Annotated in this window: 94 protein-coding genes, 1 tRNA gene and 4 pseudogenes (2 of these 99 cut by a window edge); 50 read left to right on the top strand and 49 right to left on the bottom strand. The window is 67.7% G+C overall.

All coding sequences use genetic code 11. The features are described from left to right. From WT16_RS23090 to WT16_RS23060, 7 genes are all read right to left on the bottom strand, one after another. A protein-coding gene (locus WT16_RS23090; protein ID WP_059934458.1) for a hypothetical protein crosses the window boundary here: on the bottom strand, window positions 1-44 show its start. Its footprint begins 262 nt before the window's first position; the window shows 44 of its 306 coding nt (coding positions 1-44); the start codon lies at window positions 42-44; the stop codon falls past the left edge of the window. Window positions 45-67: 23 nt separating this feature from the next. Further along, window positions 68-2056: a type II and III secretion system protein family protein gene (locus WT16_RS23085; protein ID WP_063534303.1), complete on the bottom strand. Its 1989-nt coding sequence runs from the start codon at window positions 2054-2056 to the stop codon at window positions 68-70. A gap of 112 nt (window positions 2057-2168) precedes the next feature. Beyond that, on the bottom strand, window positions 2169-3014 hold the full coding sequence (gene cpaB, locus WT16_RS23080) for a Flp pilus assembly protein CpaB (protein WP_015603420.1): 846 nt from the start codon (window positions 3012-3014) through the stop codon (window positions 2169-2171). 45 nt (window positions 3015-3059) lie between these two features. After that, window positions 3060-4442 carry a hypothetical protein gene (locus WT16_RS23075; RefSeq protein ID WP_063534302.1) on the bottom strand — a complete coding sequence of 461 codons (1383 nt, stop codon included), beginning with the start codon at window positions 4440-4442 and terminating at the stop codon, window positions 3060-3062. 41 nt (window positions 4443-4483) lie between these two features. Continuing rightward, a complete protein-coding gene (locus WT16_RS23070) occupies window positions 4484-5023 on the bottom strand; it encodes a prepilin peptidase (protein WP_059934456.1) in 540 nt (179 codons plus the stop codon). 91 nt (window positions 5024-5114) lie between these two features. Further along, the gene (locus WT16_RS23065; RefSeq protein WP_009916580.1) at window positions 5115-5261 is read right to left on the bottom strand and encodes a Flp family type IVb pilin; all 147 of its coding nucleotides are present in this window, start codon (window positions 5259-5261) and stop codon (window positions 5115-5117) included. Between the two features lie 178 nt (window positions 5262-5439). Next, window positions 5440-5610 (bottom strand): Flp family type IVb pilin, encoded by a 171-nt coding sequence (locus WT16_RS23060; RefSeq protein ID WP_059934455.1) that lies wholly within the window; start codon window positions 5608-5610, stop codon window positions 5440-5442. Between the two features lie 542 nt (window positions 5611-6152). Here WT16_RS23060 and WT16_RS32475 point away from each other — a divergent pair. The 7 genes from WT16_RS32475 (at window position 6153) to WT16_RS23025 (ending at window position 12744) form a co-directional block, all read left to right on the top strand. After that, window positions 6153-6686, top strand: coding sequence for a hypothetical protein (locus WT16_RS32475; RefSeq protein ID WP_231892102.1), 534 nt, complete (start codon window positions 6153-6155; stop codon window positions 6684-6686). 50 nt (window positions 6687-6736) lie between these two features. Next, window positions 6737-7945, top strand: coding sequence for a glycosyltransferase family 87 protein (locus WT16_RS23050; RefSeq protein WP_063534942.1), 1209 nt, complete (start codon window positions 6737-6739; stop codon window positions 7943-7945). Beyond that, on the top strand, window positions 7942-9363 hold the full coding sequence (locus WT16_RS23045; protein WP_063534301.1) for a glycosyltransferase family 87 protein: 1422 nt from the start codon (window positions 7942-7944) through the stop codon (window positions 9361-9363). Before WT16_RS23050 ends, WT16_RS23045 begins: the two co-directional genes overlap by 4 nt. Next, window positions 9348-10394 carry a glycosyltransferase family 2 protein gene (locus tag WT16_RS23040; RefSeq protein ID WP_059934453.1) on the top strand — a complete coding sequence of 349 codons (1047 nt, stop codon included), beginning with the start codon at window positions 9348-9350 and terminating at the stop codon, window positions 10392-10394. The genes WT16_RS23045 and WT16_RS23040 overlap by 16 nt, the downstream gene beginning before the upstream one ends. A 15-nt stretch (window positions 10395-10409) precedes the next feature. Then, window positions 10410-11156 carry a class I SAM-dependent methyltransferase gene (locus tag WT16_RS23035; protein WP_015603189.1) on the top strand — a complete coding sequence of 249 codons (747 nt, stop codon included), beginning with the start codon at window positions 10410-10412 and terminating at the stop codon, window positions 11154-11156. After that, window positions 11153-11539 (top strand): GtrA family protein, encoded by a 387-nt coding sequence (locus tag WT16_RS23030; protein ID WP_006028213.1) that lies wholly within the window; start codon window positions 11153-11155, stop codon window positions 11537-11539. Before WT16_RS23035 ends, WT16_RS23030 begins: the two co-directional genes overlap by 4 nt. Window positions 11540-11721: 182 nt before the next feature. Next, complete coding sequence (locus tag WT16_RS23025; RefSeq protein ID WP_063534300.1) at window positions 11722-12744, top strand: ABC transporter substrate-binding protein; 1023 nt, start codon at window positions 11722-11724, stop codon at window positions 12742-12744. Here WT16_RS23025 and WT16_RS32470 read toward each other — a convergent pair. Further along, window positions 12732-13031, bottom strand: a pseudogene (locus WT16_RS32470) (aldehyde dehydrogenase family protein); the annotation flags it as partial. The gene WT16_RS23025 and the pseudogene WT16_RS32470 overlap by 13 nt on opposite strands. Window positions 13032-13257: 226 nt before the next feature. Here WT16_RS32470 and WT16_RS23020 point away from each other — a divergent pair. Then, the gene (locus WT16_RS23020) at window positions 13258-15159 is read left to right on the top strand and encodes a DUF3857 and transglutaminase domain-containing protein (RefSeq protein WP_063534299.1); all 1902 of its coding nucleotides are present in this window, start codon (window positions 13258-13260) and stop codon (window positions 15157-15159) included. Window positions 15160-15210: 51 nt separating this feature from the next. On the opposite strand, the gene tagH is transcribed toward WT16_RS23020, so the two are convergent. Further along, the gene (gene tagH / locus WT16_RS23015) at window positions 15211-16605 is read right to left on the bottom strand and encodes a type VI secretion system-associated FHA domain protein TagH (protein ID WP_063534298.1); all 1395 of its coding nucleotides are present in this window, start codon (window positions 16603-16605) and stop codon (window positions 15211-15213) included. Between the two features lie 54 nt (window positions 16606-16659). Next, window positions 16660-17073: a TssQ family T6SS-associated lipoprotein gene (locus tag WT16_RS23010; protein ID WP_051139220.1), complete on the bottom strand. Its 414-nt coding sequence runs from the start codon at window positions 17071-17073 to the stop codon at window positions 16660-16662. Between the two features lie 641 nt (window positions 17074-17714). Here WT16_RS23010 and tssJ point away from each other — a divergent pair. The 18 genes from tssJ to WT16_RS22920 all read left to right on the top strand — a co-directional run bounded on the left by tssJ (window position 17715) and on the right by WT16_RS22920 (window position 46716). Continuing rightward, window positions 17715-18233 (top strand): type VI secretion system lipoprotein TssJ, encoded by a 519-nt coding sequence (tssJ, locus tag WT16_RS23005; protein WP_063534297.1) that lies wholly within the window; start codon window positions 17715-17717, stop codon window positions 18231-18233. Next, window positions 18230-19612: a type VI secretion system baseplate subunit TssK gene (tssK, locus tag WT16_RS23000; protein WP_006028207.1), complete on the top strand. Its 1383-nt coding sequence runs from the start codon at window positions 18230-18232 to the stop codon at window positions 19610-19612. Before tssJ ends, tssK begins: the two co-directional genes overlap by 4 nt. A 15-nt stretch (window positions 19613-19627) precedes the next feature. Further along, window positions 19628-20941: a DotU family type VI secretion system protein gene (locus WT16_RS22995; protein WP_059934449.1), complete on the top strand. Its 1314-nt coding sequence runs from the start codon at window positions 19628-19630 to the stop codon at window positions 20939-20941. A gap of 2 nt (window positions 20942-20943) precedes the next feature. Beyond that, complete coding sequence (gene tssM, locus WT16_RS22990; protein ID WP_063534296.1) at window positions 20944-24573, top strand: type VI secretion system membrane subunit TssM; 3630 nt, start codon at window positions 20944-20946, stop codon at window positions 24571-24573. Further along, complete coding sequence (gene tagF, locus WT16_RS22985; RefSeq protein WP_082744041.1) at window positions 24555-25427, top strand: type VI secretion system-associated protein TagF; 873 nt, start codon at window positions 24555-24557, stop codon at window positions 25425-25427. The genes tssM and tagF overlap by 19 nt, the downstream gene beginning before the upstream one ends. Before the next feature lie 188 nt (window positions 25428-25615). After that, window positions 25616-27778 (top strand): serine/threonine-protein kinase, encoded by a 2163-nt coding sequence (locus WT16_RS22980; protein ID WP_063534295.1) that lies wholly within the window; start codon window positions 25616-25618, stop codon window positions 27776-27778. Between the two features lie 52 nt (window positions 27779-27830). Further along, on the top strand, window positions 27831-28907 hold the full coding sequence (gene tssA / locus WT16_RS22975) for a type VI secretion system protein TssA (protein WP_063534294.1): 1077 nt from the start codon (window positions 27831-27833) through the stop codon (window positions 28905-28907). A 62-nt stretch (window positions 28908-28969) separates the two neighbouring features. Continuing rightward, window positions 28970-29551, top strand: coding sequence for a type VI secretion system contractile sheath small subunit (tssB, locus tag WT16_RS22970; RefSeq protein ID WP_063534941.1), 582 nt, complete (start codon window positions 28970-28972; stop codon window positions 29549-29551). Continuing rightward, the gene (tssC, locus tag WT16_RS22965; RefSeq protein WP_006028200.1) at window positions 29544-31052 is read left to right on the top strand and encodes a type VI secretion system contractile sheath large subunit; all 1509 of its coding nucleotides are present in this window, start codon (window positions 29544-29546) and stop codon (window positions 31050-31052) included. Before tssB ends, tssC begins: the two co-directional genes overlap by 8 nt. A 60-nt stretch (window positions 31053-31112) precedes the next feature. Then, a complete protein-coding gene (locus WT16_RS22960; RefSeq protein ID WP_009915945.1) occupies window positions 31113-31604 on the top strand; it encodes a type VI secretion system tube protein Hcp in 492 nt (163 codons plus the stop codon). 60 nt (window positions 31605-31664) lie between these two features. Next, the gene (gene tssE / locus WT16_RS22955) at window positions 31665-32183 is read left to right on the top strand and encodes a type VI secretion system baseplate subunit TssE (protein WP_082875071.1); all 519 of its coding nucleotides are present in this window, start codon (window positions 31665-31667) and stop codon (window positions 32181-32183) included. 4 nt (window positions 32184-32187) lie between these two features. After that, window positions 32188-34059 carry a type VI secretion system baseplate subunit TssF gene (tssF, locus tag WT16_RS22950; RefSeq protein ID WP_015603824.1) on the top strand — a complete coding sequence of 624 codons (1872 nt, stop codon included), beginning with the start codon at window positions 32188-32190 and terminating at the stop codon, window positions 34057-34059. Continuing rightward, a complete protein-coding gene (gene tssG / locus WT16_RS22945) occupies window positions 34023-35285 on the top strand; it encodes a type VI secretion system baseplate subunit TssG (RefSeq protein WP_041862009.1) in 1263 nt (420 codons plus the stop codon). The genes tssF and tssG overlap by 37 nt, the downstream gene beginning before the upstream one ends. A 12-nt stretch (window positions 35286-35297) precedes the next feature. Continuing rightward, complete coding sequence (gene tssH, locus WT16_RS22940; RefSeq protein ID WP_063534292.1) at window positions 35298-37955, top strand: type VI secretion system ATPase TssH; 2658 nt, start codon at window positions 35298-35300, stop codon at window positions 37953-37955. Then, on the top strand, window positions 37952-40156 hold the full coding sequence (tssI, locus tag WT16_RS22935; protein ID WP_015604070.1) for a type VI secretion system tip protein VgrG: 2205 nt from the start codon (window positions 37952-37954) through the stop codon (window positions 40154-40156). The genes tssH and tssI overlap by 4 nt, the downstream gene beginning before the upstream one ends. A 15-nt stretch (window positions 40157-40171) precedes the next feature. Next, on the top strand, window positions 40172-41437 hold the full coding sequence (locus tag WT16_RS22930) for a hypothetical protein (protein ID WP_063534291.1): 1266 nt from the start codon (window positions 40172-40174) through the stop codon (window positions 41435-41437). 22 nt (window positions 41438-41459) lie between these two features. Next, a complete protein-coding gene (locus WT16_RS22925; RefSeq protein WP_082874970.1) occupies window positions 41460-45803 on the top strand; it encodes an RHS repeat-associated core domain-containing protein in 4344 nt (1447 codons plus the stop codon). Between the two features lies 1 nt (window position 45804). After that, window positions 45805-46716, top strand: coding sequence for a hypothetical protein (locus WT16_RS22920; RefSeq protein WP_141667952.1), 912 nt, complete (start codon window positions 45805-45807; stop codon window positions 46714-46716). Window positions 46717-47026: 310 nt separating this feature from the next. Here WT16_RS22920 and WT16_RS22915 read toward each other — a convergent pair. The 3 genes and pseudogenes from WT16_RS22915 to WT16_RS22905 form a co-directional block, all read right to left on the bottom strand. Continuing rightward, window positions 47027-47539 (bottom strand): annotated as a pseudogene (locus tag WT16_RS22915) (HAD family hydrolase); the annotation flags it as partial. Between the two features lie 106 nt (window positions 47540-47645). Next, window positions 47646-48389, bottom strand: a complete 744-nt coding sequence (locus tag WT16_RS22910; RefSeq protein WP_006028191.1) for an SDR family oxidoreductase — start codon at window positions 48387-48389, stop codon at window positions 47646-47648. Window positions 48390-48407: 18 nt separating this feature from the next. Further along, complete coding sequence (locus tag WT16_RS22905; RefSeq protein ID WP_059934537.1) at window positions 48408-49250, bottom strand: NAD(P)-dependent oxidoreductase; 843 nt, start codon at window positions 49248-49250, stop codon at window positions 48408-48410. Window positions 49251-49345: 95 nt separating this feature from the next. Between WT16_RS22905 and WT16_RS22900 the strand changes: the two genes are divergently transcribed. After that, window positions 49346-49837, top strand: a complete 492-nt coding sequence (locus WT16_RS22900; RefSeq protein ID WP_063534290.1) for a hypothetical protein — start codon at window positions 49346-49348, stop codon at window positions 49835-49837. An 83-nt stretch (window positions 49838-49920) separates the two neighbouring features. Here WT16_RS22900 and WT16_RS22895 read toward each other — a convergent pair whose 3' ends face one another. From WT16_RS22895 to WT16_RS22815, 18 genes and pseudogenes are all read right to left on the bottom strand, one after another. Continuing rightward, a complete protein-coding gene (locus WT16_RS22895; protein ID WP_015603091.1) occupies window positions 49921-50736 on the bottom strand; it encodes a phosphorylase superfamily protein in 816 nt (271 codons plus the stop codon). 29 nt (window positions 50737-50765) lie between these two features. Further along, window positions 50766-51482, bottom strand: a complete 717-nt coding sequence (locus WT16_RS22890) for a histidine phosphatase family protein (protein WP_063534289.1) — start codon at window positions 51480-51482, stop codon at window positions 50766-50768. A 26-nt stretch (window positions 51483-51508) separates the two neighbouring features. Continuing rightward, window positions 51509-53005, bottom strand: coding sequence for a phosphoglucomutase (locus tag WT16_RS22885; protein ID WP_063534288.1), 1497 nt, complete (start codon window positions 53003-53005; stop codon window positions 51509-51511). Beyond that, window positions 52983-54041, bottom strand: coding sequence for a PfkB family carbohydrate kinase (locus tag WT16_RS22880; protein ID WP_063534287.1), 1059 nt, complete (start codon window positions 54039-54041; stop codon window positions 52983-52985). Before WT16_RS22880 ends, WT16_RS22885 begins: the two co-directional genes overlap by 23 nt. Then, window positions 54034-54456 carry a RidA family protein gene (locus WT16_RS22875; protein WP_063534286.1) on the bottom strand — a complete coding sequence of 141 codons (423 nt, stop codon included), beginning with the start codon at window positions 54454-54456 and terminating at the stop codon, window positions 54034-54036. The genes WT16_RS22880 and WT16_RS22875 overlap by 8 nt, the downstream gene beginning before the upstream one ends. After that, window positions 54453-55199 (bottom strand): SDR family NAD(P)-dependent oxidoreductase, encoded by a 747-nt coding sequence (locus WT16_RS22870; protein ID WP_063534285.1) that lies wholly within the window; start codon window positions 55197-55199, stop codon window positions 54453-54455. The genes WT16_RS22875 and WT16_RS22870 overlap by 4 nt, the downstream gene beginning before the upstream one ends. Continuing rightward, entirely contained in the window at window positions 55196-55822 is a 627-nt protein-coding gene (locus tag WT16_RS22865) for a DJ-1/PfpI family protein (RefSeq protein WP_231892101.1), read from the bottom strand. Before WT16_RS22865 ends, WT16_RS22870 begins: the two co-directional genes overlap by 4 nt. A gap of 59 nt (window positions 55823-55881) precedes the next feature. After that, a complete protein-coding gene (locus tag WT16_RS22860; RefSeq protein ID WP_063534283.1) occupies window positions 55882-56949 on the bottom strand; it encodes an inositol-3-phosphate synthase in 1068 nt (355 codons plus the stop codon). Window positions 56950-57397: 448 nt separating this feature from the next. Then, window positions 57398-57543, bottom strand: a pseudogene (locus tag WT16_RS35115) (HAD family phosphatase); the annotation flags it as partial. Window positions 57544-57730: 187 nt separating this feature from the next. Continuing rightward, the gene (locus WT16_RS22855) at window positions 57731-58702 is read right to left on the bottom strand and encodes an alpha/beta hydrolase (RefSeq protein ID WP_015603083.1); all 972 of its coding nucleotides are present in this window, start codon (window positions 58700-58702) and stop codon (window positions 57731-57733) included. A gap of 6 nt (window positions 58703-58708) precedes the next feature. After that, window positions 58709-59128, bottom strand: a complete 420-nt coding sequence (locus WT16_RS22850; protein ID WP_006028179.1) for a PaaI family thioesterase — start codon at window positions 59126-59128, stop codon at window positions 58709-58711. A 13-nt stretch (window positions 59129-59141) separates the two neighbouring features. After that, entirely contained in the window at window positions 59142-60944 is a 1803-nt protein-coding gene (locus tag WT16_RS22845) for a fatty acyl-AMP ligase (protein ID WP_063534282.1), read from the bottom strand. Continuing rightward, window positions 60941-61963 (bottom strand): amidohydrolase family protein, encoded by a 1023-nt coding sequence (locus WT16_RS22840; protein WP_063534281.1) that lies wholly within the window; start codon window positions 61961-61963, stop codon window positions 60941-60943. Before WT16_RS22840 ends, WT16_RS22845 begins: the two co-directional genes overlap by 4 nt. Before the next feature lie 39 nt (window positions 61964-62002). Next, the gene (locus tag WT16_RS22835) at window positions 62003-62953 is read right to left on the bottom strand and encodes an acyl-CoA desaturase (RefSeq protein WP_063534280.1); all 951 of its coding nucleotides are present in this window, start codon (window positions 62951-62953) and stop codon (window positions 62003-62005) included. Next, on the bottom strand, window positions 62950-63885 hold the full coding sequence (locus WT16_RS22830; RefSeq protein WP_006028175.1) for a class I SAM-dependent methyltransferase: 936 nt from the start codon (window positions 63883-63885) through the stop codon (window positions 62950-62952). Before WT16_RS22830 ends, WT16_RS22835 begins: the two co-directional genes overlap by 4 nt. Before the next feature lie 12 nt (window positions 63886-63897). Continuing rightward, window positions 63898-64182 (bottom strand): acyl carrier protein, encoded by a 285-nt coding sequence (locus WT16_RS22825; RefSeq protein WP_015603326.1) that lies wholly within the window; start codon window positions 64180-64182, stop codon window positions 63898-63900. Window positions 64183-64207: 25 nt separating this feature from the next. Next, window positions 64208-65242, bottom strand: a complete 1035-nt coding sequence (locus tag WT16_RS22820) for a fatty acid desaturase (RefSeq protein WP_015603835.1) — start codon at window positions 65240-65242, stop codon at window positions 64208-64210. A 564-nt stretch (window positions 65243-65806) separates the two neighbouring features. Continuing rightward, window positions 65807-66772, bottom strand: coding sequence for a helix-turn-helix domain-containing protein (locus WT16_RS22815; protein ID WP_015603988.1), 966 nt, complete (start codon window positions 66770-66772; stop codon window positions 65807-65809). A gap of 177 nt (window positions 66773-66949) precedes the next feature. Here WT16_RS22815 and WT16_RS22810 point away from each other — a divergent pair, with 177 nt between their 5' ends. Further along, window positions 66950-67561, top strand: coding sequence for a cysteine hydrolase family protein (locus WT16_RS22810; protein ID WP_009915925.1), 612 nt, complete (start codon window positions 66950-66952; stop codon window positions 67559-67561). Between the two features lie 188 nt (window positions 67562-67749). Here the strand turns inward: WT16_RS22810 and WT16_RS22805 are convergent, their stop codons facing one another. Further along, window positions 67750-68304, bottom strand: coding sequence for a cupin domain-containing protein (locus WT16_RS22805; protein ID WP_015603757.1), 555 nt, complete (start codon window positions 68302-68304; stop codon window positions 67750-67752). 87 nt (window positions 68305-68391) lie between these two features. Here WT16_RS22805 and WT16_RS22800 point away from each other — a divergent pair, with 87 nt between their 5' ends. After that, entirely contained in the window at window positions 68392-69318 is a 927-nt protein-coding gene (locus WT16_RS22800) for a DMT family transporter (RefSeq protein ID WP_063534279.1), read from the top strand. A 124-nt stretch (window positions 69319-69442) separates the two neighbouring features. Here the strand turns inward: WT16_RS22800 and WT16_RS22795 are convergent, their stop codons facing one another. From WT16_RS22795 to WT16_RS22765, 7 genes are all read right to left on the bottom strand, one after another. Next, entirely contained in the window at window positions 69443-71104 is a 1662-nt protein-coding gene (locus WT16_RS22795) for an AMP-binding protein (RefSeq protein ID WP_063534278.1), read from the bottom strand. A 153-nt stretch (window positions 71105-71257) separates the two neighbouring features. Further along, complete coding sequence (locus WT16_RS22790) at window positions 71258-72142, bottom strand: 3-keto-5-aminohexanoate cleavage protein (protein WP_063534277.1); 885 nt, start codon at window positions 72140-72142, stop codon at window positions 71258-71260. Between the two features lie 33 nt (window positions 72143-72175). Next, complete coding sequence (locus tag WT16_RS22785; protein WP_063534276.1) at window positions 72176-74188, bottom strand: biotin carboxylase N-terminal domain-containing protein; 2013 nt, start codon at window positions 74186-74188, stop codon at window positions 72176-72178. After that, on the bottom strand, window positions 74185-75027 hold the full coding sequence (locus WT16_RS22780; RefSeq protein ID WP_063534275.1) for an enoyl-CoA hydratase-related protein: 843 nt from the start codon (window positions 75025-75027) through the stop codon (window positions 74185-74187). The genes WT16_RS22785 and WT16_RS22780 overlap by 4 nt, the downstream gene beginning before the upstream one ends. Window positions 75028-75033: 6 nt before the next feature. Next, window positions 75034-76185: an acyl-CoA dehydrogenase family protein gene (locus WT16_RS22775; protein ID WP_063534274.1), complete on the bottom strand. Its 1152-nt coding sequence runs from the start codon at window positions 76183-76185 to the stop codon at window positions 75034-75036. 12 nt (window positions 76186-76197) lie between these two features. Beyond that, on the bottom strand, window positions 76198-77814 hold the full coding sequence (locus tag WT16_RS22770; RefSeq protein WP_063534273.1) for an acyl-CoA carboxylase subunit beta: 1617 nt from the start codon (window positions 77812-77814) through the stop codon (window positions 76198-76200). 1 nt (window position 77815) lies between these two features. After that, window positions 77816-78676 carry an SDR family oxidoreductase gene (locus tag WT16_RS22765; RefSeq protein ID WP_009915917.1) on the bottom strand — a complete coding sequence of 287 codons (861 nt, stop codon included), beginning with the start codon at window positions 78674-78676 and terminating at the stop codon, window positions 77816-77818. 325 nt (window positions 78677-79001) lie between these two features. Between WT16_RS22765 and WT16_RS22760 the strand changes: the two genes are divergently transcribed. From WT16_RS22760 to WT16_RS22750, 3 genes and pseudogenes are all read left to right on the top strand, one after another. Next, window positions 79002-80174 (top strand): acyl-CoA dehydrogenase family protein, encoded by a 1173-nt coding sequence (locus WT16_RS22760; protein WP_082874969.1) that lies wholly within the window; start codon window positions 79002-79004, stop codon window positions 80172-80174. A gap of 195 nt (window positions 80175-80369) precedes the next feature. Then, window positions 80370-81050 (top strand): TetR/AcrR family transcriptional regulator, encoded by a 681-nt coding sequence (locus tag WT16_RS22755; RefSeq protein WP_015603268.1) that lies wholly within the window; start codon window positions 80370-80372, stop codon window positions 81048-81050. Between the two features lie 63 nt (window positions 81051-81113). Then, window positions 81114-81413 (top strand): annotated as a pseudogene (locus WT16_RS22750) (hypothetical protein); the annotation flags it as partial. A gap of 58 nt (window positions 81414-81471) precedes the next feature. Here the strand turns inward: WT16_RS22750 and WT16_RS22745 are convergent. From WT16_RS22745 to WT16_RS22715, 7 genes are all read right to left on the bottom strand, one after another. Beyond that, complete coding sequence (locus WT16_RS22745) at window positions 81472-82533, bottom strand: AraC family transcriptional regulator (protein WP_015603307.1); 1062 nt, start codon at window positions 82531-82533, stop codon at window positions 81472-81474. 352 nt (window positions 82534-82885) lie between these two features. Beyond that, window positions 82886-84337, bottom strand: a complete 1452-nt coding sequence (locus WT16_RS22740) for an MDR family MFS transporter (RefSeq protein ID WP_006028157.1) — start codon at window positions 84335-84337, stop codon at window positions 82886-82888. Window positions 84338-84562: 225 nt separating this feature from the next. After that, on the bottom strand, window positions 84563-85696 hold the full coding sequence (moeB, locus tag WT16_RS22735) for a molybdopterin-synthase adenylyltransferase MoeB (RefSeq protein ID WP_041862011.1): 1134 nt from the start codon (window positions 85694-85696) through the stop codon (window positions 84563-84565). A 26-nt stretch (window positions 85697-85722) separates the two neighbouring features. Further along, on the bottom strand, window positions 85723-86817 hold the full coding sequence (locus WT16_RS22730) for a polyhydroxybutyrate depolymerase (protein ID WP_230479306.1): 1095 nt from the start codon (window positions 86815-86817) through the stop codon (window positions 85723-85725). Between the two features lie 23 nt (window positions 86818-86840). Then, window positions 86841-87650, bottom strand: coding sequence for a redoxin domain-containing protein (locus tag WT16_RS22725; protein WP_063534271.1), 810 nt, complete (start codon window positions 87648-87650; stop codon window positions 86841-86843). Window positions 87651-87800: 150 nt separating this feature from the next. Next, window positions 87801-89273, bottom strand: a complete 1473-nt coding sequence (locus tag WT16_RS22720) for a radical SAM protein (protein ID WP_015604140.1) — start codon at window positions 89271-89273, stop codon at window positions 87801-87803. Window positions 89274-89379: 106 nt separating this feature from the next. Beyond that, complete coding sequence (locus WT16_RS22715) at window positions 89380-89988, bottom strand: peroxiredoxin (protein ID WP_063534270.1); 609 nt, start codon at window positions 89986-89988, stop codon at window positions 89380-89382. Between the two features lie 767 nt (window positions 89989-90755). On the opposite strand from WT16_RS22715, the gene WT16_RS22710 reads away from it, so the two are divergent. The 8 genes from WT16_RS22710 (at window position 90756) to WT16_RS22675 (ending at window position 97561) form a co-directional block, all read left to right on the top strand. Then, complete coding sequence (locus tag WT16_RS22710; protein ID WP_006028151.1) at window positions 90756-91529, top strand: class I SAM-dependent methyltransferase; 774 nt, start codon at window positions 90756-90758, stop codon at window positions 91527-91529. A 19-nt stretch (window positions 91530-91548) separates the two neighbouring features. Beyond that, window positions 91549-91896, top strand: a complete 348-nt coding sequence (locus WT16_RS22705; protein ID WP_015603415.1) for a hypothetical protein — start codon at window positions 91549-91551, stop codon at window positions 91894-91896. 10 nt (window positions 91897-91906) lie between these two features. Continuing rightward, window positions 91907-92374, top strand: a complete 468-nt coding sequence (locus WT16_RS22700) for an SAM-dependent methyltransferase (protein ID WP_009915905.1) — start codon at window positions 91907-91909, stop codon at window positions 92372-92374. A gap of 37 nt (window positions 92375-92411) precedes the next feature. Beyond that, window positions 92412-93245, top strand: a complete 834-nt coding sequence (locus WT16_RS22695) for a metal-dependent hydrolase (protein ID WP_006028149.1) — start codon at window positions 92412-92414, stop codon at window positions 93243-93245. 70 nt (window positions 93246-93315) lie between these two features. Then, on the top strand, window positions 93316-93582 hold the full coding sequence (locus WT16_RS22690; protein ID WP_009915902.1) for a MoaD/ThiS family protein: 267 nt from the start codon (window positions 93316-93318) through the stop codon (window positions 93580-93582). A 5-nt stretch (window positions 93583-93587) separates the two neighbouring features. Further along, a complete protein-coding gene (locus WT16_RS22685; RefSeq protein ID WP_063534269.1) occupies window positions 93588-94823 on the top strand; it encodes an acyl-CoA dehydrogenase family protein in 1236 nt (411 codons plus the stop codon). 3 nt (window positions 94824-94826) lie between these two features. Continuing rightward, entirely contained in the window at window positions 94827-95657 is an 831-nt protein-coding gene (locus WT16_RS22680; RefSeq protein WP_063534268.1) for a hypothetical protein, read from the top strand. A gap of 293 nt (window positions 95658-95950) precedes the next feature. After that, complete coding sequence (locus WT16_RS22675) at window positions 95951-97561, top strand: FGGY-family carbohydrate kinase (RefSeq protein ID WP_197486498.1); 1611 nt, start codon at window positions 95951-95953, stop codon at window positions 97559-97561. A 132-nt stretch (window positions 97562-97693) separates the two neighbouring features. On the opposite strand, the gene WT16_RS22670 is transcribed toward WT16_RS22675, so the two are convergent. Further along, the gene (locus WT16_RS22670) at window positions 97694-98599 is read right to left on the bottom strand and encodes a D-mannose-binding lectin family protein (RefSeq protein WP_015603032.1); all 906 of its coding nucleotides are present in this window, start codon (window positions 98597-98599) and stop codon (window positions 97694-97696) included. A gap of 183 nt (window positions 98600-98782) precedes the next feature. On the opposite strand from WT16_RS22670, the gene WT16_RS22665 reads away from it, so the two are divergent. Beyond that, window positions 98783-100204, top strand: a complete 1422-nt coding sequence (locus WT16_RS22665; protein ID WP_063534939.1) for an aspartate aminotransferase family protein — start codon at window positions 98783-98785, stop codon at window positions 100202-100204. A 436-nt stretch (window positions 100205-100640) separates the two neighbouring features. On the opposite strand, the gene WT16_RS22660 is transcribed toward WT16_RS22665, so the two are convergent. After that, window positions 100641-101396: a TerC family protein gene (locus WT16_RS22660; protein WP_063534267.1), complete on the bottom strand. Its 756-nt coding sequence runs from the start codon at window positions 101394-101396 to the stop codon at window positions 100641-100643. A gap of 138 nt (window positions 101397-101534) precedes the next feature. Between WT16_RS22660 and WT16_RS22655 the strand changes: the two genes are divergently transcribed. Next, window positions 101535-102416: a LysR family transcriptional regulator gene (locus tag WT16_RS22655; protein ID WP_006028141.1), complete on the top strand. Its 882-nt coding sequence runs from the start codon at window positions 101535-101537 to the stop codon at window positions 102414-102416. 150 nt (window positions 102417-102566) lie between these two features. Then, a tRNA-Val gene (locus WT16_RS22650) sits at window positions 102567-102643 on the top strand. Window positions 102644-103106: 463 nt separating this feature from the next. On the opposite strand, the gene wecB is transcribed toward WT16_RS22650, so the two are convergent. Beyond that, complete coding sequence (gene wecB, locus WT16_RS22640) at window positions 103107-104321, bottom strand: UDP-N-acetylglucosamine 2-epimerase (non-hydrolyzing) (RefSeq protein WP_059932967.1); 1215 nt, start codon at window positions 104319-104321, stop codon at window positions 103107-103109. Between the two features lie 1186 nt (window positions 104322-105507). On the opposite strand from wecB, the gene WT16_RS22630 reads away from it, so the two are divergent. The 7 genes from WT16_RS22630 to glmS all read left to right on the top strand — a co-directional run. After that, window positions 105508-107070: a glycosyltransferase gene (locus WT16_RS22630; protein WP_015603879.1), complete on the top strand. Its 1563-nt coding sequence runs from the start codon at window positions 105508-105510 to the stop codon at window positions 107068-107070. A 3-nt stretch (window positions 107071-107073) separates the two neighbouring features. Next, window positions 107074-108066: a polymer-forming cytoskeletal protein gene (locus tag WT16_RS22625; RefSeq protein ID WP_059932960.1), complete on the top strand. Its 993-nt coding sequence runs from the start codon at window positions 107074-107076 to the stop codon at window positions 108064-108066. Window positions 108067-108079: 13 nt separating this feature from the next. Further along, window positions 108080-109279 (top strand): YaiO family outer membrane beta-barrel protein, encoded by a 1200-nt coding sequence (locus WT16_RS22620; RefSeq protein WP_063534266.1) that lies wholly within the window; start codon window positions 108080-108082, stop codon window positions 109277-109279. Window positions 109280-109291: 12 nt separating this feature from the next. Beyond that, a complete protein-coding gene (locus tag WT16_RS22615; RefSeq protein ID WP_063534265.1) occupies window positions 109292-110122 on the top strand; it encodes a hypothetical protein in 831 nt (276 codons plus the stop codon). 323 nt (window positions 110123-110445) lie between these two features. After that, window positions 110446-112572, top strand: coding sequence for a hypothetical protein (locus WT16_RS22610; protein ID WP_063534264.1), 2127 nt, complete (start codon window positions 110446-110448; stop codon window positions 112570-112572). Window positions 112573-112662: 90 nt separating this feature from the next. Next, the gene (locus WT16_RS22605; protein WP_063534263.1) at window positions 112663-113814 is read left to right on the top strand and encodes a hypothetical protein; all 1152 of its coding nucleotides are present in this window, start codon (window positions 112663-112665) and stop codon (window positions 113812-113814) included. Beyond that, window positions 113790-115343: the 5' portion of a glutamine--fructose-6-phosphate transaminase (isomerizing) gene (gene glmS / locus WT16_RS22600; protein WP_063534262.1), read on the top strand. The gene runs 264 nt beyond the window's last position; only the first 1554 of its 1818 coding nucleotides appear in the window; its start codon is at window positions 113790-113792; its stop codon lies off the right edge, out of view. Before WT16_RS22605 ends, glmS begins: the two co-directional genes overlap by 25 nt.

Genomic DNA, 115343 nt, shown 5'->3' with positions numbered 1-115343 from the left:
GCGAGCACGAGGCGGCGCGTCAGCGTGAAGTAATCGAGGTTCATGAGCGTCCCCTTGACGATGTGGTTCAGCGATCGAAGTCTTGCGCGATCGCGCTTGCGTTGGCGAGTTGTTGCGGCGGCTGCGCGCCCTGATGCTTCGCGTTCGAGCCGGCTGCGGCCGGCGTCGCGAGCGCCGCGGGAGCAGGCGGCGCGGCGGCTGCCGCGGGCGCGGCGAGACCGGCGCGCGCCGCGTCCGGCGCAGTCGCGCGCGCGCCTTGCCGCTGCGCGGTCGCGGCGGCGTCCGGCGGCGCGAGCGGCGGCGCCTGCACGGTCGCCGACGGGCGCGCGGGCGCGGGTGCGGCGGCGGGCGCGGGGCTCGCCAGCGCGTCCTTGGCCGGCGCGGCGACAGCGGCAGGCGCGGCATCGGCCGGAGCGGCGCTCATCGGCGCGGCATTCTTGGGCGCGGCATTCTTGGGCGCGGCGTTCGCCGGCGCGGCGCCGTGCTGACGCAACCCGCCACGGCCTTCCATGTTGCCCGTCGCATAGACGTCGGCTTCGTTCGGCTTCGTGAAGCTGTCGGTCGGCAGCGGCACGTCGGCGGTGTCGAGCGGCTTCACCAGATGCGGCGTGATGATGAACACGAGCTCGGTGCGGTCCTGCTGGAACGACGTGCTGCGGAACAGCGCGCCGAGCACCGGCAGCTCGCCGATGCCCGGCAGCGCCTTGAGCGTGCCCTGCGCGTTGTCCTTGATGAGGCCGCCGATCGCGAACGTCTCGCCGTCGTTCATCTGCACGGTCGTCGATGCGCGCCGCGTCGTGATGAGCGGCAGGATCGACACGTTGCCCACGTTCGACGCGGACAGCGTGACGCCCGTTGGCGACAGCTCGGACACCTCGGGCGCGACCTTCAGGCTGATCCGGCCGTTCGACAGCACGGTCGGCGTGAACTTCAGCCCGACGCCGAATTCCTCTTCCTGCAGCGTGATCGTGTTCGTGCCGATGCCGCTGCTCTGCGGCACCGGGATGAAGATCTTGCCGCCCGCGAGAAACGTCGCTTCCTGGCCGCTGATCGTGACGAGCCGCGGCTCGGCGAGGATCTTCACCGGCTGGTCGGTGTCCTGTGCGTCGATTGCCCCACTGAGCGGCAGCTTGTTCGACTTGCTCGCCACGATGCCGCTGCCGACGCCCGTGAGCAGGCTCGTCATGAGCGCGCCCGTCCAAGAGCCGAAGCCGCCCTGGATGTTGACGGCCGATCCCATCTGGTTGATCAGCGTCTTCGATACCTCGGCGACCTTCACTTCGAGCATCACCTGCTGCGGCGACGTGACGGTCAGCATGTTCAGCACGTCGGCGCGCGAGCCGCCGCCGCCACCGTTGCCGTTGCCGTTGCCGGCGGCGCCGGCGTTCGTGCGGTCGCTGTATGCCTTCGCGATCGCGACCGCCTGCTGCGCGGCCTGCGCGCTCGACACGTTGCCCGCGAGCACGATCGTGTCCGCCGCGGTCGACACGCGGATGTCGCGCTCGCGCGGCATCAGTTGCCGCAGCGACGTCTGCAGGCCGTCCGCGTCCGCGCCGACCGCGACGTCGATGATCCGGCACGTGCCGCTCTTGCCCTGGACGATCATGTTCGTCGTACCGACCGACATGCCGACGAGATAGAGCGTGCGCGGCGATACCATCGTCGCCTGCGCGACCGCCGGGTTGCCGATCGTGCGGTTGCGCACCGGTTCGTCGAGCGGCACGAGCAGCGACTTGCCGAGCGGCACGCTCACGTTCGTCGACTCGCGCATCTCGCCGACGCAGTTCGGGCCGCGCAGCGGCGCGGCGGCGGCTGCGGCCGCCGCGCCGGCGGCGGGCGCGGGCGCCATGCTGATCGTCATCTGCATCGGCCCGCGACCGATCGCCATCGGCGCCGCCGCCGTGCCCTTCGCGATCGCGGCGTTCTCGACGGCGTCCTGCGCGGCCGCGGCGAAGACGGTGAAGAGCCCGGCGCAGCACGCGGCGGCGAGCGCCGCGCCGCGCACGACGCGCGAGCGCGTCGGCGTCGGCCGGGAAAGTTGCGATTTGGTGTCCATTTCGTGTGGTCCCCCAGTGCCCGGCGCAGTGCGCCGGGTTTGACTATCAAAGCTGCCGGAACACAAACGGGCAGCGGAAACGCCAGGCATCGTCAGTGCTTTGCCACTTGTGTCAGAAACATTCGACGCTGCCCGTCACGCCGGACAACACGCCGACGCAGTCGCGGCCGGCCGCGCCGCGCGCATGCGCGACGACGCGCATGCGCACGGGACGCGGTTGCGCGGCGGGCGCCGCGACGCTCGCTGGCACGGCCGCCGGCTGGCCGAGCAGCGTGTTCTTCGTCGCGCCGCCGGTGTTCAGCGCGTCCTTGTCGATCTGGTTGCGCAGCACGAGCGACAGCGTGCCGACGCTGCGCGCGAGATCGAGCTTCTCCGCCTGGTCGGGCGACACTTCGAGCGTGACCGCGTTGACGACCTTCGGCGCGGTGTCGTCGCGGCTCACCTGCTGCGCGACGGCGAGCACGAGGATCTTCTCGAGCACGATCTTCGAGATGCTCTGCTGCGGATCGGCCTTCGACTGTTCCTGCGTGTTGACGATCACGTCGACGTAGTTGCCCGGCAGCGCGAAGCCCGCGACGCCGACCACGTCGTTCACGCGCACGGTGATCGCGCGGTGCCCGGGGGCGATCACGGCGGACAGGCCGCCCTTCGTGCCGACGGGCGCGAGCTTCGTGCCGAGCACGGGCTCGCCGCGCGCAAGGCTCGTGCGCACGACGCGGCCTTCGAGCGGCTTGAGATCGGTGAACGCGCCGGGCGGCACGCTGGCCGTCGGCCAGTTGACGATGCGCAACTGGTTCGGGCCGAGCGGCTCGCCGAGGTTCACGTCGGTCGCGGCGACCGCGACGGGTGTGACGGCGCTGCTCGAGGTCTGCACGAGCCATCGCGAAGCGAAGGCGACGGCGGCCAGCCCCGCCAGGATGGCGATGGCGAGCATCGTGAATGCGCGACTGTTTTTCATGGCGGTACTCCTCGCTAGTCGTATCAAGAGCCAATGGGCCGGACGCTACCAATCGCGATCCGCATCCGGCGGGGTGAACGGCGGTTCGTCGGGCGCCGAGCCGAAGAAACTGCGCCACGCCTCATGCAGCGCCTGTGGCGTGACCGCGGGCGCGTCGCCGCGATAGCGCACGGACGCCGCGACGAGCCGCAGCAGATCGCTCGGATAGCACGCGAGAAACGGCATCCGTGCGGGTTCGTGCAGGTGTCGCAGCAGGTAGTCGAACGTCGATGGGTCCGAGCTGAGCGCGAGCGCCGCGCAGTTCGCGTCGTACACGTCGCGGTAGCGCTCGACGGGCAGCGGCCCGACGTGCAGCTTCGAGCCGAGCCGCCGCAGGAACGCGTCGTCGCTGAACTGCGCGGGCGTGAGGTTGCTCGAGAACACGGGCCACACGTCGAACGGCATTTCGAGCCGCACGCCGCTCACGAACGTGAGCTGATCGACGTTGCGATCGAGCGGCATCAGCCAGCGGTTGAGCAGGTCGCGCGGCGCGATGCGCTGGCGGCCGAGGTCGTCGACGATGTAGAGGCCCATGTTCGCCTTCACGTGCGGCGGCGCCTGGTAGTAGCCCGTCGAATCGTCGCGGCGCAGGTCGAGCTCGGTGAGCGTGAGCTCGCCGCCCGAGAGCACGACGGGCCGGCGGCAGAGGCGCCAGCGGCGGTCGCCGTTCGCGCCGTCGGCCGCGCGCGGCGCGTCGACGTGCACGAGCGGATCGTGAATCCTGATGATCTCGCCCGACGCATGGATCGCGTACGGAATCGGCACGTTGCCGCGCAGCAGCGCGCCGAGGCGCTCGGCGAGATAGGTCTTGCCGCTGCCCGCCGGGCCGTAGATCAGGAGCGGCCGGCCCGCGTTCATCGACGCGGCCGCCGCGTCGAGCATCGCCGGCTCGATCGCGACGCCGCTGAACGCCGCGTGCGCGTCGGCGCGCGAGATCGTCACAAGGCGCACCGAGTGCGCGGCGACGCTCGCGACATACGCGTCGTGCGTGACGGGCGCCGGGCCGCAGTAGCTGTTGCGCGCCTTTTCCTCGAGCGCGAGCGCGCGGCCGAGGTCGGTCAGGCGCAGCGTCAGGTCGATATCGGACAGGCCGCGGTGCGTGACTTCGATCAGGCGCTCGCACGCGAGGAACGTCAGCACTTCGTCGAGCGCGGCGGGCGGCAGACAGTGACGCTCGACGAGCTCGGTCAGGCTCGAGCGTCCGTGCGCGAGCATCGATTTCAGCAACAGCGCCGCGACGAAGGCTTCGTTCAGGCCGGTTTCCGCGAGCGTGCGCGGCGCGGCCGGCAAGCGCGCGGCCTGCCTTGCGCGGTACATGCGCAGCGACGGCGGCTCCGGCAGATGGGCGATCTGCACGTCGTGTCGCGGTTCTGCTTGATCCAGGTTCATGGTCGCTCCAAATCGTTGAGTGAGAGTCAGCATGCGTTGCGTCAGGCCGCCGCCGCGAACAGCACGCCGAGCGTGCCGATCGCGATCGCGACGCCGTATGGCAGCGTCCCGACCGAGTCGATCCCGGGTGCGGCGCGCGCGGCCGACGGATCGCGCAGCAGCGCCGCGCCCGCGAACAGGTGGCGCAGGTTCGCGAGCAGCTTGCGCAAGCGGCGGCGCTTGGCCACGACCGCGAGCGCCCATGCGCCGCCGACGACGAACGTCGCGAGCGCGATGTGCAGCGCGAGCGTCGGGCCGACCCACGCGCCGATCGCGAGCATCAGCTTCACGTCGCCCGCCGCCATTCCCCGCACGACATAGAACGGCAGCAGCAGGCCGGCGCCGGTGGCGGCGCCCGCGAGCCACGCGACGAAGCCGGTGTGCGGGCCGGGCAGCGCGCATTGCGCGACGAGCGCGCCCACGAGGCCCAGCGCGATCAGTCGGTTGGGAATGCGCCGGCTCGCCAGATCGATGCTGGCCGCGACGACTGCGAGCAGCGCCGCGCACAGCGGGATCGGTTGCGGTGGCAGGGCGGAAAGCATGGAAGGCCTCGCGTCTAATTCAATGGTTCGATGAACCGCTTCGGTGACGCCAGCCGGCGTGCCGGACTGGCGCATCCAGGTGGGCTTGAGATCACACATCCGAAGCGACGGTGCTGAACACCGATTGCAGATTGGTGCCGACGACCTGCACCGCGCCGATGATCACGATCGCGATGAGCGATGCGATCAGCGCGTATTCGATCGCGGACACCGCCGATTCGTCGCGCAGCCAGCACATGAACGCGTGAGCGGGACGTGCGCCGAGCGGCTGCGGACGGGCCGACTTCCGGCAAAAGGACTGGGTTCTCATGAGTCGCTCCTCAGCGGTATCGAACGGAACATCGAAGGGAAACGCACGCGCGGGAAACGACGGACGGCGTGTTGCGCAAAGCCATCCGTCCTTCCGGCGACGTGCCCTACAGATCGCTGCCGATCGTCGTGAAGACGGAATTGAGGTCGGTACCGACCGTCTTCACCGCACCGATGATCACAATCGCGATCAAAGCGGCGATCAGGCCATATTCGATGGCGCTGACGCCGCCATCGTCGCGAACGAACTGCTTGACGTATTGAATGAAGCTGGACATGACTCTCTCCTTTCGGATGACTAATGAAACCCTTGCCGTCAACGGCGCGGGACGTACAACGGGAACTGCTTCAACTGCAAGGCACAACAAGGCACAACAAGGCACTACGGGCACTGCAAGGCACTGCTGGAAAGCGGATCGCGGATCAGAACAGCCGCACCGGGGCCTGCACGCGAATGCATGCGCCGGCGCGGACGGAACGATCGGCGGGATGGGGCTTGCCGGCGCGTGCGCATGAATCGATGCGCGCTGCGCGGCGCCACCCTGGAAAAACGCGGAAGCGACGGCCGTTTCGGCCGGCGGCGGGATCGCGAGCGACGGCGACTGCGCGCGCCGCTTCGCTGCTGGAGCGGCCGAGAAGCCGCTGAACGGTATAAGTGAACATTGCCTTCACCCCGGTATTCACAACAAGCAATTTTTTCCAAGCACTCGGCCGCAGCCGGTGCCCCGCTGGTCGAACGGCGACTGCCCTGTACGCATCCGGCGCCGCACTCGCGTGCGTGGTGCCGGATGCGACCCCGTGGGTGACGTCGGCGAGATTCTTGTCTGCTGGTCTGGTTGCCGTGAATTCGCCGATCGTCGCGTCGTCGTTTGCCGCGCAGGACGTTTCGCAAGGAGTGGGCCAGCTTTCGGGAAGACGCGGCGGGGCAAGGGCGAGCGGCTCATCGATGCAACGTGCCGGGCATGATGCGGCGCAGAAGGTTTCGGTTCTGATACGCGCGAGCGCGCCGCCGCGCGCCGCCGCCGCCCGCGAACGCCCGCCGGGCAAGGCACAAAAAATTTTGTCGGGACTTTCCCTGAACCGGGCATCCGTGAACGGAGCCGTGCCGCGCGACTTCGGCGCAGACGTCCGGCGGCGGAAAGTGTTTCAACTCCGTAACGCGAGCGCGTCCGTTCGTCATTTTTCATGCGGAATCCGCCGTTTCCGGCCGGCCCGCTGCGATATCGCGCGCCGCCGCGATTTGCATCGGCTCGCTTTTTTTTCTAACAATGGAAGCGCGACGGCGTCGTGCGAACAAGAACGTCGTCCGAACGAATCGACAAAAAAAATCGACGCGTTTGAACAGAACGCTTAATCACACATCGGGGCATCATGGATCTTGCGAATCGGGGAACATGCTTCGGCATGTTGCGCTCAGGCGGATGGCTGACCAGCGATCGCGTGCTCGCCTACGGCGGCGCGACGCTGATTCTCAGCATCGCGCTGCTGGGCGCGTGGGGTTGGGCGACGAGCGGTTTCACCGCGAACACGACCGTTCGGCCGGGCATCGATTTCACGGTGTTCTGGAGCGGATCGCACACGATGCTGCACGGCGCGCCCGCAACCGTCTACGACTATGCGGCATTCTCCCGCACCGAAGCGGCGCAGCTCGGCGCGTACGTGAACCGCAGCTTCCTGCCCTGGGTGTATCCGCCGACGCTGCTCGTGCTCGTCACGCCGCTCGCGCTGCTGCCTTACGTGCCGTCGCTGTTGCTCTTCTGCGCGCTCGGCCTCGTCGCGTATGCGAAGAGCGTCGGCGCGCTGTCCGGGTTGCGCGACCGCTTGTCGAATCCGCGTCTCGCATCGTTCGTGATCCTGTCTTTCCCGGGCGTGCTCGTTGCGGCCGTCATCGGACAGAATTCGCTGCTCACGGCCGCGTGCGCGGCGCTCGCGGTCCGGCTGCTCGCGAAGCGCCCGGCGCTCGCGGGGCTTTGCATCAGCCTGCTCGCGGTCAAGCCGCAGATGGCGCTGCTGTTTCCGCTTTTGCTCGTCGCGACGCGCGCATGGCGCGCGTGCTTCGCCGCCGCCGCGGGCACGCTCGTCTTCGCGGCGGCGAGCGTCGCCGTTTGCGGCACGGCGTCCGTGCATGCGTTCCTGTCGGGCGCGACGATGCTGCGCGAGCTCGTGCTCGAGCAAGGCGCGCAGTACTGGCTTGCGTCGCCGGCGCCGTTCTCGGCGATGCGGCTCGCCGGCGCGTCGCTGCATGCCGCGTATGCGGTGCAGATCGGCGTCGGCGTGCTCGCGGCCGTCGCTGCGCTGGACGTCTGGCTGCGCACGGGCGACACGCGGCTGCGCGCGGCCGGGCTCGCGGTCGCGACGCTGCTCGCGACGCCGTATCTGTGGCATTACGAGCTCGCGTGGCTCGGCATCGCGCTGTTCGGCGTGCTCGCGTGCGCGCTCGACACCGGCTGGCTGCCCGGCGAGCAGCCGGTGTTCGTCGCCGGCTGGCTGTTGCCGTTCTTCGAGTTCTTCAATCGCGCGACGCATTTCCCGCAGTTCGGGCCCGTCGTGCTGCTCGCCGTGCTGCTTATCGTCGCGCGCCGCGCGCGAGCGATGCCGGGAGTCGCGCGATGAAAGCGCATCCGCACGGCCACGCGGCGGCGCATCGCGACGTCGAATGCCCGGAGCTGCCGGCCGCGGGCCCGCGCCGCCGTCCGCACTGGCTGGGCGCGAAGCGGGTGCGGACCTACGCGATCGCGGCGCTCGTCTGCTATGCAGCGTTCGGCGGCATCTATCTGGTTCGCTGGCTGTCGGGCGGGCTCGGCTCGCCGCTGCCGCCGATGCTCGACTTCGTGCCGACCTGGGGCGCCGCGCGGCTCGCGGTGCACGGCCACGCGGCCGACGCCTGGCGCTTTTCGGCGCTGCATGCGGCTGAGCTGCAGGCGGCGCCGTCGATGCGCGGCATGCGCGGCGTGCTGCTGTGGCTCTATCCGCCGCAGACGCTGCTGCTCGTCGCGCCGCTCGGCTGGCTGCCGTATCCGGTCGCGGCGCTCGCGTGGGCTGCGGGCACGGGCGCGCTGTTCGTCGCGACGGTGCGCGCGATCGTGCCGCGCCGCCTCGCGGCGCTCTGCGCGCTTGCGTTTCCCGGCACGTTCTTCGTCGCGCTCATCGGCCAGAACAGCCTGCTGACGGCCGCGCTCGCCGGCTTCGGCCTCGTCGCGCTGCGCCGCCGCCCGGCGCTCGCCGGATGTTGCTTCGGGCTCCTCGTCATCAAGCCGCAGCTCGCGCTGCTGTTTCCGCTCGCGCTGTTGTGCGCGTCGCAATGGCGCGCATTGCGCGCATGGGCCGCGACGGTCGCGCTCGTCGCCGCGCTGAGCACGCTCGCGTTCGGCTTCGGCGCATGGGCCGCATTCGCGCACGGCGCGGCGTCCGCATTGCAGACGATCGGCGCCGGGCAGGCGGCGCTCGCGCGGATTCCGACGTTCTTCTCGATGGCGACGTTCGCCGGCCTGCCGCCTTTCGTCGCGCAACTGTTGCAGGCGGCGTCGATCGCGTTCGCGGCCGCCGCGGTGATCTACGCGTGGCGCGGCGCGAGCGCGCATGCGCTGCGCTCGGCCGCGCTCGTCTGCGCGAGCTTGCTCGTGAGCCCGTATCTGTACGACTACGACCTTGCGTGGTACGGGCTCGTGATCGCGTGGGCCGTGCGCCACGCGCGCACGGAAGGCTGGCGGCCGCTCGAGCGCGAAGGGCTCGCGGCGCTCGCGCCGATGCCGCTGGCGGGCCTTGTCGCGATCGAGCCGCTGGGGTTCCAGTTCCTGCCGCTCGTGACGGCGGGCACGCTCGCGGCGATCGTGTGCCGCATCGCGCGCGAGCGCCGCGGCGCGCCGTGTCTGCCCGGCGACGAAGACGCGGCGGACGCGATCGATTCGGTTCGTTTCATCGCGGCGCGCGGCGCATCGGACGCCGCGCCGCGGCGCACGCGGGCGGCGGCGCCGCTTGCCGGCCGCGGCCGCTACGGGGTTCAGGGAGAAGCATCATGCGGGATCAGATGAACATACCGCTCATTTCGCTCGTCGTGCCGTTCTACAACGAGGGCGACGCGGTCACGCGGTTCTTCGCGGAAGTCGTGCCGCTGATGGAGGCGATCGAATCGATCCGCTTCGAGATCGTCTGCGTGAACGACGGCAGCCGCGACGACACGCTCGAGCAGCTCGTCGCCGTCGGTGCGAAGGACCCGCGCGTGCGCGTGATCGATCTGACGCGCAACTTCGGCAAGGAGGCCGCGCTGACGGCGGGCCTCGACGAAGCGAACGGCGACGCGGTGATACCGATCGACGCGGATCTGCAGGACCCGCCGAGCCTGATCCCGGTGATGATCGACCATTGGCGCGAAGGCGCGGAGGTCGTCGCGGCGAAGCGCAGCAACCGCGCGTGCGACACGTTCGCGAAGCGCACCGCCGCCGCGCTCTATTACCGCGTGCACAATGCGTTGTCCGAAGTGAAGCTGCCCGTCAACGTCGGCGATTTCCGGCTGATGGACCGGCAGGTCGTCAACGCGCTGCGCAGCTTGCCGGAGCGCCGGCGCTTCATGAAGGGGCTGTTCGCGTGGGTCGGCTACCGGACCGTGATCGTCGAATACCAGCGCGAGGCGCGCTGCGCGGGCCACTCGAAATTCTCCGGCTGGAAGCTCTGGAACTTCGCGCTCGAAGGGATCACGAGCTTCAGCACGGTGCCGCTGCGAAGCTGGACCTACATCGGGCTTGGCATCGCCGCGCTCGCGTTCCTGTACGGCGGGTTCATCGTCGCGCGCACGCTGTGGATGGGCAATCCGGTGCCGGGCTACGCGTCGCTGATTTCGGTGATGCTGTTCATCGGCGGGATCGAGCTGATCGGCATCGGCGTCGTCGGCGAGTACATCGGCCGCATCTATTACGAATCGAAGGAGCGGCCGATCTACCTCGTGCGCCGCCGTTATCAGGCGCGCACGAAGGTGAGCGCGCTGCCCGCCGCCGCGGCGCGCGCCGCGCGGATCGAGTTTGCGCGGCGCCGCGCAATGCCGCGCGAGCGCGCCGCAAGCCGCTGACCGAAGGAGGACGCCATGTCACCCGACGCTTATCTGCAAATGGCCGCCACCGAAACGACGCACTGGTGGTTCCGCGCACGGCGCGACATCCTGCGTGCGCTGCTCGTGGGTCTCGGGCTGCCGGCGGGCGCGCGCATCCTCGAGATCGGCTCGGGCACGGGCGGCAATCTCGGCATGCTCGAGGCGTTCGGCGCGGTGAGCGCGCTCGAGATGGACGACACCGCGCGCGCGATCGCGAACCGCAGGACCGGCTGGCGATTCGACATCCGCGCGGGCCGCTGCCCGGACGACGTGCCGTTCGGCGACCAGCGCTTCGATCTGATCTGCTTCTTCGACTGCCTCGAACACATCGAAGACGACGCGGCCGCGCTGCGCCGCGTGAGCGACTATCTCGCGCCGGGCGGCGCGATCGTCGTCACGGTGCCGGCGTACCAGTGGCTATGGAGCGCGCACGACACGTTCCTCCATCACTACCGGCGCTACGACCGTGCGGCGCTCGAACGCTGCGCGCGGGCGGCCGATTGCATGATCGTGCGCAGCTCGTACTTCAACACGCTGCTGTTCCCGCTCGCCGTCGTTGCACGAACGGTCGACCGGCTGCTGCATCGCGCGCGCTCGAGCGGCGACGCGCTCGGGCCGCGCGCGGTCAACGCGGCGCTGTACCGGATCTTCCGCACCGAACGCGGCTGGCTGCCGAAGCATTCGCTGCCGTTCGGCGTGTCGTTGTTCGCGGTCCTGACGAAGCGCAGCGAGCCGCGATGAGCGCCGTCGCCGACATCGGCATGCGCGCGCGGATCGTGCGCTTCGGCGTGTCCGGCGCGGCGTCCACCGCGCTGCACGCGGCGATCGCCGGGGCGCTGATGGGCGCGTTCGCCGCGAGCGCGGTGCAGGCGAACGCGGTCGCGTTCGTTTGCGCGACGGGCGCGTCGTATCTGCTGAACACGCTGTGGAGCTTTTCCGCGCCGCTGCGCTGGCGCAACGTCGCGCGCTTCGTCGCCGTGTCGGCTGCGGGACTGATGCTGACGATGGCGATCTCGCACGGCGTGCAGGCGCTCGGCGTCGCGCCCGCGTGGAGCATCGCGGCCGTCGTCGTGCTCGTGCCGCCGCTGACGTTCGCGATGCATCGGCTCTGGACGTATCGCTGACGGCGCGCGCACGCCGGGGCGCACATGCGGGGCGCTGCATCGTCGAAGCGTGCGCGCGATGCGCATTCCCGATAAGCATTTCGCAAATCGATGTTTGTTCCGCATCGGCGGATTCCCTAAGCTTGGCGACTCGTCCGTCGCGCGATCGTGCGCGGCGGCGTTTCTTCGGGAGGCCTCCGCCGATGAGCCGTTACGCTGCTCCGCCGTCGTTCGCCGCGCGTCGCCGTGCGTTGCGACGCCTTGCCGCCGCATCGTGCGCGGCATTCTCCGGCCGCATCGCGCCGGCGTTCGCGGCGCAGCGGACAGAGGCCGGCGCGACGGACGCCGACGTATCCGACGTGACGCTCGTGCTCGGCGATCAGGCGGGCGGCCTGCGCGCGCTCGCCGAAGCGGCGCGCGTGCTGAACGACACGCCGTATCGGTTTCGCTGGGCGAATTTCCAGGGCGCGGCGCCGCTCTTCGAAGCGCAGCGCGCGGGCGCGATCGACGTCGCGCCCGCGGGCGACCTGCCGGTGCTCGCCGCCGCGCTCGGCGATCCGGCGCTGCGAATCGTCGCGACGCGCGTGGGCTCGCCGGCGTCGCTCGGCATCGTCGTGCAGCCCGATTCGCCGGTGCGCGGCGTTGCGGATCTGAAAGGGCGGACCGTCGTCGTCTCGTCCGCGCGCGGCAGCATTTCGCAGTACCAGCTCTATGGCGCGCTCGAAGAGCGCGGGCTGTCTCGGCAGGACGTCGAAGTGCGGTTCGTGCTGCCCGTCGATGCGTTTGCCGCGTTCGAGGCGAAGCGGATCGACGCCTGGGCGACGTTCGATCCGTATTACGGGCACGTCGTCCGGCGCGGCGCGCGCGTCGTGCGCGACGGCAGCGGCATCAATTCGGGCCTCGCGTTCCTCACGTCGCCCGTCGGCACGCTCGAAGACCGCGCGAAGCGCGCGGCGCTCGTCGACGCGCTCGCGCGCCTCGAACGGGCGGGACGATGGGCGCTCGCGCATCCGGACGATTACGCGAAGGTCTACGCGTCGCTCACGCGCTTGCCGCTCGACGCGGCCGCCGACATCACGCGCCGCGCGGCGCTCGCGCAACGGGCGGTCGGCGCGGCCGATGTCGCGACGCTGCAGCGGGTTGCCGATCGCGCGGTGCGCGACGCGATCCTGCCGAGCCGCGTCGACGTCGCGTCGATCGCGGTGCAGCGCATCGGCGCGGCTTGATTCGCGGGCGGGCCTTCGTTGATGCCGACGATTCCCGCTTCGAGCCGTGACGACACGCGCGCGATCCGCCGTCCGTCCTGCGCGTAAAAGTACGCGGCGAGACCATAGGGCGTGTCGTGCGCGGCGGCGATCGCTTCCTCTTCGGTCGCGAAGCGGAATAACGCAACGACCGGCCCGAACGTCTCTTCGCCGCAGAGCTGCATGCCGGGCGCGGCGTCGGCGAGCACGGTCGGCGCGTAGAAATGCGGGCCGAGTTCAGGCATGCGCCGCCCGCCCGCCAGCACGCGCGTCGACGGCGGGATCGTGCGGGCGATGCGAGGCGCTCGGCGCGTGGCGAGCATGCCGCAATCGGCCCGCCGCATTCCCGGCTGATTGCCGCAAGCCGGCGCGGCGCGCCTTGACGCGCGCGCGAGCGCGGCCGACACTGACTCGACCGGCGAACGGGGGCTCGCGCCTTCGTCCGCCTCCGTTCGTCACGACGATTCGCCCCTCCATTCGCGCAGGTCCGTTGCGATGTACGTTTTGATCCGATTGTCTTGCGTCGCGTGCGCGGGCCTGTTCATCGGCTGCGCGAGCGCATCGCCGATCGAGCCCGACGCCGCCGACGCCGCCGACGCCGCGCCCGCGACCGTCGTGAGCGACGTCCACGTGTTCGTCGTCCAGCGCGACGGCTCCGTCGACGAGCACGACGATTCGACGCTGCGCGCGAACACCGCGAGCGGCATCGACGACGTCGCGCAGCGCTACGTGTGGTTCAACAAGGACATCGACCGCGTCGAGCTGCTGCGCGCCGAGACGATCGACCGCGCGGGCGTCGCGCACCCGGTCGGCCCGGAGGCGATTCGCGACGTGCAGGAGCCGCGCTCCGCCGGCGCGCCGTTCTTCGAGGACGGCGTGCTGCGCTCGGTGATCTTTCCGGGCGTCGACGTGGGCGCGCGCACGCGCCTCGTGTTCGGCAAGTCGCGCACGAAGCCGCGCGACCCAGGGTACTTCAGCTACTTCGCCGCGCCGTCGCGCGCGCCCGTCGAAGCGCAGCGCCTGATCTTCGATCTGCCCGCCGACATGCCGCTCTATGCGGACGCGCGCGGCTACGTCGCGCAAGCGCCGGTGACGGAGAACGGCCGCACGCGCTACGAATTCGATTATCGGCACGGCCCGTATCCGCGCATCGAGGACGGCTCGGTCGGCTACGCGACGTACGGCGACCGGCTGATGGTGTCGACGCTGCGCGATTTCGCGGCGTTCGCCGGCCGGTATCGCGCGGCGGCCGTCGACGCGAGCGCGGCCGACCCCGCCGTCGCGCGGCTCGCGGAATCGATCGTCGCGAATGCGGGCGCGTCCGGGCCGCGTGCGAAGGCGCGGGCGATCTACGACTGGGTGCGCACGAACGTGCGCTACGTCGCGCTCTTTCTCGGCGAGACCGCGGCCGCGCCGCACAAGGTGACGGACATCCTGCGCAACCGCTACGGCGACTGCAAGGATCACGTCGCGCTGTTCGGCGCGCTGCTCGCGGCGCTCGGCATACGCAGCGAGCCGGCACTGCTGAATCTCGGCCCGGTCTACACGCTGCCCGACGTGCCCGGCTACGGCGGCAGCGCGATCAGTCACGCGATCACGTGGCTGCCGGATCTCGGCCTGTTCGCCGACACGACGGTCGGCGGCGTCGAGTTCGGCTATCTGCCGCCCGTCGTGATGGATCGGCCGGCGCTCCTCGTCGACGACGGCGTGCTGTCGCGCACGCCCGCCGCGCAGCCGCGTACGCGCGACGCGCGCCTGCGGATCGACGTCGAGCCGAGCGGGGCCGCGCGCTATCAGTATTACGTCGAGGACGGCGGCTGGACCGCGGAGCTCGAGCGCGGCATGTTCCGGCAGGCGGCGCGCGAGCGCGTGCGGCAGCTCGCGGCCGAGCGGCTGCGGCAGAGCGGCTTGAGCGGCACCGCGCGGCTCGGCACGGGCGAGCGCGACGTGACGAGCGGGCCGTTTTCGACCTCGATGGCGGGAACGCTCGAGCACTTCGCCTGGCCCGACGGCACGACCGCGCTGCCGGCGTTATCGAGCCTCGCGGGCGGCATCGCGACGCAGGTGCGGGGCTGGCTCGCGGAGCCCGTGCGCACGCAGCCGTGGCTGTGCATCGGCGGCGAGTTCGACGAGACCGCGCAGATCGCGTTGCCCGACAACGTGCGCGTGACCGATCTGCCGGCCGATGCGAACGTGCACGATCGCTTCTTCGATTACGAATCGCACTACGTATTCGACGCGGCGGCGCGCGTCGTGCAGATCACGCGGCGCTTGCGCGCGCGCTTCGCGCATCAGGTGTGCTCGCCGGAAGATTTCGATGCGGCGCGCGCGTCGCTCGAGCGCATCGAGCGCGATGCGCTCGCGCAGATCGTCGTGCGCGCGAAGACGCGCGAATAGGGCTTGTTCGATTCGCAGCCCTTCCGAATTCGCGGCGGCGCATCCTCCGGATCAGCGTCGGCAGCGCCCGCGATAGCCCTCGACTTCCGCGTCGTAGGCGGAAAGGAACGCCTTGCCGAACACGGAAGCAAAATCGTCTTCGATCGCGAACAGCGTGTCGCGATGCGTGGTCGCATAGCGGTCCCACAAGCGCGCCTTGTACAGCGCGGGCACGCGCTTCTCGTACCACTGCGGCGCGGTGTCGCGCTCGCGCAGGCGCTGCGGCGAGAAGCGCGTGAGCAGATCCATCAGCGCGGCGCGCATGCCGGCCACCATGCCGAGCTGATGCGCGTGCAGATCCTGGAACGCGTCGGACACCGCGCTTTGCGGCGTCATGAAACCCGGCAGCGGCAGCCCGAACATCTGGCGCAGCACCGCGCCGCCGTCCGGCAGCAGCTTCAGCGGGTTGTTCTCGCGGTCGAGCAGCATCGTCATGTCGGCCTTCACTTCGCGCTTCAGGATGCTGCGCGACGACAGCAGCTCGACCGTGCCGTTCGCGAACAGCGCAAGCAGTTGCCCCGCGACGAACAACTGCTCGGCGGACCAGTGGTGCGGCTCGGCCGCGGTGTCGAGCCCCGCGCCTTCGAAGAACGCCTGCAGCAGCGTCTCGGGCGTCGCCGGCGTCGATGCGCGCACGCGCGACGGCACGTCGCCTGCGTCGCGCATGTCGCGTGTATCGCCCGCGTCGCCCGGACGCGCGGCGGCGGGCGGCGCGGACTTCGCCGGCTGCACGCGCACGTGTTGCGTCCATTCGGGCGCGTGATCCGATTGCGTGACGGATGAGGTTGGCGGCCCGCGCCCGTCGCCGTCTCGCGCGGCGCCGGCCTGCGCATCGAGATTGCCCTGCGGCTGCGCGAACAGATCGAGCGGATCGGTCGATAGCTGATGCAGGTCGCGCGGCGCGGCGGACGCCGGCGAATCGCGATCGCGCGGCGGCGCGGCGCCAGGCCGCTCGACGGCCTTGCCGTCCGCGTCCTGCGTCCTGCCGAGCCCGAAGCGATCGTGCAGCAGGCCCCACAGCTTGTTGCTCGCGCCCTTTGTCTGCGCGTGCGAGGCGGCCGCCGCTTCGACGGTCCGCTCGATCGTCGCGTCGTCGGGCTCCGCGCGCAGCAGGTACGGGCCGATCCGGATGATGTCGCCCATGTTCAGGCGCTGCGCCTGCGCATAGCCGATCGGCACGCGGTTCACCTCGATCGTCGATACGCTGCTCAGGTTCTTCAGCAGGCATGCGTCGCCGGCCACTTGCAGCAGCGCCTGCAGGCGCGAGATCTGCCGGGTGTCGTCGCGCAGCACGAGGTGATTGTCGCTGTCCCGGCCGATCGTGCCGCCCGGCGGATGAAACACGACGGCGTTGCGGTCGTCGGTGCCGACCGGCTCGCCCGCGTGTTCGATAACGGTCAGTTGCATGTCGATACGTCGGTCGATGGATGAAGCGTTCGCATGGAAACCGGTTCGATTCGTTCAGGATGACGACGCATGTTTGCGGCGCGCGTACTCGAACGCCGGCCCCCAGATCGGATGCCCCTTTTCGGCAGGGGACAGATCGAAGCGCGGATTGAGGTCGAGAATTCTCGAGAACTCGGCGCGGCATTGCGTGACGCGCCTCGTCAGGCAATAGCTGAACGCGAGCAGCTTGTGCGCGGCGACCTGCGTGTTGACGTCGGCGCCGTCGACCTCGCGCGCATGGCCGCCGAGCAGCGAGATCGTGCGCCTGTAGTCGCCTGCGTCGTATGCGGCTTTCGCGCTGTCGAGCGTCGCCTGCGCGACCGATGGCGTCGAAGTCGGGGAGGCCGGGGGCGCCGTGCCCGTGCCGCAGCCGCCCATTCCCGCCAAGAAAAAGCCAAGGAAAATGTAAAGCGAGGCGCGGCCTTTCATTCTTGAATTGACGGTTATAAGTGGAATGGTCGGGGCAATGCAGCATGCCGTTGGATTTTAGTTCCAATAATTGGAAACGGACCGGCTGTTACCTTTTGTTTCAACTTGAAACAATAAGTCGAATTAAAGTCCGGCTCTCGTCCCGGCTTCGCCTTGTGAAGCGCATCAGTTGAACCTATAGTTCGGTGTGCTTTTTGTTTTCGTCGGTTGTTTTGCTGTGCTCATCCCAGTGCGTAAAAGAGCTTGCCGTTTATTTGGCGGCGTAAAGGGCTTGGCACGAATTGAGCTTCGCGGCTCGGCCGCTCGCGGCAGGCGGGCAGCGGGGCGCGTCGCGTTCTCCTGGCTGGCGTCCGCGCAATCGGATCGGGCGGCCGCAACGAATCAGACCTCTGAGCTGTGTCAGGATTTGTCCGTAAGTCATTCAGCGGCCCGAATTCCAGGAAATTTAAATTCGCCGGAAATTATTGGTGGTTTGACCCGTCTTTCAGATCAAAAAATTACCGGATGAAATCGCAATGAAAGGACACGAAATTAGAAATCAACAGGCCCAATAAGATCGTCACCTTATTTCGAGTCGATCCGGCTTTTCGCTGCGGCAGGCCGGCGGGCGCTTTATTGCGATGCAAGGAAAGAGACAGAAAATGCGACTGCGGCTCAGTGGTTCCGTCGTTCTGGGGTGCGCGTTGCTGCTTGCCGGATGCGGGGCGACGGAGCGTTCCGTTGCCGTGCCGTATTCGATCACGCTCGACGTCGCGCCCGACGTCAATCCGGACATCAATCGCAAGCCGTCGCCGATCGTGCTGAAGGTGTTCCAGTTGAAGACGGCGTCCGCGTTCGAGAGCGCCGATTTCTTCTCGCTGCAGGACAAGCCGGAGAGCGTGCTCGGCGCGGATCTGCTCGGCGTCGACCGGATCATCCTGCGCCCGGGAGACGCGCGCACGCTGCACTACCGCGGCAACGTCGACGCGAGCGCGATCGGCATCGTCGCCGAATATCGCGTGCTCGAGAAGAACCGCTGGCGGATGACGGTGCCGCTGCCGCGCGCGAAGCAACTGAACCTGTACCGATTCTGGCAAACCTCGCCGGGCGAGATGAAGCTGTCGGTCGCCGTGAAGAACGGCGGCGTCGGCCTCGGCGGCGATTCGCGAGTACGTCAATGAACGAGCCGGTATTGTCCGCGACCCCCGCTGCGGCGTTGCGCCAGCGCGTGATCTGGACCGAGGGCATGTTCCTGCGCCCGCAGCATTTCCAGCAGCTCGAGCGGCATTGGGAGCGCTACGTCGGCATGCGCTGCCTGCCGCTGCAGGGCTTCTACTGGGGCTACGACGAACTGCAGATCGACCGCGAGCTGCTCGCGCTCGGCAAGGTCGCGCTGCTTGCCGCAACCGGCGTGATGCGCGACGGCACGCCGTTCGACCTGTCGCATCCGGACGATCGGCCCGAGCCGCTCGACGTGCCCGCCGACGCGAAGGACCAGCTCGTCGTGCTCGCGTTGCCGCTGTGGCGCGGCGGCGCGCAGGAGGTGTCGTTCGGCGGGGACGGCAACGGCAATGCGGACGCGGGATTCGCGCGCTACGTCGTGCGCGAGCACGAGGTCGCCGACGCGAACGAGGTCGCGCTCGGCCCCGCGCTCTTGCAGACCGGGCGGCTGAACGTGCGGCTGATGCTCGAATCGGAGCTGACGGGCGACTGGGAGGCGCTCGGTGCCGTGCGGATCGTCGAGCGGCGCACCGACGGGCGGCTGCTCGTCGACGACGGCTACATTCCGCCGCGGCTCGTCGCGCAGCGCGATCCGGTGCTGCTGCGCCACACGCGCGAGCTGCACGGGCTGCTCACGCAGCGCAGCGAGGCGCTCGGCGGGCGGCTGTCGGAGCCGGGGCGCGGCGGCGTGTCCGAAGTCGCCGATTTCCTGCTGCTGCAACTCGTCAACCGCTATCTGGCGCTTACGTGGCACGCGCAGCAGGACGTCGCCGCGCATCCGGAGACGCTGTTCCGCGACTGGCTCAAGCTCGCGTGCGACCTGAGCACGTTCACCGCGGTGGGCCGGCGGCCGCAGTCGCTCGCCGTCTATCGGCACGACGATCTGCGCACGAGTTTCGGCGAGCTGATGGCGGAGCTGCGCCGCTCGCTGTCGACGGTGCTCGAGCAGAACGCGATCCAGATCGAGCTGCGCGACGCGGGCAACGGAATGAAGGTCGCGACGATCGCCGATCCGGCGCTGCGCGACACCGCGGGCTTCGTGCTCGCGGTGCGCGCCGACGTGCCGGCCGACAGCCTGCGCGTGCGTTTTCCCGCGCAGGCGAAGCTCGGGCCCGTCGAGCGGATTCGCGACCTCGTGCAGTTGCAGTTGCCGGGCATCGCGATGCGGCAACTGCCGGTCGCGCCCCGGCAGATTCCGTATCACGCGGGGCACACGTACTTCGAGATCGACAAGGGCGGCGAGATGTGGAAGCAGCTCGAACGCTCCGGCGGCCTCGCATTTCATTTCGCCGGCGAATTCCCGGGACTCTCGATGGAGTTCTGGGCGATTCGCGGGTGAGGGCGGTATCGCGCGATGAACTCTTCTTCCGATTCGTTCTCGGCCGGCGCGGGCGGATTCGTGCCGCCGAACCCGGGCGGCGCGCATCCGGCCGCCGCGCCGGCGGGCGCGGCCGCGTCGCAGCCGAGGCCGGGCCGGTGGGCGGCGAGCGGCACGAATCCGCTCGTCGCGGCCGCGAACCCGCTGCTGAACCTCGTGCCGCAGATCCGCTCGACGGTCCATCATCCGAATCCCGCGTGGCTGCGCGAGCATCTCGTCGTCGAGATCCGCCAGTTCGAGGAGCGCGCGCAGCAGGCGGGCGTCGCCTCCGAGGCGATCATCGGCGCGCGCTACTGCCTGTGCACCGCGCTCGACGAGGCCGCCGCGCTGACGCCGTGGGGCGGCAGCGTGTGGTCGTCGCACAGTCTGCTCGTGTCGTTCCACAACGAGACGTGGGGCGGCGAGAAGTTCTTCCATCTGCTCGAACGGCTGTCGCAGCAGCCGCGCCAGCATCTCGACCTGCTCGAGCTGCTCTATTTCTGCCTCGCGCTCGGCTTCGAAGGGCGCTATCGCGTGCTCGACAACGGCCGCGCGCAGCTCGACGCGGTGCGCCGCCAGCTCGCGCAGACGATCCGCTCGGTGCGCGGCGAATTCGATCCGGCGCTCTCGCCGCATTGGCGCGACGTTGTCACGCGCGACGTCACGCGGCGCTTCACGGTGCCGCTGTGGGTGTGCGTCGCGCTCGCGCTGCTCGTGGGCTTCGGCGTGTTCGCGGGGCTGCGCATCGCGCTCGCCGGCCATTCGGACCGGCTGTTCGCGTCGATCGACGCGCTGCACGTGCCGAAGCTGCAGCCGGCGCAGCCCGCGCCGCATCCGGCGCCCGCGCCGCGCGTCGCGAAGTTCCTCGAGCCGGAGATCGCCGCGGGGCTCGTGAGCGTGCGCGACGAAGCCGACCGCAGCGTGATCGTGCTGCGCGGCGACGGCCTGTTCGGGTCCGGCTCGACGTCGGTGATCGATCGCTACATGCCGGTGCTCACGCGCGTCGCCGACGCGCTGAACCAGGTGCCGGGCAGCGTGCGCGTGAGCGGCTACACCGACGATACGCCGGTGCACAGCGCGCGCTTCGCATCGAACTGGGACTTGTCGCGCGAGCGCGCGGAGGCGGTCCGCGGCCTGATCGCCGCGCGGCTCGACCGCCCGGACCGGATCACGGCCGAAGGGCGCGGCACGCTCGATCCGGTCGCGCCGAACGATTCGCCGGCGAACCGCGCGCGCAACCGGCGCGTCGAGATCACGCTGATGCTCGCGCCCGGCGGCGACGCCGCGCACACGACGAAGGAGACGCCCTGAGCATGAGCCACGCTGTCGCACGCATCGTTCGCCCGCTGCCGTCGCGGGAAATCTGGACGTTCGCCGGCCTCGTCGTGCTGGCGTGCTTCGTCTGGCTCGCCGGGCCGCTGTTCGCGTTCGCCGAGCTCCGCCCGTTTGAGAGCGGCTGGGTGCGCGCGCTGACGATCGTCGCGCTGTTCGCCGCGTGGGGCGCGCGGATCGCCTGGCGCAACTGGCGCGCGGGCCAACTGAACGCGCAGTTGCTCAACCAGTTGCGCGAAGCGGCGCCGCGGCCCGCTGCGACGGGCGACCCCGCACGGGCGCAGCTCGACGAGCTGCGCAGCCGCTTCGACGAAGCGTCGACGCTCTTGAAGAAGGTTCGCTTCGGCGCCGCCGACGGCGCGCGCAAGGGCCTGCCGCAATGGCTCGAACGGATGTCGCGCCAGTATCTGTACCAGTTGCCGTGGTACGTGTTCATCGGCGCGCCCGGCTCGGGCAAGACGACGGCGCTCGTCAACTCGGGGCTGAGCTTTCCGCTCGCCGAGCAGTTCGGGCGCGCGGCGATTCGCGGCGTGGGCGGCACGCGGCACTGCGACTGGTGGTTCACGAACGACGCGGTGCTGATCGACACCGCGGGCCGCTATACGACGCACGAGAGCAATCGCGCGCTCGACGAGGCCGAATGGAAGGGCTTCGTCGATCTGCTAAAGAAATACCGCGCGCGCCAGCCGCTGAACGGCGCGATGCTGACGATCAGCGTCGCCGATCTGCTCGGCGCGTCGGAGGCGGAGCGCACGCAGCACGCGATGGTGCTGCGCAAGCGCCTGCTCGAGCTGCGCTCGCAGCTCGGCATTCGCTTTCCGGTGTACCTGCTCGTGACGAAGGCGGACCTGCTCGCCGGCTTCGCCGAATACTTCGGCGGCTTCGGCCGCGCCGAATGCGCGCAGGTGTGGGGCTTCACGTTCCCGCTCGCCGAGAGCGAGGCGGGCGGCTTCGATCTGCGCGCGGCGTTCGATCGCGAATACCGGCTGCTGCACAAGCGCCTGAACGACGGGCTGCCGGAGCTGCTCGCGTCGCAGACCGACGCGCGCCAGCGCGAGATGAGCTACCTGCTGCCGCAGCAGATCGCCGATCTGCAGGACATGCTCGGCCAGTTCGTCGCCGAGGTGTTTTCGGTGTCGAGCTTCGAGCCGATGCCGATGCTGCGCGGCGTGTACCTGACGAGCGGCACGCAGGAAGGCACCGCGTTCGACCGCGTGATGAGCGGGATCAAGCGCTTCCTGAAGATCGAGGGCGTGCCGCCCGCCGCGCAGACGGGCTCGGCCGGCCGCAGCTTCTTCCTGAAATCGCTGCTGCAGGATCACATCTTCCGCGAGGCGGCGCTCGCCGGCAGCAATCTGCGCTGGCATCAGCGGCAGCGCGTGCTGCAGATCGTCGGCTACGCGGCGATCGCGCTGCTGTGTGTCGCGGTGCTGTTCGCGTGGCTGCGCAGCTATTCGCGCAATCGCGACTATCTCGACCAGGTCGCCGCGCGCGTGCCGGCGGTCGACGCGCAGATCGGCCGCGCGAAGTTCACGGGCGCGGCCGACATCGTCCAGTTGCTGCCCGTGCTCGACGAGCTGAGCGGGCTGCCGGACGCGGGCGGCGTCGACTTGCGGCACCCGCCGCTCGCGTACCGCTGGGGCCTCTTTCAGGGCGAGAAGATCGAGGAGGCGAGCGACGCCGTGTACCGGCGCGCGCTCGACGACGTGCTGCTGCCGATCGCCGCGAGCCGGATGGAGCAGGCGCTGCGCGAGGCGCAGCCCGACGAGGCCGAATATGCATACGCGGCGCTCAAGGCGTATCTGATGCTCTACGACAGCGCGCACTACGATCCCGCGTTCGTGCAGGCCGTCGTCGATCTCGAGATGGAGCGCGCGCTGCCCGCCGATTTCTCGTCGGCGCAGCGCAGCGCGCTGCGCTCGCATCTCGGCGCGCTGTTCGGCAATCGCGTCGCGGTGTCGCCGTTCCCGATGAACGAGCGGCTCGTCGCCGACGTGCGCGAGCGGCTGCGGCAGGTGCCGTTCTCGCAGCGGCTGTACCGGCAGCTCGCGCGCACGCTGCGCCCGAGCACCGCGTCGTATGACTTCAGCGTCGCGCGCGCGGTCGGGCCGGACGCGTCGCTCGCGTTCCGGCGGCAGAGCGGCAGGAGCCTCGCCGACGGCGTGCCGGGCCTCTATACGCGCAACGGCTACCGCAACGTGTTCGCGCCGCGGCTGCCCGGCGCGATCGATTCGTATGGGCGCGAGGAGGTGTGGGTGCTGAATCTCGGCGCGTCCGAGATCCCGAATCCGGCCGACGCGGCCGCGTGGGCGCGCGACGTCCGGCAGCTCTATCTGAACGACTACATCAAGACCTGGGACGACTATCTGGCCGACATCCGGCTGCAGCGCACGTCGACGCTCGCGCAGAGCATCCAGGTCGCGCGCACGCTGTCGTCGGCGGATTCGCCGCTCACGCGGCTGATGATCGCGCTCGCGCGCGACACGCCGCTCGGCGATGCGCCCGGCGGCGCGCGCAACCTCGCGTCGCGCGCGCAGGACAAGGTCGACGAGGCGCGCAGCTCGCTCGCGCAGATCTTCGCGGGCCAGCCGGGCGCGGACGCGGGCGCGGCGGCCGCGTCGCCCGCGAGCCCCGAGCAGATCGTCGACAGCCACTTCGCGGGGCTGCGCGCGTTCGCGCCGGGCGGCGGCGATCAGGCGGCGTCGTTCGACGCGGTGCTCAAGGCGATCGACGCGCTGTACACGTACCTCACCGCAACCGACGACGCGCTGCGCAGCGGCGCGACGCCGCCGCCGTCGGACGCGCCCGCGCGGCTGCGCGCGCAGGCGGGCCGGCTGCCGACGCCGTTTCGCGAGGTGCTCGACGATTTGTCGAACGTCGCGAACGGCAGCGTCGCGAGCGTCGAGCAGCGCAACGTCGCGCAGCGCGCGGGCGCGAACGTCGGCGATTTCTGCCGGCAGGCGATCGCCGGGCGCTATCCGTTCGCGCGCGGCACGTCGCGCGACGTCGCGCCGTCCGACTTCGCGCAACTGTTCGCGGCGGGCGGCCTGATGGACGACTTCTTCCAGAAGAACCTGCAAACGCTCGTCGACACGACCGCGCACCCGTGGCGCTTCAACAACCGCAACGCCGAAGCCGATCCGGCGGCGGCCGCGATGCTCGGCGCGTTCGAGAAGGCTGCGGTGATCCGCGACGTCTATTTCGGAGGCGGCGCGCGGACCGCGCAGATCAAGGTCGAGATCGTGCCGCTCGAAATGGACCCGTCGATCTCTGAGATGGTGCTCGACGTCGACGGCCAGATCGTCCGCTACGCGCACGGCCCGCAGGTGCCGACCGCGGTGCAGTGGCCGGGCACGCGCGGCAGCAATCAGGTGCGGCTGCAGGTGACCGAACAGTCGGGCGCGGCGGGCGGCTTCACGACCGAGGGGCCGTGGGCGCTGCACCGGCTGTTCGACCGCGCGGGCGTGTCGGGCGGGCGCGGGCCCGAGCAGATGGTCGCGAGATTCGCGGTGGACGGCAAGCCGATCGTGCTGCAGGTGACGGCGAGCAGCGTTCGCAACCCGTTCCGGTTGCCGCAGATGGAGTCCTTTACATGTCCTCCGAAGCAATGAGCACGATGCAGACGACGCTTGCCTGCGACGGCGAGCCGCCTGCCTGGTACGGAAAGATTCCGGGCGCGGGCGACTTCGTCAACCACAGGCTGTCGCACGAGCTCGCCGGCTGGTGGGAGCGCTGGCTCCAGCAGGGAATGGCCGCGATGCGCCAGCGCGGCGACGACGAGCTCGCGCGCTACTACACGGTCGCGCCGGTCTGGAATTTCCTGATTCCGGCGGGCGCGGGCGCGCAGTGCGTGCAGCCCGGCTGCCTCGCGCCGAGCTGCGATCGCGTCGGCCGCTACTACCCGGTGATCGCGACGCTGCCGATGCGCACCGCCGATTACTGGAGCGCGCTGCCGGACGTCGCCGACGCGTTCTACTGGCAGGTCGGCAGCGCGCTGCTCGATGCGATCCGGCACGCGCGCGCGCCGGTGCAGCTCGAGCAGGCGCTCGCGAGGGTGCGGCTCGTGCCGGGCGCGGCCGCGCGATCGGCGTGGTTCGGCGGCGCGGGCGGCGAGTTCGGCGAAAGCGGCTGGCGCGGCGAACGCGATGCGGCACGCGGCAGCGGTGAAGGCGGTGAAGCCGGTGACTTCGATGGAGCGGGTGAAGGCGACGAGAGCGGTGAGAGCGGTGAAAGCGGTGAAAGCGGCGGCGAAGCGCGGAGCGGCCCGTTCGCGCAGCCGATGCCGAGCCCGCCCGCGACGCCCGCATGGCCGGGGCTTTCGCAGTATTTCGATCCGCACGGCGCGACGAGCTTCTGGTGGACCAACCGCGCCGACGGATCGCCGCTGCGCACGCACGCGCACACCGGCGCGCCGGATAGCCGGCTGTTCCTGCGGCTGTTCGGCGGCGTCCAGCACGGCGTTTAGGGCGCGCAACGGACGCGTGTAGCTGACGCATGTAACGAGCGCATGCAACGGACGCGTGCAACGCGCGCGTAACGGCAAAGCAAGGAGCGGCGTGCGACTTCGCGCGCCGACACGCAACGCAGCGGCGCGCGAAGTCGGCGCGATCCGGCTGCGATTCGTGAAATCTTTGCGGAATCACGAGGTGGCACATGACGGACCCATTTTCGAGAGACAACGAGCAGGAGACCATGACCCGCAGCGCCGCCGCCGAATTCGCGGTGCGGCCGCTGCCGCTCGGCCATCGCCTCGGCGAATTGCAACTGGACGAGGTGCTCGGCGTCGGCGGCTTCGGGATCGTCTATCGCGCGTTCGACCGCACGCTGCGGCGCGCGGTCGCGATCAAGGAATACATGCCGTCGATGCTCGCGACGCGCGGCGGCGACTACACGGTGTCGCTGCGCTCGGTGCGCTTCGCGCAGGCGTTCGACGCGGGCCGCAGCGCGTTCCTCAACGAGGCGCGGCTGCTCGCGCAGTTCGACCATCCGGGGCTCGTCAAGGTGCTGCATTTCTGGGAGAGCCACGGCACCGCGTACATGGTGATGCCGTTCTACGAAGGGCGCACGCTCAAGCAACTGCTCGACGGCGGCGCGCAGATGGGCGAGACGCAATTGCGCCACATCGTCGCGGCGCTGCTCGGCGCGCTCGACACGCTGCATCGCGCGCAGTGCTTCCATCGCGACATCGCGCTCGACAACATCCTGATCCGGCCCGACGGCAATCCGATCCTGCTCGACTTCGGCGCGGCGCGCAAACGGATCGGCGATCTCGTCGACGACAGCGCGATGATGATCAAGCCGGGCTATGCGCCGATCGAGCAGTACACCGACGATCCGGCGTTCGGCCAGGGGCCGTGGACCGATCTGTATGCACTCGGCGCGGTGATGCACGCGATGGTCACGGGCGAGCTGCCGCCCGCGGCGGTCGTGCGCAGCATCCAGGACACCTACCGGCCGCTCGCGACGCGCGAGCTGACCGCGCGCGAGCCGTACAGCCCGGCGTTTCTCGCGGCGATCGACCACGCGCTGCAACTGAAGATCGCCGACCGGCCGGAGTCGGTTGCGCAATTCGCGGCGGAGCTCGGGCTGCGCGAGTTCGAGCGGCCGCCTTCGCCTCATGTCGCGCCGCCGGCGAGCCCGGCGCAAGCGCAGCCGCGCGAGCCGGCGGGCGATCGCGAGGCGGACGCGGCGGAGGACGGCGCGCAGCGGGCTGCGACGTCCCGTTCGCCGGATGCGCGGCGACGCGACGATGCCGACGTAGGCGCGGACGCGGCGGCGATGCGGCTCGACGGGGAGCGCGCGCGACAGTCTCGACCGCCGCTAGAGTCGCGAGAGTCGCAAGAGTCGCAAGAGTCGGCCTCGTATCGGCGCGGAGATTCGGCTTCGGCCGCCGCCGAACGGGCCGGCGGTGCATCGGCCGCGCCGCCGCAGCAGCCACCGTCGACCGACGATCGCGAGGCCGGGCTTTTACGGCCGCGCGCCGATCACGCGCCGTCGCTGTCACCTTCGCGTGAGCACGCGGGCGAACGGGACCCGCTGCCGCCGCGGCCCGGCGCGGCGGCTGTCGCATTCGGCGCATCCGCCGCCGCACGGACGGGATGGCGCGACCGGCGAACGATCGCATATGCGGGTGGTGCGCTCGCGGTGTCGCTCGCGATCGGCATCGGTGTCGCGTATCTCGTGAAGCCGTCCGGCCGTCCCGAGACGACAGCGACGAACGCGAGCGCGTCGCCGCCGCTCGCCGCAACGCCCGCGCTCACGCCCGCGCCCGGCAGCGCGCCTGCCACGCTTGCGCAACGCGCCGAGCCGCAGCCCGCGCTCGCGCCGCCCTCCACGCCCGCCGACACGATCGCGCACGAGCCCGCGCCGACCGTTGCGACGACGGCCGCCGGCGCGAGCGCCGCGCCGCAGATCGCGAACAACGACGCGGGCGCCGCGTCCGCGCGCGCCGCGCCGGCTGCGAACCTCGCGCCGAAGGGCAGCCTCGACGCGACGGAGATGGTCGTCGCGAATCCGTCCGCGAGCGGCGGCGCGCCGCCCGTCTCGCCGTCCGTCGCCGCGGAGGCCGCCGCCGCGGCCGACCAGCAGCCGCCGGACTTGCAGGAGACGATCCCCGTGCGATTCCACGTGCGCCCGTGGGGCGACGTGTACGTGAGCGGCGTGAAGCGCGGCGCGAGTCCGCCGCTGCGGACGCTGTCGCTCGCGCCGGGCGTCTATCAGATCGAGATCCGCAACGGCACGCTGCCGCCGCTGCGGCGCACGGTGAAGATCGATCCGGGCAGCAAGCCGGTGAGCATCGACTATGCGTTCGAATGACGCCGACATGCCGGCGCGCGCCGCCGGCGCCGGCCCATCCACGGGAAGACCCATGCAGAGTTCAGATCCGATCGAATCGTTGCTCGCCGGCGTCGCGCCCGACTTGCCGTGCGGCGCGAATCTCGAATACGAGCAGGATTTCCTGCGGCTGCAGGAAAGCGCGACGCCGCGGCCCGAGCAGCAATACGGCGACACCGTGATTCCGGCCGAGGCGCCCGACTGGAGCGCGGTCGAGCGTCTCGCGCTCGAGCTGTCGGGGCGCACGAAGGATCTGCGCGTCGCCGCGCATCTCGCGCGTAGCTGGACCGAGTTGCGCGGCATTCCCGGCTATGCGGACGGGCTGAAGCTCGTCGCGGGGATGCTCGCGCTGTGGTGGGACGACGTTCATCCGCGCCTCGACGCCGACGGCGACCGCGATCCGACGCTGCGCGCGAACGCGCTCGCCGAAGTCGCGGGCGCGCACGGCTGCGCGCGCGCCGCGCGCCGGCAGGCGCTCTTCGACGGCGGCCCGAGCGTGCGCGACGCCGAGCGTGCGTTCGACGGCCGGGACGGCGGCGCGGAAGGCTATCCGGGCGGCCGCGAGCGGCTGATCGCCGATCTGGTGCGCGCGCGCGACGGCGGGCAGCCGACGTTGCGGGCGGCGTTCGCCGCGCTCGACGCGCTCGATGCGATTCGCGCGTGCGTCGCATCGAAGCTCGGCGACGAATGGGCGCCGGACGCGAGCGACTTCGAGAAGGCGCTGCGCCGGATCGTGCGCGACGGGCTGCCGCCGCCCTTGGGCGCGCCGCAGGCGGGCGCGGCAGACGCGACGGCGGGCGCGGCAACCGGCGCGGGAAACGGCGCGGGAAACGGCGCGGCAAACGGCGCGGCAAATGGCGCGGCCGCGCCGGCCTTCGCCGCGAACGGCCGCGCATGGCGCGACGCCGAGGTGACGAGCCGCGACGACGTGCAGCTCGGCCTCGAAAAGATGTGCCGCTACTTCGAGCTGCACGAGCCGAGCCACCCGGCGCCGATCCTGCTGCGCCGCGCGCAGCGGCTGCTGTCGCTCGACTTCTACGAAATCATCCGGGATCTCGCTCCGGAGAGCCTGCCGAAGCTCGACATGCTGAGCGGCCAGCGCAGCGAATGATGCGAGGCGCCGCTGCGGGCGGCGGACATGATCGACGCAACCTGATTGCGAAGGAGCAGACGATGACGAGCAAGTACAAGGCTTTGGCCAGCGGACAGAAATTCATCGCGCGCAACCGCGCGCCGCGCGTGCAGATCGAGTACGACGTGGAGACTTACGGCGCCGAGCGCAGCGTCCAGTTGCCGTTCGTGATGGGCGTGATCGCCGATCTCGCGGGCAAGCGGGCCGAGCCGCTGCCGGAGCTGCCGGAGCGCAAGTTCCTCGAAGTCGACGTCGACAACTTCGACGAGCGGATGAAATCGATCGCGCCGCGCGTCGCGTTCCACGTGCCGAACACGCTGTCGGGCGACGGGATGCTGAGCGTCGACATGACGTTCGAGAGCATCGACGACTTCTCGCCCGCCGCGATCGCGCGCAACGTCGATGCGCTCAGGCGCCTGCTGGAGGCGCGCACCGAGCTGTCGAACCTGCTGTCGTACATGGACGGCAAGCACGGCGCCGAGCAACTGATCGAAAACGCGATCAACGATCCGGAACTGCTGAAGTCGCTCGTGCGGCAGCCGCTCGCGGCGAGCGCCGACGGCGGCGCGCCGGCCATCGCCGGCACCGGCGCCGCGGACGATTCGGAGATTCGCCATGAATGAACACGCTCCAACCCGGGCCGACACGCGCGAGGCCGCGCAGCCCGTCGTCGCGCGCGACGAGTTCGCCGCGCTGCTGCAGAAGGAGTTCAAGCCGAAGACCGCGGAGGCGCGCGAATCGGTCGAGCGCGCGGTGCGCACGCTCGCGCAGCAGGCGCTCGAGCACACGGTCGGCATGACGACCGACGCTTACGGCAGCGTCAAGCAGATCATCGCCGAGATCGACCGCAAGCTCTCCGAGCAGATCAACCTGATCCTGCATCACGAGGAGTTCCAGACGCTCGAGGGCGCATGGCGCGGGCTGCACTATCTCGTCACGAACACCGAGACCGACGAGCTGCTGAAGATCAAGGCGCTGCCCGCGTCGCGCAACGAGCTCGCGCGCACGCTGAAGCGCTACAAGGGCGTCGCGTGGGATCAGAGCCCGCTCTTTCGCAAGGTCTACGAAGAGGAGTACGGGCAGTTCGGCGGCGAGCCGTTCGGCTGCCTCGTCGGCGATTTCTATTTCAACCACAGCCCGCCCGACGTCGAGATGCTCGGCGAGCTGTCGAAGATCGCGGCGGCCGCGCACGCGCCGTTCATCGCGGGCGCGTCGCCCGAGCTGATGCAGATGGATTCGTGGCAGGAGCTGGCCAATCCGCGCGATCTGACGAAGATCTTCCAGAACACCGAATACGCGGCGTGGCGCAGCCTGCGCCAGTCCGAGGATTCGCGCTACGTCGGGCTCGCGATGCCGCGCTTTCTCGCGCGGCTGCCGTATGGCGCGCGCACGAATCCCGTCGACGAATTCGACTTCGAGGAAGACACCGAAGCCGCGAGCCACGACCGCTACACGTGGGCGAATTCCGCATACGCGATGGCGGCGAACATCAACCGCTCGTTCAAGCTGTACGGCTGGTGCTCGTCGATCCGCGGCGTCGAATCGGGCGGCGCGGTCGAAGGGCTGCCGTGCCACACGTTCCCGACCGACGACGGCGGCGTCGACCAGAAGTGCCCGACCGAGATCGCGATCAGCGACCGCCGCGAGGCCGAGCTCGCGAAGAACGGCTTCATGCCGTTCGTTCATCGAAAGAATTCGGATTTCGCGGCGTTCATCGGCGCGCAGTCGCTGTATCAGCCCGCCGAGTATCACGATCCCGACGCGACCGCGAACGCGCGGCTCTCGGGCCGCCTGCCGTACCTGTTCGCGTGCTGCCGCTTCGCGCATTACCTGAAGTGCATCGTGCGCGACAAGATCGGCTCGTTCCGCGAGCGCGACGACATGGAGCGCTGGCTCAACGACTGGATCATGAACTACGTCGACGGCGATCCGGCGAACTCGTCGCAGGAGACGAAGGCGCGCAAGCCGCTCGCGGCCGCGCAGGTCGTCGTCGAGGAGATCGACGACAACCCCGGCTATTACGCATCGAAGTTCTTCCTGCGGCCGCATTACCAGCTCGAAGGGCTCACCGTGTCGCTGCGGCTCATCTCGAAGCTGCCGTCGGCGAAGGCGGCGAGCGCATGAACGTCAACCGGCCGATGAGACTCGACTGACATCCCTCAATCAACCCAAACGGAGAAATCGATGGGCGTCGCAATGTTTATGAAAGTGGACGGCGTCACCGGCGAATCGGCCGATGCGCAGCACAAGGGCTGGACCGACATCCAGTCGTTCTCGTGGGGCGCGAGCCAGCCGGGCGCGATGGCGAGCGGCAGCGGCGGCAACGCGGGCAAGGCGAGCTTCAACGATCTCGTCGTGGCCGCGTACATGGACAAGGGCGCCACGGCGATCATCAAGAACTGCGCGAACGGCAAACATTTGTCGTCCGTCGAGATCTCGGCGTGCAAGACGGGCGGCTCGCAGATCGAGTTCATGCGCGTGACGCTGCAGGAAGTGCTCGTCACGTCCGCGCAGATCGCGGGCGTCGATCCGGGCGACGCCGCCGACCGGCTGCTGATGCAGTACGGCTTCCAGGCCGCGAAGGTCAAGAAGCAGTACTGGCAGCAGAACGACAACGGCGGCAAGGGCGCCGAGGTGTCGGTAGGCTGGAACATCAAGGAAAACACCGAGATGTGACGGCGGGCAGCGCGAACCGTGGACGACGACGTGCGAACCGGGGGCAGCCGGGAGGGCGGCATGCGCGCCGCGCGCGACCGGCTGCAGCCGGCGCTGCTCGACCGGCTGACCGACGCTGAGCGCGAGCGGCGCACCGAGCCGCCCGACGCGCAGGCGATCGGCGGCGAGCGGCTGCGCGCGGCGGTGCTGCGCGACCTGACGTGGCTGCTCAACACGCGCAACGGCGAGGACGGCTTCGTCGACTGGTCGGCGTTCGCGCACGCGCAGGCGTCGGTGCTCAACTACGGGATGCGGCCGCTCGTCGGCAAGCCGATGTCGGGCGTCGAGCGGATGTCGGTGGAGGCGTCGATCCGCGATGCGATCGTGCGCTTCGAGCCGCGCATCGCGCCGGACAGCGTCGAGGTGCGCAGCGTGCTCGACACGCCGGGCGGCGCGGCGGGCGAGCGCCGGCACAACGTGCTGATGTTCGAGATCAAGGGCACGCTGTGGTCGGTCCCGCATCCGGTCGAGTTCGTGCTGCGCTCGGATCTCGATCTGGAGACGGGCGCGATGGCGCTGCAACCGGCGGCGGGAGGCTGACGCGATGGACACGCGCCTGCTCGATTACTACAACCGCGAGCTCGCATACCTGCGCGAGCTCGGCGGCGAGTTCGCGCAGCAGTTTCCGAAAGTGGCCGCGCGCCTGCGGATGCACGAATCGGGGCCGCCCGATCCATACGTCGAGCGGCTGCTCGAAGGCTTCAGCTTCCTCACCGCGCGCGTGCAGCTCAAGATGGACGCGGAGTTTCCGCGCTTCACGCAGGCGCTGCTCGACGCGGTGTATCCGGGCTACGTCGCGCCGATTCCGTCGATGGCGATCGTTCAGTTCACGCCGATGATGAACGAGGGCAGCCTCGCGCAAGGCTACCGGCTGCCGGCGGGCACCGCGCTGCGCGCGCGGCCGGCCGCGTCCGAGCAGACCGCGTGCGAGTTTCGCACCGCGCACGATCTGACGCTGTGGCCGCTGGAACTCGCGGCCGCCACGGTCACGGGCGCGCCCGCGTATCTGCCGCGCTCGGCGACAGCCTCGCGGCGCGACGTGCGCGGCGCGCTGCGCATCCGGCTGAAGGCACGCGGCGGCGCGAGTCTCGCGCAACTGCCGATCGACCGGCTGATGTTCCATCTCGCCGGCCCCGAGCGCGACGCGCTGCATCTGCTCGAACTGATCGCCGGACATACGATCGGCGTCGTCTGCCACGACGCGGCGCAGCCGCCGCGCTGGCTGCACGTGCTCGGCGCGGATGCGCTCGCCCATCAGGGCTTCGACGCGGACCAGGCGCTGCTGCCCGACGACGGCCGCAGCTTCCAAGGCTACCGCCTGCTGCGCGAGTATTTCGCGTTTCCCGCGCGCTTCCTGTTCTTCAGCATCGAAGGGTTGCGGCCCGCGCTCGCGCGCGCGACGGGCGACACGTTCGAGCTGACGCTGCTGCTCGATCGGCATGATGCTGCGCTCGAAAACAGCGTCGACGCGCGGCACATCGCGTTGAACTGCACGCCGGCCGTCAATCTGTTCGCACGTCGCGCGGACCGCATTCCGGTTCATCCGGGCGCGCGCGAGCACCATGTGGTCGTCGATCGCAGCCGGCCGCTCGACTACGAGGTCTACGCGGTGCGTCGGCTCGCGAGCGAGCCGCGCGACGACGGTCAGGCACGCGTGTTCCGGCCGTTCCACGCGTCGTTCGCGGGCGACGACGGCAATTACGGCGCGTACTACACGGTGCGCCGCGAGCCGCGCCTCGTGTCCGCGCAGGCGCGCGCGAACGGCACGCGCACCGGCTACGTCGGCAGCGAGACGTTCGTGTCGCTCGTCGATAGCGATTGCGCGCCGCACGACGAATCGATCCGCTATCTGTCCGTCGACACGCTGTGCACGAATCGCGACCTCGTGCTGCTGTTGCCGGCGGGCGATGCGAACGCGTTCACGCTGCGCGTGTCGGCGCCCGTCGAGCGGATCGCCGCGATCCGCGGGCCGTCGCGGCCGCGTCCGCCGATCGCCGATGCGCAGACCGCATGGCGGCTCGTGAGCCACCTCGGGCTCGCGCGCCACACGCTGACCGACGTCGACGACGAAGAAGGCGCGCGCGTGCTGCGCGAGCTGCTCGGCCTGCATGCGGACCCGGCCGACGCGGCGATGCGCCGGCAGATCGACGGCGTGCACCGCGTCGCGTTCACGCCGGTGTTCCGCCGGCTGCCGGCCGCCGGGCCGCTGATGTTCGGGCGCGGCGTGCAGGTGGACGTGACCGTCGACGATCACGCGTTTTCCGGCGACAGCCCGTATCTGCTCGGCGCGGTGCTCGAGCAGTTCTTCGCGCGGCACGTGTCGATCAACTCGTTCGCCGAATGCGTGCTGAGCAGCGCGCAGCGCGGCAGGCTCGCGCAGTGGCCGACGCGCGTCGGCAGGCGGCCCGCGATATGACGACGCATCCGAAACCGGAGCCGGCCGCGACGGACGTGCGCGCGGACTCGAACGTGGACGAGGGCGCGGCTCCGCGTGCGGATCTGAACGCAGCGCCGCATGCCGACGCCGCGCGCCGCGACGCCTGGTGGCGCCGCCTGCGCGCCGCGCCGCACGGCTACGATCTGTTCCATGCGCTGCGCTGGCTCGATGCGCTGTCGCCGGAGCACGCGCCGTCCGGCTATGCGTCGCGGCCGCGCGACGAGCCGGTGCGGTTCGGCCAGGCGCCGTCGCTCGCGTTCGCGGCGGCGATGCTCGCCGACGTGCGCGACGACGGCCCGCATCCGCGCGTCGCGATTCACGGCTTCGGATTGTTCGGGCCGAACGGGCCGCTGCCGTCGCATCTGACCGAGTACGCGTATGAACGCGCGACGCAGCACGACGATCCGACGTTCGCCGCGTTCGCCGACCTGTTCCATCATCGGCTGATCCTGCTGTTCTATCGCGCGTGGGCCGACGCGCAGCCGACCGTCAGCCTCGACCGGCCGGCGCGCGCGCGGTTCGACCGCTACGTCGCGAGCCTGATCGGGCCGCGCGACGCGCCCTCGCCCGATGCCGACGCGTCAGACAGCGCCGGCGTGCTCGCGCCGCATGCGAAGTATCACCAGGCGGGCCATCTGGTGCGGCACACGCGCAATCCGGAGGGGCTCGTGCAGATCCTGCGGCGCTACTTCGGCGTGCGGGTGCGTATCGTCGAACACGTGCCGCAATGGGTGATGCTCGAGCGCGCGCAGCGCTGCGCGATCCGCGCGACGCGGCCGACGCAGCCGCTCGGCAGCGCCGTGCTCGGCTATGCGGTGCGCGACGCGCAATCGCGCTTGCGGATTGTGCTCGGCCCGCTGACGCTCGACGAATACCGGCAGTTCCTGCCGGGCGGCGCGCACGCGCGGCGGCTCGCGCAATGGGTGCGCGAGTACGTCGGCATCGAATTCGACTGGGACGTGCAGCTCGAGCTCGCGCACGACGAAGTGCCGGCGCTCGCGCTCGGCGGCCGTCACGGGCTCGGCCGCACCGCGTGGCTCGGCGAGCGGCTCGATCCCGGCCCCGCGCACGATCTCGTGCTCGGCTACGACGCGCGCGCGCTCCATGCGCGCGGCGGGGGGGCGAGCGCGGACGCCGCGCGCGTTCGATCGACCGCGGCCGATCAGGCGGCCGCCGCCGACGCGCTTGATCGACAACCTGCCTGAACGGGAATCGCCATGTCCGATATCGGCCGAGTGACCTTGTTCGGAAAACTGAACGCTTTTCTCTACGAGACGCTGGAGCAGGCGACGGGCTTCTGCCGGCTGCGCGGCAATCCATACGTCGAGCTCGTGCACTGGCTGAATCCGATGCTCCAGCGCCCGGACAGCGACGTGCACCGCATCCTGCGCCGCTTCGACATCGACACGGCGGCGGTGGATCGCGGGATCGTGTCGGCGCTCGAGCGGCTGCCGCGCGGCGCCGGCTCGGTGTCCGATCTGTCCGCGCACATCGACGATGCGGTCGAGCGCGCATGGGTGTACGCAACGCTCAAGTACGACGCGACGCAAATCCGAAGCGCGGTGCTGCTGCTCGCGATCTTGAAGACGACGCAACTGCGCAACGTGCTGTATGCGATCGCGCGCGACTTCGAGCGGATCGTGCCGGACGTGCTCGCCGACGAGCTCGAGCAGATCGTCGAAGGCTCGCCGGAAGCGCCGCCGCCGGCGGCGCGCGCATCGGCGGGCGCGGCGGGCGGCGCATCGTCCGCCGCGCGCGAAGGCTCGGCGCTCGCGCGCTACGCGGTGGACCTGACCGCGCGGGCGCGCGCGGGCGAGATCGATCCGGTGGTCGGCCGCGACGGCGAGATTCGCCAGATCGTCGACATCCTGCTGCGGCGCCGGCAGAACAATCCGCTGCTCGTCGGCGAAGCGGGCGTCGGCAAGACCGCGGTGGCCGAAGGCTTCGCGCTGCGCATCGTCGCGGGCGACGTGCCGCCGCCGCTGCGCGACGTCGAGCTGTATCTGCTCGACATCGGCTTGCTGCAGGCGGGCGCGAGCGTGAAAGGCGAATTCGAGAGCCGCCTGCGCGGCGTGATCGACGAGGCGAGCTCGAGCGAGCGGCCCGTCATTCTGTTCATCGACGAAGTGCACACGCTCGTCGGCGCGGGCGGCGCGGCGGGCACGGGCGACGCGGCGAACCTGCTGAAGCCGGCGCTCGCGCGCGGCTTGCTGCGCACGATCGGCGCGACGACGTGGTCCGAGTACAAGCAATACATCGAGAAGGACCCGGCGCTCACGCGGCGCTTCCAGCTCGTGCAGGTGCGCGAGCCAGAGGAGGACGCGGCGCTGACGATGCTGCGCGGGCTCGCCGCGAAACTCGAAGCGCACCACCGCGTGCTGGTGCTCGACGATGCGCTGCGGGCGGCCGTCATGCTGTCGCATCGCTATATTCCCGCGCGGCAGTTGCCCGACAAGGCGATCAGCCTGCTCGACACCGCGTGCGCGCGCGTCGCGGTGAGCCAGCATGCGGTGCCCGCGCCGATCGAGGATGCGCGGCGCCGGATCGACAGCCTGCGCGTCGAGCGCGAGCTCGTCGCGCGCGAGTGCGCGCTCGGCGCGGGCGATGCGCCGCGGCTCGGTGCGATCGACGCATCGATCGCGAGCGAACAGGCGGCGCTCGATGCGCTCGATGCGCGCTGGCAGGCCGAGCGCGATGCGCTCGGCAAGATTGTCGACTGGAGGACTTCGCTGCTCGCGGACGATCCGTCGCGCGCGCTCGATGCAACGGATCGCGCGGATGCGCAGGCAAAGCTTTCGACTGCATTGAGCGAGCTCGCCGATTTGCAAGGCGAGACGCCGCTCGTGCTGCCCGCGGTCGACACGCACGCGGTGGCGGCCGTCGTGTCCGACTGGACCGGCATTCCGCTCGGCCGGATGGTGCGCGACGAGATGCAATCGGTGCTGAAGCTGGCCGATACGCTCGCCGAGCGCGTCGTCGGCCAGCGGCATGCGGTCGAGCTGATCGCGCAACGCATTCAGACCGCGCGCGCGCGGCTCGACGATCCGGCGAAGCCGCACGGCGTGTTCCTGCTGTGCGGGCCGTCCGGCGTCGGCAAGACCGAGACCGCGCTCGCGCTCGCCGAGACGCTGTACGGCGGCGAGCACAACGCGATCACGATCAACATGAGCGAGTTTCAGGAGGCGCATACGGTGTCGACGCTGAAGGGCGCGCCGCCCGGCTACGTCGGCTACGGACAGGGCGGCGTGCTGACCGAGGCGGTGCGGCGGCGGCCATACAGCGTCGTGCTGCTCGACGAGATCGAGAAGGCGCATCGCGACGTGCACGAGATCTTCTTTCAGGTGTTCGACAAGGGCTGGATGGAAGACGGCGAAGGGCGCTACATCGACTTTCGCAACACGGTGATCATCCTCACGTCGAACGTCGGCTCCGAGCGCGTGATGCAGTTGTGCCGCGATCCGCAGCGCCCGCCCGATGCGCAGACGTTGACCGACGCGCTGCGCGCGCCGCTGCGCGACGTGTTCCCCGCCGCATTGTTGGGACGCCTGACGGTCGTCCCGTACTACCCGCTCACCGACGAGATGCTCGCGCGGATCGTCGCATTGCAGCTCGACCGCATCGAGCGCCGCATCGAAGCGCATCACGGCATCGCGCTGCGCTGCGCGGATTCGGCGACCGCGCTGATCGTCGAGCGCTGCCGGACGATCGAATCCGGCGGCCGGATGGTCGACGCGATCCTCACGCACACGGTGCTGCCGCGCATCAGTCAGGAGATCCTGCGCGCGACGATCGAGGGGCGCGCGCTGCGGGCGATCGACGTGAGCGCCGACGACGGCCAGTTTGTTTATCGATTCGAAGAGGAGGGCGCGACGTGACCCGCGTGTTCACACTCGACAGCCTGCACGGAGACGACCTGAAGTTTCACCAGCTCTACGGCGAGGAAGCGCTCGGGCGAATGTTCGACTTCCGGATCGAAGCGCTCGCCGACAATCACAGCCTGTCGCTGAAGGAGCTGCTCGGCAAGCCGGTGACGGTGCGCATCCGGCAGCAGGACGAATCGGCGCGCTATCTGAACGGCATCGTCGCGCGCGCGTCGCTCGTCGGGCGGCGTGCGGAGCGGCACTACGGCTACCAGTTGATCGTGCGCCCGTGGATGTGGCTCGCGACGCGCCGCTCCGATTGCCGGATCTTCCAGAACAAGACGGTGCCGGAGATCGTGCAGGACGTGCTCGGCACATATGGTTTCCCGATCGAAAACCATCTGACCGAGACGTACACGCCGCGCGAATACTGCGTGCAGTACAACGAAACCGACGCGGCGTTCGTATCCAGGCTCATGGAGTTCGAAGGGATCTATTACTACTTCAGGCATGCGGCGCAAACGCACACGCTGATGCTGTGCGACGCGATGGCGTCGCACGTCGCGCTGCCCGGCTACGAGCATATTCCATTCATCGCGCGCGACCGCACCGCGATCGCCGACGAAGAGCACATCGATAGCTGGCTGCCCGCGCAGGAGGTGAGCATCGGCAAGCACGAGACGAGCGACTACGACTACACGAAGCCGCGCGCGGATCTGTCCGCGCAGAAGATCGATCCGCGCGGCCACGATCATGACAGCTTCGCGTCGTTCGAATGGCCCGGCGGCTATCGCGACGACGAGCCGGGCGCGCATTACAGCCGCGTGCGGCTCGAGGAGCAGCAGGCCGAGCACGAGCGCGCGCTCGCGCGTACCGACGTGCGCGGGATCGCACCCGGCTATCTGTTCACGCTCGAACACTGCCCGCGCGCCGACCAGAACCGCGAATACCTGATCGTGCGCTGCCAGTATCGGTTTCAGGAGAACGCCTACGCGACCGACAGCGGCAACGAAGCGGTCGCGCACGAATCGCAGGTGCTCGTGCAGCCGTCGAGCCTGCCGTACCGCTCGCCGCGCGCGACGCCGCGGCCGCGCACGAACGGCCCGCAGACGGCGACCGTCGTCGGCCCGAAGGGCGAGGAAATCTGGACGGACCAGTACGGGCGCGTGAAGCTGCAATTTCGTTGGGACCGCTACGGGCAGAGCGACCAGAACTCGTCGTGCTGGGTGCGCGTGTCGAGCCCGTGGGCAGGCGGCGGCTTCGGCGGCGTGCAGATACCGCGCATCGGCGATGAGGTGGTGGTGGATTTCCTGAACGGCGACCCCGATCAGCCGATCGTGACGGGGCGCGTGTACAACGGCGAGAAGATGCCGCCGTGGGGGCTGCCCGGCAGCGCGACGCAAAGCGGGCTGCTCTCGCGCTCGTCGCCGGGCGGCACGGCCGAGCATTCGAACGCATTTCGCTTCGAGGACAAGAAGGGCGCGGAACAGTTGTGGATGCATGCGGAGCGCAACTTCGACGCGGAGACCGAGCAGGACCACACGCTGTCGGTGGGCCACGATCATTCGCATTCGGTCGGCAACAACGAGACGATGAGCGTCGCGAACAACCGGCAAAGGAGTGTCGGGCAGAACGAGACAGTGAACATCGGGAAGCATCGCGTCGCGCAGATCGGCGGGAACGAGACGCATGGCGTCGTCGGCAATCGCACGCGGCAGGTCGGAAAAGACGAAACCGTGACCATCGGCGCGAATCGAGAAGCGACGATCGGCGGCAATCACGTGGAGACAGTGACGAAAGACAAGACCGAATCGATCGGAGAGGGCAAGACGCTGAACGTCACCAAGCACTACCAGACGAATTCGAAAAGCATGAAGACCGCCGTCATCGAGCATCACGCCGAGGAGATCGGCTCGCGAACGTCGACGATCAAGAACGCGCACGTGCTCAACGTCGGCGATTCGCAATCGGTGAACGTCGGCGCGAGCCACACGATGAGCGTGAAGAACAACGTGCATGTCGGCGCGGGCGATGAAATCGCACTTGTTTGCGGCGATGCGAGCATCACGCTGAAGAAGGACGGCACGATCGTGATCAACGGCGTCACGGTGGAATCGAGCGCCAGCGGAAGCCACAGCGTGCGCGGCAAGACAGTGACGTCGTCGGCGACGGGCGAGCACACGGTGGAAGGCACGATACTGAAACTGAACCCCTGACGGGGCGCGAGGATCATGCAGAACTGGCAACCCACGAACCCCGTGGAGCGCAGGTTCATGGATGCGCACACGGATTGGCAGGGCTTTGCGAAGGATCGCGCCGCGAGGCTGATGATCTGGCAGACGAACGAAGCCGACGCGCAGCTCGTGCAGCTCTATTTCCAGACGCAGGAGGAGATATCGAGCGCGGTGATCGTGATGCGTTCGGATTTCTTCGACGGCGCGCGTTACGCGCCGGCGCTGACGGACGAGCTCATCCGGTTTTACGACAGCCGGCGCGATGCGTCGAACGCGCAAGGGCTGCTTGCGGATTGGCAGCCGCCGCGCGACGACGGCGGGCATCCGATCCTGCGTTTCCTGACCGTGGCCGACAGCTTGATGCAGCACCATCCGGACATCTTCCCGGCGATGGTGTTCGCATTGCAACCCGCGCAGGTTCGCGACGACGCGGCGCTCGCGCGTTGGCTCGGCGAACTGCTCGACGTCGTCGAATCGTCGCCGAGACTCGGCGCGCGCGTGCGATTCGTGTTGCCGCGCATCGATGCCGAGCCGTTCAAGCCGTTGCAACAGCGACATTCGAGCACGGTGCACATCGTAAAGGGATGCTACGCGATGGCGAGCGTGCCGCGCGAATTGCTCGCGGAATCCGGCGAGCGCGGGCCGAGCGGCGAGTTCAGGCGTTTGTTCGTCGAACTGAGCGAGACGATCGGCGACGGCAATCCGGCGCGGCTCGAACGATTGCGCGCGTCGGCGTTGCAGATTGCCGAACGCGAGCAGTGGTTCGATCAGTGCGTGGTCGTGCATCTGATCGCGGGCGCCGCGTATCTGAAGTGGCGCGACCACGAGCGCGCGCTCGATGCGTATCGGCAGGCGACCGAAAGCGGCGGGCGCGCGCTTGGCGCAGGGCATCCGGCGGGGCACAAGCTCGTCGCGAACGGGCTGTTCGGCGAGGCGAGCGTGCATCTGACGCACAAGGCGTTCGCGTCGGCGGCTTACTGCTACGAGCGCGCGGCGGCGTCGATGGCCGCCGCGCGGGACGCGTTGATGACCGTCGAGGCGTGGCGGATGAGCGCCGTGTGCTGGGAGAAGGCGGGAGAGCGCGAGCATGCGCTGGAGGCGGGCTTCAACGCGCTCGACGCGGGGCTGCTGATCGACGAATCGATGCGCGTCAGCAGCAACTTGAGGCTCGTCGTCGAGTGGATGGTCAAACAGGTCGGCGCATTCGACCGGCGCCGCAGCGAACTGAGCGACAAGGTCGCGGCGCTGCGCGGCGGACGCTGAGCGCGAGCGGGGAGCGGACATCGTGGCGCTGCCGGCCGTCAAGCACATGGACCCCGTCGTCGGGATCGACGTGCATTCGGTGATCGTCACGCCGGGGCTGCCTCCGGTGTTCCTGCCGCATCCGCATATCGGCTTCATGCTCGATCTGCGGGAATACATTGCGGCCGCGAAGGGAGTGATCGGCAGCATTGCGATGACGATCGCCGAAGACGCGGTGCTGGATTACCTGAAGGACCATCCCGACGACCGCAAGAAACTGACCGATGCGCTCAATTCGCTCAAGGACCAGAAGAAGCAGGCCACGAGCGATCCGTGGGTTGCGAAGGCGCTGAAGCTCAATCGCGACGTGTCGTCGATCAAGGGCGACGTGGCGGGCGCGGTGGGCGCGGGCGTCGGGATGGGGGCCGCCGCAGGCAGGCCGATCTTCGTGAACGGGCTGATGCGCGCGACGGCGGGCACGCATTCGTTTCATGTGCCGGGGCTGCACTTCCCGCTGGGCGAAACGTTCGCGCCGCCCGACCCGCTGCCGTCCGACGACGCTGAATCGTACATGGGCAGCCGGACCGTGCTCGCGAACAACGATCCGATGTCGTTCCTGGCGCTGCCCGCGATGAGCTGCTGGGCCGAGGGGATCGAGCCGCCGCCGCACAACGGCGCGCATACGACGCGCACGCATGAGTCGATGCCGAGTTCGGTGATGTTGCCGATTCCTGTCGGCCGTCCGGTGCTCGTCGGCGGGCCGCCCGTGATGAACATGGCGGCGGCCGCCAAGGGGATGTTCAAGGCGTTTCAGGGATCGAAGTGGGCGAAGAACCTCGCGGACAAGCTGCATCTGAAGTCGGGATTTTTGAGATGCACGGTGCTGAAAGCGGAGCCGGTCGACGTGACGACGGGCGAAGTGGTCGTGCAGCAGAACGACTTCACCGTGTCAGGCCGCTTGCCGCTCGTGTGGGACCGCTATTACGCGAGTCAGGATCGCCATCCGGGCGCGGTGGGCTTCGGCTGGCAGACGCCGGCCGATATCCGGCTCGAGCTGATGCGCAACGAAGACGGGATCGGCGCGGTCGCGCATTTTCCGGATCATGCGACCGCTTTCAACGTGGTGCCGGCGGATGACGGCTGGCCGGCGCGCACCTATGACTGGCAGCATGGACATGCGTTGTATGGCGACGATGGGCGGATGGTGCTGCGCACGCGCGAGGGGATCGAATACGGATTCGTGCTGCCTTCCCGTTGGAGGGATTCAGTCGCGGCGCTCGATGGCGACGATTCTCGACTCACGCTGCCGATCGATCGCATGGCCGATCTCAACGGCAATGCGTGGGTGTTCGAGCGCGACATGTATGGCGGGCTCGTGCGTCTCGTCGAATGGAAGCGCGACGGGCAGACGGAGCGTCTGGTCGAATGCGGTACGGGCAGGGGGCTGCACGCCGGGTTGTTGACGTCGCTGACGTTGATCGATGCGGGCGGAAACGCACATCCGCTCGTGAGCTACGAGCATGACCGCGAGCGTAATCTGGCTGCGGCGATCGACGCGATGGCGCATCCGCATCATTTCGAATATGCGGTCGGGCATCGGATGGTGAGCCACACGAGCGCGCGGGGCGTGTCGTTCTACTACAGCTATCAGCAGGACGACGACGGCGTGTGGCGCGTCGATCATGCGTGGGGTGATAACGGGCTATTCGATTACCGCTTCGTCTACGATCGTGCGCGGATGGAGACGCGCGTCACCAATTCGCTCGGGCATACGACGATCACGCAGATGAACGAGCGCGGGATGCCTGTTGCTGAAATCGATCCGCTAGGCGGCGTGACCGGGTATCGGTATGACGCGCAGGGGCGTGCGAGTGCGGTGATCGATCCGGCGGGGCGGACGACGGCTTGGGAATATGATGCGCACGGAAATTTGCTCACGCACACACTGCCGGACGGCAGCATGACGTGTACGGAATACGATGAAGACGACAGGCCGGTGTGCGTGATCGCGCCTGTTTCCCGACAATGGCGCTACGAGTGGGACGAGCACGGCAATCTGCTTACACGCATTACGCCTTCGCAATCAACGTCGCGATATGAGTACGATATCTTCGGGCAACTCGTTTCGCACACAGGTCCGCGTGGTGAGATCACACACTTCGAGTATGACCGATATGGAAACTTCGCGGTCTTAATCGACGCGCTCGGCAATCGCACTCGCTATGTGCACGATGTGCGCGGGAATCTCGTTCAGATCGTCAACTCGCTCGGACAAGTGAGCAGTTACGAATACGATCGAAACGGCAATTTGATGAGCGCGATCGAGCCGGGAGGACGAGAACTTCACTGCACTTACGATGCAGATGACAACCTCATGCGTTTTCGCGATTCCGCGGGGAATGTGACGCAACTGGAATATTCGGCGCTGGGTGACGTGATCAAGCGAACGGCACCCAATGAACATGCCGTTGAATACCAATACGATTCCGAGGAACAACTCATCGGTGTGGTGAACGAACGCGGCGAACGGCATGGGCTGAAGCGTGACGCGTTGGGCCGTGTCATCGAAGAAATCGATTATTGGGGCCAATCGCGACGCTATGAATATGGGCCCGCAGGCGAGCTTCGACGCAGCATCGATCCGCTGGCGCGGGCGATCGACTATGACAGCGACGTGCTTGGCCGCATTGTCAGAAAGTGCGTGCCGGATCCGCGGCAGCCCGGTGGAATGCGTATCGAGTCCTTCGAATACGATCAGAGCGGTAGTCTTGTGCTGGCTGAGAATCCCGACTGTCGAGTCGCGATTCGATACGATATAGAAGGCCGAGTCATTGAAGAAAGGCAGGGCGACGATTTCACGATCGCCTTTGCTTACGACGCATCGGGCAATCGCATCGAACGACGAACCGAACTGCGCGCGCATGGACAAACAGCGGTGCACGTCGTGCGTCATCGATATGACGCGCTCGACATGGTCACGTCGATCCAGATTGACGATGACGCATCGATTACGCTCGAGCGCAATGCACTCGGACAAATCACGCTCGAAAAGCTCAGCGCCGATCAGAAGCGCGAATTGATTTATGGTGCAGATGGAAGGCTCGCGAAGCAGGCGCTGCTATCGGGTACGAGCGTGTTGTTTTCGAGCGAGTATGAGTATGGCCCGAATGGCGAACTGATCGAGCTGCGTGATTCAAGATTCGGCGTCGAGCGCTTTGAATATGATCCGGTGGGGCATGTCACGCGTCACATCGATCCTGCTAGCAAGCTGCATCGCTTCTTGCACGATCGAATAACCAATTTGGTAGGTACTCGTAACGGCGAATTCGACGGCAGTTCCTACACGTTCGATCACGCGGGCAACCTGGTGCACAAGCGCGATGACACACAGGATTTGCAGTTGTCGTGGGATGGCGACGGGTTGCTGATTGAAACGGTCGCAACACGGCGGACGGCAGAAGGCATTTCGCACATTCACGCTCAGTACGCATATGACGCTTTTCATCGAAGAGTTGGAAAGTATTCTCAGACGCAACCGGAAGGGTCATCGCACGCCAGCCGTTTCTTCTGGGATGGAGATGTATTAGCGAGGGAGGCCACGAATGATGGCGGAGATCGCGAATGGATCTGCTATCCGGGAACATTCAAGCCGTTCGCCGTCGCTCAATCCGCGCTATCGGCGGGCAAGCTCACGTATTTTTATCATCATGAACTGAACGGTGCGCCCACACGCATGACCGATGCGTTCGGACGGATCGTATGGGAGACATGCGATACCGAACAGAATTTCGATCAGCCATTGCGGCTTCAGGGGCAGTACTTCGATGAAGAGTCGAGACTGCATTACAACCGGCATCGGTACTTCGATCCGGACACCGGCGGCTTCATATCGCAAGACCCAATCGGCCTCGATGGCGGGATCGATCCATACCAGTTCGCACCGAATTCGATTCAGTGGATCGATCCGCTGGGATTGGTCAAGGCTCCGCCGACGTTACCTGATACGCCCGGCATTTACATCATTACGGCTGGGGGAAAGTCGTACGTCGGCTCTGCGGGAATACGTGCGCAAGGGATGTCTTCGCGAATCTCGGACTTGACGCATGCGAATGCTCAGTATCTACTTGAGCAGTCCGATGCGAAGGTGCAATTTATCTCTGTCAACCTGGGAAGCGCGACAACCGCGAGCGACAGAAACAACATCTTGAGATATTACGAGCAAAGGGAATTGGACAAGCAGGTGGCGCGGCTCGGAAGTGCAAATATGTTGAATGACATGAGTAAGAGAATCCAGGCAGAAAAGAAAGTTAAACATGCGGAAAACCTGATCAAGAAACATGGTGTGTCTGCTTCTAAACGAAGAAGAACTTGTAAGAAGGAAACTTAACGTGTACCCAATGATGAGAAGTCCATTTGATACGATAAAACTCACCACCGCCAATCGACCAAGAGGATATTTTTGCGTGGGGAGCAAGAAGGAATGCAGCGTGTTCGAGGAAGACGGTGCAGTGGTGGTGCCGTGGGACAAGGTAGAAGACGTTATCGACGAGACGGAAATTCTTCGGTTGATTCCGGCAAGGAAATCGGACAAGAAAAAAATTCCGGATTTTGTGAGAAGGCTACGGAGTTTGCGTTTTCTTCAAATTCCTGTCTCTATGCTAGCAGATATCGAGGTCGATTGTCTCCCCAAGGAGCTGGAAACGCTGCTGTTGACGAATCCAAAGAGCAGCGTCGACTTTGAGGCGAGATGGGATGGGGTCGAGTCAATTGGTGGATTGAAATTCATCGAATTTCAGAATGAATTCGGTTCAGAATCTTGTCGGGAAAAATTGCTGGAATTTCGTGTCAATAATCTTAAGCTCGATTACTTGGGTTTCGATTTGTCAAAAAATGGAAATCTCTTGAATGGAATCGCTGTTGACAATACGTTGAAGACCGTCGTTGTTTCCGATGCGGGGGACATCAAGTTGGAGGAAAACCTTCCTGATGGTATCGAGGAGGTTGGCGTCATCCTTTCAGGGAATAATTTTGGCCTTGATGGATTGTCGAAGTACGTAAAGTTGAGATCTCTGTTGCTGAATGGCATCAAATCCGAGATCGATTGCTCTGTTTTTTTGTCGATGCCCAGCCTTGCTGATCTCTTCATCGTCAACAGCAAAAAAATTAGAAACGCTGAGGCGATCGCTAGTCATCCTTTGTTGAAGAGAATCACTTTTATTAATTGTGGAAAGCCATTCAAGGATATTGCTGAGAAATTTGATCCATCGAAATATGAAGTGCTGGATATTAGGCATTCGTGACTGATTGCGGCGGATTGAATTTGAAGCTGCTCGTGCCTGCAATGGAGGGATTTTATGTCCGGATAAGTGCATCTGAGGAAATCTAATGATTCAAACTCAATCTCTCGCCTCGCAGGTGTCTTCCCGGTCGTGAAGAGGGTTTCGGATCCACTCTTCGGCGAGCTGCCGGGATAGATGAACTTGGAATTTGTCATCCGGAACGCCCTATATTGTTACGAAGGAAATCAACCTGTCGTTGATAAGCAGGGTCATTTTTTATGCAGATAGGCATCCCCGAACGTAAAAATCATCGCCGAACTCGCCGAGCATGCCCCGAAGCCAAATCCTCGAACGCCACCGCGTTTTCCGCCTTTGCCCCGAGCAATTCAAGCGCCGTCAAATAAGGCAACGGATGCGCCATCCCGTGCTCGAGCTTGCCACCAGTCACAAGCCTGCCGAACCGCTCCGCGAGCCCCAGCGCGTTCAGTATCATCGTCGCATTCTCGCGCGGCGCATTCGTCACGACGGCAGTCTTCGCGGTGCCCCGTTCCGCATACCCGAGAATACCTTCCGTCCCCGCCGTCGGCGTCAGATTCGCGCCCGACTGCGCGCGAAACAACCGCTCCCTCTCCGCCGCCAGCTCGGTATATTCCGCCGCTGGCATCCCCGGAGACAGCCCACCGAGGATCAGATCGTCGGAAAACCCCGTTACATGCGTCTTGTAGTAATCGATATCGATGGTCAGATCGCAGCGTGCGCGCAGTGCGTTATAGGCATTCAGATGCAACGCGTCGGTATCGATGAGCGTGCTGTCCAGGTCGCACAACAGGGTGAGCGCGGTCACGGGGCGGAGATTCCTTGCGAAGCTTCTCGCCGCACCAACGTCCGCTCCACCGCGCACCCCGCGCAACGAGCATCCATCACGCAACACGAAGCCACGCCACACAAGTCTAAACAACCTGCTCCCCCCCATCGACGATCAACGCCGCCCCCGTCACGAACGCATTCACCATGCAAGCGATCACCACCCCGGCCACATGCTCTGCCCGCCCGATCTGCCTCCCCGGCAGCTTCGCCGCATGCCCCGCAAAAAACGCCGCCCGCCGCGCCGGATCGAGCGCGTTCCAAAGCGGCGTATCGAGCAGCCCAGGAACCACGGTATTCACGCGCCGCGGCGCAAGCTCGACTGCAAGCGCTCGCGCGATCCCTTCGATCGCGCACTGCGACGACGTGAACAGCGATTTCCCCGCCACCGGCTTGCGGCTCAGCGACCCCGTGACGAACGTGATCGACCCCGTCTCGGCGAGATGCGAGAGCGTTTCCTTGACGACGACGATCGACGACCAGTACAAGCTGTCCCAGTGCCGTTTCAGCGTCTCGACATCGTCCGCGATCGAATGCGGCGCGATGTCGTGCGCGACGCTCACGCACAGATGATCGATACGCCCGACGCGCCCGGCCAGCCGGCGAACGTCGCGCGGCTCGCGTACATCGGCTGCCTCGGCGATCACGTCCGCGCCGACGATCGCCGCCGCGCGATCGAGCCGCGCGCGATCCCGCCCGACGATGATCGCCTGCGCACGCAGCCGCGTCGCCTCGCGCGCGAGCGCGAGCCCGACGCCGCTCGATCCGCCGATGATCAGCACGCGCTGCCCGTCGAGCGAATAGATGCCGTTCGAATGCGTTGCGTCCATGATGACCTCGCATGCATCTCATCGATCGCCGCGCCACGAATGGATCGGCTCGAAGCCGAACAATCGCTTCGCATGTTCCGGCGCGAAGAAACTGCCGCATTCGTGCAATCGCCCCGGCACCGGCGCGCCGGGAAAGCGCAGTTCGAAGAGCGCATCGATCGGCTCGGCCATCACGGTGTCGGGCGCGGACACGAACACGTTGTGCACGCCGGGCGGCCGCGCTTCGACCGCGAGGCGGCATGCGCGGGCGACGTCGCGCGCGTCGATGTACGACCACAGATGCCAGCGGCGCATCTGCGGGTCGCGTTGATACTTCGTGTAGTGCGGATAATCGGCCGGGTCTTCGATCACAGGGGCGCGCAGCCCGACGATCGACGTGCGTTCGTCGCAAAAGAAGCCGGCGATCTGCTCGGTGACGATCTTCGACAGCGCGTACGCGGAGCCCGCACGCACCGGCGAATGTTCGGTCACGGGCACGTCGATCTCGCCGGCCGGATCGAACAGATCGTGCACGACCGCGGCGCTGGACAGCCAGACGATCGAGCGGATGCCGAGCACATGCGCGGCCTGGAATACGTTGTAATTGACGGTCACGTTGTCGCTGAAGGTCTTGCCGGGCGGGAACAGGCCCGGCAGCGACACGTTCGCGAGATGGACGATCGCATCCGCGCCGTCGAACGATTCGACGGCTTGCCCGAGGTCGCGCAAGTCGGCCTTCATCGAAGGCAGATGCCCGAGCGCGCTCGATGCGACGGTGGCCTTCATGTCGACGCCGAGCGTATCGTAGCCGTGCGCGGCGAATTCGCGCACGACGAACGCGCCGGCCTTGCCGGCAGAGCCCGTGATGACGATTCTTGTCATGCTCGCCTCCAAAAATCGTTAAAGTAAGGATTTCGATGCGATTTCGATGCGTCCCGCCGCGAGGCCGTCGCGCTTCGCGGGCGCATGGAGGAGTCATGGTTCGACCATCCGTCGATGCGGCGCTCGAACAGACCTTGTCGCTGGCGGTGCCCGCGATGGCGGCGATGTTTCGCGATCCGTGGTGCGTGATCGGCAGCGCGGCGCTCGCGCTGTACGGCGTCGACGTCGCGCCGAAGGACGTCGACGTGCTGACGAGCGTGCGCGATGCCGACGCCGCGATCGCGCATTGGGCCGCGTCGCGTCGCGCCGGTTTCCGTCCGTCCGACGATGCGCGCTTCCGTTCGCGCTTCGCGCGATTCGGCTTCGCGCCGCTCGACGTCGAAGTGATGGGCCGCCTCGAAGTCAACGACGGCCGCGCGTGGCGCGAGGTCATCGTCGATTCGACGCGGCACGTCGACATTGCGAACGTGAAGGTGCCGGTGCCGTCGCCGCTTGCGCTCGAACGGATGCTGCGGCTGTTCGGGCGGCGCAAGGATCTCGAACGCGCGGCGCTGCTGCGGCGGCGCTTCGATGCGCTGCGCGGCTAGCCGCCCGCCGCTGCGAAACGCATCGACCGAACGAAGCGGGCAACGCGAACGCGGCGCGCGCGCAAACGCGGCCCGCAGCGCGCTCACGATTGCGCCTCGATCCGCAGCACCGCCTCGGCGATCTTCGCAAGCGTCGCCGCCGCGGGCTGCATCCCGGCGAGCACGAACGGGTGCGTGACCGGATGGTCCGGATCGAGCCCTTCCGCCCAGTTGCAGTTCGCGCAGATGAGCGCATATGGGATGCCCATCTGCCGGCACAGCACGAGTTCCGCGCCCGCCGTCATGCCGAGCACGCGATTGCGGTGGCCCGCGTAGACGCGGCGGTACGTGTCGACCTCGGCGACGCTTTCGAACGCGTCGCCGGCCGACTGGATGTACAGCCCATGCATCAGCAGCTTCGCGCCCGCCTTGTCGGCCGCGAGCGCGAAGTTCGTGCGCAGCCGCGCGTCGAACGGCGCGCGCATCGACGGATGCACGTCCTTCGCCAGATTGCCGAAGCTGTGCGACACGCCCGACAGGCCGCGCGCATAGTCGTCGGGCGCGAGGAACACGTTGTCGGCGGCGAGCGGCAGATCGAGGTCGAGCGAGCCCACCGAGTTGAACGCGTAGACGGCCTGCACGCCGAGCTCGTGCAGATGCCAGATGTGCGCTTCGTGTCCGAGCTCGGCGACGAGCTCGGACGGGCTGCGGTCGGGAATCTCGAGCGTTGGGCCGTGCCGCGGCAGGACGATCGCTTCGACGCCGCCGATCCTGCCCTTCGTGTAATGCAGCACGGTGCCGCTGCGCCGGCCGAACGTGACCCGCACGTTCTCGAACGTCTCGCGGTTGCCGAGGAATGCGTCGAGGCCGCGGGCGAGTCCGGTGCCCGCGATGATGGCGATGCGCTTCGAGCGTGACATGCGTGACTCCTGCAGAGTGAGGGAAGGCGCTACCCGCCGCGCCTTCCGGTGGGCGGCGTCGCGCCGCGCGGCGCGGCGGTGCCGAGAGCGCGCGCGCCGTCAGGCGGCGCGCGCGCATGATCGGGATCGGCTCGCCACGCGGGCGACAGATGCGACGTGTCGCCGAGCGGCCCGAGCGCGACGTCGCCGCCGTCGCGCACGATCAGCGAGACCGAGCACGCATGGATGCCGGCGATCAGCCTGAAGCGCGATAGCGGCGTCGCGCCGTAGAACGACGCGAGCAGGCGGATCGGCGATTTGTGCGTGACGAACGCGACGTCGTCGAACGCGGCGATCGCGTCGCGCACGGCCGACGTCACGCGCGCGAGTACCGCGAGACCGGTTTCGCCGCCGGGCGGCGCGTGGATCGCCGGATCGTCGGCCCAGCGCCGGTACGCGGGCTCGTCGCGCACGTCGTCTGGCACGCGTCCTTCCCACGCGCCGAACGACAGCTCGCGCAGCCGTTCGTCGACGACGATCGGCACGCGGTTTGCGTCGGCGACGTGGCGCGCGGTCTGTTGCGCGCGCAGCGACGGCGATGTCACGACGACGGCGACGCCGCGCAGCGCCGGATGCCGCGACGCCTCGATCGCCATCCGGTGTCCGAGCGCCGTGAGCGCCGGGTCGCGCGCGCCGCAGAAGCGCCCGGCGACGGTGTCCGGCGTCTGGCCGTGGCGGATCAGAATCAGGCGATAGCGGTCGTGCACGTGCGTGCTTCTCCGTCGGCGCGCGGCTACGGGCTTCGCTCGGCGGCGAGCGCGCGGGCGACGTGCGCGGCGAGCGCGGCGGCCGCGCCGGCCGCTCGCGCGCTCAGCAGCTCGCCGCATACGCGGATGCCGCCCTCGGTCGTGGAGGGCCGCAGCAGCAGCCATTCGCCGCTGTCGAGCGAGAACTTGACGCCGTCGACGGTCGTGATGCGCGCCGCGCGTGCGTCGAAGCCGCATCGTTCGAGCGCGCGCCGGCCCGCGGCGCGCAACTGCGGGGCGGTCGCATTGCCGTCCACGCGTGATTCGAGCCAGTCGAAGCGGCCGTAGCGTCGCCGCAAGCCGGCGACGAGCGACGCGAGCGGCTGGCCGCTCGTCGCCAGCAGGTCGGCGAGCAGCGCGACGGCGCCGAACGGATCGCGGTCGACGCCGAATTCGGCGAACGCGAGATCGCCGACGCCGCCTGCGCCCGCGTCGATCCGGCCGTCGACGAGCAGCGGCGACAGATGCTTGAAGCCGACCGGCAGTTCGACGACGGGGCGGCTCCACTGCGCGCACATCCGGCGCACCAGCGCGCCCGTTGCCGCCGTGATCGCGATGCCGCGCTCCGGATGGCCGTATCGCCGCCGATGCCGATGCGCGAGCAGCAGCGCGAACAGCTCGTGCGGCTCGACCGTGCGCCCGTCGCCGTCGATCGCATAGACGCGGTCGCCGTCGCCGTCCACGACGAGGCCGAGATCGGCGCGCCCGGTGCGCACCGCGTCGGCCGCGCGGCGGCGGCTCGCGGGCAGCGACGGATCGGGCGCGACGCCGCCGAAGGTCGCGGACGGCGTGCAGCCGAGCGGCGTCGCCGACCAGCGCAGCGCGCCGCAAAGGCGCAGCATCGCGCCGCCCGCGATGCCGCCGAGCCCGTCGACGACAACGCGCAGCGGCCGCTCCGGCGTCGCGGGCAGGCGCGACAGCACATGCGCGACGTGTCGGTCGATCCACGGCGACGCATCGCATTCTTCGAAGATCGCGTCGCCGGGACCGCGGGCATCGTCCGCGCGCGCTTCGTCGGCTTTGCCGGAAGGCTCGCCGGGCGGTTCGCCGAACCGCGCGCCGCCGGCGGCGCGCTCCGAGTCGTCGAACAGCGCATCCGCGCGCCGTTCGAGCTCGGCGTCGAGCGGGCAGCCGGGGCGGCCCTTCGCCTTTACGCCGTTCCATTCGGGTGGGTTGTGGCTCGCGGTGACGAGCAGCGCGAGTTCGGCGTCGCCCGCGCCGACGAGGTACGACGCCGTCGGCGTCGGCAGATGCTCGACGATGCGCACGGCGCGCGCGCCCGCGTCGCCTGCCGCGCGCGCGACGAGCCGTGCGGCGCGGTGCCCGAGGCGGCGGCAGTCGTAGCCGACGACGACGCGCGGGCCACCGCCGTCATGCGCGCGCACGGCGGTCACGATCGCCGCGGCGAGCCTCGCCGCGCGCTCGGGCGTGAACGTGCTGCCGATCAGGCCGCGCCAGCCGTCAGCGCTTCGCCGCATGCGCATGGGCGGGCTCCTCGGCGCGCGGCGGCGCGGACCGGCCTTGCGGGCTGTCCAGCGCCGCGTCGAGCAGCGCGTCGAGCGTCGGCAGGCCGTCGCGTGCGCCGCGTGTGCCGACCGCGCATGCGCCGCCCGCGTTGCCGAGCCGCAGGCGATCGGCCGCATCGAGGCCGGCGAGCCGCGCGAGCAGGTAGGCCGACGCGAACGCATCGCCCGCGCCGGTCGGATCGACGACTTCGCACGGATGCGCCGGCGCGTGCGTCTCGACGCCACGATGGCGGGACAGCGCGCCGCGCTCGCCGAGCGTGACGACGACGTCGACCCCGTCCAGCGCGTCGAGCACGCGCTCGTCCTGCTCGCGCAGATGCGCGAACTCGCGCGCGTTGGCGAACACGACGTCGCATTGCGGCAACAGCGGCAGCGCGACCGGATCGCGCGAATACATGCCGGACGGCGTCCAGCACAGCGCGGCGGCCGGGTGATGCGCGCGCGCGAGCGCGAACGTCTGCGCGAGCGCATCGGCGCTCGGATCGAACAGCATGAGCGCGTCGCAGCGCGCGACGCCCGACAGCGCGGCGCGCACGTCGGCGGCGGCGAGCGACTCGTTCGCGCCGCGATCGAGCAGCATGTAGTTGCGGCGCTCGGGGCCGAGCACGGGGATGATCGCGCGGCCGGTGTGCGCGTGCGCGACGCGCCGCACGAAGCGCGTGTCGATGCCGCGCGCGTCGAGGTCGGTGAGCAGCCGATCGCCGTCGGCGTCGTCGCCGAGCGCCGCGACGATCGACACGGCCAGGCCGAGCGCCGCCAGCGCGGACGCGCAGTTGCCCGCATGGCCGCCCGGCAGCGCGATCGCGCGCACGGGCAGCGAGTCGCCTTCGCTTGGCGACGCATCGCTGTACAGCAGCAGATCGATGTTCAGCGAGCCGACGACGAGCACGCCCGCCTGTTGCGCGACGCGCGGCAGCGTCGCCCGCAGGCCGCGCGGATCGGCTTTCCCGGCGCAGGCGCCGCGCGAAGCGCAGGTGCGGGCGAGGCTAGCCACGTTCGCCGTCCTCGCCGATCACGGCGACGCCGCTGATCTCGACGACGCAGCCCGCCTCGGCGAGCGACGCGACCTGAACGAGCGTGCTCGCGGGCGGCGGCGTGGCGAGCACGCGGTTGCGGACCGCGGACACCGCGGGAAAATCGGCGATGTCGCGCAGATAGATCACGACGCTCACGAGCGCCGACAGATCGCCGCCCGCGGTGTGGAGAATGCTCGTGAGGCGCTCGAATATGATCTCCGTCTGAGCACGGGCGTCGCCGGGCGCGAGCACGGCCCCGCCGGCGTCGGTCGCGACCTGGCCGCTGATGAAGAGCAGGCGCCGCCCCGTGCCGATCGGCACGGCGACGGCGGGCGAATACTTGCCGATCGGCCGCGAATGGCCGGCGGGATGAATGGCTGTGAAAATCGTCACGCTGGATGCTCCCCTGGGAAAGGTCCGAAGCTGGACGCGAGCGCGGTTACGTGCAGCTCGCGGATTTCGATGTGCGGCGGGCCGTCGAACAGATCCGCGACGATCGTCGCGACGTCCGCCGCATCGAGCGCGCCGGGACGGCTGCCCGGCGCGGCCGATGCGTGGCCGCCCTGGAAATGCGTGTCGATGCGGCTCGGCAGCACGGCGGTCATCCGGATGCCGCGCTCGCGCAGTTCCTGCCGCGCGACGTCGAAGAACTGACGGAGGCCCGCCTTCGACGCGCAATACGCGCTGCGCTCGGCGAACGGCCACACGCTCGCGTCCGACATCATGCCGACGATCAGCGGATGCGCGGCCGTGAGAAGCGGAACGCACGCCTTCAGCGTGTGGAACGCGCCGTCGAGATTGGTGCGCAGCGTGCGGCGCCATTCGTCGGGCGCCGTGTCGGCGATGCGCGCCCACCGGCCGCATCCCGCGTTGACGACGACGCCCGCGAGCATCGCGTCCTGCTCGCGCAGCGCGCGGCCCGCCGCGTCCACCGCGGTGGCGTCGCCGACGTCGACGGCCGCCGCGCGGACCCGGCATCCGGTTGCGCCGAGGCGGCGCGCGATTGCATCGAGGTCGGGAGCGGACCGCGCCCACAGCGCGAGATCGTAGCCGCGCCCCGCGAGCGCTTCGGCGATCGCGAGGCCGACGCCGCGGCTCGCGCCCGTCACGAGGACCGTGCCGCGCCGCGGGCTCATGCTGCCGTCTCCAGCAGGCGCGCGGCCGCGGCGCCGCGACCCGGCCGCAGCTCCATGCGGGCGGCCACCGGCGCGACCGCGTATGGCGCGAAATCGGCGAGCAGTTGAAACGCGAGATCGGCCGCCTTCGCCGAAGGCGACGCATCGCCGCCGACCGAGCATAAGCGGCCATCCGCGACGAGCCCCGCGGCGGGCTCGACGGACGGCGCGACGTCGAGCAGCGCTTGCCGCTTGTCGCGATGGATCGCGAGCCGTCGTCCGTTCGCGACGCCGGACGCCGCGACGACGAGCGCGCCCGAGCATACCGCGTAGATCGCCGCGCCGCGCGCATGCGCGCGGGCGAGCGGCGTCGAGAGCGACGGCTGCCGTGCCGCGTTCGCCGCGCCGCTTCCGCCCGGCACGACGATCGCATCCGCGCGTTCGAGCGCGTCGAGCGTCGCGCCGCACGTCAGCTCGACGCCGCACGACGTCGTGACGACGCGTGCCGTCGCCGCGATCGCGACGCACAGCGCCGCGCCGCCGCCTGGTGCGGGCACGGCCGACGCCTTCGCGAGCACGGCGTGCACGCCGAACAGATCGAGCGCATCGACGCCATCGTACGCGAGCAGAACGACGTCAATCACGTCCGTCGCGCCGCGACGGTCAACGGCGCGTGCGCGATTGCGTTCCGATTGCGCGATCGTCATGCTCGAACCGGGGCCGCGTCGAGCGCGCGGAAGCTCGCGTCGATGCTTTGCGGCGTGATCTTGTCGTGTCCGCCGACGGGCGACTTCAACAGCTTCGCGGCCGCGGCCGGAAAGCCGGCGAGCTTCGCGCGGCGCGACGCGGCCGCGATCCGGATCAGATCGATGATGACGCCCGCCGCGTTGCTCGAATCCTGCACCTTGAGCTTCAGGTCGAGCTGCACCGGCGTGCCGCCCCAGCCGACGCCTTCGATGTTCACGATCGCCACCTTGTTGTCCTTCAACTGGCCGATGTAGCCGGCCGACGGAATGACCTCGACGCGCGACGTATCGACGCCGTCCTGCGCGAGCGCATTCAGCTTCGATTGCTGCTTGCTCGCGCCGCGCTCGCGCAGGTTGCGGAAATCCTCGTTGCCGCCGAAGTTCAACTGATACGAGCTTTGCAGCGTGATGCCGCGGTCGCTGAGCAGCCCGAGCAGCGCGCGATGGACGACGGACGTGCCGAAGTGGCTCGCCAGATCGTCGCCGACGAGCGGCACGCCGGCCGCCTGATAGGCGTCGAGCAGCGCGGGCGTGCGCGCGACGAGCTCCGGCGTGCAGTTGACGAACGCGACGCCCGCGGCGAGCGCCGCGCGCGCATACGCTTCGGCCGCCCATTGCAGGCCGGTCGGCAGCGAATAGAGCAGCACTTCGGCCTCGCTTTCGCGCAGCCGGCGCACGACGTGCTCGAACGCGGCGTCGCCGGCGCCGGCGGACTCGCTGGTGAGGCCCTGATCCACCGGCACCGTGATGGCGGGCAGCGGAACGCCGAGCATCGGATAGTTGTTCGGCGGCGCGAGTACGGCTTCGTCGAACGGGCGGCTGACCTTGTTCGGATGGATGTCGAAGGCGGCGACGAACTCGACATCGCTGACGCCAATGCCGCCGATGCGCGGCCGTTTGACGCCGACGAACTCGCGCTCGTCGACGCCCCGGTCGCGAAGCGCGCGATAGTATTCGACGCCCTGGAACAGCGCCGAAATGTTGTTGCCCACACCGGCGACTGCGAGACGAATGCGCTGAGCCATGTCTCTTTCTCCTTGTCATTCACGTGTATCCGCGGGACCGGATCATTTTTCGCAACGCCGCGCAATCCGATTGATAAATCGGCTTTGTTTCTATCGTTCGGATTGGATGAGTGGTTCGGCCGGGAAAATGGAAGGCGGCAGTTTTTATTGGCGAGGTGATTTTAAGAAAGCGCAACCATTCAATGTTAGTCGCTGGAGGGCGATTATCAAGGAGAATGGCGATGATTCATCGATGGGAAATGCGTGACGGAACCATGGATGACGTGTTGCGCAAATTTCAAATGGGGGCGAATTCCTTTAATTGCGCTTGATCCGGATGTTGTTTTTTTGATTTTATTTTAGTGGGGTTGGGAATATTTTGTGAGATTTATTAAATAAATTAACTTGTTGCGGGAGGCTGGGAAAACGACCCTAAATCCATCGGCTTGCATACAACTTTTCCCGTTTCCGGAAACAGCTTGCCGAAGATCAAGTCGTCGGAAAAACCCATCACGTGGGTCTTGTAGTAATCGTATCGATTGACCGATTCCAGCGCGCGAGCAGCGCGTTATACGCGTTCAGATGCAATGCGTCGGTATGGGGCAAAGTTGAAATGTCGTAGTTCGCGGGTTTCGGCGCATGCTGGCGGCGGTTTGTGAACTGCCGGAGCGCATCGTGGGCCAACCTGGACTGATCACCATGAGCATGCGGGAGCTGGATCGTCGCGCCGTTGCCGCGGTCGTCGGTCTCGCGCAGTCGATCGAGCCCCTGCGCGTGAGAGCGCGTACACGCACGCGCGCGATCAACGCGTGTCTTTCGCGTCCAACCAGGTCAGCAATAGCTGCGAGAAGGCAGGACTGTCTTCGAGCTCCGGCGAATGCCCCGCGTGCGCGAAGCCCGGATGCCGGACTGCGTGCGGCACCTGCTGCGCGATCGACCATTTGTCGCTATGCCGATGCGTGCGATCCGCCGCGCCCCACGTGAGCAGCGTCGGCTGCGTCACCTGCACCGCGCGCGGCGTGCCGCTGTAAAAGCGCTGCCACAGCGACGCGAGGCAGCAGAACGCGCCGTGATCGAACGACGTATCGAGCATCGGCGCGAATTCGCGATAACGGTCTTTCGCCATTGCCTGCCGGAACCAGCCGGCGCCGATTTTCCGCGCGCCGAACGCGCACGCGCATTGCCCGACGAACGGTGTCGCGAGCAGGTTGCGCGCATCCACGTGCCGCGCCCACGCAACCTGCTCGTCCCATGCGGGGCTTTGCCAAAGCAGCAGCCTGCCGACGAGTGCCGGCTGCGCGGCCGCGATCTGCAACGCGATATGCGCCCATACGCACGAGAACGCGAGCAGGTAGGGCCCTTCGTTCAGGTTCGCGAGCAGCGCCTCGATCGCGGCGCGGTAATCGTCGAACGAAAACGTGAAATGCCGTTTCGGCACGGAGAAGCCGAAGCCCGGCGGCTCGAAGCAGACGATGCGCGTGTGCGGTGCGACGAGCGAGACCAACTGGTCGAAGTGCTCGACGACGCTCGGCGGATCGCAGACGAGCACGATCGTCGGCCGCCCGCTCGCGCGCGGGCCGGCCACGCGCACGCGGATCGTCGCGGCCGGCACGTCGCAAAAGCGCACGTCCGGCCTCGACTGCGCGGCCCAGCCGCGCGCGATCCGCGCCGCGCGCGGGCCGAGCCGCAGCGGATCGAGCCACGTCATGTCGAGGCCGTCGCGCCGCGCGCGCGCGGCCGCATGCGGCGTGTCATTCAGGCGTCGCGTGCTCATCGCGATTTATTTCGTCGGCCAGAGGATCATCTGCGTGCAGCGGAACGTCGCGAGCAGCTTGTCCGTCTCGCGATGCCGGACGGTTGCGTCCCACACCTGCGTCATGCGGCCGCCATGAATCGCGCGCGCGTCGCAGACGATCGCGCCGTCGCGCGCCGAGCCCATGAAATTGCTCTTCAGCTCGAGCGTGCTGAAACTGGACGCGCCCTCCGGCAGGCTCGCGAGGCATCCGTAGCCGCACGCGGTATCGGCGAGGCTCACGATCGTGCCCGCATGAAGGATGCCGTGCGCGAGCACGGCCTGGCGGATCGTCAGCTCGGCGAGCACATGGTTTTTCTCGACCTGCTTGATGACGACGCCGAGCAGGCCCGGCAGATAGTCGGCGCCGAATCGGTTGAAGTAGTCCGCGTCCAGTTTCTCTTGCATGCCGTGTTCCTCGTCAGATGTTCCGGGTGTCGTTCGGCGCGCCGGATGGCGCGCGCCACTGCGTGATCACCGGCAGCGTGTCGTTGAGAAACAGTTCGCGACAGGCGTGCCGCTGGACCTTTCCGCTCGTCGTCTTCGGTATCGCCGACGGCGACGTGAAGACGATATGGTGTACTGCAATGCCGTGATGCAGACTGATCGCCTGACGCAGCCTGCCGAACAGCGCGTCGGGCGTGCGGCCGGCTTCGTGCCCCCCGTCGCCGAACGCCTTCAGATAGCGCGCCCGCAGCTCGCGCACGACGGTCACTTGCGGCGCTGCGTCGGTGTCGAGCGCGAACACCGCGCAGCCGCCGGGACGAAACAGCTCGGCGTCGAGTTCCTCGATCGTCGCCTCGACGTCGTGCGGATAATGATTCGCGCCGCGAATCAGCATCATGTCCTTCAGTCGGCCCGTGACGAAAATTTCGGACCCCGATCGATAGCCGTAATCGCCGGTGCGCAGGAACCGCCCGCCGTAGCCGGGCAACTCGGCCTCGAAGGTCTGCTCGCTCAGCGCCCGATTATTCCAGTAGCCGAGCGCGACGCTCGGCCCTTGCGCCCAGATTTCGCCGACCCGGCCATCATCGCACGGAATGCGCGTGTCGGGATCGACGATCAGCGCCAGGCTGTCGCGCGCCGCGTCGCCGCAGCCGATCGCTGCGCCGGCGCGCCGCGCATCGAAGGCGCGCGCCGGCTCCGTGCCGCGCGGCGTAGCCGCGACGACGGGCGGCTGCGATTTCAGGCCGCCCGTCATGAACAGCGTGTGCTCGGCGAGGCCGTAGCACGGATAGAACGCGCGCTCGTCGAAGCCGCAGCGTGCGAAGCGCTGCGCGAACGCGTGCAGCGTGGCGGGCCGGATCGGTTCCGCGCCGACGAACGCGACGTCCCATGAGCGCAGGTCGAGCTTGTCGAAATCGGCATCGGCGATGCGCATCGCCGCGAGCATCTGATACGCGAAGTTCGGCCCGCCGCTCGTCGTCGCGCGCCGCTCGCCGATCGCGCGCAGCCAGCGCAGCGGGTGCTTGAGGAAATCGACGTGCGACATCAGCGTCACCGGAAAGCCGACGTAGAGCGGCTGCAGGATGCCGCCGATCAGGCCCATGTCGTGATACGGCGGCAGCCAGATCATGCCGCGGCTGCTCGCGTCGTGCTCGAAGCGGCTCGCGATCAGCGCCGAGTTGTGCAGCAGGTTCCGTTGGCTGATCATCACGCCCTTCGGCGCGCCGGTCGAGCCCGACGTGTATTGCAGATAGACGGGCGCGCGAGGGTCGACGGGGCGCGGCGCGCTGCGTTCGGCGTCGTCGTCGAGCGTGTCGATCGCGATCCAGTGCAGGCCGCCGAGCGCGGGCGAACCGGTTTCGACGCGACTCATGTCGCCGCGCACGAACGTCGTCGACAGGATCGCGGCCGGCGCGCAATCCGCGACGATGCCGGTCAGCCGCCGCAACGTGCGCTCCGGCTGCGCCGGCTCGACCGGATACGCGGGTACGGCGACGACGCCCGCATACATGCAGCCGAACAGCGCGACGATGTAGTCGATGCCGGGCGGGAACAGCAGCAGCACGCGGTCTCCGGGGCGGGCGATCTCCGAGAGCGTCGCCGCGGCCGCAGCGGCGCGCGCGTCGAGCGCCGCGCACGTGAGATGCCGCTCGTCGCGATCGCCGCCGGTGACGAACGTGTAGACCGGCAGGTCGGGCTGATGCGCGGCGCGATATTGCGTGAGCGCGACGAAATCGGCGAATGCGTCGGCGGCCATCGTATCGGGCGGATGCTTCATCGCGTCGGCTCCGCGGCTGGTCGGCTCGCGGCGAGCGGGGCGGCCGAAGCATGTGCGCGCACGCCTGCGTCGCCCGTATCGCCTGCGTTGCTCGCATCGCCGCCGAACAATGCGCAGGCGTTGTCCCACAACACCTTGTGCAGCACCTCCGCCGGCAAGTAGCGCGTCAGTTGCCCGATCTCGAAATCCCACTCATACGGAACCAGCGGGAAATCGCTGCCGTACAGGAAGCGATCCGGACGGTCGCACATCTGCGGCACCAGTTGCTCGAGCGCGGGCTTCCAGGGCGCGGGCAGCCGCGGATGCGCGCCGCGCGGATGGCGCGTCTCGCGCAGCGGCCGGACATCGGGCACGGCCTCGCCCGTCGCGACGCGATGGCCGCCGAACGCCATCGCGGTATCGAAATGCAGGTTCGGGAATTCGTCGAGCAGATCGAGGTACGCCTGCACTTCGTCATAGCCGATGTGCGGGACGACGACCTTCAGCTCCGGCGTGCGCCGCATCGCGCGCCGAAACCGCCCGACGTTGCAGAGGCGGCGGATTTCGTCCATCCGCGCGTTGTTTTTCGCGAATGCGCCGGAATGCAGGTTCAGCACCTTGCCGCGTTCGGCGAGCGCTTCGAAAACAGGCGCGAGCGCGTCGTCGTCAGGCGCGATCCTCAGCAGATGACAGTGGATCTTGAGGCCGGCGAAGCCGAGCTCGTCGAGCACGCGAACGGTCTCGCGCACGCAATCGCGGTCATGCGGATGCACGGTGCCGAACGGCACGACGAATGCCGGATGCCGCGCCGCCAGTTGCGCGACGAAGTCGTTCAGAAACGGCGCGATGCCTGGCTGCCCCGCATAGCAGATGCCGGCCGCGCGCGCGATGCCGTGCGCCTTCAGGAATGCGATCGATTGCTCGGCGAGCAGCTCGTAGCGAATCTTCCACGCGTCGCGCTCGTAGTTCTTCCAGACGAGCTTCGCTACGACATCCGGCAACACGTGCACGCGCGCATCGAAGATCCTGAGTGTCGTCATCGCGAGATCCGCCCGGTTTCGAAGGAAGGGGAGCGCGGGTCACGCATCGTCGCGCCGCGCGTTCGCGAGCCGCTCGCGAATCGCGTCCCGATCGGGGTGCTGCACGTCCCACACGAGTCCGAGCCGTTCGAGCAGCGCGATCAGCATGCCGGTCACGTCGATCTGCCAGCGGGTCAAGCGCGTGCTCGCATACTGCGGAAACGCGTGATGGTTGTTGTGCCAGCCGGCGCCGAGCGTCAGGATCGCGAGCCACCCCATGTTGCGGCTCTGGTCGCGGCCGGGAAACGGCCGGCGGCCGCCGAGCGCGTGGCCGATCGAATTGACCGCCCAGATCGCGTTCGTCGCGAGAAAGATCCGCACGGTCCCGCCCCACAGCAGGCCGAGCAGCGCGCCTTGCCACGACGGATCGAGCAGCCAGCCGATCGCGCCCGGCAGCAGCAGGCCGAGCAGCAGCCAGTAGTCATACGCGAGATGGATGCGCAGCAGCGCCGGATCGCGGTACATGTCGTTCGCATACTGGTTCCAGCCATTCGGGCGCGCGGACGGCGGATCGAACAGCCAGCCGACGTGGCCGTGCAGGATGCCCTTCGCGCGGCCGACGAAGTCGCGCCCGCCGAGTTGCGGCGTGTGCGGGTCGCCTGGCTGGTCGGCGTTCGCGTGATGCAGCCGGTGAATCGCGACCCACCACATCAGCGGCCCCATGTACGCGAGCGAACCGAGGATCGCGAGCGCGATCTTCACGGGCGGCTTCGCCTTGAACGTGCGATGCGCGAAGTAGCGATGCAGCGCGAGCTCCATGCCGAGGATGTTGAGCACGTAGAAGACCATGAGCATCGCGATGTCCTGCGCGCGCGGCGCGAGGCCGAATCGAGCCCAGAGCGCGATCGCGGCGGCCGTGCCGGCGGCGGGTATCGCCGCGACGCCGAGATGGCGCGCGGACGACGCGCGGGACAGATGCCCGGACGCGCGACCGGCGGACGCGTCCTTCATGCGAGCGCCGCCCGATGCTGCGCGCCGGCGTCGATCCGGTTCGGCTCGATGCGCCGGAACGTGATCCGGTACAGCACGAACGCGCCGAGATCGAACGAATAGCTCATCGTCCGGTAAAGTCGCTCATAGCGCTCGACCACGTCGAGCGGCGCGAGCTCGAGCGCCTCGCGGCGATGCGCGCGCAGGTTCTCGAACCACGCGCGCATCGTCTTCACATAGTCGTGGCGATCGTTGCGCACGAGCTCGACTTCGAACAGCATCTCGGACGCGCGAACGATGTCCGCGAGATACGGCAGGTCCGATTCCGGAAAGACTTCGCGTGCGATGAAGAGGTCCGAATGCCGCCGGTCGCGCGGCACGTCGCCGTAGCCCATCGTCTGCAGCGAAAGGCGCCCGCCCGGCTTCAGGAAGTCGTGGCATTTCCTGAAGAAGTGCCGGTACGCCTGCCCCTTGTCTTCGTCGATCTTCGCGAAGTGCTCGAACGCGCCGAGCGAGATGATGCCGTCGAACGGCTGCTCGGGCGCGTAGTCCTGCCAGTTGCGCAGCAGCACGTCGACGTTCGGGTGCGCGTATTGCTCGCCGATGTAGCGGATCTGCTCGTTCGACAGCGTGAGCCCGACGGCTTCCTTCACGCCGGCGACCGTGACGAGCCGGTCGAGCAGCGCGCCCCAGCCGCAGCCGATGTCGAGCACGCGCGCCGCGCCGTGCCCCCGGATCTGCGCGATGTGGTAGTCGAGCTTGCGGATCTGCGCCTGCTCGTGCGTATCGCCTGCCTCGTACATCGCGCACGAGTAGTTGCGGCCGCGCTCCTGCGCGAGCGCGAGGAACGCATTGCCGATGTCGTAGTGGTACTGGATCGCGTCGGCGGACGCGCCGTACGGCGCGCCGCGGTTCGGCGCGACGGCTTCGCGGCTCTCGAGATGGACGGTCATCGTTCGGTCTCCCTATCGTCCGGCCGACAGATCGGCGAGCGCGCGGGCGAGCGTGTCGATCGTCGGATATTGATAGGGCAGGCTCGGGGACAGCTCGAAGCCGAGAAAGTCCTCGAGATCGCCGACCATCCTCATCGCGTCGGCCGAATCGAGGCCGTATTCGATGAACTGCCTGCTCACGTCGATCGAGCCGCTGTCGGCGTGCAGCCTGGCGGCCAGATAGCCGGTCATCCAGCCGACGATTTCCTCGTGGCTTCTTGCTTCGATTTCCACTGCCTTCAGGGTGGCGCTCTTCATTTTCGTGGCTCCCGTGGAGAGTCGTTCATGGTGCGATGCGCTTCTTTTCGATGAGTTCCGCGTTCGGACGATGCACGTCGTAGACGAGGCGCAGGCGTTCCAGCACGCGCACGAACAGCCCGCCCGGATCGATCTGCCACCAGTGCAGCCCGGTGAACGCGGACGCGGGGAACGCGTGATGGTTGTTGTGCCAGCCCTGCCCGAACGTCGGGATCGCGAGCAGCAGGCTGTTGCGGCTGCGGTCGTGCGCGGTCGTGTGAAAGTCGCGCCGGCCGATCACGTGGCACAGCGAATTCAGCGCCCAGATGCAGTGGCTGACCGCGAAGATCCGCACCATGTCGCCCCACAGAAAGCCGAGCAGCACGCCCATCCACGAGCGCGACGCGAGCCCGCAGACGAGCGGCGGCAGCGCGAGGCCGATCGCGACCCAGCGGTAGTACGCCATGTGCTGCCGGAAGACGAGCGGGTCCTGATAGAGGTCGGGCACATATTTCTCCCATCCCGCCGGCCGCGTCGATTCGCCGACGAAGAGCCAGCCCATGTGACTGTGATACAGGCCCTTGAGCCGCCCGCCGATGCCTTCGCCCGACAGGTGCGGCGAATGCGGATCGCCGTCGCCGTCGCTCGTCGAATGATGGCGGCGATGCGTCGACGCCCACCAGTTGACTGGGCCGTGCGCGCCCATCGAGCCGAGCGCGATCAGCGCGGCGCGCACCCACGGCTTCGCCTTGAACGCCTTGTGCGTCACGTGGCGATGAAAGCCGACTTCGAGCCCGAGCGCGGTCGCGAAATAGAAGATCGCGAACACGATCCATTCGACGGCGCCCGGCCCATGACCGCCGATCCATGACGCGATCGCGGCGACCGTGCCCAACGCGGGGAGCAGCGTGACGGCGGCGGCGATGCGGCGATCGAGGCGGACGGCGGAGCGGGGCGAGATCGTTGTCGTGCGGGCGAAGCCATGCGAGCCGGAAGAAAAAGACGCGGGAATCGCGCTTCCGGTCGCACCCTCGGGCTGGCTCGCACCTTCGTTCGTGGACGGAGGCTGGCCGGAACTCATCGGATGTCTCTCAGCAAATTGTTTGGTACATCTTTCATTGGCGATATTCGAAACTCAATATGAATTTTCCTATCGTCAATGCTGAAGTGTTTGGTGAACCGAAACAAATTATCAAGACGGCGTGCGGATTTGAATGCGTAAATGGATAAAGGCGGCCGGAAACCGTTTCCAGCGTTTGCAGGTCTTTCTAGTCTGCGTTTCGTCGTTTCATTGCGTTGAATGGTGGACGGGGCCCGATTGGATGCTGATCACGATGTGAGGACGGTTGCCCGGATGCTGGAAACGATTCCTGAAACCGAAGAAATACTCGACTCGTGAGCCGATCTGCATTTTTTTCGATTCGGGTTCGAAATCGGGTTTGGAAGCGGGTCCGGACAACGTCCAGCCGCGCGGTATTGAAATGGGCGTCGATTAAACAAATGGAATGAATTCGCCTGCCGCCGAGCGAGCACGATTTCGATTCAATGCCGGATTGAATTGATTTATTCGCACTTCATTCGGCATTGTGTCGCGCACGTGGGCGCGCTCGGGGCGCCGAGCGACGGCGATCACCCGGCCGGCGCGTCAGCTCGCGGCGGCGAAACCGCGGCCGAACTGCTTCCGATACGCGCCCGGCGAAATCGAATAGGCGGCGGTGAAGTGCTGCCGCAGCGACACGGTCGATCCGAACCCGACCGTCTCCGCGATGCGCTCGACTGTCTTGTCGCTCGTCTCGAGCAGCCGCTGCGCGGCCGTCAGCCGATGATTCAGCAGCCATTGCGACACCGTCGTGCCGGTCTTCGTCTTGAAGCGCCGCGTGAAGTTGCGGCGGCTCATGCCCGCGCGCGCCGCCAGCGCGTCGACGCACAGCGGCTGTTCGAGATGCTCGATCGCCCAGTCGAGCACTGCGCTCAAGGGGTCGCCAGCCGTCGCCTTCGGCAGCGGCTGTTCGATGTATTGCGCCTGCCCGCCGTGCCGGTGCGGCGCGACGACCATCCGGCGCGCGACGTGGTTCGCGACGTCCGCGCCGTGATCGCGGCGCAGCAGATGCAGGCAGCAGTCGATCGCCGCCGCGGTGCCCGCCGACGTGAGGATGTTGCCGTCGTCGATGTACAGCACCTTCCGGTCGAGCCGGATCTTCGGGTACTTCTGCGCGAAATCGTCGCCCCATACCCAGTGCGTCGCCGCGGTGCGGCCGTCGAGCAGGCCGGCTTCCGCGAGGATGAACGTGCCGAGGCACAGGCCCGCGATTCGCGCGCCGCGCCGGTGCGCGACGCGCAGCGCGTCCAGCAGCGCCTCGGGCGGCCGCTCGCACGGATCGCGCCACGCCGGCACGATCACCGTGTCCGCTTCGGCGAGCACCGACAGATCGTGCGGCACGTCGATGCTGAAGCCCGACATCGTCGGCACGAGCCCTGTTTTCTCGCCGCAGATCAGCAAGCGATAGCGCGGCGCGCCGAGCCGCGCGAGGTCGTCGCCGAACACGATGCACGGCACCGACAGGTGGAACGGGCTGATGCCTTCGAATGCGATGACCGCGACGGTATGCATGGCGAACGAGACGGCAGTGCGGAAAAGTGGCCCGATCCTATCACATGTTGTCTCTCGGGCCACTTTCGCGGCCGGTGCCGGGTCCGGATACTGACGTCTGTTTCGCCGCCGCGCAGGCGAGACGCGCAGCGACGGACGATGGGCGTGCGTCGCGCTTCATTCACGAGGAGATTCACGATGAGCCATCCCACCATTCGCACCCTGGCCGGCGCGAGCGCTCCGCAGGCAATCGAAGCCGCGAGCGCCGCGCTGCTGGTGATCGATTTCCAGAACGAATATTTCAGCGGCAAGCTGCCGATTCCCGACGGCGACCGCGCGCTGCGCAACACGCGGCGTCTCGTCGCGCACGCCGATCGCGCCGGCATCCGCGTGTTCCACATTCAGCACGTGACGCCCGCCGGCGGCCCGGTGTTCGCCGAGGACGGCGACGGCGTGCGCTTCCACGCGGAGCTGCAACCGGCGGCGAATCATCAGGTGCTGCGCAAGACGTCCGTCAGCGCGTTTCCGACGACCGACCTCGATGCGCGCCTGAAGGCCGCCGGCGTCGAGACGCTGATCATCGCGGGCCTGATGACGCATGCGTGCGTGTCGGGTGCCGCGCGCGACGCGGTGCCGCTCGGCTACGACGTGATCGTCGTCGACGACGCGTGCGCGACGCGCGATCTCGATCGCGCGGACGGCAGCGTGCTGCCGCACGCCGACCTGCATCGCGCCGCGCTCGCGACCGTCGACGACACGTTCGGCGACGTGATGGCGACCGACGACGTGTTGAAGCTGCCGCTCGTCTGAACGGGGCGCAGCCGGCGTCGGCCGGCCGCGCGAGGAGCCTGCCGATGACGAAAAGCGTCGCCGGTGCGCAACCGGAACACGATCGATCCTGCGGCGATTGAGGGAGCGGGAGGATGTCGGCACGCGCCCGATGTTTGTCGTCGCTGACAGGCGATCGGGCGATGCCACACGGCGGCCAGCCGCGGCGCCTACAGGCTCGGCGGCGTGGCCGCCGCAACGACGACGCACGTTTCGTTGCCCCTATTTCGGAATCGATGAGGAATCCGACTCTCGAAGAAATAGGCTTCGCCTGGGCCGAGTACGGCCACCTGGTCGCCGACCGTCACTTCCAGATGTCCCCGGATGACCAGTCCGGCTTCCTCGCCGGCATGGCTGAGCATCGCATCGCCGGTGTCGGCCCCTGGCTCATAGGTGTCTTCCATCATCTGCAACGCGCGCCGGCTCAAGTTCCGGCCGATCTGTCGAATCGTGTGCTTGCCGAGTGCGACGACGGTCAGGTCCTCGTGCTTATAGAAGATCCTCGTCGGCTCGTCGGCGCTCGCGTCAATCAACGATGTGACGGGGAGTTGGAAGCTGGCGGCGATTTTTTGCAGCGACGCAATCGTGGGACTGATTTCCCCTCGTTCAATCTTGGCGATTGTCGTGTGACTCAAGCCCGTGCGCCGGGCCAAATCTCGTTGAGTCAGCTTGAACGTTGCTCGCAACGCACGAAGGCGGGCGGGAACATCGATTTCGTCCGACAAATTTCAACTCCTTGACCTGCTGAAATGGACACTATACGCTCCACCATGAAACTATAGTTTCCAATCGAATAGGCCACGGAAGATGCGATGCGACTTGAGAATATAGCCGCTTACCTGCTGCTCGCGGTCACCTGGGGGCTGTCTTTCCTGGTGATTCTGAAGGTGGTTCATGTATTTGGATGGATCGGAGCCGTCAGCTTGCGCGCACTCGTCGCAAGCGCGACATTGCTCGTCATTGCTGTCGGCGCGCGACGCAAGATAGGTTTCAAGGCGCGATGGCGCGATTTCGCGGTAGTGGGCGCCACTACGGTGGCCGGCCAACTGATCGGCCTGTCATTCGCGACGCCCAGAATCGGCACAGCGATGGCGGCGATCCTGGTTGCGACCATTCCGCTTTTCTCGATGATCATCGGGCACATGCGGGGCCTCGAGCGCATCACGCTACAAGGCCTGATGGGTCTCGCGTTCGGCATCGCCGGGATCGTGTTGCTGGTCGGATTTCCTTCTGTTCCCTTTACGTCGACATTTGCATCCGGCTGTGTCAGTTCGCTGCTTGGCTCGCTTTGCGCCGCAATCGGCAGCAATTACACCAGCAGTCGACTGAAAAATGTCGGGTCGTTGGAAGTGACCGCAGGCTCATTTCTGTTCGGCGGTTTATTCACCCTGCCGCTGGTCGCGCTCGTGCCGGTCGCTTCGGTGCCGCATATCGTCGATTATGGGTATCTGCTCGTGCTCGGAAGCGTCATGAGCGGATTCGCTTACGTCGTCTATTTCAAGCTCGTGTCGGCGATTGGCGCGACGCGAGCGATCAGCGTCGAATTCGCGGTGACGGTCGTGGCCGTACTTGTCGGGGCGCTTCTGCTGGGCGAGAACCTCTCGAACGCCCAGATCATCGGAGCCGTCATCATCATGAGCGGCTGTGCGCTGGTGCTTGGGAGCGTTCCTGGCGGGCGGCGACGGCGCGTCGAGCGTTATCGGCCGGCGTGCTCCGCGGCCCGCAGGGACCGCGCGTAGTTTTGCGGCGGGCCGTTGCACGCGATGGTCCACCGTGGCAGGCGGGAAGATTGACGCGATTGAACCTGTTCTTGCCGGTTTCGCCGGCTACGTTTCTTGTTCACGCCCGCAGTGTTCTCACGCGTCAAACCCCATCGGACTCCCAAACGACCGCCGCCCCGCGCGCATCCCACGCTTCGAGAAACGGCGCATACCGCGCCTCCACACGATTGCGGCGCACCTTGAACGTCGGCGTGACGAAGCCGCTCGTCTCGTTCCAGATCGAATCGACGACCACGACGAAGCGCAGCTTCTCGTGATCGTCGAGGCTTGCGTTGACGCGCTCGAGATGCTCGCCGAGCGATGTCTCGAGCGCCGCGCGCCGGCCGTCGCCGTCGAACCGGCGGCCCTCGTCGGACAGCGACACGAGCGCGCACGGCTGCGGCAGCCCCGCGCCGACCACGCAGCACGCATCGACGAACGGATGCGTCGCGAGCCGGCTCTCGATCGGCGACGGCGCGATGTACTTGCCCTTGCTCGTCTTGAAGATTTCCTTTACGCGCCCGGTGATCTTCAGGCGGCCCGCTTCGTCGAACTCGCCCTTGTCGCCGCTGCGCACGAAGCCGTCGGGCGTGAAGAGCGCGGCGCTCAGATCGGGGCGCCTGTAATAGCCGATCGTGTTGCCGGGCGAGCGGATCTCGATCTCGCCCGTCGCGGCGAGGCGGCTCTCGACGTCCCGCACCGGCGCGCCGACATAGCCGGGCCGCATGTCGTGCTGCCGGCACGAGTGCGACACGCCGCACACTTCGCTCATCCCGTAGCCTTCGAGCAGCTCGAGTCCGAGATCGCGATACCAATTGAGCAGCGCGGGCTCGATCGCCGCGGCGGCGCTCGCGGCGAGGCGGACCTGATCGAGGCCGAGCTGCTGCAGGATCAGCGGCTTCATCGCGTCGGGAATCGGCCCCGGCGGCAGGCGGTTCGCCACCGCGTGCCGGAACTTCGCCCATAGGCGCGGCACCGAGATGAAGAACGTCGGCCGCGCGCGTTGCAGATCGGCGATGAACGTATCGAGCGATTCGCTGAAGTAGATCGTGAAGCCCGCGCGCACCGACAGCATTTCGACGTAGCCGCGCTCGGCGACGTGCGACAGCGGCAGATACGAGATCATCCGGTCGTCCGGGCCGATCGGGATCAGGTCGAAGACCGGCTCGACGCACCAGCCGAGCGCGCCGAACGTCAGCATCACGCCTTTCGGGTCGCCGGTCGTGCCCGACGTGTAGACGATCGTCGCGAGCTCGTCGGCCGCGCGCGTCACGTGCTCCGCGAGCGGCGCCGTGTCGCGGACGATGTTGTCCCACGTCGCGCCGACGGACGACGCATCGGACAGACAGGGCAGGCCAATGCTGCGCACCTGCGGCGGCACGCCCGCGCGCATCGGCTCCCACGCGTCGAGCTTGCCGACGAACAGCGCCGCTGCTTCGCAGTGCGTGAGCACCTGCCGGACCGATTCGGCGCCGAGCGTCGGATAGAGCGGCACCGACACGTGGCCGCTCAGCCAGATCGCGAAATCGGCGAGTATCCAGTGCGCGCAGTTTTTCGACAGGATCGCGATGTTCGATCCGCGCGGCAGATCGAGCGCGCGCAGATGTGCGGCGATGCGGCGCGCTTCGTCGATGGCCTCGCGCCACGTGAAGCGGCGCACGTCGCCGCCGCCCGTCGGCTGCACGAGCCATACGTCGTCGGCGCGCGCGCGTTCCCAGTGCTGAAGGCGTTCGAGGGGCAGGTTGCCCAGGGCGATCGAGGTCAATGTCGTCTCCTTGCGAGCCGCGTGCGCGCAACGCGGCCGCGGTCCCGGTTCGTGTGTCGTTCGTTGCCTTGGCCTATCCGGCGCATTCGAACCGCGCCGACGCGCGCCGGTTTTCGCCGGTTCGGGGCGGCTTCGATCGCCTCCCGAAAATGCTCACCTTTCGATCATGTGTATCGCGCGCGTGCCGAGTATCCGCCGCGCATCCCGCGGCGATGCGATCTCGCGCCCGGCTTCGCGCGCGATCGTCGCGATCGCGTCGACGAGCCGCGCGTTCGACGTCGCGCGCGCGCCGTCCGGCAGATAGAACGTGTCTTCGAGCCCGGTGCGCAATTGCCCGCCGAGCTCGGCCGTGCGCCGATGCAGCGCCCAGATGTTCGTGCGGCCGATCGCGGTGACTTGCCACGTCGAATCCGGACGCAGCAGCCGGATCAGGATCGGCAGCAGCTCGGGATCGGCGGGCATGCCCGACTCTACGCCCATCACGAAGTTGTAGTTCGATCGTCCCTCGAACAGGCCGGCGCGCGCGTACATGTCGATGCAGCGGACGATGCCGGTATCGAAGCATTCGAACTCGGGCACCGCGCCCGTCTCGGCCATCGTCGCGAGAAACGAAGCGACTTTCTCGACCGGGTTGTCGAACAGCATCGGCGGCCATGCCCATGCGCCATCCGCCTTCACCTTCAGATAGTTGAGCGAGCCTGCGTTGCATGCGGCGATCTCCGGGCGGATCGCGCGGATGCACGCGAGCGGCCCGTCGATGTTCGGCCCGACGATGCCCGTCGACTGATTGAAGATCACGCCCGGGCACGCCTCGCGGATCGCCTGCGCGATCTCGGCCGCGAGCCGCGGGTCCCACGAAGGCAGGTGGCCGCGGTCCGGCTCCTGCCGGCGGAAGTGCACATGCACGCACGACGCGCCGGCGTCGTACGCGCCCTTTGCTTCGCGCGCCATCTGCTCGGGCGTGACGGGCACGTTGAATTGCTTCGGGTCCGTGAAGATGCCGTTCAGCGCGCACGTGATGACGACGGGATGGCTCATCGGAAGATCTCCTTGTATCGAATGCGGCCGCATTCAGCCGGCTTGCGGCTCGAGTTGCGCGAGCACCTGGCCGGGCGCGACCTGCTCGCCCGCGCGCGTGCCGAGCGACGCGACCCGGCCCGCGAACGGCGCGGTGATCGCGTGCTCCATCTTCATCGCTTCGAGCACCATGACGGTCTGCCCGGCGCGGACTGTCGCGCCTTCGTCGATGTCGACCGCGATCACGCGGCCGTTCATCGGCGCGCGCAGCACGCCGTCGCCGCCGGCCGCGCCGGCGCTCGCCCGGCCTTCGCGGTTGTGGATCGCGAACGCGTGATCGACGCCGTCGACTTGCAGCCACAGGCGGCCATGCGCGATCGCGAAGCAGCACGCGTGCGCGCGGCCGTCGATCGCGACCGTCGACGGCTCGCCGGGGCGCGCGGGCCGGGCAGCATCGAGCGCGATCGGCGAGCGGCCGTGCGCGTGCACGACGGCGCGCTGCCGATCGATCGTCACGATGCCGCGTCGCGCCTGCGCGTGCTCCGCGCCCGCGTTTGCGTTTGCCGACGACAGCCGATACGGCACCGGCAGCGGCGCGCCGTTGCGCCAGCCGCGCCACGCCGGCGGCAACGCGTCGGCGCGATCGACGGCGGCGACCGACAGCCACGCGGCGATCGCCCACGCCGCTTCCGTCGGCGCGCAGCGGCGGCTGTCGTTGTCGGGGAAGTGCTCGGCGACGAACGCGGTGGATACCGCGCGCCCGTCGGCGAATGCGGGATGCCGCAGCACGCGCGCGAGAAACGCGCGGTTGGTCGGCACGCCGAGCAGTACCGTGTCGTCGAGCGCGTGCGCGAGCCGGTCGAGCGCCTGCGCGCGCGAGCCGCCGTGCGCGATCAGCTTGCCGAGCATCGAATCGTAGAACGGGCTGATCGCGATGCCGTCGGCGAGCGCATGATCGCAGCGCGCATGGCGGCCCGGCCGCCACGTCAGCACGCTGCCCGTGCGCGGCAGGAAATCGTCGGCGGGATCTTCCGCGCAGAGACGCACCTCGATCGCATGGCCGTCGAGCCGGATGTCCTGCTGCGCGAGCGGCAACGCGTCGCCCTGCGCGACGCGCAGTTGCCATTCGACGAGATCCTGCCCGGTGATCAGCTCCGTCACCGGATGCTCGACTTGCAGCCGCGTGTTCATTTCCATGAAGTAGAACCGGCCTTCGCGATCGAGCAGGAATTCGACGGTGCCCGCGCCGACGTAGCCGATCTCGCGCGCGGCGGCCACGGCCGTTGCGCCTAGCCGCGCGCGCAGCGCGGCGTCGACCACGGGCGACGGCGCTTCCTCGACGATCTTCTGATGACGGCGCTGCACGGAGCAATCGCGCTCGCCGAGATGGACGACGTGGCCGTGCGCATCGGCGAATATCTGCACCTCGACGTGGCGCGGCTCGATCACCGCGCGCTCGACGATCATCCGGCCGTCGCCGAACGCGTGCCGCGCCTCGGACACCGCGAGCTTCAGCGCGGCGGGCAGCGCGTCTCGCGTATCGACGCGGCGCATCCCGCGCCCGCCGCCGCCCGCCGCCGCTTTCAGCATTACCGGAAAGCCGATTCGTTCGGCTTCCGAAAGGATGCGCGCTTCGCCCTGATCGTCGCCGTCGTAGCCGGGCACGACCGGAATGCCGGCCGCGGCCATCCGGTGGCGCGCGCGCGCCTTGTCGCCCATCGCGTCGATCGAGTCGGCGCGCGGGCCGACGAACACGAGGCCCGCGTCGGCGATGCGTCGCGCGAACGCCGCATTCTCGGACAGGAAGCCGTAGCCCGGATGAATCGCCTGCGCGCCGCTTTTCAGCGCGGCGTCGATCAGCTTGTCGATCGACAGATACGGCTCGGCGGGCGTCGCGCCGCTGATTGCTACCGCGTCGTCGCAGGCGGCGACGTGCGGGCTGCGCGCATCCGCTTCGGAATGGACCGCGATCGTCGCGATGCCGAGCCGCCGTGCGGTGCGCGCGATGCGCACCGCGATCTCGCCGCGGTTCGCGATCAGGAGCCGGGTGAAGCGGCGCGCGCTCATCGCGTCTCCGGCGGCGCGGGCGCGTCGCTCGCCCAGCGGGGCAAGCGCTTGCCGGACAACGCGGCGAGCCCTTCGGCGACGGCGCCCGAGCGCAGCGCGGCCGCGAACTCGCCGGCGGCCGCATCGAGGACGGCGCCGCGCTCGCGGCGCAACGCGGTGGCGACGATGCGCTTCGTCGCGCGCTGCGCGGCCGGTTCGCATGCGAGCACGCGCGCAAGCTCGCTGCGCAACAGCCGGTCGATGCCGTCCGCGCCCGCGATTTCGTCGACGAGGCACGCATGCAGCGCGTCGGCGGCCGACAGACGGCGGCCCGTCAGCATCAGCCAGCGGCCGCGCGCGGCGCCCGCGCGCGCGACGATGAACGGCGCGATCTGTGCGGGCGGCAGCCCGAGCGATGTTTCGGGTATCGAAAGATATGCGTCGCTCGCGATCAGCACGCGATCGCATGCGGCCGCGAGCCCGCAGCCGCCGCCCGCCGCCGCGCCTTCGACGACGGCGAGCGTCGGCATCGGCAACGCCGCGAGCTTGTCGAGCAATGCGCCGAACCGGCGATTCGACGCCGCGATCGGGTCCGGCTCGCCGGCGGGCGCCGGCTCGCGCATCATCGCGCTGAAGCCGCCGAAATCGCCGCCCGCGCAGAACACGCCGCCCGCGCCGCGCAGCACGAACGCGCGCACGGTGTCGTCACCGGCCGCGCGCTCGCACTCCGCGTCGAGCGCCGCGACGAGATCGTCGCTCAGCGCGTTGCGCCTGGCGGGCCGATTCAATGTCGCGAACACGATGCCGTTCGCGTGCGCGACATGCAGCGGCGCGAACGTCGAGGAAGTCGTCCCGGTCATCGCGCGTCACTCCCGCGGCAGCGTGCCGAGCTTCTTGCAGATGATGCCGAGCATCACTTCGTCCGCGCCGCCGCCGATCGAGAAGAGGCGCGTGTCGCGGTACGTGCGCGAGATGCTCGATTCCCATGCGAAGCCCATGCCGCCCCAGAACTGCAGGCAACTGTCGGTGACTTCGCGCGCGAGGCGTCCCGCCTTCAGCTTCGCCATCGACGCGAGCGTCGTCACGTCGCCGCCTTGCACGTACAGCTCCGTTGCGCGATACGTGAGCGCGCGCAGCGCCTCGACCTCGGTCTTCAGCTCGGCGAGCCGGTAATGGACGACCTGATGATCGAGCACCGGCCGCCCGAAGATTTTGCGCTGGCGCGTGTAGTCGATCGTTTCGTCGATCGAACGATCGAGCACGACGAGCGCGGCCGCCGCGCCGTAGAGCCGCTCCTCCTGGAACTGCAGCATCTGGTACGTGAAGCCCTGGCCTTCCTCGCCGATCAGGTTGCGGCGCGGCACGCGCACGTCGTCGAAAAAGATCTGCGCGGTGTCCGACGAGTGCATGCCGATCTTGCGGATCTTCTTTTCGATGTGCACGCCCTTCGATTTCAGCGGCACGACGATCAGCGATTTGTTCCGGTGCGGCGGCCCGTCCGACGTGTTCGCGAGGCAGCACATCCAGTCGGCCTGCGTGCCGTTCGTGATCCAGAGCTTCGTGCCGCTGATCACGTAGTCGTCGCCGTCGCGGCGCGCGCTCGTGCGGATCGACGCGACGTCCGAGCCCGCGCCCGGCTCCGATACGCCGATGCACGACACCTGCTCGCCCGCGATCGCGGGCGCGAGAAACTCGTCGCGCAATGCGTCGGAGCCGAAGCGCGCGAGCGCGGGCGTCGCCATGTTCGTCTGCACGCCGATCGCGAGCGGCACGCCGCCCGCCGCGCAGACGCCGAGCGCCTCGGCCATCACGAGCTCGTAGCTGTAGTCGAGGCCGCCGCCGCCGAACGCGGCGGGCTTGCTCAGGCCGAGCATGCCGAGCGCGCCGAGCTTGCCGAACACGTCGTGCGCGGGAAAGATGCCGGCTTCCTCCCATTCGTCGACGTGCGGATTGACCTCCTGCTCGATGAAACGCCTGACGGTGCGCGAGATCGCTTCGTGTTCTTCGGTGAAGTGCATGATGTCTCCAGATCAGGGGCGGGCGACGCCGAACGTGAGCGGCTGGACGGATTGGCGGCGGCCGGCGCGGCAGACGGCGAGCGCCAGCGCGATCACGCGGCGCGTGTCGCGCGGATCGATGACGCCGTCGTCGAGCATGCGGCCGGACGTGTAGAACGCGTGCGTCTGGCGCTCGAAATTCGCGACGATCTTCTCGCGCAGCGCGTCGATCCGCGTGCGGTCGGGCTCGATGCCTTTCGCGCGCGCCGCGCCTTCCGTCACGATCGCCATCGTGAGCGCCGCCTGCTCGGCGCCCATCACCGCGGTGCGCGCGTTCGGCCACGAGAACACGAACGCCGGATCGAAGCCGCGGCCGCACATTCCGTAATTGCCGGCGCCGAACGATGCGCCGCAGAGAATCGTGACCTGCGGGACGGTCGCGTTCGATACCGCCTGGATCATCTTCGCGCCGTGCTTGATCATTCCCGCGCGTTCGGACTCCTTGCCGACGATGAAGCCCGTCGTGTTCTGCAGATAGACGAGCGGCACGTCGCTCTGGCAGCATGCCTGAATGAAGTGCGTCGCCTTCGTCGCGCCGGCGGGATCGAGCGGGCCGTTGTTCGTCACGATGCCGACGGGCATGCCGTGGAGGTGCGCGTGCGCGCAGACGGTGGACGGCCCGTACGACGGCTGGAACTCCAGAAAATCCGATGCGTCGACGAGCCGCGCGATCACCTCGCGCATGTCGACGGGCTTCTTGCCGTCTCGCGGCAGGATGCCGAGCAGTCCTTCGGGATCGAGCGCGGGCTCCACGCCCGTGGGCAGCGCCGCTTCGCGTTCGCGCCAGCCGAGCTTGTCGACGAGCTCGCGCAGGAGCCGGATGCCGTCGGCGTCGTCGTCCGCGACGTATTCGGCGAGACCCGACACGCTGGCATGCATCGTCGCGCCGCCGAGCTCCTCGTCGGTCGCGATCTCGCCCGTCGCGGCCTTCAGCAGCGGCGGGCCGGCGAGAAACGCCTTCGCGCGGCCGCGCACCATCACGACGTAGTCGGACAGCCCCGGCATGTACGCGCCGCCCGCGGTCGACGAGCCGTGCACGAGCGTGAGCACCGGAATGCCGGCGGCGGACAGCTTCGCGAGCTGGAAGAAATGGCGGCCGCCATGAATGAATTCCTCGACGCGGTATTGCATCAGGTTCGCGCCCGCCGATTCGACGAGATGCACGAACGGCAGCCGGTGCTCGAGCGCGATTCGCTGCAGCCGCTGGAATTTTTCGAGGCCCATCGGTTGCAGCGCGCCCGCGTCGATGCCCGAATCGGCGACGACGATCATGCAGCGCGTGCCGCTCACGTAGCCGATGCCGCCGATGAGCCCAGCACCCGGCACCGACTTGTCCGGGTCGCTTTCGCCGACCAGATAGCCGGCGAGCGATGCGAGCTCGAGAAACGGCGCGCCGGCGTCGACGAGCAGCGCGAGCCGCTCGCGCGGCAGCAGTTGCCCGCGCTTGTCGAAGCGCGGGCCGGCCTTCGCCGATTCGTCCGCGGCGCGTGCGTTCAGCGCGTGCCATTGCGCGATCAGCGTGCGCATGTGATCGGCGTTGTCGCGGAACGCGGCGCTTGCGGTGTCGAGGCGGGAGTCGAAGATCGGCATGTCAGCGCTTGAAGAGTTCGGGCACGGTCGCGCGATGGAAGCCGTCGAACGGCGCGTTCGCGTCGGCGGGCTGCATCGCGAAGTGACGGCGCGCATTCGGCGCGCCGCCGTCGACGCGCAGGCACGCGCCGCTGATGAACGACGCGGCGTCCGACAGCAGGAACGCGATCGCAGCCGACACTTCGGCTTCGTTGCCGATGCGGCCGAGCGGCACCATCTTCGGCAGGCCGCGCAGCATCGGCTTGATCGAATCGGGATACGTGTCCATGCCGCTCGACGCGATCCAGCCGGGCGCGACCGCGTTCACGCGCACGGGCGCCCATTCGGCGGCGGCCGTCTCGGTGAAATTCAGCATGCCGGCGCGCGCGGCGCCGCTGTGGCCCATGCCGGTCATCCCGTGCCACATGTCGGCGATGATGTTGACGATCGCGCCCGTCTTGCGCGGCTTCATCGATTGCAGATAGCACTCGCGCGCGACGAGAAAGCCGCCGAGCAGGTTCGTGTTCAGCACCGCCTGCCAGCCTTTCGCGCTGATCTGCTCGAGCGGCGCGGGAAACTGGCCGCCCGCGTTATTGACGAGCAGATCGACGCGGCCGTGCCGCTCGACGATCTGCGCGACCGCCCGCCGGACGCCGTCCTCGTCGCGGATGTCGCATGCGATCGCGTCCGCGCGAGCGCCGTCCTCGTGGATCTCGGCCGACACGTTCGCGAGCTTGTCCGCGTTGCGGCCGAGCAGCACGACGTGCGCGCCGAGCGATGCGAGCTCGTGCGCGCAGCAGCGGCCGATGCCGCTGCCGCCGCCCGTGACGAGCGCGACCTTGCCGTCGAAGCTGCCTGCGCGAAGTTGTGAGCGATATCCCATGGGAAGTCTTCCGTCAGTCGGGAAACAGATCGTCCGGAAACGGCGCTTGTGCTCGCCCGCGCGGTGCGCGTGGCGAGCACGAGCGCCGCTGGCGACCACGGCCTTTCGCTGCTGCGGCGCGTTCGCCGGGGGAGCCGGATGCCGCCGTGCGATGTGCGCATCGTAGCGCCGCGAATCAAATAAATCAATCGGTTGATTTATTTTTAGAGGGTTCCTAGAATCGGCACGAACGACGCCGTTCCGCGAAGGCCGTTCCCCCCGGAAAGCAGGCCCCCGGAAAGCAGGCCCCCGGAAGGCCGGCCCGGCGAACCGACAGGAGGCACCGATGCATCCCATGACCCCGAACCCGGCGTACTACCGGCCCGAACACATCGAATGGCAGGACACACTGCGCCGCTTCGTCGCCAAGGAGATCTCGCCTTACGTGAACGACTGGGACGAGGCGGGCGAGTTTCCGCGCGAGCTGTACGAGAAGGCAGCGCAAGTCGGGCTGCTCGGCATCGGTTTTCCGGACGCATACGGCGGGATCGAGAGCGTCGACATGTTCCATCGGCTGATCTGCTCGATCGAGCTTGCGCGCTGCGGCGCGGGCGGCGTCGTCAGCTCGCTGATGTCGCACACGATCGGCGCGCCGCCGATCGCGCATGCTGGCAGCGATGAACTGAAGGCGCGCGTGCTGCCCGGCATTCTCGCGGGCCGCAAGGTCTCGGCGCTCGCGATCACGGAGCCGGGCGGCGGCTCGGACGTCGCCGCGCTGCGCACGAGCGCGATGCGCGACGGCGATCGCTACGTCGTGAACGGCGAGAAGGTGTTCATCACGTCGGGCATCCGCGCCGATTACTACACGGTTGCCGTGCGCACCGATCCGGGCGCGCTGGGCGCGAAGGGGCTGTCGCTGCTGCTCGTCGAAGGCGGTACGCCGGGCTTGTCGAAGACGCCGTTGAAGAAAATGGGCTGGTGGGCGTCCGATACCGCGCATCTGCGCTTCGACGATTGCCGCGTGCCGGCTGCGAACCTGATCGGCCCGGAGGGCGGCGGCTTTGCGCTTGTCATGCAGAACTTCAATCTCGAGCGCTTCAGCCTTGCCGCGTCGGCGCTCGGCTTCGCGCAAGTCTGCTACGACGACGCGCTCGACTGGGCGCGGCAGCGAAGGACGTTCGGGCAGCGCGTGGCCGATCATCAGGTGATTCGGCACAAGCTCGTCGACATGGCGATGCGCATCGGCGCGACGCGCGCCTGGCTCGAGCAATGCGCGTGGCAGATCGATCACGTCGACAGGCGCGCGCCGGAGCTCGTCGCGACGATCTGCATGCTGAAGAATTTCGCCGCGCAGACGATGCAGTTCTGCGCGGATGCCGCCGTGCAGATCCTCGGCGGCATGGGCTACATGCGCGGCACGCGGCCCGAGCGCATTTACCGCGAGGTGAAGGTCAACATGATCGGCGGCGGCGCGGAGGAGATCATGAAGGACCTCGCCGCGCGGCAGCTCGAGTACTAGGGGTTGTTTGCATACGGAACGCACATGCGTTGCCACGAGAGCGGCCGCTCGTCGCTTGTTTGGCTCGGTCAAACGGCGCGCGCGGGCGGATCGGCTTTGCAAGCGTTTGAAACTCGCCGATAATCGCTCGAATGACGGGCGTCGCCGCGGCTTCGCGGCGGCGAGCGCCGGTTCGAAACATCGCATTGTGATTCCATGAGCGCCATACCTCAGGCCGCGCGCAAGCGCGGGCGTCCCGTGAAGGGCGAGAGCGCGACGCTGCGCGACGAGCTGATCCTCAAGTCCGCGAAGCTGTTCCGCACGCAGGGATACGAACGAACGACGGTCCGCGACATCGCCGCAGCAGCAGGCGTACAGGCGGGAAGCTGGTTCTATTACTTCAAGACGAAGCAGGACATTCTCGTTGCCGTGATGGAGCAGGGGATGTCGAACGCGCTCGCGCGGATCGAGGCGCTCGACGTCGAGAACCTGCCCGCGCGCGACGCGTTTCGCGCGCTCGTGCACACGCACTTGCAGACGCTCGTATCGCCCGATCACGATTTCATTCCGGTGCTGCTGTACGAATGGAAGTCGCTCGACGAAGCGATGCAGGCGAAGGTGCTGAAGCTGAAGGATCGTTACGAGGCGGTATGGGACGGCGTGATCGCACGGCTGCGGGCGGCGGGCGACTGGCCCGCGCCGACGCCGGTCGACCGGTTGCTGATGTTCGGCGCGTTGAACTGGGTCGCGCAGTGGTACAAGCCGGATGGGGCGCTGGGGCTCGACGCGCTCGCCGATCATGCGGTGCAGTTCCTGTTGCGCACGGGAGCGCCGCCGCCGCAAGCGCCAGCGGCCGCGAGCGCGGCGAAGAGAAAGCGCGCCGCGAAAGCGGGCTGACGCGGGCGAACCGCTTTTCGTTCGATGTCCGGATCGTTGCGGCGCCGGCCGTGAAAACGCGTTCGGCAAGCCGCTGGCAGCCGGCGGCTCAACAGCGCGACCAGTGGCCCCGACGACAATTTCAGGCCGCCGCTTGCGGCGACGGTGACGGGTTCGGGACGCGCGTACTTCCATTCGGCTCCGGCGTCGGCTTGCGTCACCAGGCGCATTTTTGTCGTACCCGGCGATATCGTGACGGTCTACAAGCCGTACAAGCACTGGTATCAGGTGATGTACGTGAACGACAAGACCGGCGAGGCTTTCGAGGGGCGGGTCGAGGAGCGCCGCCTGCGCCTGGGCGACCATTTGGGCGGCGGGCAATAGGCGGCCGCGCTTGATTGTCGCGAGCGACGATGCGGCGCGATACGGCGAGTTCGCCTTCTCAGGAAGCTCCAGTGGGAAAGTGGCGCCGCTCGTTGAAATCGAGCGGCACGTCGTGTTGCGTTGCCTTGCCGTTGCCCGAGCGCGGCTTGACCGCGGTATTCCGCCTGATCTCCGACGGTGCGCAGCCGAACTGACGTTTGAACAATTTCGCGAACGAGGAGTTGTAGCAAAACCCATAGCGGTCGGCGAGTTCGGAAATCCGGATGCGGGATTCGGTCGAGTGTCTCAGGATGTAATAAATCTTTCTCAGTCGAAGAAGTTTGATGTATTCGGCGACGCCCAGATTTTCCCTCGAAAATAATCGATATAGCGCGGCGCGCGAGAGGCCGATGTCATGGCAAATGGAATCGACGCACAATTTCGGCGATTCCAGATGGTTGTTGATGTAGGTTTTGACTTTCCTGGTCAATTCGATTTCCAGGTTCGTTCGAACGGGCCCGATAGGGTCGTGGGCCGCAGATGTCGCGGCCAGCAGCATATTCAGCGTGACGTCGCCGATGGCTTTCGATTCGGCATGGGAGATGGCGCCGACGTGCTCCGCGAGACCGACGATGTACTGGGAGGCGAGCGACGCCATCAGCCCGGAAAATACGGTGCCGTGCCGCGAGGAGAGATCGATGGGGATGAAATTGCGCGGAACGATCAGGATGACGACGTCGCCGGACTGAACGTCGATGCACAGCGGCCGAGCCGGGTCGGCAAAGAAGAGCTGTCGGGCGTCGATGCGAACGATGCCGGTTTCGGATGTCGACTGCCACGCATGCTCGCGGGAGGCGCAGAAGAAATAGTGATCGCAATCACTGCAATGGGTGCGCTGTATGGTCCGGATGGCCTCATGTGTGACGAGACCGTTCGAGATTGTCGCCGGGTAGCGAAGCGTGCCGAGCATCAGGCTGCCGACATGCGCGCCGCTGAAAAAACTGTCCGGCCCCGCAGGCGCGGCGGCGTCAGTCTGACCCCGCCGGAGATCGTCCATCGCGTCCTGATTTTGCGAGGGTTCGGATTCTTTGCTCGCATCGAATTTTATGTTTGGAAATCGATATATTTCTACATTATCCATGTCCCTCTCCAAGACCGGATGATTCGATTGAATTAATAGTTCTATTGGATTTCTATATTTATATGCGAAATCGATATTCGGGGACGTATTTGTCGACCGTCGCATGGAACCGATGCGGTTCGCCGGTCCGTGCGCAAGATCGCACTTCCACCGCGTGGGCGCGGCTCATGGGACGTACCACCGACGATGAGGTGGCGCGCGACGCGCGCAAAAGCCCGGCGCGCGGATGCGCAATGCTGGACGCATCGGCGCAGCCGGCCGACGATGGGCGTCGCCGTCGCGCCGATTTCCGCGTCGATCGTCGCAAGGGCCGTCGCGTGCGAAACGGAAGGGGCGTTGTGGCCGAGCGGGCTCAATCATGTGCGGGCGCTCCCTGGGCGTCAGGCGGCGCGTCGTCCCGATCCACGAGCGCAAGCTCGGGCAGCCGTAACAGCACGACAAGGGCGAGCGCGACGATCGCCGAGCCGACCGCGAACGTTTCGGCGATCGAACTGCGGTAGATGTCCGCCAGGCCGCCGGCCGCCTGGTGGATCGGGCCGCTTAGATGATGCCCGGCGAGCGCCGTGCGCGCCGCGGCTTCGGTGGCTGGCAACTGACTCGCGATGATCGCGCTCGATCCGGCAATCCCGACCAGCCCGCCCAGCGAGCGAAAGAATGTCAGCATCGCGGTGCCGACGCCGCGCTGCGCGACCGGCAGCGCGTTCTGGACCGCGACTGTCATGTTCGGCATGACGAGACCCAGTCCGATTCCGAGCATGAAGACGCAGGGCTCGATGAACCAGTAGCTGAGGCGGGTCGAGATGGACCAGGCGAGCAGCGCGAACGCCACGATGGCGATCGACAGTCCCGCCATTTGCGTGGGCTTGTAGCGGCCTATGCGCGCCAGGATGCGGCCGCCCATCACCGACGAGATGACCGCGCCCAGCATCAGCGGCACCATCAGCAGGCCCGATTCGGTCGCTCCCGTCCCGCTGACGAGCTGCGAAAACAGCGGCAGGAACAGTGTCGCCCCGAACAGGCCCATGAATGTCAGCGACATCACGATGCACGCGATGTTGAACACCGTGTTGTCGAACAGGTTCGGGGGCAGGATCGGCGCCGCTGTGCGCCGCAGGTGGACAAGCAGTGCCGCGGTCAAGACCAGGCCGGCACCCGCGCTGCCATAGACCTGCGGCGAGTGCCACGGCCATGCGGAGCCGCCCAGCGAGAGCACCAGCAGAAACGCCGTGACGGCCGCCGTCATCAGCAGCGATCCCAGGTAATCGATTCGTTGCGCGCCGCCGGGCCGCCCGGGGCGCAGCTTGCGGACGATGTTGTACAGCGCCGCGCCGCCTACCGGGAGATTGATCAGGAAAATCCAGTGCCACGACAATGCATCGGTGATCACGCCCCCCAGCAGCGGGCCCATCACGCTCGTCGCGGCGAAAACCGCAGCGATGCCGCCTTGCTTGTGCCCGCGCTGTGCGGGCGGAATCAGATCGGCGATGATCGTCTGGCTCAATGGCAGGAAAGCCCCCGCGCCCAGGCCCTGCACCACGCGCGCCGCGATCAGCTCCGTCAGGCTTTGCGATAGGCCGCACAGCAGCGAGCCGACGAGGAACACCACCACCGCGATGAAGATCATCCGCTTGCGGCCGAACTGGTCGCTGAGCTTCCCGTAAAGCGGCATCGACGTGGTGGAGGACAGCACGTAGGCGGTCACGATCCACGAGCTCTTGGCGATGTCGCCGAGATCGGACATGATGCGCGGCAGCGCGGTTGCGACGATGCTCTGATCGAGCGTGCCGAGGCCGATGACCACCATCAGGGCCCAATAGATCGTGCGGATTTCGCGCGCGCTCGGCGGCGCGTCAGGTATCCGGCGTAACGCGTGCCGCGCTGGCGGACGCGCGGGTTCTCTCGAAAGCGGGACGTCGTTGATGCGGGAGGCCGGGGCGTTGGCGAGCGGGCCGGATCGTGCCGACTTCCTGAATGGCTTTCCCATTTGCTCTCCCTTGGTTCATCGAAACGACACGTCAGAGCGCCACGATCAATAAATCGGCATCGCGGGATCGACGCAAGCCGCCCAGGCGCGGATGCCGCCCGACAGGCTTCGCACGTTCCCGAAGCCGGCCTGGCGCAGGAGCGCGGCGGCCGTGCTGCTGCGCTTGCCCGCAAGGCAATAGACGATGATGTCCGCGGCGGGATCGACCTCGTGCAGGCGCCCGCTCAGAACACTCATCGGGATGTGCTTTGCGCCTTCGATCCGGCAGATTTCCCACTCGTTCGGATCGCGCACGTCGAGCAGCGTCAATTTGATCGACGGATCGCTCAGCATCGATTGCAATTCCGCCGCCCCGATTTCCGCAGTCTCGGGAAGCGGCATTCCGCAAGCGGGCTGAGCGGCCTGCTCGCGCACCAGGTCGCGAATGATGGGGCGGGCGCCGCAGATCGGGCAATCCGGATCCTTGGCGAGCCGCAGTTCGTGCGTGCGCATGCTCAGCGCGTCGAACGTCAGCAGTCTTCCGATGAGCGGCGTTCCGATGCCCAGGATCAGCTTGATGACCTCCGTTGCCTGAACGACGCCGAGCAGGCCGGGCAGCACGCCGAGCACCCCGCCCTCGGCGCAGTTGGGGACTTCGCCGGGAAGGGGCGCCTCGGCGAACAGGCATCGATAGCAAGGGCCGTGCTTCGCGTGGAATACCGTCGCCTGCCCGTCGAACCGGAAAATGCTCGCATGGACGTTCGGCTTGTCGAGCAGGACGCAGGCGTCGTTGATCAGGTAGCGCGTGGGGAAGTTGTCGCTGCCGTCGGCGATGATGTCGTAGCCGGCGCAGATGTCCAGCGCGTTGTCGGGCGTCAGCATCGCGTCGTGAACGACAATCTCGATTTCAGGGTTCTGCGCGTTCAGCTTCTCCTTCGCCGATATCACTTTTCTGCGGCCGACGTCGCACGTGTGATGGAGGATCTGTCGCTGCAGGTTGCTGACGTCTACGACGTCGCTGTCGACAAGACCGAGACGTCCGACTCCCGCCGCCGCCAGATAAGTGGCGAGCGGCGATCCGAGACCGCCCGCGCCGACGCACAGTACGCTGGCCGCCTTCAAGCGGCGCTGCCCATCCATTCCTATCTCGGGCATGATGAGGTGCCTGCTGTAGCGCTTGATCTCATTATTGGACAGCATAAGATACTCCGTCTCGTCAGCAATGTTTAGCGTTGAGCCAGCTCCACGCACCGGGACGTTCGATGTGACGGCCGGTACCGGTTCGCTGCCCCGCGAGGCCGTGGCGACGGGATCGCGCGGGTCAGCCTGACTGCATCGACCTTTGCTTCGGCGCGGCCGCGCGCGCGGTTCGCCGCGATCATGCGGAAGAAGCGCCAGATTTCAAGCGGCGCGTCGACCGCGGTGCTGGTTCTGCCGAACAGGCGCGGGAACGCGTAGCGCGGCTGGGGAATCGTGTGTCCGCCGCCGTGAATCGTGATCAGCACGTTCTCGTCGCCCCATGCATCTCGCACCGCGTGGGTCTTGCGATCCCGGGGAAATAGGTCGCTCGCTTCGTCGCGATGGTGCTCGGCGTCGGGGCGGGCGAACGAGCGCGCGGTCTCCTCGGCGGACAGTACCGGACCGAGCGCACGCAGGCCGTATGGCGAGAGTTCGCCGCCTCGGTACGGATTGATCGGATCTGCCGTGCCGCTGATCGTCATCATCGGCACCGCCACGCGCCTGCCAGCGTGTCTGCAATCGGCCGGCGCGGGCCGATTGGCCGAAATCGCGGCAAAGCCGGCGAGGTCGTCCGTCATATCGAGCGCGAGGCGAAAGCACATGTGCCCGCCGTTCGAAAATCCGACAACGAAGACGCTGGATCGATCGATCCCGTAAACGGATTCAAACCATGCGATTATTTCTCGCGTGAAGCTGACATCGTCGACGTTGCGTCGCGTCGCCGCGTTCTTGCGCCCTTTCTGGCAGGTATTCCAGTTGCCGCCGACGCCGCGCGGATAGGCGAGCGCAAAGCCGTTCGCGTCGGCTAGCGCGTCGAATTCGAACGCCGTGTATTTCCGGATCTGTTCCGGCGTACCGGAGCCGCCGTGAAAGACGATGACGAGCGGCGCATTCGGAGGCAGGGACGGCGGCGTGACATGCAGGAATGTGCGGACCGTGTCGCCGACGCACAGCGATTCGAGGCGCGCCGGCGGCGCCGGCTGTCGGTCCGGCGAACGCATCCGGCTTCTGCGGAGGGTGAATGCGCAGACGCCTGCGAGCAAGCTCGCAAGCGTACCCAAGACGACGGTGGTCGGATGCATGTCGATGGACGATCGTGGCCGGTTCAGAAGTTCTGCCGCGCAATCCGCTCCGCGTCGGCGAGCTCGTGCGCGAGCGCGAGCCATCGTGTCGCCGAGAGGAACGTCTGCCTGGTTTTCGTCGGATTGAGTCGCCGCACGTCCGCAGCCACGAGATTCCCGTTCCGGTCGAACAGGAAGCCGCTCTCGTGCGGCAGCAGCATGCCCCACACGCGATGCGACAGCGGCGGGGCGATGCGAACGCCCATCGCTTGAAACAAGTTGCCGTCCGGATCCGCGGCGAATGCGAGCGAGATGCCCTTTGCGCGCCACCAGTCGTCGTGACGGCGGGCGCTGACGGCCAGAACGGCAACGCCGAGGGTTTCCAGGCGACGGGCCACCGTTGAGAGATCGGCGAGATGAAGCCTGGAGTAGGGGCACCAACTGCCTCGATACAGAATGAGCAGCAGCGGCCGGCCGTTCGCGAATCGCGCGAGATCGATCGGATGATGGCCGAGGCGCGCCCATCCGTTCCCGGAGCGCGGAGGAGAAACCGCATCGGTTTCGCCGTCGGCCGGCTCGGCGATGTCGTGCCGGCTTTGGACGGATGCGGGGAGTTCCAGGTCGCGCTTCAGCACATCGTCCGGTGTCTCGGTGAGCGGATACAGCGATCGCTTCATGAAGGCGTCCACCGAAAACGCCCAATCCATCCGGCTGCCCGTGCGGTAGTGCAGCCAGAGCAACGGAATGAGCAGAAAACGGATGCCGACCCACACGCCGGCAAGCGGAGTCCGCACCGCGGCGACGAACGGGGAGTGACGGCGAATGCGCGGTTCGTTGGATGTTGTCACGATCATGGGCACGGAATGTCGGCGCTGAGTCCGATCGTCAGGCGGCGTTTCCCGACCGCGCGGCCGCGTTGCGCGCGAATCGGCTGGGCGGCCGACGCGATTCGCTCGCGATCGGCCGTCCGGCCGGACGGATTACCGGCGTGCGAAGGCCGGCGTTCAGGCCACCTTGTTGCAGACCGCGTTGGTGAACGAACCGATGCGCTCGTGCAGGTACACCGAGATGATTTCCTCGTGCAGCGCTTCTCCGTTCAATGTGGGCAGGAATGCGTTGCCGTTGTCGGTCGACCGGATCAGGCCCTTGGACAGGAGTTCCGAGAAGACGGTCTTGAAAGGCTCGTCCTCGACGAGATCCACGCCGTATTCGCGCCTGAAGCGGTCGATCTCGATCGGCTGACGGGATTTGTACGCGAAACCGAGCGCGGTGCCGACGGCCTGATTGCCGGTAAGCAGACGCCCGAAGGCGAGCGGCGGCGTGTCGCTCGATTCCATGTGATGGAGGTAGCCGCTGATGTCTGAGCTGTTGTGCGTCTGGATCACGCTCCGGTTGGCGCCCGCGAGCCAGCCGTATGCGCCGGGGCCGAACGCCAGCATGGTATCGAAGCGCTGCCACTTGTTGCGGGACACGCGAGGAATGTTGCCTTCGCGATACGTGCCGGGCAGGCTCCACCATCCGCATGGGCTCGGTTGATAGCCGTTTCGCACGAGATGCTCGACCGCGCGCTCGCGCATCTCGTAAGTCGCGCCGAGCGTCGGAAACAGGCCTTGCTCGACGAGCCGGTTGCGAACCTTGGGCACGTTCCACACTGCCCGGTTGCCGATCCCCATTGACTGCCGATCCGCGTTGCGCAGCCGATAGATCGTGATGGTCGGGACCCTGAGTTCGACGAGCGTGCGCAGATCCTCGGAGACCGTTTCGGGCGTCTGATGCGGAAGGCCGAACATCATGTCGACGTTGAATGGGAAGCCGGTACTGCGCAGGTTGAGGATCGCCTGGTGCGACATGTCCGGCGTATGGCCGCGATTGGTGAACTGGTTCACCTCCGGCGTGAAGGATTGCACGCCGACGCTGAAGCGGTTGAACCCGATGTCGCCGAGCGCTCGGACCTTGTCGATGTCGCAGAAATTGTCCGGATTGCCTTCGATGTTCAGCTCGCATTCCGGCGTCACGTGGAACGTCGACCGGACGTGATCGAGAATGCGCTTCAGATGCGCCGGAGTGAGGACAGCGGCCGTGCCGCCGCCGATATAGAAGGATTCGATCAGCGCGCCGGTGACCCACGGAACCTGCCGGGCGTACAGCGTGGACTCCTTGATCAACGCATCCGTCCAGCGATCGAGCTGGGCGCCGCGCGATGTCGGCGAGGCGAGCTGCTTGACGTAGTTGCAGAAGTGACAGATGTACTCGCACAGCGGAAAGTGATAGTACAGATGCGCGGGTTTGCCCTGCCCGGGATGTTGCTTGTAGCGCTCGAACAGCGCATCGGGCTCGAGGCGCTCACCGTAGTTCGCGGTGACGTTGATGTTGTAGTCGTCCCGTTCGATCTGCAGTTCCGGGTGCCGGTCGAGAAGCGCGCCCAGATTGGGCTCGTATTCGATCGTCTCCGGAAAGTCACACGCTCTGACGTTCATTGAGGCCTCTCAGTTGATTGTTGTCGCACGACGACTGTGTGATGGAACGGGGCCGTCGCCCCGCACTGTTCGGATCGACGGCGGGGAGCGTCGCCCGGCGGCTTCTTCAGCGCGCATTCGTGTTGTCCGCCGACAAGCGTCGAACCCACGCGAGCGCCTGTTCCGCATGCTCGACCGCACTCGCGCCCGCGATCGTGGCGGCCACCTTGCCGTGCGGGGCGATGACGAACGTCGTGCGCGGCACTCGGTCATGGTCGTTGGGATCGCCGCGCGTGTCGGTTTTGCCGGGAGGGGCGGGCTCGACGGCCAGGCCGAAAGCGCGGGCCACCCGGCCTTGCGCATCTGACGCGACAGGAAACTTGCCGCCGCAGCACTGGGGATCGGCCGAGAACGCATGCAGTCGCTCGATGCTGTCGAGCGACACACCGACGATCGAGGCGCCCGCGGCGGCGAACTGGTCGATGTCGCGGGCGAACGCGTGCGCCTGGGCGTTACATCCGCTCGTGAAGGCGGATGGGTAGAAATAGACCACCACGGCGCCTTTGCGCAGAGCGTCCTTCAGCGCGTAGTTCAGCGGGCGGCCTGCCCGGGAGGCAGGCAGGGAGAAGTCGGGAGCGGCGTCTCCCGCTTGCAGGACGGCCTGCGCCTGCGGGAGATCCTGTGCATGGGGAGCGATATCGCGAGATCCCACCGAGGTGGATTGATGGCTCTGCATATTTGATAATCCGAAATATTTTCTTCCGTCGAACATGGCCCGCCGAGTGCCGAGCGGGAACATGTATTCCCCGTGCGGAGCGCGAGCCGCGGCGCGAGCATTTTATTGAGTCGCCTAATTGATTTTGTGAGCTGAATCAACCCTATTTGTCGGGGGTTTCATTCATCGATTTATTCCTGATGGATAGACTAAGTAAAGTCGTCGTTACGTGTTAGCTCGTTTTGTCTCAGAAAGATGTGGATTTGTCTCACTCGGCAATCCGCCGATCGTCAGCGAAATGGGAGAGAAATCATGTTGATTGAACTCGAGGCGCGGCGCGTACGACGGCGCTGACGCATTGCAGCGATGCCGGCGGCCGGCGGAGAGCGGGCGCCGTTCGGGCGAGAGAAATGACTTTGCGAACCTCTTGTGACGGCGCGGCATGGGTGTCGAACGCGCAGGATGAAGCGGGGTCGAAAAGTTAAATGTGAAAGTTGATCGTTCGTAAATGATTAAAGTAATTGCTTGCGGGCGCCATCTTTTCGGACGGATTTCCGTGACCGGTTTTGCCCGCGATTCATGCAATGCCGGCGTGAGACAAATTGGCATCTTTCTGAGACAAAACGAACTGTCTGCGCGGCGGCGATTTAATTTAGTCTGTGTGCGAAGTGATACGTCGGATTTGCAATGCGGGGCAGCGTTTCCGCCGGAGCGAAACACCATCGGTCGGCGGCGCGCGACGAAGGCCTTGTCAGGTTGTCTTGATCGGATAAACGGGAGCCACACCCATGTCGTCTACGCACGCGAGCGCAAGATTCGATGCGATTGCTGACAACTACGCGAGCAGCGAGGTTCACGAGACCAGTCCTTCTCTCACGATGCTGCGTTCGCTCAGCAACGGGCGGACGGACCTGGACGTCTGCGACGTCGCGTGCGCCGCCGGCCATTCGGCGTTCGCGTTTCTGGGACGCGCGAAATTGATGTGCGGCGTCGATCCGTCGCCCAACATGCTGCGCAACTTCGTCGCGCTGGGTCAGGCCAGAGGGGCGCCAGTCCGCGCGGTCGAGGCGTATGCCGAATCGATGCCGCTGCCCGATCGGGGCTTCGACTTCGTGGTTTGCCGGTTGGCCGCGCATCACTTCCACGACATTGCTCGGGCCCTCGCCGAATTCCGGCGCATTCTCCGGCCCGACGGCAGCGTCGTCATCATCGATCTGCAAGGCGACGACGATCCCGAATGCGACGGCGTGAACCATCAGTTGGAGGTGCTCCACGATCCGACCCACATCCGCAGCTATACCATTGCGCGCTGGCGCGAACTGCTCGAGAACGCGGGGCTGCGCGTCGAGACGCTGGAGCGCGACCTCACCGAGCGCCCGGGCGGGGTCGGTCTCGCGCGCTGGTGCGATATCGCCAACTCCGGCGACGCCGCGCACGCGGCGATGGTCGCGCTGCTCGACGGGACGCCCCAGGCGACGCTCGACGCGATCGGCGTGCGCCGTGACGATCGGGGCTACACGGTGCCCGTCCGGACCTGCTTCATCGAAGCACAAGCTCGATAAGACGATTCCCGAGCCAACCATGCCTGTCATTCACATCCTGCATCGACACACCGGAGACGGCGTGTCATCGCTTCTGCAGCAGGTCTGCGAAGCCGTGTGCGCCGTATCCGATATCCCGCTCGACAAAGTCTGGGCGTTCTGGCATCCCGTCGATCCCGCGCTGGCCTGGCGCGCGGACTGGAACCGAGAGCCGGGGGGCGGGCCGGTTGTCAGGATCTTCTGCCGCCGCAGTCATTCCTCCGCACGGGTGCAGGGCATCGTGGCCGCGGTGCGGTCGACCCTGGCCGCCGCGCTCGGATGCGGTTTCTCTTCCGTGTTTGTTCAAGTCATCCGCGTTGAAGACGAGGAGGTATTCAGTGTCGGCTAGTCAAATCACCATGGTTCCGATCGGCAGGGTGGCGTCGCCGCGTGTCGAGTTGATCGACGATCACTGGGGGGCGATCGAATCGGCGATCACGATCGATTCGCCTGCGCTGTCGGACGACGCGCTGATGGGGCTCGATACGTTCAGTCACATCGAGGTGATCTATCACTTGAATCAGGTGCCTTCGCAAGAGATCGAGCGGGGCGCGCGGCATCCGCGCGGGCGCGCCGATTGGCCGAAGGTCGGGATTCTCGCGCAACGCGCGAAAGGGCGCCCGAACCTGATCGGCGTGTCCCGCTGCCAGTTGCTGTCGGTCGAAGGCCGCACCTTGCGCGTGAGGGGGCTCGATGCCGTCGACGGCACCCCCGTGCTGGACATCAAGCCGTACCTGGAGGAGTTCGGACCGATCGGAAGGGTCAGCCAGCCTGCCTGGAGCCACGAGGTCATGAAGGACTACTACATCCTGCAACCTTCCGAGTGAGGGAGCCGGTCGCCGCGGCGGCCGCCCGATAAACGCCATGCGCCCACAGCCTGAAAGAGTCATTCCGGTTCGCCGGGTTCGACCGCGTTTCGACGTCGTCGAAGGCCGCCTGTGGTTCGGCGGCGATCGGTTCCGCACGGCGCTGTTCAACGCGTACACGCTGCTGCTGTGCGACGAATTCGAGTTCGTCGCCATCGCGCGCGATTACCTTCCCGCGATACGCGACGAGCATCTGCGGCGCCAACTCAAATCATGGCTGGGGCAGGAAGCCTCGCACGGAGTCCAGCACCGGAAGGCCTGCGATTATCTGGATCGTGTCGGCCTCCGGTACCGCGGCTTTCACAAGGTCGAGAACTTTCTCGTATTCCGGTTCCTGTTTCCGCTTCTCGGCCGGAAACTTCGCATCGCGTTGATCGCGGCGCTCGAGCATCTCAATACGCTGATGGGCGAGATGTGCCTGCGCCGGCCGGATTACTTCGCGCGGGCGAACCGCGAACTTGGCCTGCTGCTGAGCTGGCATTTCGCCGAGGAAATCGAACATCGCGCCGTGATCCATGACGTCGCGGACGCGGCCGGCGTGGGCTACGTCACCCGGATCGCCGTCGGCGCTTTCGCGTTCGCGCTCTATACCGGAGTGCTGTTCGCGACCACTTTCTGGTTCGCCGTCCAGTCTTCGGACTTGTTGCGGCCGTCCACGTATGCCCAGTGGTTTCGCTTCATGTTTGTCGACGAGCGCTTCGCACAGTTCATGCTTGCGTATGCTCGTGCATACCTGTCGCCGCATTTCCACCCGCTGAAGCGCGATTCCGACCATTTCGCCGAGGCGGTGTTCCGGCGCCTGACCCCGGCGAGAACGGCCGCAGGCGGATGAGCAAGCACATCGGCGCCGTTTCGCATCGCTTCGTCGTAGTTCGAGCATGACCCCATCCGGAGGAATCGCCATGAATATCGTATTGTCAGGTGTGCTGCAGAAATACGCGCAATATCAGCGTGAGCACTCGCTGGCCGCGGAAACGGTTCAGGAAGCCATCCAGTTGCTGGTGGGACGCTTCCCCGCGATGGGCAACGTGCTGCTGGATTCGGCCGGTCATCCTCGCAAGGTGCACCGCATGTTTCTGAACGGCCATCAGATTTCGCCCGAACAAGTCGGCCAATGCGTGAAGCAGGAGGACAGGCTGGAGATTCTGACCGCGATCGCGGGAGGTTGACGCGCATGCTCGCCCCTCAATTGGACGTGATCGCGCCGGGCAGGCCTGTGTCGCGGCACGCGGACGGGCTCTTCGAGCTGCCGCCGCCCGAGGACGCGACGCGCGATGCGACGAGCCGCTGGGTCGACCGGTTCTCCGGCGATCTGCTCGACGAGGTGTCGAACGAGGCCGGACAACTGGACCGGGCCGGCGCGACGCTCCGGCGCGAGGTGATGATCGAGGCGGCGCGCCGCGGATTGCTCGGAGCGTCGTTGCCGCGTCACGTCGGCGGCCTCGGCATGTCGCTGCTGGGCTGGGGGCACGCGCTCGAGCGTGTGGGCTATCTGTGCGACGACGCGTCGTTCGCGTTGAACATCAGCCTGTTTCAGTCCGTGGCCAACATGCTCGTTGCGAGCGGCAACGCCGGGCTGATCGAGCGCTATGTCGCGCCCGTCTGCACCGGCGAGCGGCTCGTCGCGTTCGCCTACACGGAAGAGGCGGACGCGTTCAGCATGAAGAGCATGCTGCGCGGACATCGCGGCGACTACGTGGTGAACGGCGCCAAGGTCATGGTGACGGCCGGTGCGATGGCCGACAGCTACATGACGTATGTGATGAACGAAGCCACCGACGACATGGCGGTCGTCATGATCGACCGGGATGCGCCGGGCGTTCACGTGCAGCCGATCGAGACGATGGGCCTGCGCGCGAGCGGCCTTGCCGCGGTTCGCTTCGATTCCGTGCGCGTGCCCAAGGAACAGTTGCTGCTCGCGGAGAACGGCCTGGACCACGTGCAGAATTTTCTGAATCCGCGCCGCGGCATTCTGTGTTGCGCGCCGATCGGGCGCATGCAGCGTATCGTGGACGAGTGCGTGAAGATGTTGTCGGAGACTGTCCGGCACGGCGCGCCGCTGACGAGCATGCAACTGATACAGGCCCGGCTCGGCCGGATGCAGATGAAGGTCCACATTTCGAAGGCGCTCATCGATCCCGCGCTGGACTGGCTGGACCAGAACGCGGCGAACAATCATCTCGAGGAGATCGTGTCGGCGGCCAAGCACGAGATCACCGAGCATGCGATTGCCGTCGCGCTCGACTCCATTCGGCTCACCGGCGCGCGCGGCTATGCGCATGCGAATCAGTTCGAGCGTTATCTTCGCGATTTCTGCGGATTGATCTCCGGCGCCGGTTCGCAGGACGTGCTGGAGGTCAACATGGGCTTACTTGCGGTTGCCCGCGCGGCGGGCCGGACGACGGGATGAAAAATGGCGCGCTATTCCACCCTGCAGGTTCTCAACGATACGAGTCTCTTCGATTCTCGCCAGTTGCTGCCGCGAAGCGTGCTGGCGTGCACGATGAGAGTTTGGGCGCAATGGCTGAAGGATCACCTTCGCCCCTTTCCACAACTCATTCGGGAATTCGGATTCGGCGTCGTCGTCGTGCGTCAGAGCATCCGTTACGAACGGCCCTTCAGTTTCTTCTCGGCCGACGAGTTCCTGGTGCATTGCACGATATCGGTACGCCAGAAGCGTCACTTGTTGCTCGGCGATGTCCAGTTCATGAACGGCGACGAGCGCTTCGCGCATCTGCAGTGCGCGATGCGGCCGCTCGCGATCGAGCACGGCAGCGACCTGGGCGCGATGCCGGCTCGCGTCGAGGGGGCCGTGCTGGGCATGTTCCTCCCCGACGAGATCTCAAATGACGCAGTGGAGCGGCCGCTGCGCAAGACACTGGGTGCGTTGTCGGCGGCATCGGCGATCGCCACGGCGACGCGCGCGATCCGGATCTGCCGGCACGATTCCGAAGCGGCGGACCAGTGGTCATATATAGAAGTCGTCGCGAATGCCGCGAGCGCCCGCGAGGCGATGATCCTCGAGGCAAATCCGGCGGAGCGCCGTGAGTTGCATGCCGGGCTGGCCGCGCCCCTCGGCGGCATCGAGATCGAGATCGACCGGCCGCTGTTTCTGTTCGATTCCGCCGAAATCCATTCGACTGCCTATCGAATCGGAGATTGCCTCACGTTCGTGCATGTCTATCGATCGAGCGTAGGGGGCAGTCACGAACACGCGACGGTCGTCGAGCGATTTGCGATCTGATCGCCGAGCCGCCGGTGTGGAGACGGCGAACTCGATAGAGGGAAATTCCCGGCAAAAGGCGTGTCGAGATAAAAGGAAAATCCAGATGCGCAACGATCGCGAACGGGACAATCGTCTCCGTTGAGCCATCGCCCGCGTATCGCCGAATGCCGGTGTTGCCCGGCGCCTGCCGATGTCCTGCTGACCAGTCGGACACCGTTGCCTCGTTTTCGCGCGAGCGCGCTTCCCATCGCGGGTATCCCGAGCGCCGCCGCCGAACCCTTTCGCGGCGCTCTCTCGACTATGCTTCAAACATGTATCGCAACGTCCCGATGAAAGGAGGCGCGATGGCCGAACCCGGACCCTGCGTGCTGGCGATCGATCTCGGCACGAGCGGCCCGAAGGCCGCCGTCGTTTCGCTCGACGGGCGCGTCGTCGCGGCGGCGCGCGATGCGGTCGCGACGCTGCATACGCCGGGCGGCGGCGTCGAGCAGGACCCGTTCGACATCTGGCGCGCGGTCAGGCGTGCATGCCGCGTCGCGCTGCGTGCGTCGGGCGTCGCGCCGCGCGACGTGCTCGCGGTCGCGTGCAGCAGCCAGTATTCGTCGATCGTGCCCGTCGGCGCCGACGGCGCGCCTGTCGCGAACATGATGCTCTGGCTCGACCGGCGCGGCGCGCCGCGAGCGATGCGCGGCCTCGCGAATCGTCCGTTGCGCGCCGATTCGCTGCTGCGGCAGTGGCGCTGGTTGCGCGTGCACGGTCTGCCGCCCGTCGAAGGCGGCATTTCGCTCACGCACATGCGCTATCTGAAGTATGCGAAACCCGATGTCTACGCGCGCACCGCGGCGTTCCTCGAGCCGATGGACTATCTGAACCTGTGCTTCACGGGGCGCGCGTGCGCGAATCAATGCACGGCGTTCATGTCGCTCGCGGTCGACAACCGCAGCCTGAATGCGACACGCTACGATCCGCGGCTCGTGCGCTATTCGCGCATCGACGCGGACAAGCTGCCCGAGCTGCTGCCCGTCGATGCGATCGTCGGCCGCGTGCTGCCCGACGTTGCCGACGAGCTCGGCTTGCCGCGCGACACGCCGGTGGTTGCGGGGCTGAACGACACACAGGCGGGCGGCATCGGCGCGCATGCGTTCGCGGGCGATCATGCGGCGCTGTCGATCGGCAGCTCGAGCGTGATGATCGCGCACGTGCGATTCAAGCGCACCGACATCCGCCATGCGATCCTCAGCATGCCGAGCCCGGTGCCGGACACGTATTTCGTGATGGCGGAGAACGGCATCGGCGGCGCGGCGTTGAAACACTTCATCGAGCAGCAGGTCTATGCGGACGATCCGTTCGGCGCGCTGCCGCGCGACGATTGCTTCGCACGCCTGCAAAAGGCGATCGACGCGACGCCGCCCGGCAGCGGCGGCGTGATGTTCATGCCGTGGCTTGCGGGATCGCTCGCGCCGCGTGCGGATGCGTCGATGCGCGGCGGCTTCGTCAATCTCGGGCTCGATGCGACGCGCAGCCATCTCGCGCGCGCGGTGCTCGAAGGCGTCGCGATGAACCTGCGCTGGTTGCGCGGTCCCGTCGAGGCGTTCGCGAAGCGGCGCTTCTCGCATTTCGTGTTCTACGGCGGCGGCGCGGAGTCGGATGCGTGGTCGCAGATCGTCGCGGACGTGCTGGACGCGCCTGTTCACCGCATCGAGCAGCCGCAGTACACGACGTGCGTCGGCGTCGCGCTGCTTGCGTTCGAGCGGCTCGGCCTGCTCGGTTTCGACGACTTCGCGTCGCGCGTGCGGATTCACGGCGTCTGCGAGCCGAATCGCGCGAATGCGGCCGTCTATGCGGAAATGTCGACGCAATTCGTCGAGGCGTTCAGGCGCAATCGGCCGATTTTCAGGGCGCTGCAGCGCATTTTTCAATGAATCGATTTCGCATCGAAAAAAGCAATCTCGATGAACGTCGATCGGTGAATCGCCTGATATGTTTTTTCGGCTTCGACGATGCGCGTTGCGCGCTTTGGCCGGCAATGCGCCGAACGCGCAACGGCGGGCTGCTCAGCCCGGCGCGTAGCACACGAGCCAGTCCTTGACGTAATAGCACTTCCAGCTCGCGTTGATCGGCAGGTTCAGCGAAGGCGGCGGCGGCGTGGCCGGCGTCGGCTTCGGATCGTTCGGACCGCTCGCGCGGCTCGGCTGGTCGACGGACACCGGATACGGCACGTTCGCGAGGATGCCGCCATACTGCTTGCCGAGAACGAAGCCGACGGGCGTCACCAGCATGTAGGCGCCCGGATTGCCCGAGGTTCCCGTCGACCAGACCGGCTGCCCCTTGTTGTAGACGACGAGATTGCCGTCGGGCTGCATCGCGACGCTGTCCGACGCAAAGCTCTTGTTCCACAGGTAATAGGTGACGTTGTTGAAGATCTGCAGCGATTGGCGTCCGTTGAGCACCGGGAAGTTCAGGCCGAACGGATAGCCGATGACCGTCGCGAGCGCGCCGCTGTTCGGCGTGACCGATGCGAATGGCCAGGTGAACGAAGGATAGCCGCCCTGCGGCGGATAGATCGCGACGACGCCGAAATCCTCGACGACCGCGTATGAGCCCGGAATGGGCGCGGGCCCGTAATACCAGTTGCTCCAGACGACGTCGTTGCCCGAATAGAAAGCGAGCCGGCCGTCGGTCTGCATCACGAGCCGGTCGCCCGTGCCCACGTAGAGCGCGCCCTCGGGTTTCGTTCCGTAGATTTGCGACATCGAGCTCGCGCCCCATGCCTGCGTCGGGAACTTGTAGTGGAAATAGAGCTTGCCGCTCGCGGCGTCGATGCCGAATGCGAAGTTGCCGTTGTTCGATATCGCGTATTGCCCCGCGACCAGTGTGCCGCCCGATGGAATGATCGCCCCCGCCATTGCCGACATCGATGAAAACAGCATCAACAAGAGCGCCAATGCGATTTTTTTCATGAGATGTTCCTGTTTTTTATTAGGATGTCGTTCAAGCATAGCGTGAACGAAAGGAACTTCCAGGGAATTTTTAATGTGTTAATCAGGCAGCCTCAATTCGATCGGCGAGGCCGGATCATCCGACGTGCCGCCGACATCGACGCGAGTCCGCACGCCGATGCCGGCCTCGAACAGGAGGGCGTCATGGATCTCGAAGAAGGCATCAGGCGGCTCTATCCTTATGCAGCGGAATTCGGCGCGATGCACGGATTTCCCGAACATGGGATGCCGCGCGAGCGCTTGCTCGAAGAGCTGCGCTCGATGGCCGCACGCGAAGATCGCAAATGGGAGAACGGCCGCTGCTCGGGCACGATGTACTGCGGCGACCACGAACATTATGCTTTCCTGAATGAAGCGTACGGGCTCTTCAGCCACGTGAACGCGCTGCAGCGCGACCTGTGTCCGAGCATGAACCGGATGGAAAGCGAGATCGTCGAGATGACGGTCGCGCTGTTGCACGGTGAAGCCGTGCAACAGCATGACGGCTCGCATCGCGCATGCGGTGCGCTGAGCCTCGGCGGCACCGAGAGCATTCTGAATGCGACGCTCGCGTATCGCGAGAAAGCGCGCGCCGAGCGCGGCATCGAGCGGCCGCGGATGATCTGGCCGGCGTCCGCGCATCCCGCGTTTCGCAAGGCCGCGCATCTGTTCGGCATCGACGTGATCATCGCGCCGATCGATCCCGACACGATGCGGGTCGACACCGATTTCGTGCGCGATGCGATCGACGCCGATACCGTGATGCTCGTCGGCTCGGCATGCAATTACCCGTACGGGACGATCGATCCGATCGAAGCGTTATCGGAGATCGCTGTCGAAAAGGAGGTGTGGCTGCATGTCGACGGCTGCCTCGGCGGCTGGATGCTGCCGTGGGGCGAGGAACTGGGTTATCCGAACATCCCGGCATTCGATTTTCGTCTGCCGGGCGTCACGTCGATTTCGGCCGATACGCACAAGTTCGGCTACGGCCCGAAGGGCGGCTCGGTGCTCGCGTGGCGCGACGCGAGCTTTCGCCGCCACCAGTACTTTCTGATGACCGACTGGGTGGGCGGCGTCTACGGCTCGCCCGGCTTGGCCGGGAGCCGCTCGGGCGGGCTGATCGCGGCGACGTGGGCGGCGCTGCGCAGCCTCGGGCGCGAAGGCTATCGGGCGCGCGCAAAGGCGGTCTTCGATACGGCGTTCGACATGCAGGCCGCGGTTCGCGCGATCCCGGAGCTGCGTGTGCTCGGCAAGCCGACGTTCTGCTTCGCGTTCGCATCGGACGCGTTCGACGTCTATCACGTGAACGACTGCATGCGTCGGCACGGTTGGCGCTTCAACGGGCTTCAGCATCCGGACGCGCTGCACATGTGCGTGACGGGGCCGCAGACGCGGCCGGGCGTTATCGAGCGGTTCCGGCAGGATCTCGGCGAAGCGGTCGACTATGCGCGACGCCATGCGCACGCGCGTGCGCAGTCGAGCGGCGTCTACGGCGGCGATTCGGCCGGACTCGATTTGCGCGACGACGCGCAGGCGAGAGCGTTCTTTACGCAGGTGCTCGATCTGTTTACCGACTGTCCGATCTAGGGTCTGTTTACATACGGAACGCCCATGCGTTGCCACGAGAACGGCCGCTCGCGAGGCGCGCGACGCTGCGAATACTGGACGTATTCGCAAGGAGCGCAACGCGGCGAGCGGCCGTTCTCGTGGCAACCCCAAACTTGAAATTCATTCCAGGGGAATGCCCGAAATCGCCCGTAGGGCGGCGTCGCTCGTCGCTTGTTTGGCTCGGCCAAACCGCGCTCCTCGCTTCTTGCCCTACGGGCGATTTCGGGCATTCGCATGGGCGTTCCGTATGTAAACAGACCCTAGGGCGCGGATTCGGACACTGGACCGCGATGCATGAAGCCGGGCGTGTCGGCGGCGCATCGCGGCCGACGCCGCGCGCCGAGTCGTGCCGTCGCCTATTCGCGTCGCGCGGCCCGATCGAGCCGAACCGGGCAACCGTTCACGTCGCGCCGCGTCAATGCGCGGCGATTCGCTTCGCGCGCTTGTCCTTCGCGCGCCGCGCCAGCATGTTCATTCCCTCGACGAACGCGGAGAACGCCATCGCCGCGTAGATGTACCCCTTCGGCACGTGCGAGCCGAAGCCTTCCGCGATCAGCGTCATGCCGATCACCATCAGGAAGCTCAGCGCGAGCGTCACGATGGTCGGATGGCGATCGATGAAGCGCGACAGCGGGCCGGACGCGAACAGCATCGCCGTGACGGCCGCGATTACCGCGACGAACATGATCGGGATGTGCGTCGTCATGCCGACCGCGGTGACGATGCTGTCGATCGAGAACACGATGTCGAGCATCAGGATCTGGCTCACCGCCGCCCACATCGTCAGGCCGGCGCCGTTCGTCGAGCTGCCTTCGTTCGCGCCGTCGTGCGATACGTGATGATGCATCTCCTTCGTCGCCTTCCAGACGAGGAACAGCCCGCCCGAGATCAGGATCAGGTCGCGCCACGAGAACGCGTGGTCGAACAGCGCGAACACCGGTTCGGTGAGCCGCGCGATCCACGCAACGGTGCCGAGCAGCGCGAGACGGAAGATCAGCGCGAGCCCGATGCCGAGGCGCCGCGCGCGCTCGCGCCGCGCTTCGGGCAGCTTGTTGCTCAGGATCGAGATGAAGATCAGGTTGTCGATGCCGAGCACGATTTCCATTGCGACGAGTGTCACGAGCGCGGCCCAGACAGCGGGATCGGCGGCGAGGGTCAGCAGGTAGTCCATGATCGTGGTGGTTTGGGCGGATGGATCGCATGTCGAAGCCGTGATGATCGGCGCTTTCATGTTTCGTAAAAATCAGTTGAAATCTGACTTATGATTCGGTTTTTACGAAGTGTCGATGACGACGGAGCGAGGGGCGCGATGCTGAATTTTCGCCATCTGTATTACTTCTGGGTCGTCGTGAAGGAAGGCGGCTTCGCGCGCGCGGCCGAGCGGCTCGACATGGCCGTGCAGACGATCAGCGCGCAGGTGCGCGAGCTGGAAAGATCGATCGGGCACCAGTTGCTGAAGCCGGCGGGGCGCGGCGTGACGATGACGGAAGCCGGGCAGGCCGCGTTCGCGCGCGCCGAGGAGATCTTCCGGATCGGCCAACTGATCGAGGACGAGGTGCGCGAAGCGGCGCGCGGCGAGAGCGCGCGGCTCGCGGTCGGCCTGACGGACGGCATCTCGAAGCTCACCGCGCACGCGGTGCTCGCGCCCGCGCTCGCGGCGCCGTCGCTGCGGCTGCTGTGTCACGACGGCGAATACGAGGAATTGCTTGCCGAACTCGCGCTGCATCGGCTCGATCTCGTGCTCGCGGGCGAGCCCGCGCCGCGCCGCGTGAACCTGCGGCTCGCGAGCGAGCGGATCGTCGCGTCGCCCGTCGACTGGTACGGGCCGACAGCGATCGCGTCGGCGGCGCGCGGCCGCTTTCCGCAGTGCCTGGCCGACCTGCCCGTGCTGCTGCCGACGGTGCACGCGGCGCTGCGCGCGCGGCTCGATCGCTGGTTCGACGCGCACGGAATCCGGCCGCGGATCGTCGGCGAGTTCGAGGACAGCGCACTGATGGCCGTGTTCGCCGCGCGCGGCCTCGGCGTGTTTCCGCTCAGCGAGCCGGGCGCGGGCGACGTCGCGCTGCTGCGCGGGCTGCGGCGGCTCGGGCGCGCGGAAGGCGTGACCGAGGAGATCCATGCGATCCGGTCGCATCGCGGCCAGCATCATCCGCTCGTCGCGCAGGTGCTGGCCGCGGCGGCGCGGGGGTGAGCGGCGCCGCGTCTTTCCGAGCGGGCGGGTCGGCCCGCCGGCCGCGCGATCGGCTGTGCGCGTCCTGTCGCCGTCGAGCGATCGATCGAAGAATTTTCTAAAAAGAGCTTGTGCGCCCGCAAGAGGCTCTCTATAATTCGCGCCTCACACAGGCTCGTAGCTCAGTTGGTTAGAGCACCACCTTGACATGGTGGGGGTCGTTGGTTCGAATCCAATCGAGCCTACCAACGCATATCGGACGCGGATGAACAGCGCAAAAGCCCTGGCGGGCGAGCGCCTTCATCCGCGTTCTTCTTCATCCGGCGCAGGCCGCGCGTCCGCCGTCCCGGCAGGGCGGCAGGTCTTTCGGCATCCTTCGTTTTTCGCCGTTTCGTTCGGCATGGTGCGCGGACGCATCGGCGCACATCAGCACGCATCGCGCTTCCCTTCGTTCACGTTTGCCGCGTGCGGCGATCCGCGTCCTGCGCGTCACGCGTCACCGCTGCCGGCAACACCGCCCCGCCGGACACTGCGTCGCGCGCGGCCCGTGTTCGCAGCCGAATCCGCCGCAACCGCCGCCGATCCGCGCCGGCAGCGACGCGACCCGCCGCCGTCCGATCACCGGATGGCAGCCGCGCGCGCAAGCGCACACGTCGCCCGCCCGAGCGCTCGCGCAGACGCCGCGGCTCGCGTGCCGCCAGACGATCACGCTCATGCGGACCTCAGCGCATGCAGACCGAGCGCGAGCGCGTTGCGCGGCGCTTCGAGCGCGGCGAGCGGGAAGCGGGCCGTGTCGGTCGCGTGCGGCCTGTCCAGCAGCGCATGAACGATGCGCTCGCTCGCGTGGCCGTCGCCATACGGATTCGTCGCGCGCGACATCTCGTCGTATGCGTCGCCGTCGTCGAGGAGCCGCGACGCCTCGCCGACGATCCGCTCGGTGTTCGTGCCGACGAGCCGCGCGGTGCCCGCCTGGATCGCTTCCGGCCGCTCGGTCGTGTCGCGCGTGACGAGCACCGGTTTGCCGAGCGCGGGCCCTTCCTCCTGGATGCCGCCCGAATCGGTGATGATGAAATGCGCGCGCGACATCAGGAAGACGAACGACAGATATTCCTGCGGCACGATCAGGTGGATGTTCGGCAGGCCGTCGAGCAGCGAATGCGCGGGCCTTTGCACGTTCGGATTCAGATGCAGCGGATAGACGAAGCGCACGTCCGGATAGCGGAGCGCGAGGGTGCGCAGCGCGTCGCAGAAATGCGCGAACGGCTCGCCGAAGCTCTCGCGCCGATGGCCGGTGATCAGCACGACGCGCTCGTCGCGGCCGAGAAACGGATACTGCGCGGCGATTTCGCGCGCGAGCGGCGCGTCGGCGTCGAGCATGCGCTTCACGTCGTGCAGCGCGTCGATCACGGTATTGCCGGTCAGCACGACGCCTTCCGTCGGCACGCCTTCGCTGAACAGGTTGTGCTGCGCGCGCTCGGTCGGCGCGAAGTGCCATGACGACACCGCGTCCGTTACGCGCCGGTTCAGCTCCTCGGGCCACGGCGACCAGACGTCGCCGCTGCGCAGCCCCGCCTCCACGTGGCCGATCGGCAAGTAGCGGTAGAACGCGGCGAGGCTCACCGCGAGCGTCGTCGTCGTGTCGCCGTGCACGAGCACGATGTCTGGATCGAAGTCGTCGAACACGGCGCCGATCGTCTGGAGGATGCCCGTCGTCACGTCGGTCAGCGTCTGGCTTTGCCGCATCACGTTCAGATCGTATGCGGGGGCGATGTCGAACAGCGCAAGCACCTGGTCGAGCATCTGCCGATGCTGGGCGGTCACGCATACCCGCGCGTCGACATCGGCTCGCGTCTGCAGCGTGCGCACGAGCGGCGCCATTTTGATGGCCTCGGGACGAGTGCCGAACGCAAGCAGGATTTTCTTCATCTTGATCCCCGGTTCACGGTTGTTCCGGTCGATTCGGCACCCGGCGCGACGGCCGTGCGCCGCAAGGCGCGGGCGTGAGCGCGCGGCGCGGCGAATCGAGCCGCGCGGTTGCGCGAGCCGAGGTCCGCTGCGCGCCGCACGACGGTGCTACGACGTCCGGGCCCGGCGCATGCGCCCGGATTCGCGGCGCGAATCCCGTGGCGGCGGGCCGGGTCCGTCGCGATGGGCGGGTCACGTCATGAATCGCTCCTCGTGATGTCGTGAATCGGCGGCGCGTGTCGCGCACGTCCGTGCGCTTCGTATCCGGCGCGCTGCCTCGACCACTGTCGAGCAATATTCAAACCAGCGTCGTCGCGGCCGCGCCGCGCAGGGCTGAACGCCGCGCCGGCGCGCGGGAACGTCTCGCGGCTGTTACGGCGTCCGGTCGCGGCGTCCGGAATCGCGCGCGCGCCGCGCGGCGCGCGCGCGATGTGCGGATGCCGTCGTGGCGCGGGGCGCGGCCGTCGGCGGGAGCGTCGGCCCGGAACCTTTGACGCGCGTGGGTCTCGCGCGCGCACGGCCGGCCCCGCGCGCGACGTGCGCCGCGCGGCGGATTGCGTCAGGGATTTCCTGGCCGCCGCCGGCCGAAGGCAGGCAGCGGCCGCCGCCGCGGCGAAACGTATCGATTCTGAAACGCGGGCGTTCGGCGGCTTGCTCTCGGCCGGTCGCGGCCATGCGAAGAGGGGGCCGGATGCAGGCAAAGGCCAATCGTATGCGGCGGCAACGCGCGCCGCGCGGGCCGTTCGCACGCGCAACGCGTGCGGTCTTCCGGGGCACGCCGCGCGTGCCGGTTTCCCCGGCGTTGATTCGCCGATGAATCAAAACGCTGCGCGTGCGCCGGCGGCGGCAATCCGCCTTCGTCGCGAAACCCTTGTCGCGCGGTCTTTTCCGAACGATGGCTCGTCCTTTGCTTTGAACCAGCGCAGATCCGTTCCGACGCGATACGACGTCAGCACACCAAAGGAACGGCCAATGTGACGAAACCGAAAACCGGCGGTGCGGCGCGCGTTCAGTTCAGCGACGCGGCGGCGACAGGCGGCGACGCGCGATGAGCGATACGTGCGCGACGCGCGGCGCCGGTTTCCTTTTGCAAGTCCGTGCGGGGGGCGAGCACAGTCGCCGCCGATGCGGGCACGGGGACACGAGCATGAAGAACCGGCGAGCGATGTCGTTGTGCGTGCAATGCGTGCTGTTGCTGATCGTGTTCGCGTGTTCGCTGGCCGTGCGCGATACCGCGGTGCGGCCGGCGTCCGTCTCGCTTCCGGCCGCGCCGCTCGCGCGCGCCGCGCAGGTTCGCGCGTTCGCGGAACCGAGCCGGCCGCACGCGGAGGCGATTGCGTTTGCGCTCGCGCAGCCCGCATCGTTCGATGCCGGGCGGCCTTTCGCGGCCGCCCGGCCGCCCGCCGTCGACAAGCCGCAGGTGTCCGGCAGCGGGATCGTCGTCGGCCTGGGCGCGGCATACCTGTGGATATTCGCGCTGCTGACCGGCGTCTACGCGTCGCGCCACTACGTCTTCAGTCTCGACCGCCTGTTCAGGCCGCAGCGCGCGCCGTACCGCGCGATCACGCACGCGGACTGGCCGGAGATCACGGTGTTCGTCGCCGCGCACAACGAGGAGGCGGTCGTCGTCGATTGCCTGACGGCGCTCCTCGCGACGACCTATCCGCGCGACCGGCTGACGATCGTCCCGGTCAACGACCGCTCGACCGACAACACGCGCGCGCTGATCGACGAGGTGCAGGCGCGCGCGCCCGATCTGATCAAGCCATTTCACCGCGAGAGCGGCAAGCCGGGCAAGGCGGCGGCGCTGAAGGACGCGCTGCGCGAGATCCGCGGCGACATCATGGTCGTGTTCGACGCCGACTACCTGCCTCGCCCGGACCTGCTCAAGGAACTGGTCGCGCCGTTCTTCGATCCGGAAGTGGGCGCGGTGATGGGCCGCGTCGTGCCGCAGAACGCCGATCGCAACCTGCTCGCGCGCCTGCTCGATCTCGAGCGCGCGGGCGGCTATCAGGTGAACCAGCAGGCGCGCAACAACCTCGGCCTCGTGCCGCAGTACGGCGGCACGGCCGGCGGGGTTCGCAAGAGCGCGCTCGACGCGGCGGGCGGCTGGCGCGACGACACGCTCGCCGAAGACACCGACATGACCTACCGGCTGCTGCTGAGCGACTGGCGCACGGTCTACCTGAACCATGCGGAGTGCTACGAGGAAGTGCCGGAGCGGTGGCCCGTGCGCGCGCGCCAGCTCACGCGCTGGGCGAAGGGGCACAACCAGGCGCTGTGCCGCTACCTGATTCCGCTGCTGCGCAGCCCGGTGACGTCGCGGCGCTGCCGGCTCGACGGCGCGCTGCTGCTCGGCGTGTTCATGATGCCCGCGCTGCTTGCGCTCGCGTGGGGCATCGCGCTCGCGCTGTATCTGACGAACGGCATCGATTCGCTCGCGCTTGGCCTGCTCGTGTCCGTGTTCGCGCTGTTCGCGTTCAGCACGTTCGGCAACTTCGGCGTGTTCTTCGAGATCGTCGTCGCGGCGCGCCTCGACGGCCGCGCGACGCGGCTGCGGCTCGTGCCGGTGAACGTCGTCGGATTCTGCGTGATGATCGCGGCCGTCGTCGCCGCGCTGTGGGGGCTTGCGCTCGACGCGCTGCTGCGTCGCGAGCTGCGTTGGGACAAGACCGAGCGCTTTCGCCGGCCGCTGAAATCGGGACGATGAGCGATGACGACCTTCAACGTGATGATGCCGGTGGCGGGAATGCTCACGCTGCCGTTCCTGCCGCTCCTGAACGAGCTGGTGAAGCGCAGCGACGTCGCCGCGCTGCCGATCGGCGAGGGGCCGTTCGTCGACTATCCGCGCCGCGCCGCGCAGTGGCTCGATGCGCTGCGCGTGAGCGCGCGCGGCGAGCCGCCCGCGCGGGACGACGCGGCGCCGCCTTGGCAGGCGCTCGGCCTGCGCGTCGAGCACGTCGACGCGCTCCGGCTCGCGCGCGGCGACTGGCGCGACGACGTGCTGTACGCGGACCGGACGATCTCGCTCGGCGCGGGCTCGCACGCGACGTACGCGTTCGCCGAGGAGCGCATCGAGATGCGTGCGGGCGCGACGCTCGGCGGTTTCGCGTACGCGCCGAACATCGATATCGACAACACGCTCGTGCGCGGCGCGGTCGTCGGACAGGCGGTGCGCGTTCACGGCTGCGGCGGCTTCTCGAACCTGCACGGCACGCCGATCGTGTTCGGCCGCCTCTCGCGCGCGCTCGGCCGCGACGATGCGCTGACGCCGCGCCGCGCGATGTCGCTCGCGAGCAGGCTCGCCTGCGTGCCGCACCGCGTGCTCGACGGCCGCTATCTGGTGCAGCGCGACATCCGCCTGCCGTCGCACACGATCCTGCACGGCACGCTGATCGTCGACGGCCGGCTGACGCTCGGCGAAGGCTGCGTGCTGATCGGCAGCGTGAAGGCGCACAGCGTCGTGCTCGAGTGCGAGGCGCTGCTGAACGGCGCGGTGTTCGCGCGCGACGACGTGCTGCTCGACGACGCGAGCTGCATCGACGGCGTCGTGTCCGCGGGCGGGCTGCTGCGGCTGACGGGCGCGCGCATCGGGGCGGCCGATCATCCGGTCAGCGCGTGCGCGCGCGACGTGTCGGTCGTCGGCCACGCCTGCGTGCATGGCGACCTCGTCGCGTGGCGCAGCGGCTGGTATCACGCGTCGTAACGAGGAGACCAACATGCATGCGCTTCGTTGCCGACGCGGCCCGCCCGTCCCTGTCGCCGCGCTCGCGCTCGCGTGCGCGTACGGCGCGCCGTACGCGCGCGCGGCGGCGGCTTACGCCGATGTGCCGGCCGCCGCTTCGATCGCGTCGTCCGGGCCGGCCGGCGCGCAGGCTGACGCGGCCGTCATGGCCGCGGCGCTCGTCGCGCAGCCCGCGCCGTCCGCTGCGCCATCGGCGCTGCCAGCAGTCACTTCTCCTGCACCGTCGCCCGCGCCGTCCGCGATCGCATCCGCGCCGGCGGCCGCCGCATCGCAATCCGCGCCTCTTTCCGCGCCGCCGCCCGCCGCGCCGCTCGTCATCGTTCCGCGCCGGTTCGACGACACGGCGCTCGTGAAGGTCGGCTCGGAAGGCATGCCCGACGGCTGGCCGCTCGCCGAGGTCACGCCGGACCAGGAAAACCGGCCGACGCTGCCGGAAGCGATCGTCACGCACGTGCAGGCGCCGGCGCAACGGCACACCGAGCTGTCGCTCGCGTACTCGATGGCGCACCTGACGAACGGCTATGGCGACTGGTACGGCGTGCATCTGCGCGGGCTCTATCAGGCGGGCGGCCGCACGATCATCGGCGAGCTCGCGCAATTGCACCGCTTCCACGAAAGCACGCAGCTCGGCGCGATCACATACATCCAGGACATGGGGCCGAACTGGTTCGGCGGCATCGGGTTCGCCGGCACGACGTCCGGCACGATCCTGCCGAGCGCGCGCGTCGATCTGTCGCTCAACCGCAAGCTGCTGTCGAACCGGTCGCTCGTGCTGTCGGCGGGCGCGGGCTACGCGTGGAACCGCAACGGCCACCGCGATCAGCTCTATCACCTCGGCGCGATCTGGTATGCGGTGCCGAAGTGGATTTTCGAGGCGGGCTGGAACTACACGGTCGATTCGCCGGGCTCGGTGAAGGCGCCCGCCTACTACGGCGCGATCACCTACGGCGAGGTCGGCAAGAGCCAGATCGTGCTGCGCGGCGGCTTCGGCCGCGAGGCGTACCAGGCGACCGGCAACAACGCGCAGATCACTGATTTCCGCAGCCACGAGGTGTCGCTGAAGTGGCGCTACTGGTTCACCCGCAAGTGGGGCACGCAAGTCGAGTTCGATTACTACCACAACCCGTACTACTCGCGCATCGGCGGCGAAGTCGGGATGTTCTATCGGTGGTGACGGGCGGGCCGCATGGACATCGACCCCGTCCCGCCGCCCGACGATCGCTCGCTGCGCACGCACGCGCATCCGCGGCGCTGGCTCGCATCGGCCGCGCTCCTCACGCCCCCGCTGTACGCGCTGCTGTGGCTCGCGCTGCCGTACGCGTGGCGGTACTGGCGCGCGGTCGTCGGCTGGGGCGCGCGGCAGCTCGATCCGTCGCTGACCGCGGTCGTGCTCGGCTACCCGGCGCGCGCGCCGCGCGTGCCGCTGCTGTCGATCAATCTCGCCGCACGGATGCCGAGCGGCGCGCTGCTGCTCGCGACCGCGGCGGTCTGCGCGGCGGTCTGCGGCGCGACGTTCGTTCGTCGGACGAAATGGTTGCCCGTTGCGTATCTGCTACGGATCGCCGCGTTCGCGCAACTGATGATCTGCGTGTATTTCTGGGCGATGTACGGTCCGGCCGCCGCCGCGGCGTCAGGCATCGCTACGCCCGGCGTGGCGACGCCCGGCGTAGCGACGCCCGGCGCGTTCCCGTACGACGCGCTGCTTCATTTGCGAGACGTGTTCGTGATGAACGTCGCGGCGATCGCACTGATTCCGCTCGTGATGGCCGCGCTCTACTACCCGCTCGATTTCTCCTTCGCGCAGAAGGCGTTCGCGTCGCTGCTCGTGCTCGGCTATTTCGTGCTCGCGCTGCCGTTCGTGCTGCTGCTGCATGCGGTCGTGATCTATCACGGCTCGCTGCTGTTCGTGCCGTTCTGCTATTTCGTGCTCGGCGCGCCGCTCCTGATCGGGCTGCTCGTCACGCTCTACAGCTATTGCGCGAGCTGGCGCGGCGCGCTGACGCGGGAGCCGCCCTGAGCGGCCGGCAAGAAGAGCTTTCTCCGTATCAGTGCTGAGACGATTTCGCGAGATTTCGTCAGGGATGACCCGCCCGGGCGGCCACAGAGTCCGATCGTTCGGGCATCCGAAGCAAATGGCACGGAGCTCGCTTCTACCGGGGGGAGGTCCGATCGCAGTGCCATGCCGGATACGAGGCGGCGCCGTCATCGGAGGACGCCGGACAGCGTGCCGGCGTGATGGACGGCCATCACATCCACGAGGTCCGGACCGGTCCGCTGCACGGCGCGCTGGCCGCATCGCGGCCGGTCGCGAGCCGCCCTTCCTGTAGAGAGGAGCGCATCATGTTGGCGAAGTCAGGCAAATTCTTGCGGGTCGTGTTCGCGTTGTTCGCGCTCGCGTTCGCGTTCAGCCCAGGCGGCGCGCGCGCGGCCACCAATCAACTGCTGTTGCTGGTTCCGGATACGCTCACGCTGCCTGACCCGAGAGTGTCCGCCTGGCTCGACAGCGCGCAGGAGGAAGGACTCCAGATCAAGGTGATGACGGACAGCCAGTTCATGCTGGCGGGCGCGACGCTGTCGCAGTATCCCGGCCTCATCCTGCCAGACCAGGTGCATACGGTTGCCGACGACACGCTCGTCACCGCGATCCAGAACTACGCGCTGAACGGCGGCAAGGTGATGCTCGTCTATGACTTCGGCGTGCTGAATTCGGCGGGCTTCTACCCGGTTCCGAAGTCGCGCTTCAGCTCGATGGTCGGCGTCGACTACGTGCTGTACAGCCAGTTGCTCGGCAACATGATCGGCCTCGGCAACGTGACCGGCATGAGTAGCTGGCTGCGCACGCTTCAGGTGCCGCCCGGCAAGTCGATGCCGTGGACGACGACGTCCGCGACCACGACCACGAGCACGCTGCCGGCCGCCGCCACCGGCACGACGGGCACGGCGACCTCGGGCGCGGTGATGTACCTGAGCGCGAGCCCGTCGAATCCTGGCGGCCTGAAGGGCTACAACCACAGTGCATGGTTCGGCTACACGCTGCCGAAGGATGGCAAGGGCGCGTTCACGTCGACCTCGCCGAAACTGACGGGCTTCGTCACGGGCCAGCCGGTGAAGTCGGGCACGTACAGCGCGAGCTCGCTGACGAAGACCGTGACGGCCAAGACGAACACATTGCTTGCGACGACCAGCACGCAGACCGACACGCTCGAAGGCATTTCGGGCTACGTGTACGGGTTCCTCACGTATCCGAGCTTCGTCACGCAAGGCACGTACACCGGCACGACGATCCTGACGTCGCCGAGCTTCGGCCTCGTGTCCGGCTACAACACGTACGGCAACGGCGGCGTGCTGTTCGTGAACCTGCCGCTCGCGTATCTCGACGGCCAGACCGATGGGATGCTGATCCACGGCTACCTGCACTACTTCGGCACGAACCTGCTGAATCTGCCGTCGCTGTCGAACCTGCCGAGGGCGAAGGCCGGGCTCGTGCTCAACTGGCACTTCTGCGCGGAAGACCAGATCCAGCCGGCGATGTACCTGAAGAGCCTTGGCGTGTGGACGAACGGGCCGTTCTCGATCGTGATCACCGCCGGCCCCGACGAAGCGACGTTCGGCGACGGCAACGGCATCAACCTCGACTACAACCCGACCGCGCTGAACCTCGTCAAATACTTCCTGACGAAGGGGCACCACGTCGGCAGCCACGGCGGCTGGATTCACGACTACTGGGGCGCGTATGCGAGCGAGACGAACCAGAGCACGTTCCAGCAGTATCTGACGATGAACCATTCGGCGGTGATGACGGCGACCGGATTGCCCGACGTCGAATACGCGGCGCCCGAAGGCAACACGCCGACCTGGTCCGTGAACTGGCTCGAAAGCAACGGCTTCAACGGCTACTACTTCACGGGCCACACCGGCTCCGAGCCGACGCGCGCGTATCGCAACGGCGCGCTGCTGAACCCGGGCCTGTGGGCGTATCCGGTGATGCCGTTCGGCAAGTACGCGACGTTCGAGGAGTTCCAGCAGTACGGCGTGTCGATCAACGACATCGCGAACTGGTACGCGAACCTGATGAACTTCGTCGTCGCGAACCGAACGAGCCGGCTGATCTACGCGCACCCGTACGGCGCGTCGTTCTACCCGACCGTGCTGGCGTCGATCTTCACGCAGGCGAATGCGCTGAAGCAGCTCGGCCAGTTCAGGTGGTACACGATGAGCGACATCACGAACTTCGACCGCTCGCGGCTGAACGTCACGTGGACGGCAACCGACATGGGGGCGAGCTGGACGTTCAACGCGAGCCATCCGACGAGCCTCGCGGACATGACGTGGCTGCTGCCGAAGGCGAAGTATGCGATGCCGGTCGTGACGCAAGGCGTAGCCGCCGTCGATGGCTCCGATTCGACGAACTGGCTCGTGATTGCCGGCGCCGGCACGAGCCTGACGTTCACGAGCGCGAAACTGTAGCGATGCAATAGGCAGTGAGCATGTCGCCGCGCGCGGCTTCGGCCGCGCCGGCGACTTCGAAGCACAACCGCGCGGAAAGCGCACGACATCATGAACCGGCCCGCGCTCGCCGCGGCCGCTCGCACATGCGGGGCGGCCCGTCTTCTGCTACGCCGCGCGTCGCGCGCGGCGTCGCTCGCGATGTGCGGACTCGCGCTGTGCGCGAACGCCGCCGAGCTGCAACTGACCGGCTACTACCAGCGGCCCGACGGCGCGATCACCGTGCGCCTGAACGGGGCCGGCATCGATCCGTACTTCGCCGCGAAGGCGCTGCTCGCCGCGTCCGACGCGCAGCTCGACGCGCGCCAGGCCGCGCGCGCATGGATCGCATGGCTGCTGCCGCGCCAGCGCGCCGACGGCGGCTTCAACCGCTTCTGCCTGAAGGACGGCCAATACACGGCCTGCGCGGACGCGGACGCGGACGACGCGATGATGGCGACGTGGATGGAGCTGCTCGCGCGCTTCGCGCCGCCGGGCGGGATGCCGGCTAGCTGGGCGCGCAGCCTCGCGCGCGCGAGCGCGCATCTCGACACGCTGCTCGACAAGCGCACGGGCGTCTACCAGATCTCGCCGACGCTGCACGTCGCGCTGTTGATGGACAACGTCGAAGTGCACAGCGCGCTGCAGGCGCTCGCCGCGTATTACATCCGCCATGCCGACTACGCGCACGCGGGCCCGTGGAGCCAGCGCGCGGACCGTCTGTCCGCCGCGATCCTGCAGGTGTTCTGGCGCGGCGCGCAGTCGGGATTCCGGGCGAGCACGCAGCAGATCGGCGACATGAGCTTCTATCCGGAGAAGGTCGCGCAGATCTTCCCGATCCTGTCGGGCATCCGCGTGCCCGATCAATCGAATGCGACGATCTACGCGCAATGGATGCATCGCTACGGCAAGACATGGCTGCAACTGGCGGGCACCGATTTCCCGTGGGGGCTGATCGCGCTCGTCGCATACAAGATGAACGACTGGAACACCGTCGCGTGCTGGCACGCGCGCTCCGGTCCGTACCGGCACGGCCCGCACTGGAACGTGCTCGAGGAAGCGCTCTACCTGGCATTCGAAAGCAGGATGGCCGATCCGGTCGCGCCCGCGCGCTGCGGATTCACAACCGCGTCGGCCGCTGCCGCGCCGCGCAGAAGAAGACGCGCGCAGGCATCGCAGGTCATCGGAGGTAACGAGTCATGTGTGGGATCGTCGGCGCGGTAGCGCAACGGAACATCGTTCCGATTCTGATCGAAGGCCTGCGTCGCCTCGAATATCGCGGCTACGACTCGTGCGGCGTTGCGACCGTGGTGGACGGCGAGGCGCGGCGCGCGCGCAGCGTATCGCGCGTCGCCGATCTCGAGGCGCACGTGCGCACGGCCGGCCTGACCGGCACCACGGGCATCGCGCACACACGCTGGGCGACACATGGCGCGCCCGCGACGTGCAATGCGCACCCGATCTTCTCGCGCGATCACATCGCGCTCGTTCACAACGGCATCATCGAGAATCACGAAGCGCTGCGCATGCAACTCGCCAGCCAGCATTACGAATTCGACGGACAGACCGATACCGAGGTCGTCGCGCATCTGATCCACAGCAGGTACCGCGGCGATCTGCTGTCCGCCGTGCGCGACGCGACGACGCAATTGCGCGGCGCGTATGCGATCGCGGTGTTCAGCAAGACGGAGCCGAACCGGCTGATCGGCGCGCGCGTCGGCTCGCCGCTCGTCGTCGGCCTGAAGGACGGCGAGTGCTTCCTCGCGTCGGACGCGCTCGCGCTGGCCGGCATCACCGACCAGTTCATCTTTCTCGAAGAAGGCGACATCGTCGAGCTGACGCCGGGCGGTGTGCGGATCGTCGATCGCAACGGCGGGCCGGTCGTGCGCGCGGTGCAGACCGTTGCGTCGACGCAGGGCACGGTCGAGCTCGGCGCTTACCGGCACTTCATGCAGAAGGAGATCTTCGAGCAGCCGCGCGCGGTTGCCGCGACGATTCCCGATGCCGGGCTCTTCGATCCGGCGGTGTTCGGCCACGACGCGCGACGCGCATTCGAGCAGATCGACAACGTGCTGATTCTCGCGTGCGGAACGAGCCACTACGCGGGGCTGACCGCGCGCCGCTGGCTCGAGACGGTTGCGCGGATACCGGCGCAGGTCGAGATCGCGAGCGAGTACCGGTACAGCGACGCGGTTGCGATGCCGAACACGCTGATCGTCGTCGTGTCGCAATCGGGCGAGACGGCCGATACGCTCGCCGCGCTGAAGTACGCGCAGGCGCTCGGCCACATCGATACGCTCGCGATCTGCAACGTTCCGACGAGCGCGATGATGCGGCAGGCCGGGCTGCGCTTCCTGACGCGGGCGGGTCCGGAAATCGGCGTGGCGTCGACGAAGGCGTTCACGACGCAGCTCGTCGCGCTGTTCACGCTGGCGGTCACGCTCGGGCGGATGCGCGGCTACGTCGACGACGCGCAGCTCGCGCGCTACACGCAGCAACTGCGCCGGCTGCCCGGCGCGCTCGAGGACGTGCTTGCGCTCGAGCCGCTGGTCGCGCGCTGGGCGGACGAGTTCGCGCGCCACGAGAACGCGCTGTTTCTCGGGCGCGGGCTGCACTATCCGATCGCGCTCGAGGGGGCGCTGAAACTCAAGGAGATCTCGTACATTCACGCGGAGGCGTATCCGGCGGGCGAGCTGAAGCACGGGCCGCTCGCGCTCGTGACGGACACGATGCCGGTGGCGACGATCGCGCCG

This window comes from Burkholderia sp. MSMB1589WGS (assembly GCF_001636105.1).
Lineage (GTDB): Bacteria > Pseudomonadota > Gammaproteobacteria > Burkholderiales > Burkholderiaceae > Burkholderia > Burkholderia humptydooensis.
This window is presented reverse-complemented; position numbering and strand designations above follow the sequence as displayed.

What these genes read in the sequence shown, in the direction of transcription:
- WT16_RS22700 (WP_009915905.1), top strand. Translation starts at nt 91,907, where the DNA reads ATGGTTCCGATCGGCAGGGTGGCGTCGCCGCGTGTCGAGTTGATCGAC.
- WT16_RS23070 (WP_059934456.1), bottom strand. Translation starts at nt 5,023, where the DNA reads ATGCTTTCCGCCCTGCCACCGCAACCGATCCCGCTGTGCGCGGCGCTG.
- WT16_RS22995 (WP_059934449.1), top strand. Translation starts at nt 19,628, where the DNA reads ATGAACTCTTCTTCCGATTCGTTCTCGGCCGGCGCGGGCGGATTCGTG.
- WT16_RS22690 (WP_009915902.1), top strand. Translation starts at nt 93,316, where the DNA reads ATGAATATCGTATTGTCAGGTGTGCTGCAGAAATACGCGCAATATCAG.
- WT16_RS22800 (WP_063534279.1), top strand. Translation starts at nt 68,392, where the DNA reads ATGCGACTTGAGAATATAGCCGCTTACCTGCTGCTCGCGGTCACCTGG.
- WT16_RS22860 (WP_063534283.1), bottom strand. Translation starts at nt 56,949, where the DNA reads ATGGCTCAGCGCATTCGTCTCGCAGTCGCCGGTGTGGGCAACAACATT.
- WT16_RS22960 (WP_009915945.1), top strand. Translation starts at nt 31,113, where the DNA reads ATGGGCGTCGCAATGTTTATGAAAGTGGACGGCGTCACCGGCGAATCG.
- WT16_RS23065 (WP_009916580.1), bottom strand. Translation starts at nt 5,261, where the DNA reads ATGTGCTGGCTGCGCGACGAATCGGCGGTGTCCGCGATCGAATACGCG.
- WT16_RS23060 (WP_059934455.1), bottom strand. Translation starts at nt 5,610, where the DNA reads ATGTCCAGCTTCATTCAATACGTCAAGCAGTTCGTTCGCGACGATGGC.
- tssC (WP_006028200.1), top strand. Translation starts at nt 29,544, where the DNA reads ATGAATGAACACGCTCCAACCCGGGCCGACACGCGCGAGGCCGCGCAG.
- WT16_RS23045 (WP_063534301.1), top strand. Translation starts at nt 7,942, where the DNA reads ATGAAAGCGCATCCGCACGGCCACGCGGCGGCGCATCGCGACGTCGAA.
- tssF (WP_015603824.1), top strand. Translation starts at nt 32,188, where the DNA reads ATGGACACGCGCCTGCTCGATTACTACAACCGCGAGCTCGCATACCTG.
- WT16_RS22910 (WP_006028191.1), bottom strand. Translation starts at nt 48,389, where the DNA reads ATGGACGCAACGCATTCGAACGGCATCTATTCGCTCGACGGGCAGCGC.
- WT16_RS22820 (WP_015603835.1), bottom strand. Translation starts at nt 65,242, where the DNA reads ATGAGTTCCGGCCAGCCTCCGTCCACGAACGAAGGTGCGAGCCAGCCC.
- tagH (WP_063534298.1), bottom strand. Translation starts at nt 16,605, where the DNA reads ATGCAACTGACCGTTATCGAACACGCGGGCGAGCCGGTCGGCACCGAC.
- WT16_RS22670 (WP_015603032.1), bottom strand. Translation starts at nt 98,599, where the DNA reads ATGAAAAAAATCGCATTGGCGCTCTTGTTGATGCTGTTTTCATCGATG.
- WT16_RS22930 (WP_063534291.1), top strand. Translation starts at nt 40,172, where the DNA reads ATGCAGAACTGGCAACCCACGAACCCCGTGGAGCGCAGGTTCATGGAT.
- WT16_RS22770 (WP_063534273.1), bottom strand. Translation starts at nt 77,814, where the DNA reads ATGCCGATCTTCGACTCCCGCCTCGACACCGCAAGCGCCGCGTTCCGC.
- WT16_RS22625 (WP_059932960.1), top strand. Translation starts at nt 107,074, where the DNA reads ATGACGACCTTCAACGTGATGATGCCGGTGGCGGGAATGCTCACGCTG.
- WT16_RS23010 (WP_051139220.1), bottom strand. Translation starts at nt 17,073, where the DNA reads ATGAAAGGCCGCGCCTCGCTTTACATTTTCCTTGGCTTTTTCTTGGCG.
- WT16_RS22850 (WP_006028179.1), bottom strand. Translation starts at nt 59,128, where the DNA reads ATGCAAGAGAAACTGGACGCGGACTACTTCAACCGATTCGGCGCCGAC.
- WT16_RS22780 (WP_063534275.1), bottom strand. Translation starts at nt 75,027, where the DNA reads ATGACCGGGACGACTTCCTCGACGTTCGCGCCGCTGCATGTCGCGCAC.
- tssK (WP_006028207.1), top strand. Translation starts at nt 18,230, where the DNA reads ATGAACGAGCCGGTATTGTCCGCGACCCCCGCTGCGGCGTTGCGCCAG.
- WT16_RS22720 (WP_015604140.1), bottom strand. Translation starts at nt 89,273, where the DNA reads ATGAACGTCAGAGCGTGTGACTTTCCGGAGACGATCGAATACGAGCCC.
- tssM (WP_063534296.1), top strand. Translation starts at nt 20,944, where the DNA reads ATGAGCCACGCTGTCGCACGCATCGTTCGCCCGCTGCCGTCGCGGGAA.
- WT16_RS22695 (WP_006028149.1), top strand. Translation starts at nt 92,412, where the DNA reads ATGCGCCCACAGCCTGAAAGAGTCATTCCGGTTCGCCGGGTTCGACCG.
- WT16_RS22685 (WP_063534269.1), top strand. Translation starts at nt 93,588, where the DNA reads ATGCTCGCCCCTCAATTGGACGTGATCGCGCCGGGCAGGCCTGTGTCG.
- WT16_RS22680 (WP_063534268.1), top strand. Translation starts at nt 94,827, where the DNA reads ATGGCGCGCTATTCCACCCTGCAGGTTCTCAACGATACGAGTCTCTTC.
- WT16_RS22655 (WP_006028141.1), top strand. Translation starts at nt 101,535, where the DNA reads ATGCTGAATTTTCGCCATCTGTATTACTTCTGGGTCGTCGTGAAGGAA.
- WT16_RS23085 (WP_063534303.1), bottom strand. Translation starts at nt 2,056, where the DNA reads ATGGACACCAAATCGCAACTTTCCCGGCCGACGCCGACGCGCTCGCGC.
- WT16_RS23040 (WP_059934453.1), top strand. Translation starts at nt 9,348, where the DNA reads ATGCGGGATCAGATGAACATACCGCTCATTTCGCTCGTCGTGCCGTTC.
- moeB (WP_041862011.1), bottom strand. Translation starts at nt 85,696, where the DNA reads ATGCTGTCCAATAATGAGATCAAGCGCTACAGCAGGCACCTCATCATG.
- WT16_RS22900 (WP_063534290.1), top strand. Translation starts at nt 49,346, where the DNA reads ATGGTTCGACCATCCGTCGATGCGGCGCTCGAACAGACCTTGTCGCTG.
- WT16_RS23050 (WP_063534942.1), top strand. Translation starts at nt 6,737, where the DNA reads ATGTTGCGCTCAGGCGGATGGCTGACCAGCGATCGCGTGCTCGCCTAC.
- tssB (WP_063534941.1), top strand. Translation starts at nt 28,970, where the DNA reads ATGACGAGCAAGTACAAGGCTTTGGCCAGCGGACAGAAATTCATCGCG.
- WT16_RS22610 (WP_063534264.1), top strand. Translation starts at nt 110,446, where the DNA reads ATGTTGGCGAAGTCAGGCAAATTCTTGCGGGTCGTGTTCGCGTTGTTC.
- WT16_RS22740 (WP_006028157.1), bottom strand. Translation starts at nt 84,337, where the DNA reads ATGGTGGTCATCGGCCTCGGCACGCTCGATCAGAGCATCGTCGCAACC.
- WT16_RS22715 (WP_063534270.1), bottom strand. Translation starts at nt 89,988, where the DNA reads ATGCAGAGCCATCAATCCACCTCGGTGGGATCTCGCGATATCGCTCCC.
- WT16_RS22790 (WP_063534277.1), bottom strand. Translation starts at nt 72,142, where the DNA reads ATGAGCCATCCCGTCGTCATCACGTGCGCGCTGAACGGCATCTTCACG.
- WT16_RS22905 (WP_059934537.1), bottom strand. Translation starts at nt 49,250, where the DNA reads ATGACAAGAATCGTCATCACGGGCTCTGCCGGCAAGGCCGGCGCGTTC.
- WT16_RS22630 (WP_015603879.1), top strand. Translation starts at nt 105,508, where the DNA reads ATGAAGAACCGGCGAGCGATGTCGTTGTGCGTGCAATGCGTGCTGTTG.
- WT16_RS22980 (WP_063534295.1), top strand. Translation starts at nt 25,616, where the DNA reads ATGACGGACCCATTTTCGAGAGACAACGAGCAGGAGACCATGACCCGC.
- WT16_RS23030 (WP_006028213.1), top strand. Translation starts at nt 11,153, where the DNA reads ATGAGCGCCGTCGCCGACATCGGCATGCGCGCGCGGATCGTGCGCTTC.
- WT16_RS22775 (WP_063534274.1), bottom strand. Translation starts at nt 76,185, where the DNA reads ATGCACTTCACCGAAGAACACGAAGCGATCTCGCGCACCGTCAGGCGT.
- WT16_RS22665 (WP_063534939.1), top strand. Translation starts at nt 98,783, where the DNA reads ATGGATCTCGAAGAAGGCATCAGGCGGCTCTATCCTTATGCAGCGGAA.
- WT16_RS22815 (WP_015603988.1), bottom strand. Translation starts at nt 66,772, where the DNA reads ATGCATACCGTCGCGGTCATCGCATTCGAAGGCATCAGCCCGTTCCAC.
- WT16_RS23075 (WP_063534302.1), bottom strand. Translation starts at nt 4,442, where the DNA reads ATGAACCTGGATCAAGCAGAACCGCGACACGACGTGCAGATCGCCCAT.
- WT16_RS22765 (WP_009915917.1), bottom strand. Translation starts at nt 78,676, where the DNA reads ATGGGATATCGCTCACAACTTCGCGCAGGCAGCTTCGACGGCAAGGTC.
- WT16_RS22620 (WP_063534266.1), top strand. Translation starts at nt 108,080, where the DNA reads ATGCATGCGCTTCGTTGCCGACGCGGCCCGCCCGTCCCTGTCGCCGCG.
- tssH (WP_063534292.1), top strand. Translation starts at nt 35,298, where the DNA reads ATGTCCGATATCGGCCGAGTGACCTTGTTCGGAAAACTGAACGCTTTT.
- WT16_RS22785 (WP_063534276.1), bottom strand. Translation starts at nt 74,188, where the DNA reads ATGAGCGCGCGCCGCTTCACCCGGCTCCTGATCGCGAACCGCGGCGAG.
- cpaB (WP_015603420.1), bottom strand. Translation starts at nt 3,014, where the DNA reads ATGAAAAACAGTCGCGCATTCACGATGCTCGCCATCGCCATCCTGGCG.
- WT16_RS23020 (WP_063534299.1), top strand. Translation starts at nt 13,258, where the DNA reads ATGTACGTTTTGATCCGATTGTCTTGCGTCGCGTGCGCGGGCCTGTTC.
- WT16_RS22755 (WP_015603268.1), top strand. Translation starts at nt 80,370, where the DNA reads ATGAGCGCCATACCTCAGGCCGCGCGCAAGCGCGGGCGTCCCGTGAAG.
- tssA (WP_063534294.1), top strand. Translation starts at nt 27,831, where the DNA reads ATGCAGAGTTCAGATCCGATCGAATCGTTGCTCGCCGGCGTCGCGCCC.
- WT16_RS22660 (WP_063534267.1), bottom strand. Translation starts at nt 101,396, where the DNA reads ATGGACTACCTGCTGACCCTCGCCGCCGATCCCGCTGTCTGGGCCGCG.
- wecB (WP_059932967.1), bottom strand. Translation starts at nt 104,321, where the DNA reads ATGAAGAAAATCCTGCTTGCGTTCGGCACTCGTCCCGAGGCCATCAAA.
- WT16_RS22835 (WP_063534280.1), bottom strand. Translation starts at nt 62,953, where the DNA reads ATGAAGGACGCGTCCGCCGGTCGCGCGTCCGGGCATCTGTCCCGCGCG.
- WT16_RS23035 (WP_015603189.1), top strand. Translation starts at nt 10,410, where the DNA reads ATGTCACCCGACGCTTATCTGCAAATGGCCGCCACCGAAACGACGCAC.
- WT16_RS22840 (WP_063534281.1), bottom strand. Translation starts at nt 61,963, where the DNA reads ATGACGACACTCAGGATCTTCGATGCGCGCGTGCACGTGTTGCCGGAT.
- WT16_RS22830 (WP_006028175.1), bottom strand. Translation starts at nt 63,885, where the DNA reads ATGACCGTCCATCTCGAGAGCCGCGAAGCCGTCGCGCCGAACCGCGGC.
- tssE (WP_082875071.1), top strand. Translation starts at nt 31,665, where the DNA reads ATGCGCGCCGCGCGCGACCGGCTGCAGCCGGCGCTGCTCGACCGGCTG.
- WT16_RS22870 (WP_063534285.1), bottom strand. Translation starts at nt 55,199, where the DNA reads ATGAGCCCGCGGCGCGGCACGGTCCTCGTGACGGGCGCGAGCCGCGGC.
- WT16_RS22760 (WP_082874969.1), top strand. Translation starts at nt 79,002, where the DNA reads ATGCATCCCATGACCCCGAACCCGGCGTACTACCGGCCCGAACACATC.
- WT16_RS22675 (WP_197486498.1), top strand. Translation starts at nt 95,951, where the DNA reads ATGTATCGCAACGTCCCGATGAAAGGAGGCGCGATGGCCGAACCCGGA.
- WT16_RS22745 (WP_015603307.1), bottom strand. Translation starts at nt 82,533, where the DNA reads ATGGATAATGTAGAAATATATCGATTTCCAAACATAAAATTCGATGCG.
- WT16_RS22855 (WP_015603083.1), bottom strand. Translation starts at nt 58,702, where the DNA reads ATGAGCACGCGACGCCTGAATGACACGCCGCATGCGGCCGCGCGCGCG.
- WT16_RS22710 (WP_006028151.1), top strand. Translation starts at nt 90,756, where the DNA reads ATGTCGTCTACGCACGCGAGCGCAAGATTCGATGCGATTGCTGACAAC.
- WT16_RS23025 (WP_063534300.1), top strand. Translation starts at nt 11,722, where the DNA reads ATGAGCCGTTACGCTGCTCCGCCGTCGTTCGCCGCGCGTCGCCGTGCG.
- WT16_RS22810 (WP_009915925.1), top strand. Translation starts at nt 66,950, where the DNA reads ATGAGCCATCCCACCATTCGCACCCTGGCCGGCGCGAGCGCTCCGCAG.
- tssJ (WP_063534297.1), top strand. Translation starts at nt 17,715, where the DNA reads ATGCGACTGCGGCTCAGTGGTTCCGTCGTTCTGGGGTGCGCGTTGCTG.
- WT16_RS22825 (WP_015603326.1), bottom strand. Translation starts at nt 64,182, where the DNA reads ATGAAGAGCGCCACCCTGAAGGCAGTGGAAATCGAAGCAAGAAGCCAC.
- tagF (WP_082744041.1), top strand. Translation starts at nt 24,555, where the DNA reads ATGTCCTCCGAAGCAATGAGCACGATGCAGACGACGCTTGCCTGCGAC.
- WT16_RS22730 (WP_230479306.1), bottom strand. Translation starts at nt 86,817, where the DNA reads ATGCATCCGACCACCGTCGTCTTGGGTACGCTTGCGAGCTTGCTCGCA.
- WT16_RS22895 (WP_015603091.1), bottom strand. Translation starts at nt 50,736, where the DNA reads ATGTCACGCTCGAAGCGCATCGCCATCATCGCGGGCACCGGACTCGCC.
- WT16_RS22845 (WP_063534282.1), bottom strand. Translation starts at nt 60,944, where the DNA reads ATGAAGCATCCGCCCGATACGATGGCCGCCGACGCATTCGCCGATTTC.
- WT16_RS22615 (WP_063534265.1), top strand. Translation starts at nt 109,292, where the DNA reads ATGGACATCGACCCCGTCCCGCCGCCCGACGATCGCTCGCTGCGCACG.
- WT16_RS22885 (WP_063534288.1), bottom strand. Translation starts at nt 53,005, where the DNA reads ATGCGCATGCGGCGAAGCGCTGACGGCTGGCGCGGCCTGATCGGCAGC.
- WT16_RS22605 (WP_063534263.1), top strand. Translation starts at nt 112,663, where the DNA reads ATGAACCGGCCCGCGCTCGCCGCGGCCGCTCGCACATGCGGGGCGGCC.
- WT16_RS22725 (WP_063534271.1), bottom strand. Translation starts at nt 87,650, where the DNA reads ATGATCGTGACAACATCCAACGAACCGCGCATTCGCCGTCACTCCCCG.
- WT16_RS22705 (WP_015603415.1), top strand. Translation starts at nt 91,549, where the DNA reads ATGCCTGTCATTCACATCCTGCATCGACACACCGGAGACGGCGTGTCA.